This is a genomic window from Anaerotruncus colihominis, assembly GCF_010206195.1.
In the GTDB taxonomy this organism is placed as follows: Bacteria; Bacillota; Clostridia; order Oscillospirales; family Ruminococcaceae; genus Anaerotruncus; species Anaerotruncus colihominis_A.
Genome location: NZ_VIQT01000014.1, coordinates 1 through 115,343, shown reverse-complemented (window position 1 = coordinate 115,343; position 115,343 = coordinate 1). Strand labels below are relative to the sequence as shown.

Below are 115,343 nucleotides of genomic sequence, written 5' to 3'. Positions count from 1 at the left end.
AGATGCCGTCAAATGTTACGCCGCGTTTACGCCATTCACAGGAAAAGCGGGGAATCTGTTCTGAAAGGTCGACCGATGCGAAGCTTTCAAAACCGGTTTGATTGCTGAGAGCCGCTGTCGGCAGCGGACAAGCCTGCACCCCCATCGCTGACAAAATGGGGATTGCAGCTGTCAGGGAACACCTGCCAAGCCCGGACAGATCATTGATTGCGGCGACCTTTGGAACACGCATGCATCGCCCCTCCTTTTAAAATGTCTGAAATTAGAATAACGCATTGCCTCACAAAAATAAAACACGGTAAAATTTTGTGAACGCACCATTTGATTGGTATATATAGATGGATTGAACTGCTTGTTTGACTGTAAAAATATTAAAAATAACCAAGATATTTTGCGCGGGTCTTAATTGAAAAATAGAGAGAATGTAAAAACATATAAAAATACCCGCGCTCTATGGCGCGGGTATTGGTGAAAAAGTAGAACAACCTGGAATTTAAGCCAATTCATCTCTGGCACGGAAACGGTCAAGCGGCGTGAGAAAAAATTTGGCGTGCTTGATAAAAAAGAAAAAGAAAAACAGGCACAGGAGGACAAACAACCCGCATTCAATCGTGCTGACAAAGAGCGTGACATCGTCGCCGGTTTTGACAAATAAGCCGACGAGCTTTGCAATCAGGGAGCCGCCAGCTGCCGCGCCCTCACCAGCCATGCCGTCCATGCCCATCATGCCCGCGTCCATCATGCTCATGCCCATATCGCCCATGCCGCCCATCATCTCCATACCGCCGCCCATCGAGACGCTGGAAAGGATTTCAAGCGCCTGTGAAGCGGCCGTCTGCAAGCCATCCGGCAGACCGGCCGCGAATGTCTGAACACCCTGTGTAACCGTTGAAATATTTTCAAGGACGCTGTCAATGATCGTCTGGACAGAGAAAGACACGCCGGCAGCCGCCCCGGCGGCGGTTGCCGGTTCAAACAGAGACGGCGAAAAGGTGGACAGGACCCGCCACACGACCAGAACCGGCAGGAATAAGACATTGCTAAAAAAGGCGTACCGATCTGCTCCGTAAACAGAAACAAGCGCCGCGGTCGCAAGGATCAACAGGATCAGATTGGTCAAAAACTCCTCCGGCGAGGCGAACTGTGCGCTTGTGACTGTCGCGCGCCAAACGAACATAACTGCGCTGTACAACACGAACGCAGGCAGCAGCAGATACATATACAGGTTTAACGCACCCATCGGGCGGCCATAGTATTCCATTTTTTTCATCCGGTATTCTTTCGTACCCATCAAAAAAGCCCTCCAGTCAGCCGGCCGCACCGGCCGCCGCTTACCATCATAACACATTCCGGAGCGGTTGACAAAGCCGCGCCCTAAAAAAAGAATGGCCGCCGCCCCTTCGGCAGGCAAGCCCCAAGGGGATAAAAACCCACATATAAAGTGCGCGCTCTGTGATGTTTTCCTGCATGTACATAAAATTTTTGTGCATAACCCCTTTTGCATTGATCAGAGGCTGTTTGAAAAATCAAAATACCCGTCTTTTTCTACAAAAACCGGCCGCTGCGGAAAGCTCCGCAGCGGCCGGTTTTTTTGATTCATTAAGGATTCCTACGATTTTTACCCTGTATTCTCCTGCTGTCTGCGAAAAATCCGGCAAATCCTCTATTTTCAAACAAACCCTACTGGCAAATATAGTTTTGCATCCCGATGAGCATATATTGGCCTGCCACAGCGCCCTGATCGGGCGTACCGATCGCCTTTGCGGCAAAAACAGCCGCTTTGCCAAATACAGGCGTCATGGACCTGGTAGCCTCCACGCCCTCGCCGGCGCCCTCGACGGCGGCGTCGATCACATCCTGCAAGGAGGCTTCAGGATTTGCGGACGCAAGGTCAGACGCCTTGTCCGCGGCGGCGGCGAGCGCGTCGAGAATGGTACGGTTGCCGCGCTGGCATTTGCCGCGCTGTTGGACGCCGTCCGCGAAGGCGCGTATGTAAACAGCCAAACCGGCGGCGTCAAGCTCCGGTTTTCCCTTGAGCGCCTTACCGCCGGCCATGATGCCGGAGGACATCAGTGTACCCATGGTGGAGGGGACAACAGAGGACATTTTCATGCCTGCCTTCATCAGCGTTTTGCCGATGTCGCCAGGCTCCATATTGTCGCGCAGCAGCTGCGGCAGGGCGCAGTAGCCCTTGCTCATGGTGAGCCCCAGGTCACCGTCGCCCATCTGGGCATCCATTTCACACAGCTCGTCGCGCTTTTTTGCGAACAGGTCGCCGACAGCGGCAAACAGCTCGGGGAGCTGCTCGCAGGTGATCACAGTCATTTTAAAGCCTCCTCATTTCTGACAGTAGAACGGCGTATTGACCGGCATGTCGATCTGATCTTTCATTTCCTGGTCGGCCATGCGGCAGATCGAGATGGAGGCGCCGGCCATCTCCATAGAGGTGGCGTACTCGCCGACAAAGGTGCGGTAGATGGAAACGCCTTTTTCCTTCAGGATGCGGGTGACGGATCCGCTGAGGATGTAAAGCTCCTCCACAGAGGTAGCGCCCAACCCGTTGATCAGCAGGCAGACCTCCTCGCCGGCGGACAGCGGCATATCCGCGAGCAGCGTGTCGAGCGACTCGGCGGCGATTTCATCGGCGGTCTTGAGCGGTCCGTTCCAGACGCCCGGCTCGCCATGGATGCCCATACCCATCGCCATTTCATTTTCACCGAGCGTAAAGTTTGGATGGCCGACCTCCGGAATGATGCAGGGGGTGAGCGCGAAACCGACCGTGCGGGTGTTGTCCTTGGCCTTCTGCGCGGCGGCGAGCACCTCGTCGAGCGTACCCATCTGAGCTGCCTTGGCGCCGGCGCATTTATACATAAAAAAGATCCCTGCCACACCGCGCCGCGTGTCAGGATTGGCGTTGGAGTTGACGTCATCGGCGCCCACAATGGAACGTGTTTCGATATCCTCCATGTCACACATTTCCGCAGCCATGTCAAAATTCATGATGTCCCCGGTATAATTGCCGTATAAATAGAGGACGCCGGCTCCTGCCTCGACCTCTTTGGACACGTTGAAGATCTGTTCGGCCGAAGGCGACTGGAACACGCCGCCAACGCCGCAGCCATCAAGCAGATTTTCACCGACATAGCCGAGAAACAGCGGCAAATGGCCGGTGCCGCCGCCGGTGATGATGGCGACCTTGCCGTTTTTCTTTTTGGCGGTGCAGTAGCAGCGCAGATCTCCGTCTGCATATTTGACCACGTCGCCATGCGCGGCATAGATTCCCTTGAGCATATCGTCGGTGTACTGTTCAGGAGCATTGATAATCTTTTTCATGTGATGAAATTCCTCCTTGTTTAATACGCCGCTCCACCTGCGCGGGTAGGGGCGCGCCAGTTTTCAGACGTCAGCGGCATGCCTTCATATACGCTTTATCATAGGATTTTATTCAAAAAATGTCAAGAAAAAGGACAAAAACGGAAATAGAAAAACGAAGGAAAAAATAGGATAAAATGACGAACAGTTCGATGGAATGGAAAGTGCGGCAGGTGCAAAAAGAAAAAACAAGAGGATATGCCGTTTGTGCGATGTTGTAAAATGTTTTGTTTTGACCGTATATCTGAAGTGGGGCAACAAAATAGAGAAATCCAAGAGACGAGAAGGGGCTTTATACCAGTTTATAAACAGACAGATTTATCAACATATAAAACAGAATTTTTAAGAATATTGCGCTCTAGAATATCTGTTTTTACTAATTGCAAGGTTTTAGGCAAAAAATAGATGGTTAATATTTACAAAAAGATTTTATATAATTTGGCGGAACAAACAAAAAAAGAAAAAATACAACAAATTCGTTTACAAACCAAACAGGCTGTGTTAAATTGGAGATAACACAGGGGAGCAGTAAGCGGTTCCCCCAGGAGAAAGATGACAGGAGGATACAATGAAAAAGATTATCGCTTTGATGATGGCTCTCGCAATGCTTTTGACAGTTGCTGGATGCGGCGGCTCCAACAATGCGGCCGGCGCTGCAAGCACCCCTGCAGCAAACAACGCCGCCCCGGCTGGCGATGCCAGCACACCGGCGGCCAGCGCGCCCGCCGACAGCGCGCCTGCAGGCGACGCAAGCGCCTCGCCTGTGGCGGGCAAGAAGGTCGCCTATATCATGCAGATGGCGCCTTCCGACATTTTCCAGATGTGGTCCGAGTACGCGGAGAAAACCGCGGTGGGCCTCGGTATGGAGTATCAGGCGTTCTTCTGCAACGGTTCGGATACCAATTGGCAGGACACGGTTTCCCAGTGCGCTTCCGGCGGCTATGATGGCCTGCTGCTCAGCCACGGCGGTCAGAACTACGCTTACACATTCCTGACCGATCTGCTTAAGCAGTATCCCGATCTGAAAATCGCAACCTTCGACACCCCGTTTAAGGACAACAATGGCGAAACACAGAAGATCGAGGGCGTGACCCAGTTCTTCCAGCAGGACGCTCAGTTTGCCGAGCTGCTGCTCGACTACATCTGCAACACTCTGAATCCCGACAAGGTTGCAGCCGGCGAGCCTGTCAAGGTTCTGAAGGTTTGGGTTGGCCCGAACTTCAACTCCCCGTTTGACCGCCGCCAGGTCGGCTATGAGAAGTACGAGCAGGAAGGACTTATCCAGACGGTCGAGACCATCGGTCCGTCCGACTTCAACAATGCCGAGGCTTCCATGACCGACGTCACGACCGCGACGCTGGCAAAATACCAGCCGGGCGACATCGATGCGATCTGGTGCTGCTATGACCTGTACGCGAGCGGCGTGTATACCGCTCTGACCCAGGGAGGCTTTGACATCCCGATGGTCAGCGTCGACATCAGCAACGCCGATATCGACAAGATGGCGGCTGCCAATTCTCCGTGGAAGGCCTGCGCCACCACCAACTGGTACTATAACGGTGAATTCGGTATGCGCGTTCTGGCTCTGGAAATGGCCGGCGAGTATGACAAGATCATCGACCCGATGACCGGCGCCGCCAGTGATTGGCTTGAGCTGCCGACCACGGTCGTGACACAGGACATGGTGTCGGGCGGCGGTATCAACGTGATGAATCTGGACACGGTAGCGGGCGAAGGCTACAGCGACCGTTCCTGGATGCCCACCACCGACTGGATGACCGCCCTGCTGGGTGACTGATCAAAATAAAAGAGCGGATCTCTGGGAAGAACGACTGCTCTGAGCGTTACATGTAACGAAGCGGGCGTCGGGGGCTCCCCCCGGCGCCCTGCTTAATGCTTTTCCCATTGGCTGATTGTGAAAAGCCGCGCGGAGCGCGGCGCTGCACGCGGTTTTTCACTGCCAGCCGGCGGAAAACCACAAACTGGAAAAGAGGGAATCTATGGACAAAATCACGCTTGGAACCAGGAATGTTTCCATTGTTTTTCCCGGCGTCAAGGCGCTGTCAAACGTGGATTTTGAAATCGCAACAGGAAAAATCCATGCGGTGCTTGGCGCGAACGGCGCCGGAAAATCGACGCTGATGAAGGTATTGGCTGGTTCGAACCCCGATTATACCGGAGATGTGCTCTATAACGGCGAGGTGGTGGAGCTGCGCAAGCCGGCCGCAGCCAAAGCGCTTGGCATCCAGATCGTATATCAGGAGGTCGATATGGCGCTGATCCCATCGCTGTCCGTCGCGGAAAACGTCATGTTTAACCACATGGTTATGAATATGGGGCACGGACAGTTCATGAACTGGGGGAAAATCCGCAGCGAGGCAAGAGAGGTGCTCAAGCGCCTGAACATCGACCTTGATGTGAACCGCCTGGTCGGAACGCTGTCACTGGCGCAAAAGCAAATGGTTCTGATCGCCCGTGCGATCCAAAGCTCCTGCAACTTCCTGATTCTTGACGAGCCGACCGCGCCCCTGAGCGATACAGAGACGGAGGAGCTGTTCAGGCTCTGTAAGCACCTGATTGAGACAGAAAATCTGGCGGTTATCTTTATTTCGCACCGTCTGCATGAGGTGTTGCAGATCTGCGATTCGTACACCATCATGCGCAACGGCGAGATTGTGGACAATTCCCCTATCACACCGGAAACGACCACAAAGGAGATTGTGGAAAAGATGCTCGGCCGCTCGTTTGAGGAGAACTTCCCCAAGGAGATTGTGGACATCGGGGAAAAGGCGTTTGAGGTGGAGCATCTCTCCGATACCGAGGGTAAGGTCAACGACGTGTCGCTTTATGTCCGCCGCGGAGAGATTGTCGGTGTCGCCGGTCTGGTTGGCGCGGGCAAGAGCGAGCTTTGCAAGACGCTGTTCGGCGCGCTCAAAAAGTCCGCCGGCACGATTTCCATGGACGGCCGGCAGCTCAAGATCAAGAACCCGTCCGACGCGGTGCGCAGCCGGATGGCGCTGGTGCCCGAGGAACGCCGCAAGGAGGGCGTGCTTGTCAATGAAACGGTCGATTTCAACCTGTCGGCCGCGTGCCTGAGCAAATTCTGCCGGATGTCCTTCATCAATAAAAATAAGACAGCCGCCAACGCCAAACAATTTGTTGATTCGCTCGGCATCAAAACGCCGTCCATTTTCCAAATGGTGCGCAACCTGTCGGGCGGAAACCAGCAGAAGGTGGTTGTTGGAAAATGGCTGGCGGCCGACTGCGATATCTATATCTTTGATGAGCCGACAAAGGGCGTCGACATCGGCGCGAAGGCTGAGATTTTCAAGCTGATCAATGAGATCGCAAAGCAGGGCAATTGCGTGCTCTATGCGTCGTGCGAAAACTCCGAGATCCTTTCCATTACCGACCGGACCTATGTTATGTTTGACGGCAGGATCATGGCGGAGCTTGAGACAGCCGAAACGTGTGAGGACGAGATCATGCATTATGCGGTCGGCGGAACGGAAGCTTTCGTGGCCAGCTGATTGGGCCGCGGTACAAATCCACTCATTCAGGGGGAAATACATATGAATCAACTGCTTAAAAAGAAAAGCGCCGGCCGTTTTCTGATGGACTGGGCCGCCGTTATCGCGCTTGTGGTCTCCATCGTTATCTTCACGGTCATCCAGGGCGGCGCATTCTTCTCCGCGGCCAATGCGATCAATATTTTAAGGGCCATGGCCATCACCACCATCTTTGCCATCGCTGCGACCGTGACCATGGCGCCGGATGGTTTCGACATGTCCGCCTGTACGTTGGCGTCCTTCTCCGCGTATGTGTTTGCAAGTACATTTTTGTGGTTTGGCCTGCCGCTGTGGGCCAGTATCCTGGCGACGATTGTATTTACAATGGTTATGTATCTGCTGACCATGTTTTTGATCCTGGTCTGTAAAATTCCTGATATGCTGGCGACCTGTGCGCTGATGTTCGTACACCAAGGACTGGGACTCTGGTGGACGGGCGGCGGCGCGGTTTCTTCCGGTATGCCGACGCCGTGGAAAGCGGAACCGATCCGCAAGGGTTGGACCGAGGGCTTTTTGAACATTGGACGCGCCCCATGGTGCATCCTGATTATGCTGGCCTGCGTGCTGTTTGCGTTTATTTTCCTCAACTACACCAAGCACGGCCGTTACCTTTATGCGATGGGCGGCAACAAAACGGCCGCGAAGCTCTCCGGCATCAACGTTAAGAAATACCGTTTCGTCGCCGGAATGGTGACTGCGGTGTTTATCGCCATCGGCGCGATGGTCGTCTGCTCGCGCAACTCCGCCGCGCAGATCACAGGCTGCGACAACTATCTGATGCCCTCGCTGGCCGCGGTCTTTGTCGGCCGGTCCGTAGGCGGCGCGGAGAAGCCCAACGCCATCGGAACCATGATTGGCGCTGCGCTGATCTGTACATTGGAAAACGGGCTCACACAGGTCGGTGTTTCGTATTACGTGCTGCCGGCTGTCAAGGGCGCGGTTCTGGCTCTGGCGCTGATTGCCGCTTACGCAACCAAGAAAGAGGATTAAGCCCCGGTTTTCTCCTGCAATTCGGAAAGAGGCCGCCGCACGGCTTTGTTCGGCGGCGGCCTGTTCTTTCTTTATTTATATAGAAATATGTTGTATTGATGAAATGTTGCTTTTTGATCGTTTTGAATTGACAAATCGTTAAAATAGAGATAAAATCAAATAAAACAAAAAATAAAAACAAAAAACAACATAATGATTTACATCGGGAATCGGCAGATCATTTGTATTGAATCGTAAACAATGATACAGGAGGTTTTGCGGAATGAAAAAGTATGATAGCTATTTTCTGATGAACCTGAACGACGCCAAGGAGTATGCCCTTGAAAAGGTGACGCGGTTCGACTGGGACGTGAACTCCATGCAGTGCAAGGAGATCGGCGACGGAAACTTAAACTATGTGTTCCGCGTCTGGGACGGCAAAGGCCATTCCGCCATTATCAAGCAGGCTGGCGAGGCGCTGCGCATATCGGCTGACATGCACATCTCCACCGACCGCAACCGCATTGAATCTGAAATCCTGCTGCTCCAGGGCAAGCTGGCTCCCGGATACGTTCCGGAGATTTATTTTTATGACACGGTGATGTGCGCCTGCGGAATGCAGGATTTGAGCGGCCATGCGATCATGCGCACCAGTATGCTTCAGCACAAGATTTATCCAAAGTTCGCCGAGCAGATCACCACCTTTATGGCCAACACGCTGATGGGTACGACCGACATCGTGCTGGATCACAAGGAGAAAAAAGAGCTTCAAAAGAAGTACATCAACCCCGAGCTGTGCGAAATTACCGAGGATCTTGTCTATACCGAGCCTTACAACAATTGCGCGAATCGCAACAACGTCTATCCACCCAACGCCGACTTTGTCAAGAAGGAGCTTTACGGAGACGAGGCGCTCCATCTGGAGGTCGCCAAGCTGAAAATGGACTTCATGTGCAACGCGCAGTCATTGATTCACGGCGACCTACATACCGGCTCCATCTTCATCAACGATGACACCACGATGGTATTCGATCCGGAGTTCTGCTTCTATGGTCCTATGGGTTATGACATCGGCAATGTTGTCGCAAATATCATTTTTGCATGGTGCAACGGCGACGCGGAAATTGCCGGTCAGGCCGAACGCGACAAATTCTGCGGATGGGCCGAGCAGGTGATTGTCGACGTGGTTGATCTGACGATGGCGAAGATGAAGGCGTACTATACCGAGCATGTCACCGACCGTATGGCCAAAACGCCCGGCTATATGGATTATTATCTTGGTACGGTCCTGTCCGATACCGCCGCGGTCACAGGGCTTGAATTGATCCGCCGCACGGTCGGCATGGCAAACGTCAAGGATTTGACCACCATTGCCGATGAAGTGAAGCGCACCCGCGCCGAGCGCGTCTGTATTCTGGCCGCCAAACGTTATATCAAAGAGCGCGCCGCACTGCGCAGCGGCGCTGATTTCCTGAAGGTTTTGAAGGACGCCGTCGCTTGCCTGTGAGCCGGCCGACAGAAGGAGGATATACATAAATGAATGCGTTAAATCTCGATACCGTCGTATTGGCGGATAATAAAAAGGAAATGGTCATTCTCGACCAAACGCTCCTGCCCGGGGAAATCAAATATCTGACGCTCTCCAAGGCGGAGGATATATGGGAGGCCATCTATGCGCTGCGCGTGCGCGGCGCGCCGGCCATCGGCGTGGCCGCCGGCTACGGGATTTATATTGTCGCTTCGCAGCTCGAAACGGATGATATGGACGCTTTTGTGAAAAACTTCAAGGAGAAGAAAGCGTATCTCGACTCCTCACGCCCGACGGCCGTCAACCTCTCCTGGGCGCTCAACCGGATGGAGAAGGTGCTCGAGGAAAACCGCGATAAGCTGACAGTCGTGCAGATGAAGGAGCGCCTCTGTCAGGAGGCGGACGCCATCCGCGAGGAGGACATCGCCATCAGCCGCAGCATCGGAAATTTGGGCTTTGAGCTGCTGCATCACGGCGACGGCATCCTGACCCACTGCAACGCAGGCACGCTCGCCACAGCCAAGTACGGCACCGCCCTGGCGCCGGTTTATATCGCTCTGGAGCATGGCTGGGACGATCTGCATGTGTTCTGTGACGAGACGCGCCCGCTGCTTCAGGGCGCGCGCCTGAGCGCCTTTGAAATGCAGACCGCCGGTGTGGACACCACGCTGATCTGCGACAACATGGCGTCGATCACCATGAAGCGCGGTAAGATCAACATTGTGTTTGTCGGCTGTGACCGCGTCGCTTCAAACGGCGACTTTGCCAATAAGATCGGTACGAGCGGCGTGGCGATTCTTGCCAAGCACTATGGCATTCCGTTTTATGTCTGCGCGCCGTCCTCCACGATCGACATGTCGCTGAAAAACGGCGATGAGATCGTGATTGAGGAGCGTCCGGCCGAGGAGGTCACGGAGATGTGGTATGCCAAGCGCATGGCGCCGGAGGGCGTCAAGGTCAACAATCCCGCCTTCGACGTGACGGACCACAGCCTGGTGACCGGCATCATCACAGAAAAGGGAATTGCTTACGCTCCCTTTGACAAAGCGTTTGAAAAGCTGGGCATCAAATAAGCAGGCGCAATGAAAAAGGGAGGTGGACCATCAGCCCATCTCCCTTTTTTATAGAATTTCAATCAATAAAATGCGATGTTTTTCCCTGTCAGATAGTCCTGCCATGCCTGCGGCAGAGGCTTGTCACAGATCATGGCGTCGATTGAATCCAGCCCGCAGGCGAAAGCAAAGGAGGTCGGCCCCACCTTGGAGTGATCCACCGCCAGATAAGTGCGGTTGCTGCGCTGCGTGATCAGCCGGTGGATGGCCGCATCCCCTTCGGAAACGTCTGTCAGCCCGTTTTCCATGCTGACAGACCGGCAGGATATGAACGCCTTATCGACATAGTAGTTTGAAAGGGCGCGGCAGGCGTTATCGCCAAGGAACGCCATGCTGTTTGGGGAAAAAGAGCCGCCGATCAGGATAAGGCTGATCGTGGGGGAGGCCGCCAGGATGGTCGCAATTTGCAGGGACGTTGTTAAAACCGTGAGGTTCTTATTGGCCAATTGCCGGGCGACAAACCAACAGGTGGTCGAACCGTCGAGAAAAATAGAGTCGCCGGATTGGATATGCTGGCTGCATTTTTCTGCAATCAGGGTTTTTTCCTTGGTCTTGAGGACCTGGCGCATGGAGATATCGATGTCGTTTTGCACGCCATCCAAAATGTAAGCGCCGCCGTGGGTTCGGATCAGGTCGCCCTGTTCCTCCATCAGGCGCAGATCCCTGCGGATGGTTTCCTTTGTCACACGAAGGCGTTTTGATAGATCGGTTATTGTAACGCTTTTTCGTTCGAGAAGCTGCTCCTTGATGGCGTTGCGCCGTGTGATCGCAAGCATTGCCAATCCCCTTTTCCCTCTGAGAACTCTTTTATGGACATATCGGGCCTGTTGACAAAGTCGCTGTACCCCAAACAGCGGCGCTTTATTCCGGCATCTTTCACAAAAATACTCGTGAATCCTCAAAGGCTTGCCTGTGTTTTTTGTTTTATCCGCCGAAAAAACCGCTCTCGCTTTCGGCACAGTTTGGTTTGTCAACAGCCCCATATTACCACGTTTTCGTGCAAAGTGCAATATAAGCATAACCGGCTCGGCTGGATTCCATACAGAACAGACGCCCGGATGCGCGAATCAGGCGGCGGTTTCTTGACAAAGCGCCCGCAGCCCCCAATAATAAATATTGGATCATTGACCGGGACCGCGCCGCGCAGCGGCACGGATCATGAACAAACAAGGGAGGTTCAATCAAAATGAGAAATATGGGCGATTATATGGGTGATTATGAGGCCAAGCAGCTGATTTTGGAGGTTGGCCGCAGGATGTACAATAAAAATTTTGTGGCGGCCAACGACGGGAATATTAGCTGTAAGGTTGGTGAGAACGAGTTGTGGGCAACGCCGACCGGCGTTTCCAAAGGATATATGACGGAGGATATGCTTGTCAAGGTGGATTTGGACGGCAATATCCTGCGCGGCGGTACAAAGCCGTCCAGCGAATTGAAGATGCATCTGCGCGTTTATCGCGAAAATCCGCAGGTGAAAAGCGTGGTGCATGCGCATCCGCCGGTGGCCACTTCGTTTGCAATTGCGGGAATCCCGCTCTCACGGGCCATTTTGCCGGAGGCGGTGGTGCAGCTTGGAGAGGTGCCTGTCGCGCCGTACGCCGCGCCCGGCACACAGGAGGTACCGGATTCGATTGCGCCGTTCTGTAAAACGCATAACGGCGTTCTTCTGGCCAACCATGGCGCGCTGACCTGGGGAAAGGACCCGATGCAGGCGTATTTCCGCATGGAGTCGCTCGAATATTATGCGCTTGTGACCATGTATACCGGCAGCATCATTGGACAGGCCAACGAGCTTTCCTGCGAGCAGATCGATCAGCTTGTTGATACGCGTACACGGCTGGGGATCAGCACCGGCGGCCGTCCAGCGTGTCAAAATGTCGGAAGAGACGGTGTTCCGGCCTGCGTGGAGCAGAAAAGATGCGGCGGGCAGTGCGCTCACGGCGGCCAGCAGCCGGCCGGGACAGCCGCGGGCGTCGAAATGGAGGATATCGTGGATATCGTGCGCCAGGTGATGGCGCGCGCCAAGCGATAAAGGGAGCGGCCTATGAGCAGAAAAAACCGCACAGGCGGCGCGCCGGCGGAAACGCCCGCCGGCCGTGCGGCCGCCGCGCAGGCGGCGCAGCGGCGCAGGCGTATTCGTTTTATTGCGGTATGTGTTGCCGCGGCCATAGCTTTGCTTGCAGTGCTCGCCGTGGCGCTGGCCGCTGCCGGGTTTTACGCCAGATGGGCCACGGCGGTGACAGTCGGCGATATAAAGGTGAGCGCGGCGACATACAGCTGTTATTTCGGCAAGGCGTATGCGGAGATGTCCTCCATGTTCTCTATGACCAGCGGCGAAAGCCTGGAAAGCTACTATGATGAGGCGACCGGGTCCGACTGGCGCGACCTGGTCAAGGGTCAGGCCGACGCGGCCATCCAAAGCGATTACGCCGTTGCGGCGGAGGCGCAAAAAGCGGGCTGGACGCTGCGGCCGGAGGATCAGGCTGCGGTCGGGGATGAGATATCCCTGATAAAAAGCATGGCGGAGAGCGACGGCTATGCCGGCGCTGACAGCTATCTGGCCGCCACTGTCGGCGCGGGCTGCAATCTTGATACATACCGGGATTTTGTGGAAACGGTGAAGCTGGCCGAGAGCTATCGGGATGCGTACAGAGCTGGGCTGACCTTTGATCAGTCGGAGATTCAGGCGGCTTATGAGGCGTCGCCGGAAACGTTTGATATGGTGACCTTCCGTTCCTTCTACTACGCGGGCGCCGGCGAGAAGCAAGCCGAAGAAGCCGCCGCGAAGGTGACGGACGAAGCTTCCTTCGCACAGATGGCGCGCGATTATGCGTCCGCTGACGAGCAGCAGACGTATGCGGACGGCGACGCCACCCTTGAGACAATGCTCGTCTCGCGTCTCAATGAAGGCAATCGCGCATGGCTGACGGATCCCGCCCGCGCCTATGGCGATGTGGGGACGGTGGCCTATAAGGACGCGGGGTGCTTTATCCTGTTTTTCATCGGCCTGAATCAGGATGATACAGCCCGGGACCAGGCCGTGGAGGAACGGCTGCGCGAGCAGGCGTATGAGCAGTGGACGGCACGTTTGACGGAGGACTATCCGCTCAAGCGCCACTGGCTCGGAATGGCCAGTATCACACAGTGATATTCCGGATGAAACGGACAAAATCGGACATCGGCATGGATCGGACGCATCCGTAACAAAAAATATGCCGCAATTTCTACATGATTGACAACCCTAAGGCGGTTGCGCACAACATTTTTCCCATGATATAATGACATTGAGAATGTGTTTATTTATTTGTTTTTTTGGATAAAAGTCCGATCATAAACGAAGAGGACACCTGCAAAGCGCGCGGCCGGACAAGGCCGGCGCAAGGCAAAGGAGAGTGACAGCATGGAGAATCATGTGGTCGAGCTGGTACAGCCCCGCCACACATTGGTTGGGGAAAACAGCATTTTGGAGATACCGCAGTTTCTGCGCAGGTTGGAAGGCGTGGTGATGGCTCTGGTTGTGACCGACCAGGGACTGGTGAAAATCGGGACCGTTAAAAAGGTTACGGATGTGCTTGACCGCGCCGGAATCCGATACTGTACCTATGACGGCGTGCAGCCGAATCCCTCGGTTGGCGTCGTCAACGAGGCGATGGAGCAGTACGCCCGGCAGGGTTGCAACTGCATCGTCGCCATCGGCGGCGGTTCACCAATCGATGTAGCAAAAGCGGTGAGTATCCTAGCCGCCAATGGCGGCCGCATTGAGGATTATTGCGGCGTGCGCAAGTCGGCGCGGCCGGGCGCGCCCATCGTAGCGGTCAATACGACCGCAGGTACCGGCAGCGAGGTCACATGCGCCTATGTCATCACCGACGAGGTGAAAAACGTCAAAATGGTCATGATGGACCCGAACTGCCTGGCTTATCTGGCCATTGACGATCCAACCCTGATGGTGGGGATGCCGCCCTCCCTCACGGCCGCGACTGGTATGGACGCGCTGACCCATGCGGTGGAGGCGTACACCTGCCGCGAGGCCACGCCCTACACGGACGCACTGTCGATTGAAGCTATCCGGCTGGTGGGCAGATCTTTGCGCAGGGCCGTGGCCGACGGCGGCGATATGCGGGCGCGCACCGATATGTGCTGGGCGGAATATATGGCGGGACTCGCCTTTTCAAACGCAGGTCTGGGGCTTGGGCACAGCATCGCCCATCAGCTTGGCGCGCAGTACCATATTCCGCACGGCATCGCCTGCGCTCAAATCCTGCCGCGCGTGATGGAATACAATGCTCCGGCCTGCCTGGAGCGCATGGGCGATATCGCCGGCGCGCTGGGAGCGGATATACGCGGCTTGTCCGCTCAGGATGCCGCTCAGGCGGCGGCTGACTGTGTCCGTGATTTGAGCGAGGATATCGGAATCCGTCCGCTGCATAGCTTTGGGTTTTCAATGGACGATATCCCGCTGTTGGCCTGCCATGCGATGGAGGATACCTGCACGCCTTCGAATCCAATGGAGGCTGTTGAGAGCGAGGTGGCCCGCATCATCGCAAAGACATATTGCGAGGGCCTTGTAGTAGAGGCGGTCCGCCAGCAGGGGCTTTAAAACGTGTTTCGGAGCGGTACGGATATGGACAGGGAACAGATGCACAGCCTGATTGAGCAGATTGCCGGCGAGGTCAACCGGCGGCTGGCGCGTAAAGACGGCGGCCAGGGCCGCCGGGGCGCGCATATCGTCCTGCTGCCCGCCCCGGCGGCTTTTCCCGAGGAGCTTGACCAGTGCCTGACGCAGCGATACGGCGGCTGGACCATGGCGGATTTTTCCGGCACGATGCAAAACGCCCTGTCGCCGGAGCAATTGGGACGCGAGCGCCTGCTCGCGCTGACCTCGCAGGCCGAGACGGTCGCCCTGGCGGCGCCGCCTGTCGCCCTTCTGCGGGAGATCGCCGCAGGAGAGGATGGGACGGATTTGGCCTTCCTGGTCATCCGGGCAATCCTGTGGGGAAAAAGGGTGGAGCTGCTGTTGGATTTTGACCCACCGCGTTTTCACCGCAACAGCCTGCTTGGACAGGTCGCCGAGGCTTTGGAGACACTGCGCTCCATGAATGTGGAGACAATCAATTATCATCATTCGCAGCAGTGCGAACGGCTGACACTGGTGACGGAGGAGTCCGTGCGGCAGGCCGCGCGGACTGTGGATAAAACGGTTTGGTGCAGCGCCGGTGCGATCATCACGCCGTCCGCCCGGGATGCTCTGAGTGAAACGGGCGTGCGGCTGCGGTACTAAAGGAGTGAGCCGATGCAGTTGGCAAGAGTAAAAGGCACGGTGGTCAGCACAAATAAAGCGGAGACCCTCACTGGGCTTAAGCTGCTGATCGTCAAGCCGATCGATATTGAAACCTGGGAGGAGAAGGGCGCGCCCCTGGTCGCCATCGACGCGGTCGGCGCCGGCGAAGGGGAAGTGGTCATGCTCGTCAGCGGCAGCTCCTCCCGTCAGACGCAGTTGACTGTAAACAAGCCGACCGACCTGACGATTGCCGCCATCATTGATTCGGTAGATATCGGCGGGAAGCGCGTCTTTGAAAAGTTTGTCAGCGGCGAAGGGTGATCCCGGCGTGTGACAGGTCAAAGTTGAGGTAGTCATATATGGATGTTAAGGAAATGGTGATGAACGCCGGAATTTTGGGCGCGGGCGGCGCGGGTTTTCCGACGCATGTAAAGATCAACTGCCAAGCCGAGGTCGTCATTGTCAACGGCGCGGAGTGCGAGCCGCTTTTGCGGGTTGATCAGCAGGTGATGGAGCTTTATGCGGCAGAGGTCGTGGAAGGGCTGCGCCTGGTGATGGAGCAGACCGGCGCGAAGGAGGGCGTCATCGCGCTGAAAAAGCACTACGAAGGCGCGGCTAAGGCTCTGGACACTGCGATCGAACCGTTTGGGCCGCTCCGGCTGCACCTGCTGCGCGAATATTATCCGGCCGGCGACGAACAACAGATTGTTTACGAGGTGACGGGGCGCGTCGTACCGACCGGCGGCCTGCCGTTGGACGTTGGGGCGGTCGTCTGCAACGCGAGCACTTTGCTCAATGTGGCGAACGCCGCGGATGGTAAAAAGGTGGTTGAAAAGTATGTGACCGTGGGCGGCGCGGTGCGTGCGCCGCGCACGTTCAAGGTCCCGGTCGGTATCTCCTGCCGGGAGCTGCTTGAAGCGGCCGGAGGTACAACTGGGCCATGCCGCTATATCATCGGCGGTCCCTGTATGGGCCGCGTGGTGGACGAACCGGATATCCCGGTGACAAAGACGACTGGCGGTCTTTTAGCTTTCCCTGTGGATCATCCGCTGTGGAAGCTGCGTGAGGAGACGCTCAACATGCAGCTTATCCGGTCGGTTTGCTGCCAGTGCTCCATGTGCACGCAGATGTGCCCGCGCAACGCCCTTGGCCTGAACGTCCAGCCGCATAAGGCGATGCGGACAATCGCACAGGGAGCTGATCTGCTCGGCGATGCAAACGGCGTCTTTTCCTGCTGTAACTGCGGGGTTTGTACATATTACGCCTGCAATTTTGGACTGAAGCCGTCCCAGGCGATGCAGCAGATGAAAGCGATGCTCGCGCAGAAGGGCGTCAAGCCCCGCAAGGAGGTTTATACCCGCGTTGACCGCAGCATCGACGACAAAAAGTTGCCCGTTAAACGGTTGATCGCGCGGATGGGCCTGGAGCGGTACGATATGGACGCGCCGCTGTCGGAAAAGCTGCTCCCAACCGGGCAGGTGCGCATCATGCTGCGCATGGGCGTGGGGGCGCCGAGCGTCCCGGTAGTTAGCGTGGGGGATAAGGTCCGCAAAAATGCGCTTATAGCTGATATCGCCCCGGGAAAACTGGGCGTAAAGATGCATGCGAGCATCTCCGGAACTGTGACCGCGGTGACGGACAGCTATGTTGAGATAAGGAAGGCGACCATATGAACGCGTTAGGTATGATCGAGTTGACCAGCATCCCGGCCGGTGTGCAGGCGGGGGACGCCATGCTCAAGGCGGCCGCAGTAGAGCTTGTTACCGCGCAGCCGGTCTGTGCGGGCAAATACATTGTGCTTGTCACCGGCGAAGCGGCTGCCGTGCGTGAGAGCGTCGAGGCGGGCAAGCTGTCCGGCGGTGAAAAGCTGGTGGACAGCATGTTCGTCGCGAATATCCATCCCCAGGTGCCTCGGGCGATCAACGCCTGCACGGAGATCGAACGGGTCGCGTCGGTGGGTGTGATGGAGGTGTTTTCACTGTGCGCGGCCGTGCTGGCGGCCGATGCGGCCGCCAAGGCCGCCGACGTGCAGCTGATGGAGGTGCGTCTCGGACGCGGGCTTGGCGGTAAATCGTTTATCGCCCTCACCGGCGAGATCGCTTCTGTCCAGGCCGCAGTGGACGCTGCACGCGCCGCCGAAGGGACGGCGGGACTGATGAATGACAGCGTTGTGATCCCTGCGCCGCATCCCGATATGATCAGGTCGTTGTATTGAGTTCAAAAGCCGGACGGACGAAAAGCCGGGCCGGAAACGATAGGGACAGCATCCGATTCTAAGAACCTGTACCCACAGCCGGAGGATGCTGGGCAAGCCATGGATTTTGTGCCCGATCAAGGAGAATCTTTGCAGGCGGGCTGCCGCCGGGAAAAAATTCAACGCGGAGCGGAGGCAAAAGATTCGCCTGGACGGCGCTTGGCGACTGTGAATACAGGTTCTGAAACAACAGGAGGATATGATAATGAAGTTAGCACTCGGTATGGTTGAAACACGCGGTCTGATCGGCGCGATCGAGGCGGCCGATTCGATGGTGAAAGCCGCGAACGTCACGCTTGTGGGCAAGGAGCAGATCGGCTCCGGGCTTGTCACTGTGATGGTCCGCGGCGACGTGGGCGCGGTGAAAGCCGCTGTTGAAGCGGGCGCCGCCGCCGTGAAAAATGTGGGCGAGCTGTACGGCGTGCATGTGATCCCCTCGCCGCATGACGAGGTCGAGGGCATTCTGCCTGTCAAGGAGTAAGGCTGTATGTATATCGGCGAGGTGGCCGGGCGGGTGGTGTCAACCGTTAAAACAGAAGGGCTGAAAAATATCCCGCTGCTGGTTGTGCAGCTCATTGAAAAGGGCAGGCGGACAAAAATGATTGTTGCGGCCGATTCGACTGGCCAGGCCGGTCGGGGCGATCTGGTCTATCTGATCGGTTCCGAACATGCGGCGCAGGTGTTCCGGCGCGCGCTGGTGCCGTCCGACGCGTCGATTGCCGGAATCATCGATACCTATCATATTGCGTTTCCAAATGACAATGATATAAATTAAGGAGTGTTTGAAATGAAATTGGCATTAGGCATGGTTGAAACACGCGGATTGGTCGGCGCGATTGAAGCGGCCGACGCAATGGTCAAAGCTGCGAATGTCACGCTTGTGGGCAAGGAGCAGATCGGCTCCGGGCTTGTCACGGTGATGGTCCGCGGCGATGTGGGCGCGGTAAAGGCCGCCGTGGAGGCGGGAGCCGCCGCCGCCAAGCGTGTCGGCGAGGTGTACGGCGTGCATGTCATCCCGTCGCCGGCCGACGAGGTCGAGGCGATTCTCCCCGCTTTGAAGGAGTAATTCCGTGCGGGTCGCGCAGGTCGTAGGCAACGTTGTTTCCACGGTCAAGGACTCAAGCCATGCGGGACAAAAGCTGATGATTGTCGATTTTCTGGACGGCGCGGGACGCCGGACCGGGGAAAACGCCGTCGTTTTCGACGCAGCGCAGGCAGGCGTGGGCGATGTGGTGCTTGTCAACACGGACGGCGGCGCGTCGGCTATTTTCCTGGGAAAGCATGTGATCGCGGATATGACAATCTGCGGCGTTTTGGACAGCGTTTGTCTTGACGGCGAAACAAAAAGCTATCTTTAGATTTGAAAACGTCAAGGGCTGTGCGCGGCCGCTTTGGCATGAGAGGAGGGCGCGGCCATGGAACTGCATGAGATTGTAAGCGCGGTGGAGCAGCAGATGCTGCGCGCCGCCCGCGGCAAAGGGCCGGGCGGCGGCCGGGCGCAGCGATGGCCGGAGCCGTGCACCGTGCCGGGAGCTGTTTCGCTCGAGCTTCTGTCTGCGCTTTGTACACAGGAACAGGTAGAGCAGGCGTGCCGGCAGGCACGCCTGCTCGGCGCGGCGGCGGTGACGCTTCCTCCGTATTTTTTGCCGCTTGGACGGCGGCTGCTGAGCGGCAGCCCGACAGCTCTGACCGCGGCGGTTGGACACCCCTGGGGGGCGCTGACGCCGCGGGCGCGCACGGCGCTCGCAAAGGACTGTATGGATGCCGGGGCGGACGAGCTGGAGATCGCGCTTGATCTGGCGGCGGTCAAATCGGGCGCGTTGGCCTCAGAGCGGGACGCGCTGGAGGAGCTGGCGCGCCTGGCCCAGTCCGGCGGGCGCGTTATGTCGATACTGATCGATCTGAAGGTGCTGTCGGCGGGGGAGCTTGATCAGGTGCTGACAGCCGCGCGCCGCAGCGGCGCGGCCGGGGTCGCACTGCGCTGCTGTACCGATCCGGGCGATGTGCGTGTTGCTCTGGAGCTGCTCGGTGGGCAGATCGCCGTGAAAGCAAGCGGACCGGTTAAAAGCTTTGATGGAATCTCATCGCTGCTGTGTGCAGGCGCTGCCCGCGTCGGCGTGGCCCGGCTGGAGGCTATACGGCGCATGGAGGGCTGGGGACAGCCTGCAAAAGCTGGGGCGGGTCCGTTGTTTTCAGACAGCCTCTGAAAAAGCCAAGCGGAACACTCCGCCGGGACAACTGTACCGGCGGAGCGTTCCGCTTTTATTCCAGCTCCTGCTGATTGAGCTTCTCAATCTTTTGTCCAATATAGGCCTGCACTTCCTTCAGGGCCTCGGTAATTTTTGACCGTTCCGATTGATGGGAATATGGATCGTCGGTATTGCCGATGAGATAATCAACGGATACGCCAAAATATCGGGCAACTTTAGCCACCTTGTCGACTGCAGGCGGATGGTTGTCCCAATAACGGATGGTACTTCTGCCAAGACTGACTTCACGTTCCAGCTTTGTGATACTGATATTTACCTGTTGACAAAGGGCGGTAATGCGATCGATCATAAGGGACAGTTCACCTTCAAATTCAAATAAAAAACGAGAATTTCATTGACATTCGTTATATAATGCGATAAAATGAAACTAATCTTTTTCTTCAATGGAATAGTTGAGAAGAGGCTCCAAATGTTCCTGGACCTCGGAGGTCGCGCGGGAGAGCAGCTCCAGGGAACGGATAAAATCATACATCGCGTCTCCAACATTCTTATGTGACTGTGGATTATCCGTGTTCCCGATTAAATAATCAACAGAAACATCAAAATAGCGAGCAACTTTGGCCACCTTATCGACCGCTGGCGGATGATCGTCCCAAAAGCGGATGGTGCTTCGGCCAAGTCCGGCTTTGCGTTCCAGCTCGGTTATTGTGATGCGTGAATGCTTACAAAGTGCTTTGATTCTCTCAAGCATATCGGTCACCCGTTTTGGATCGTGTAAATTTACGATTTTTCGGACAAATTTCGATATATAACAACAATTATCTTGACAATTGTTATCTAATACGATAAAATATGGATAATTGATATATTAGTAGCAGGAAAGTTAAAGGGGAGTGTACCTCTGCGGTCTATAGATCCCTTAGATCAATCATAGCTCCCCTTTGATTTTATGCAGAAATCGGCCTGCATCCTGCTGGCCGGTTTCTGCTCCCCCCCACTGCCTTATATCTGTGTGCTTTTCAGCGGGCGTTATTCCTTTATTATAGCGGATTTTCTTTTTAATGACAAGCGTCGGCGCGCCGGCAATCATATCGCCGGTTTTTTTATAGTGTTTGTCCGCACTGGTTGCGTTCGCCCACTTGTGGACGACTGTATGGTTGCTTTAAAAGTCTTTCATATCCCTTTATATGTAGACACGGCCTCGTTTTGAAAGCCGTGTCTTTTTTTTATGCACAGAATCACTCCTTGGCAGATGCGGCTTTGAAAGCTTGCAGCCAATCGGTAAAAATTGACTGCGATACCTGACAAACCAGCTTGCTCTGTGTTATGATGAAATTATGAAAAACCTTGCACCTGCTATAACATAATAAGGAGGCCGATTTCATGCATCTGCTGACAGTGGGGGAAATGGCGCGCTTAAATCATGTATCGGAACAAACCCTGCGCTTGTATGACCGGGAGGGGTTGCTGCGCCCTTGTGTACGAAAAGAAAATGGCTATCGTTATTATGACATCAAACAGAGTGTAGAACTGGATATCATTCAGTATATGAAATCGCTTGGCATCAGCCTCAAGAAGATCAGACAGCAGTTAAAAGCACGTGATGTTGAAGGCGTTGAACAGGCGCTGCGCGACAGGGACCGGCAGCTCATGGAGGAAATGCGCGCGCTCCAATGCCGTCGAAGCGCTGTGCGCCGTACCCTGGAAAGCCTGGCTTTTTACCGTTCAGCTCCACCGGATGGCATCATCCAGTTGGAGTATATGCCAGCGCGCCAAGCCTATGTGTTAGATACGGGCGTCAATTTTTACGAGCACGACCTTGACACCTACGAATCCCTGTTGCGCCAGCTGAAAAAGGGGCTGCTGGAGGACGATTTACCTCAGATTTATTTTTGCAATGCTGGTACCATTCTGCGCCGGACACATCTGGATAAACGCTTGTTTTATTCCACAGAGGTATTTGTATTTGTCAACCCGGAATTTGTTTCTTCCGAACTGATTACGATTTTTCCCGCAGCCAGCTACGCCTGTATTTACTGTGATGATTTTTATAAAGAAAAGGAATATGCGCACCGTTTGCTGGAATATATCAAAGCGCAGCACTATATAATAAGCGGGGATTACCTGTGCGAAGTAATTACGGACATGCCGATTTCCTTGCCGGATGAGCGAAAGATGTTTCTCCGGCTTCAGGTCCCCATAGAGTTTTGCACAAAAAGATTGTGAAAAAAATGGCGGATTTGCGGATTGACCTTATACCAGCTACAACAGTTACATTAAATTCACAATCATCATCGCTCAAATATCAGAAAGTGAGGGATTTTACAATGATCAATCGTGAAAAAATCCGCGTGGTGCAATATGGCTGCGGAAAGATGTCCAAATATACGCTGCGGTATCTCTATGAGAAGGGCGCCGAGATCGTTGGCGCAATCGATGTCAATCCGGCTATTGTTGGAATGGATGTCGGCGATTACGCTGGGCTGGGCGTTAAGCTCAATGTTCCCATTCGCAATGATGCCGACGCTGTGCTGGACGAATGCGATGCAGATATTGCGGTCGTGACACTGTTCAGCTTTATGCCTGATATGGTACAGCATTTTGAAAAATGCCTGTCCCGTGGTATCAACGTCATTACTACCTGTGAGGAGGCCATCTATCCGTGGACGACTTCGGCCGCCATCACCAACCGTCTTGACAAGATAGCCAAGGAAAATGGCTGCACAATCGCCGGTACTGGTATGCAGGACATTTTCTGGGTTAACTGGATCGGCACGGTTGCCGGCGCTGTCCATCGCATCAACCGCATCGAAGGCGCGGTCAGCTACAACGTTGAGGATTATGGACTTGCCTTGGCCAAGGCGCACGGCGTTGGTTTGACGCCGGAGCAGTTCGAGGAACAGATTGCGCATCCAACCACTCTGGAGCCTGCCTATGTCTGGAACTCCAACGAGGCGCTGTGCAACAAGCTTGGCCTGACCATCAAATCAAACAGTCAGAAATGCGTGCCATATTTCTATGACCAGGATTTGTGGTGCGAGACGACGGGTGAGACAATTCCAAAGGGCAACTGCATCGGTATGAGCGCCGTTGTGACAACCGAGACGTTCCAGGGCATTGTGATCGAGACGCAGTGCATCGGTAAGGTTTATGGACCGGACGACGGCGACATGTGCGACTGGACGATCAAGGGTGAGCCGGATACAGCGTTTACACTGAAAAAGCCGGATACCCCCGCGCACACCTGCGCGTCGGTTGTCAACCGTATCCCCACGATTCTCAATGCGCCGGCCGGCTATATCACCGCCGAAAAGCTGGATGAACTTGAGTATCTGGCATGGCCCATGCACATGTACGTTGACTGATTTTAATCAGCTGCAAAGCGGTAAAGGCCGCAGAATAGCAGTTGGTAACAAAAGGACGCCAATCCGGATGGATTGGCGTCCTTTTTGCACTGTGTGAGCTTTCCATAACCTCCGGATAAAAAATCCATCGGCAGGTTCTGACAGTATCCAAAAAAATTTCCATTATAATCAATGGAAAACACAGCATAGCAAAGGAAATTTTGCGGATACTATCTACTGTCAAAAGTATCAAATACATCATCCCAATCTTTTTATCTGATATTGATCAGGATTTGTTTGAACAGAGGAAGGTTCCGGTTGTTCAAAGAAATCTAAACATGCTTTTGGAGGTAATAAGAAGTGAAAGCCACAGGAATTGTGAGACGGATCGATGATCTTGGGCGCGTTGTTATCCCGAAGGAAATTCGTCGGACGATGCGCATCCGGGAAGGCGATCCACTGGAAATATATACCGATAACGACGGGCAGGTAATCTTTAAAAAGTACAGCCCGATCGGCGAGCTGTCCGCCTTTGCGGGACAGTATGCCGAGGTGCTCAGCAAAACAGCCGGTTATCCTGTGATCGTATGTGACCGCGACCATGTGATCAGCGTCGCAGGCGTTCCAAAGAAAGAGCTGATCGAACGCCGCGTATCGCCTGCCCTTGAGGAAATGATGGAGCAGCGGCACAGCTTTGCTGTCACAGCTGACGGCAAGAAGATGCAGCCGGTTGAGGGAGTCGACCGCTATGCGCTCGCCCAGGCGCCGATTGTCGCCGCGGGAGATGTCTGCGGAAGCCTGATGTTCCTGGCAGGGGACAGCCCGGCGCCGGCTACCGAAACAGAGATCAAGCTGATCCAGGCGGGCGCGTCGTTCCTTGGCCGCCAAATGGAGGAATAACGATGGCAAAAAAGAACGATCGAGCTGACCACGCGCTTTCACCGCGCGACAAGCTGCGCGTTGGGCGCGTCATTGAGCATATGATCGCAATCCCGCCGAGCCGTACCGATCCCAATGGAAGCTATACAGGCCGCCCTATGGCGCGTGGAGAGGTTCCTGTGCAGGATGCTGATGATCTTTAAAAGTTAAACGATGCGGTCCCCGTAAAAAAGCTGTGAAACACCAGCTTTTTTGCAGGGACCGCATTGCTGTCACCAAAAAAAGTGCCGCGCGTATACTGGGTTAAGAGCATCGGGCGGCTTTTTAAGCTGTCCCGGCGTATCCGAGTCAACAGGCGGAAGGTGAGCGGGATGAAAAAGAAATTCCTTGATTGCAACTGTTGGGCGCAATGCTGCGCCGGGTTTGGGCTTGGTATTGTGCTTGCAGTCTTTACATCGCTCAAGCTTGTGCTGATCCTGGCGGGTATCATGCTCGTCGCGCTGGCTGTCCGCATTCTGCTGCTGTGATAATATCGGGCCGTTGGCCTGAGAAAAGGTGGTTGCTTATGAAGATTGTCGTCATCAAAAGCCCGAAGTTCCTTTCCCCGATCCTGCGCTTCTTTTTTAAGATCAGCAAGGAGCCGGCCGCATAGCGGTACGCGGCGCGCCCGCAGGGCGCACAAAAAAACAGAAACACCCGGGACAAAAGTCCCGGGTGTTTTTGTTGTGATGCCGGAAATTCTTAGAACCGTTTCGTCATTTTGGCAGGAGCCATTCGGTTCTATGTAAGATTCTCAGGCAGCGGACTCAGAGGCGGCTGTGTCAACTCCGGTTCCCATGGTCATCAAAGCGGATTGCAGCTCCTGAAGCGCCTCGCCGTACTTCTGGGAAGCCTCGGTGATCTTGGCCTGCATGGCCTCGGCCTCTGTGGCGGGATCCATTGCGAGACCTTCCTTAAAGAGCGTGGTAGCCTCATCCATTTTACCGCTGGCGCTTACAAATGCATCATGGATTGTCGCCAGAGATTCAGGCGGGGTCAAAGCGGCAATTTCCTTAAACGCGTTGTTCAGGCTGTCCATCAGGCTGATCAGCTTTTCGTTATAGTCCTCAGCGGACGGGTCAAGCTGCTGGAAAGCGGTCGCCTCATTCTGGACATTGGTCATCAGCTCGGTAAGCTTATTGGCATATTCTTCCTCAGTCATAGCCTCGCCGGCTGGGGCGGCGGCTTCGGAGGAAGCAGGGGTGGACGCGTCGGCGGCAGCTTCGGAGGAAGCCGGTGTGGAAGCGGCCGGGGAAGATGTGTCGGCAGCGGGCTTGTCGCCGCCGCAGGCAACGAGGGAAAGGGCCATCAGGCCGGCAAGAAGGGTAACGCCTATTGTTTTTGTAAGCTTATTCATTCTGTTTTAGATTCCTCTCAAATTTGTTAGATTATGCATCACAACTTGATTATTTTAGCACATCTGAAAAAATAGTCAAGTCAGAAAGCGTCGATCTTTGTTAACAGTTTGTTAAAGCAAGGAATGAATACGCGCGCATATTCGGAAAAAGGTGGACATATATTGGTGGTAGCAAACGGAAGGTGAGGGTCATGCTATGGAGTTGAATCTGCAAAAACAAACGGTCAGCGTCAATGAAACGGTTTATGACGGCTCCGTGGAACAGCCGTTGGAGTGCGATGTCCTGCTGCCGGATTACTGCCCGGATATTCAGAAGATCCTGCGCTGTGAGGTGACGCCGTCGCTGCTTGCCGCCAGTGTGAACGGCGACCGGCTGTCCATTGACGGCGTGGCCACGGCGCATCTTTATTATCTTGACGAAAACGGTTGTCTGCGCCACGCTGAATACAAAATTCCTTACACGCGTGTTGTTGAACTGCGCGCCGCGCCGCAGAACCCGGTTATCACAATCAGCCAGAGCGTCGATTATTTTAATTGCCGTTCAGTCAGTGCGCGCCGGCTCGATATGCGCGGCGCGGTCAGTATTGCGGTGCGTGTATCCGGGCAAAGCGAGGAGCAGGCAGTCTGCTCCGCCTGCGAAGGCGGACTGGAATTCTGCCCGGAGACAGCGGAAAATACACGCATTCTGCCGCAGGCTTCGCGTCAGATTGTTTTGCGCGAGGAGGTCGAGCTTGGCTATGGAAAGCCGGCTATTGCCGGAATTATCCGCTTTGACGCTTCGGCGGAGCTGAGTGATTACAAGATTTTGACAGGCAAGCTCGTTACAAAGGGAGAATTGGCGGTTCGAATTATCTATCAATGTGAGGAGGACGCCAAAAAGCTGGAGATGATGGAATACAGCCTGCCAATCAGTCAGGTGGTGGATATCGATGGGCTTGAGGAGGACTGCACATGCAGTGCCTGGTATGAGGTAAGCGCATGTGAAATCACACAAAAGGCGAACAGCGACGGTGAAAACCGCATGTTTGCGCTGGAATGCACAATGAACGCCTGCGCGCTCGCGCACCGGCGCGTGCAGCTCGACGCGGCGTGCGACTGCTATTCAACACAATTTGAGTGCAAGCCAACGATTAAACCGGTACCGCTGCTCAAGCTGCTCGAAGCGGTGAACGAAACCTGTATGTATAAGGAGACGCTTGATCTGCCGCCGAATGTGGAAAGCATCATCGACGTTTGGTGTACGGCAGGCGCGCCGGGGGTGCGCGTGGAGCAGGAATGCGTCGTCGTGTCGGGAAAGATGACCATCTGCATGTTTGTGTGCGAGGCGGGCGGCGAGGTCGCTTATTACGACCAGGTGCGGGAATACAGCCACCGCATTCCATTGCGGGAGGAATATGAAACGATTGTATTTACCCCGTCGGTCTGTGCGGGAACGGCAACCTTTTCCATGAACGGACACGATAAGCTGGAGGTGCGTTGCCCAGTACGCATTCGCGGCGGGTTATATAGCCAGTATCGTAAAAAGATTGTCTGCGATGTTGCAATTGATGAATCGCGTCCTAAGCCGCGGCGTGACAATATGCTGTATCTTTACTACGCGTCGGAGCATGAATCTGTCTGGGAGATCGCAAAACGGTATAATACGTCGACAGCTGCCATCCAGGCGGGAAATCAATTGGAAACAGGTGTGCTCGACGGCAGGAAAATGCTGCTGATCCCGATGAAATAAAGCAGCAAACGACCGAAAGGGGAGAAATTGAATGGAGACACAGGCCATTTACAGGGATATCGCCAAACGCTGCGGCGGCGATATCTATATTGGAGTGGTGGGTCCGGTCCGTACCGGAAAATCCACCTTCATCAAACGGTTTATGGAAACGCTCGTCATCCCAAATATCACGAGCGAATTTGCCCGCGAGCGGGCGACGGATGAATTGCCGCAGTCCGCGGCCGGCCGCACGATTATGACGACGGAGCCGAAGTTCATTCCTGAGGAGGCCGTCAAGATTTCCCTTGACGACAGCGCGACGCTCAACGTGCGCATGATCGATTGTGTCGGCTATATTGTCCCAAGCTCGCTTGGCTATATTGAAAATGAACAGCCGCGCATGGTCGTGACGCCGTGGTTTGATAAGGAGATCCCATTTAATCTCGCCGCTGAAATCGGCACGCAGAAAGTGATCAATGAACACAGCACAATCGGCCTTGTCGTCACAACGGACGGCAGCATCAGCGACATTCCCCGTGAGGAATATGAAGAAGCCGAGCAGCGCGTCGTCAATGAGCTGCGCCAGATCAACAAACCGTTTGTCATATTGCTCAATTGCACAAACCCTTCATCGCCGGCGTCCGTTTCCCTGCGCGCATCGCTTGAGGAACGCTATGGCGTGCCTGTTGTCGCTGTGAACTGTCTCGACCTGGGGGAGGCGGACATCCGTGTGATCCTTTCCGGCGTCCTGTTCCAGTTCCCAGTGCGCGAGGTCGCCGTGTCGCTGCCCGGATGGGTGACATCGCTTGCCCCCGACCACTGGCTGCGCACCTCGCTGTACGACTCGATCCGGCAATCCGCCCAGGACGTCGAACGGATCGGCCAGCTCAAGTCGAAAATCATAACGCTGTCCGAATGCGAGCATGTCAGCCGCGTGCTGGTTGACAATATCGATCTGGGAAGCGGTTCAGCCGGCGTCAGCGTCGATGTGAAGAATGATTTGTTCTACCGCATCCTCGGCGAGGCGACCGGGCTGGAAATTCCGGATGAATCGGCTTTGATGCCATGTATGGTGGAGCTTGCGGCCGTCAAGCGCGAATACGACAAGGTAAAATGCGCGCTCGACGAGGTTGCAGCCACAGGCTACGGCATTGTGATGCCATCGCTTGAGGAGCTTTCGCTCGAAGAGCCGGAGATCGTCAAGCAAGGCGGCCGGTACGGTGTGCGTTTGAAAGCGTCCGCCCCGTCTATCCATATGATGGCGGCAAATATCACAACCGAGGTCAGCCCAATCGTTGGCTCCGAAAAACAATCGGAGGAGCTGGTCATGTACCTGCTGCGGGAATTTGAGGAAAATCCCAAGAAGATCTGGGAAAGCAATATCTTTGGAAAGAGCCTGCATGAGCTTGTCAATGAGGGATTGCACAACAAGCTTTACCGGATGCCGGGCGACGCGCGCATGAAGCTTCAGGAGACGATCGAGCGCATTATCAACGAGGGCTGTACAGGACTTATCTGTATTATTTTATAGGGGGTTTGGGAAAACGGCCGGCCGCGCTACAGCGCGGCCGGCCGTTTTGCTGGCGGGCTGCGGCAAAAAACAGGATTGATTTTATACAGCCTGACGTTTACGCTTTTGCATATGATAAATGCAAAAGAAAAGGGCGCTGAAAATGAACGAAAGAAGGGCGCGATTCCGCACAATATCTGGCGGCCGGACATACTCCAGCATGGCGCACGAGGCGCACCGGACCGGCTATACAAAGCTGGAGATTACGAATCCAAACGATGGGAAAGGAGATTTTTTGATCGAGCTTTGTCAGAAGCTTGCGTTCCTGGACGCGACGCTGACGATGGCCTGGCGTATAACGGCGCGTGAAGCCAGAATAAAAATCAGAGAGGCGGGACGCATTGCGGCCCGCCTCTCTGACGCTCCTTTTTTAACAGACTTGTTATTATGCCCGCACCATACAGTATTGCTTGAGTGCAAAGTGCTTCTGCACAACCTCGAACAAGCGAAAGCCATAATGCTCATACATGCGGACGTTTTTTTCATTGTGCGTCTCCAGAGAAACCATCAGCTTTCTCTGATCGGCATACTGCTGGACAGCGCGCATCAGTTTTGTCGCGACGCCGCAGCCGCGCATGGGCGGCCGCACCGCAAAATAGACAATGTGCATGCGGCGGTCGGTGTGCAGGTCGTTTGTCCAGACAGAGTTGAGGTAATCCTTGCCGCGGATAAAATTCCAAAAGGTACGCAGCGAATGGTCGTCACGGATCAGATACACACCGCTTTTCAGCGCATAATAAAGTTCGACAGCATAATATTTAAGCGGATTATATGGCTCCGTTTCATCGGAAACAATGATGATGCCGTTTAAATCCGGGCTGTCGGCATAGATTTCACAGTTTTCGAACAGTTCATCCAGATCACAGCTAAAAAGCTCCGGCAGAAGCTTTTGGCGTTTGTCCGCCTGTGGGATCAGTTGCAGATAGAGCGGGTCCTGTTGAAAGCATTCGGTCAGTAATGAGCCAAGCTTTTCAACATCTTTTTTCTCCACGCGGTATAATTGGTCGGTTTTCAAAATTTCACTCACCTTTTGTTATTTCAATAGCTAGGGGCTGTTTGAAAAATCAAAATACCTGTCTTTTTCTACAAACAGGGGCGGATGCCGCGTTAAAAAAGCCTCGGAAGCCGAAAGGATTCCTGCGTTTTTGCTCTGCATTCCCCTGCTGTCTGCGAAAAATTCGGCAAGCCTTCTATTTTCAAACAAGCCCTAATCGTATGGTGAGCAGGTGCTAGTTCATATTTCCACCCCTATGGTTTTTCCCCGAAATGCCGGGTTGTTTTTGCCGGATGGAACTGCGATTCTGGATGTTGGGATTGTAGCATTTTGTACAAGTTTTATGCAAATTGGTTGTGCGATAATTGCGGCAAAAGAAATAAAGCAGGACGCGATCTACCGGTGACGGCAGACCGCGTCCTTTCATTATCGCCTGTTTTCTTCGATTATCTCTCAAATTCATGGGAATCAGGTGTGTGAAAATCCAGACAGAGATTCCAGGAGGCCGGCCAGCTTACAGCATGCGGAGTTCTCCTCATCGATACATCTGACAAGCACCGCGCGCTGCTCGCCGCAGGCGCGCTCAACAGCGTTAAGCGCCGCCGCGATCTCCATTTCGCTGCACGGGCGTTTCAGCACCCGTACTGTACTGAACAGACGGCAGTCCCCCGGCAGGCGGCCGGCCCCCCACATCAGCCGGTCCAAGGGCTGTTGGCGCGCGTAGTCGGTAAAGTGTGCACATACCTTGTCGTCAAAGGCGAGGGCATATCGATTGCAGTCGATCGCACAGAGCGCGTCACACGCAGCAGCTGTATTGCCGGCGCGCAGCGACTCGCGCGCTTTGAGCAGCAAGGAGAGATTTGCCTGTGCGTATTCATGTGGAAAGATAACCGCGTCATGCCAGTCCAGGCGTGTAAACGCATCCTCACAAAAACGGAACGCTTTTAAAAGTCCGGCGGAAAGCGCACGCATGTCTCTGGGGGATCGGCCGCCGCGCGCGCAGCGCGCGGCGGCCTGCGCGCGCTTTTCGGCGTCGGCGGCCGCTTGCAAAAGCGGCCGCGTGTCGACGCCCATGCGCGCGCAGAGCTGAAGATCAAGCGTATCGCGCAGCGCCGCAAGGCGCGGAGAAAAGTCAAGCGGCGGTACGCTGCATGCGTCAAAGGCGAGCGTCAGCGCGCCATACAACGCGTGATGAAAGCGGTAGGCCGCGGGATCATAGGCGTCGTCGTTGTCAAACTGCGAATGGTAATGCGACTCCATAAAGCTGCCTTCAGCGAAGTCGTTGACAAGAGATGGAATGCCGGAGATCGCCAGGGAAAAATCATCCGACCAGGTGAGCACTGGTGCGGCTGCGCCAAGCCCTGCCGGAAACAGGTCGGTATAGCCAGGAAAGGCGGCGGAGAAGGACGCGGCGAACGCCTCGAGAAACGGTATCCATTCATAGACGCCCCGCATCACAGCCCGTTTGCCGTGTGTGCAGGCAGGCAGCTCAAAATTGAGGGCCGCATGGATTTTTCCGGGCCAGTCGGGCCGCACACGGAATACCTGGTTGTATGCGCCGGTTGACCAGTCGTATTTGGAATCACAGACGCCCCACTCCTCGGCGGCAAAGGCACAGAACACAAGCGTATGGCGCGGCCGCAAGCCCATGCGGATCAGGGCCGACGCAATGCCGAGCATCATCGCAACAGCGGCGTTGTCGTCCTGGAACCCAGTAAAATAACTGTCGTAGTGTGCGCTGAGAAGGATATACGACGCGGGGTCATCGCCCTCAATACATCCGGTGATATTGTACGAAACACCGCCGCGCCCGATTGTTGAACGCGCGTCGAACTGTACCCGCGCCTCGCCGCCGAAGCCGCCAAGTACAGCCTCCAGCAGCTCGGCGTCGGCGCGCGACATGGAAAAGGCAGGCGCGTCGGCGGGACCAGAGATATTTTGTGCGTTTAGCGCCGCTGGATGAGCCTGCGCGTAGCCGCCGCTTTGCACGGCGATTACAGCAGCCGCGCCGCGCAGATGCGCCTGATAGGCAGGGTAGGCGATCCACCAGTCGGCGCGCTGATTGATCTCGATCAGGACGAGCTTTCCAGTAACGTCGAGCTGATCAAGTTCGGCGGCTGTGCCGCGGCCGGCGGAGACGATCATAAACGGCCGCCAGCCGTTTGTGTCGAAAGCTGTCTGATAGGCGCCCAGTTCAAAGACGCGTGCGCCTCCGGGCAGGTCGACGCGCAGGCGCGCATGTGAAAAATCCCAGGTGTCGAGTGTAAAGGCATCTTTCTTAACATCAGTCAGGCCGATTTCCAGCATCTTGGCGCGGATATGCTCGCCCGCATCAAACTCCGCCTGAGAACCAGCTGTGCGGTACCCAAGCGCCAGATTTGTTTTAAACTGTTCAAGCTCTTTTGCAAAACGGTATGACTCATCGACATCGATCTGCTCTAAAAAGGCTGTCTGCATGTCGGAAAGCGCCATATTTTATCACATCCTGGAATATATTTTAGGAATATCAAATATTGTATACAGCCTGTGCGTTGGCACAGGTTTGATCAAGCAGAGCCTGTGGGTCAACACCGCGGATTGCCGCGAGGCGCTCGGCAACATACGCGATCATTGAGGAGTCACAGCGCTTTCCGCGCAATGGTTCCGGGGCCATATAGGGGCAATCCGTTTCAACAAGCAGGCGGTCGTCTGGAACCACGGCCGCCGCCTGCACGGCGCGCCGTGCGTTTTTAAACGTAACCGCGCCGCCAAATGCAACATACATGCCGAGCTTCACGACTTCCATTGCCATTTCGGCGCTTCCTGAAAAACAATGAACGATCCCTTTGGGGCGGTATTTGCGCAGAACCTCCATGGTATCGGCGTGCGCTTCGCGGTCGTGAATGATCACCGGCAGCCCAAGGTCGCAGGCGAGCTGCGTCTGCGCTTCAAAAACCGTGCGCTGTTTATCGCGCGGTGAGAAATCATAGTGGTAATCAAGCCCAATTTCTCCGATGGCGACCACCTTTTCAAGGCGGCTGTATTCGGCGAGCTTTGCAAGGTCGCCCGCCTGAAAGCCATCCGCCTCGTGCGGATGGACGCCCACGGCGCAGTACAGCCACGGCCAGCGGGCTGTAAGATCAATTCCCTTTACACTTGATGCAAGATCGCTCGCGGCGTTCACCACGCCGCAGACGCCCTTCTCGGGCAGGCTGTCAAGCAGCGCACAGCGGTCGTCGTCGAATTTATGATCGTCGTAATGCGCGTGGGTATCAAAAATATTCCGGTACATGCACCAATCCCCTTTCACTTGGACATAGAGCCGCGGCGCAGCCGGCAAACCAGGTTTGCCGGCTGCGCCGCGGGTCAGAAACAGCTTGATAAGCCAGGCATCATCCAAGCCCCCAAAAAACGCCAATCAGCGAACGACAGAGCCACAGGGGATGCTTTCATCAACAAAGATCACTTTGACATCGTTTTCACCTGCGTCGGCAGCGAGAATCATACCGTTTGATTCAACACCGCACAGCTTGGCGGGCTTGAGATTGGCCACCACGATAAGCTTTTTGCCGATCAACGCGTCAGGCTCGTACCAGGGATGAATGCCGGAAAGCACCTGGCGCGGCGTACCGCTGCCATCATCAAGCATGAGGCGCAGCAGCTTGGCGGTGCGCTTGACTGGTTCGCATGACATGACCTGCGCGACGCGCAGCTGCACCTTGGCGAAATCGTCGATCGCGATCAGCGAGGCAACGCCCTCGGGCGCGGCGCGCTTTTCCGGCGCCGCTTGTTTGGCAGACGCAGCGGCTTTGGCCGCCTCATCCTTCGCCTGTTCAAGCGCGGCAAGCTCCTTGGCCACGTCGATGCGCGGGAACAGGCCCTCCCCCTTATGCACATGGACGTCTGCGGGCAGAAGGCCCCAGGTTCCGGCGGATTCATAGGCTGTCACTGCCTCAGGCGCTCCGATCTGCGCGAAAATCTTCGGCGAGGTCGCCGGCATAAACGGCGTAAGCAGAATTGCGCAGATGCGCACGCACTCCAGCAGATTGTAAATCACGGTTGCCAGACGCGGCCGGTTTGCTTCGTCCTTGGCCAGCACCCAGGGCGCTGTTTCATCGATGTACTTATTGGTGCGGGAGATCAGCTTGAAAATATCGATCAGCGCGTTCTGGAAAGCGTAGGACTCCATGTGGCGGTCGTACGTTTCTTTAAGCGATTTGGCGATCGAGATGATCTCGTCGTCAATCGGTTCGGACTTGCGCTCCGAGGGCAGGGCGTTTCCGAAATATTTTTCAGCCATCGCGACGGAACGCGAGACAAGGTTGCCCAAATCGTTGGCCAGGTCGGCGTTGATGCGCGTGATCAGGCTTTCGTTTGAAAACAGGCCGTCTGAACCGAATGGGAATTCGCGCAGCAGGAAATAGCGGATGGCGTCGACGCCGTAACGGTCCACCAGCACGACCGGATCGACGACATTGCCCTTTGACTTTGACATCTTGCCGCCTTCAAGCAGCAGCCAGCCATGGCCGAATACCTTTTTTGGAAGCGGCAGGTCGAGCGCCATAAGCATGGCGGGCCAGATGATCGTGTGGAACCGGATGATTTCCTTACCGACAAAATGCACATCGGCAGGCCAGTACTTTTCAAAATCATGGTAGCGGCCATTGCCGTAGCCAAGTGCGGTGATGTAGTTTGTCAGAGCGTCGACCCAGACATAAACGACATGCTTGGGATCGAAAGTAACCGGAATGCCCCATTTGAACGAGGTGCGCGACACGCACAGATCCTCAAGCCCCGGTTTGATGAAGTTGTTGACCATCTCGTTCATGCGGCTCTGCGGCTCCATAAACTGGGGGTTGTCCTCATAGAGCTTGAGGATGCGGTCGCCGAAAGCCGACAGCTTGAAAAAGTAAGCTTCCTCCTCGGCGTCGGCAACCTCGCGCCCGCAGTCGGGACACTTGCCGTCAACCAGCTGGCTGTCTGTCCAGAACGATTCGCACGGCGTACAGTATTTGCCTTTATAGGAGCCTTTGTAAATATAGCCCCTGTCGTACAGGTCCTTGAAGATTTTCTGGATCGATTCGACATGATAATCGTCCGTTGTGCGCACGAACCGGTCGTTTGAGATGTTGAGCAGCTTCCACAGCTCCTTGATGCCGCCGACAATTTTATCAACGTACGCCTGTGGCGTGACGCCGGCCGCGAGCGCCTTCTGCTCGATCTTCTGTCCGTGCTCATCCGTTCCGGTCAAAAACATGACATCAAACCCCTGCATCCGCTTGTAGCGCGCCATAACGTCGGTGGCCACGGTGCAGTAGCTGTGCCCGATATGCAGCTTATCGGAAGGGTAGTAAATCGGCGTGGTGATATAAAACGTCTTTCCTGTTCCATTCATATCGAAGGGAGCCTCCTTGTATGCGTTTGATGTCGTAAAATATAATAATATAGTATACCACGAAAGCTTCGGAATGAACAGGGAAATTGCAAACATTTACCGGTAAAATTGCAAAATGGGGCAGCGCTGGCCTGCAAAAGGCGGCTTAGGCAATGGCTATAACAATGACAATCATGCTGACAGCCGCAGCCACGCCGTATATGATGTTCTTTTCCCCGCCGCGGATTGTCTCCTGTACCGCACGCAGGAGTGTGAATACAAAGACAAACGGCGCAATCCACCAGAACAGGTCTATGATATCTTCTAAAAGCTCAAACATGCATGTCCTCTCCTTCGATGACAAAATAGCCCCATAGTTTGGGCATCATTGGTTATCCGTTAATAACTGTGATGATACAACGGCGGGCGCAAAATGTCAACTTGTATAGCGGGCAGACAAAAAGGAAAAGGCCCGTTTCCCGGCGCAGCGGAAAACGGGCGCGCTTCACGGCGCTCATAGCGGGCAGTCAATGCTGTCCGACAGAGCGACGCGCAGCAGGGAAAAGCGGTTGGAAACATAGTCGGCCGCGGTGCTGAAAACAGCAGGCGGAGCATCGTCCGGCTCGTTGATGGGGACGGTGCAGATAACGGTGGTGCCGCGCCCCGGCGTGGAGGTAAGGACCAGCGCGCCGCCCATAAGAGCGGCCGCGCTGCGCGCAATGGTAAGGCCAAGCCCATTTCCCGCGAACGGGGTGCCGCCGTGGTCATAGGAAAAATACGCTTCAAAAACGCGCGGCTGGATATCGGGCGGAATGCCAAGGCCCCGGTCTGAGACGGTGATGGAAACCGCCGTCTGCTGACGCCGCACGCGCAGGCTGATCCGGTTGCCTGGGCGCGTGAAACGGCAGGCATTCGACAAAAGGTTGCCGATGACCAGGCCGAGCTTTTCCGTATCGCACGCCGCTGGCAGAACGCCGTCGGGAACACGGACGGTTACAGGGATGCCGCACGGCTCGATGATCGCAGCCGCTGCAGTAAACAGCTCGCGCAGATGGCCGTACAGATCGACCCTGCTCGGACGGTTCGGCGACAACCCATAAGAGATCTGCATATGCTCCGTAATCCATTTACAGCTTCGCAACAGGCGAAAAGCGCTTTGATTGATGGCGTTGATATATTCGCCGCAGCGGGCCAGGTCTTCAGCGGCAGCCTGCGGCCCGCAGGAGCGGGAAAGCAAGGTCAGCATGGAAAAAATAACGGTCATGGGCATGCGGTATTGATTTGAAAACGAGGAAAGCGTGCGCAAGATCCCTTCCGGGTGCATACCGGTGCCAAGCTCGGCGGCGTCGTAACCGGCTGGGGTCAAGAGAAAGCGCTCCGTCGTGTCCGGGAAAGCGCTGACGCGCACCGGACGCTCCAAATGCAGGTCGGCGCGCGCCGCCGTTACAAAAAAGCCGGTCCGGCCAACCTGCTCGCAGATAAATTCGGGCGTGTAACCGGCGAGCAGCACACGCGCTCCATCAGGAAGGAGCAAAGCGGGCAGAGCGGCAGCGGCGGCATGGCTGCGCCAGATCAGATTGAAATCGCGGTCGATCAGAGCGGCAGGCAATTGGGCGTCTCTGCACAGCGCGGTGAACTGGTCAAAAAAAACATAATCGTCGCACCCAGCCATGGCGGACCTTCTTTCCAGAGGATTTGTTCTCTATGGTTTGGCCCCGGAGAAGAATTATACAGGGCCAATATCTGGTAGATTGGTTTAAGAAGTCAGAAAGAACCATTTTCGACATAATTCGACATGTATTTCATTCCCAATTATAGTATAGAACAACCATATTTTCAATAGGTTTGGGCGTTTTCCATAAAATCCCGCGTTTATAAAAAGAGGGATTGCAGAAAATAAGGAAAATCGTTTAAAAATTGACAAGGTTTTCGAAGTTCCCTATTGTAGTTTCTCCAATTTTGTATTATGATAAAATTATCAAAAACACAGGAGGTTGTTTCCAATGGCAATTAAAGTTGGCATTAACGGTTTTGGACGCATCGGCAGGCTTGTTTTCCGCGCCGCGGTTGCGCAGCCCGAGAAATTTGAGATTGTGGGAATCAACGATCCGTTCATCGATCCTGATTATATGGTTTATATGACCAAATACGATTCGATGCACGGCCGTTTTGACGGTGAGGTCAGCGCGAAGGGCGGCAAGCTTGTCGTCAACGGAAAAGAGATCGCCGTCTATGATAAGATGAATCCGTCTGAAATCCCGTGGGCTGCCTGCGGCGCTGAATACGTCGTCGAGTCCACTGGTGTTTTCACCACGACTGAGAAGGCTTCCGCCCATCTCCAGGCCGGCGCCAAGAAGGTCGTTATCTCTGCTCCGTCCGCCGATGCGCCGATGTTCGTCATGGGCGTCAATCAGGACAAGTACACCACTGATATGAACGTCGTGTCCAATGCAAGCTGTACCACCAACTGCCTGGCGCCTCTGGCTAAGGTCATCAACGACAACTTTGGCATCGTTGACGGCCTGATGACGACAGTCCACTCCACCACCGCCACCCAGAAAACGGTTGACGGCCCGTCCAAGAAGGACTGGAGAGGCGGCCGCGCCGCTGCGGGGAACATCATCCCCTCCTCCACCGGCGCTGCGAAGGCTGTGGGCAAGGTCATTCCTGAGCTGAATGGCAAGCTGACTGGTATGGCGTTCCGCGTTCCGACGCTGGACGTTTCCGTTGTCGACCTGACGGTCAACCTGGCTAAATCCGCCACGTATGACGAGATCTGCGCCGCTGTCAAGAAAGCTTCCGAGACGACGATGAAGGGTATCCTTGATTACACCGAGGATGCGGTCGTTTCCTCCGACTTCTTGACCGACCCGCATACTTCCATCTTTGATGCGAAAGCTGGTATCGCTCTGACCGACAAGTTCGTCAAACTCGTTTCCTGGTATGACAATGAGTGGGGCTATTCCAACAAGGTTCTGATGCTCATTGGGCACATGGCCGAAGTCGACCACAAGTAAAACCGTTTAAAAGCACCCTTTCCGTTTGGCGGGAAGGGTGCTTTTTGCTGTATAAAATCACCTGTGCTGCCGTGCGATCCGGGTAAATCCTGACCGCATGTGATGGATCTGCTGTATGGGCGGCACCTCTGCGAAAAAATTTTGCTTTATATTGACAAAAAATGGCCTGCGTTCGACACGCCCCCCATGATATGATATTTATTTGTACGGCGCCAAAAACCGGTCAGATTCTTTCGATTTGGCAAAAGGAACAGGAAAATTAATAAAAAATAGATATATTGCATAAAAGACGTTCGGGTTATTCAGTGATTTTATTGGGATTTTCACAATAAATACTTGAAAATCAATCCAAATACTGTTAAAATATAAAAAAGGAGGTGAGGCAATGGTAAAGCCGAAGGAAAAGAAAACCGGAAACTTGCCATTGTATTTATTCCACCAGGGTACAAACTTCAAAGCGTATGAATATCTTGGTGCGCATCCTGAATGTGGCCGCCCCGGTTCGGAAGATGGATATACCTTCCGCGTCTGGGCGCCGAATGCCGCGTCTGTCTCTGTGGTGGGCGACTTTAACGCGTGGGATCCGGATGCGAACCCTATGACGCTTTTGGAGGACAAGGCTGTCTGGGAGTGTACAATTGAAGGGCTCAAACAATACGATATATACAAGTACTGCATCCGAACACGGGATGGGCGTTCCCTGATGAAAGCCGACCCCTATGCTTTCCACGCGCAGACCGCGCCGGAAACCGCCTCCAAATTATTTGATATTGAGGGCTATGAGTGGCATGACGAGGCGTGGTTTCGGTCGCGGCAGGGCCATAATCCATACCGCAGCCCCATGAATATTTACGAGCTGCACCTTGGCTCCTGGCGGCGTTACCCTGACGGTAATACATACGATTACCGAAAGACAGCCGACGAGTTGGTCGTGTATCTGACCGACATGGGCTATAATTATGTGGAATTGATGCCGGTGATGGAATATCCATACGACGGCTCCTGGGGATATCAGGTGACGGGGTATTTCGCTCCGACCTCGCGGTACGGCACGCCGTTTGACTTCATGTATTTTGTCGACCGCTGCCACCAGGCGGGCATCGGCGTAATCATGGACTGGGTGCCCGCTCATTTCCCCAAGGATGCGCATGGGCTTTATGAGTTTGACGGACAGCCCCTCTATGAATACCAGGATGTCCATAAGCGCGAGCACGCGCACTGGGGTACGCGTATCTTCGATTTCGGACGCAACGAGGTGATCTGTTTTCTGACCTCGAGCGCGATGTTCTGGGTTGAGCGGTATCATATCGACGGGATCCGCGTCGACGCGGTCGCGTCGATGCTCTACCTTGACTATGGGCGCGAGGACTGGGAATGGCTGCCGAATATCAACGGCGGCCGCGAGAATCTGGAAGCCGTCGCGTTTTTGCAGAAGATGAACACCGCGGTGCTCACGGAGCACCCGCATGCGCTGATGATCGCGGAGGAATCGACTGCGTGGCCGCTCGTTACAAAGCCGGCGTCGGTTGGTGGGCTTGGTTTCAATTTCAAGTGGAACATGGGTTGGATGAACGATATGATCGCGTATACGTCGCTCGATCCGATCTTCCGCAGCTATAATCACGACAAGCTGACATTCAGCCTGTTTTATGCGTTCAGTGAAAACTTTATCCTGCCCATTTCACACGATGAAGTCGTGCATGGAAAGTGCTCGCTGATCAACAAGATGCCCGGCGATTACGCGATGAAATTTTCAGGCGCGCGTGTGTTCCTTGCTTATATGATGTCGCATCCCGGCAAAAAGCTGCTGTTTATGGGCTGCGAGTTCGCGCAGTTTATCGAATGGAATTATAAGCAGCAGCTCGATTGGATGCTGCTCGATTATGACGCGCACTGCCAGATGCAGGATTTTGTGCGCACGCTCAATCAACTTTATCTCGACACGCCGGCCTTCTGGCAGGTAGAAGATTCGTGGGATGGATTCAATTGGCTGGCACATGACGATCATGCGCGCAATATCATTGTGTTCCGCCGCACTGATGAAAAGGGTGGGGAGATGGTTGTGCTCTGCAACTTCGCGCCGGTCACACGCGAGCGCTACCGTGTGGGCGTGCCGGACGCCACATCTTATGACGAGGTATTCAACACGGATGATGTGCGCTTTGGCGGAAGCGGCGTGGTAAATTCGGGGGCGATCCGCGTCAGAAAAATTCCGGATCATGATATGAAGCAGTCGATTGAATTGACCGTTCCGCCGCTCGCGGCCGTATTTCTCAAGGGGCGTCCGCGCAAGGCAAAAGCGGCGTCAGTCACGAAAGCTGCCGCCAAGACAAAGACAAAGGCTGAAAAGCCCGCCGGAAGGAAAAAGGCGAATAAACCTGCGGCAAGGCGCAAAGCGGATTGATACGTCTGCGCGGCGGGGCTGTGCGGACGTGACAGAATACAAGGGGGTTAAACAATGTTTCGGAAAAAGGAATGGATCGCCATGCTGTTGGCCGGCGGCCAGGGGAGCCGGCTTTATACGCTGACGCAGAACCTTGCCAAACCGGCCGTTCCATTTGGCGGCAAGTACAGGATCATCGACTTTCCGCTCTCCAACTGTGTCAACTCAGGCATCGACACGGTTGGCGTGCTCACGCAATACCAGCCGTTGATCCTCAATGAGTATATCGGCAACGGCCAGCCGTGGGACCTTGACCGCTCCAACGGCGGCGTGTTTGTGCTACCGCCGTATCAGAAAAGCTCCGGCTCGGACTGGTACACAGGAACAGCCAACGCGATTTATCAGAATATTAATTTCATTGAGCGGTATGATCCCGAGTATGTGCTGATCCTCTCGGGCGACCATATTTATAAAATGGATTATGAAAAGATGCTTGCCTACCACAAGGAGAAAAACGCGGACTGCACGATCGCTGTTTTACAGGTGCCGATGGAGGAGGCCTCCCGTTTCGGCATCATGAACACATACCCGGACGGCACGATTTTCGAGTTTGAGGAAAAACCGCCCAAGCCCAAGAGCAACCTGGCCTCGATGGGTATTTATATCTTCTCGTGGAGCAAGATGCGCAAGTACTTGATTGACGACGAGAAGGATCCGCTGTCGTCAAAGGACTTCGGAAAAAATATCCTGCCCGCCATGCTGGCCGACGGCCAGAAGATGGTTGCTTACCCGTTTGAGGGCTATTGGAAGGATGTCGGAACGATCGACAGCCTGTGGGAAGCCAATATGGATCTGCTTGACCCCAAGGTTCCGCTCGATTTGTATGATGTAAGCTGGAAGATTTACTCACGCAACCCGGTGATGCCGCCGCATTACATCGCGGATGGAGCTGTCGTGCAGAATTCGATGGTGACGGAGGGCTGCGCGATTGAGGGCAAGGTCGACTTTTCAATTATCTTCGCCGGCGTGACCATCGAATCCGGCGCGGTTGTGCGCGATTCGATCATCATGCCCGGAACCGTGATCCGCAAGGGTGCAATTGTTGAATATTCGATCATTGCTGAAAACTGCGTGATCGGTGAAAACGCGATTGTCGGACAGCGCCCGGAAAATGCGCAGGACCGTGACGCCTGGGGAATCGCCGTTGTCGGAAACAATGTTAAAATCGGCGCAGGCGCGGCTGTGAAGCCCAAAGCGATGATCGACCGGGATGTTCCTGGCGTGGAGCAGCCGGTGAAGGCTGCGGATGAGCCGCAGGATATTGAGGGGGTGCAGTGACAACATGAGGGCAAATAAGGTAATGGGGATCATTTTCTCCAACATGCACGACAATATGCTCGGAGAGCTGACGGAACGCCGCACCACCGGTTCCGTACCGTTTGGCGGCCGCTATCGTTTGATCGATTTTGTGCTCTCCGCAATGGTCAATGCGGATATTCAGGATATCGGCATTATCACAAAGAGCAATTATCAATCTTTGATGGATCATGTTGGCGCGGGCCGCGCCTGGGATCTTGCGCGCAAGGTGGGTGGCCTTGTGATCATTCCGCCGTTCGCCAGCCAGACCAGCGGTATCTATCGTGGCCGTCTCGAGGCGCTTCAGGGCGCGATCAACTTTATCCGGCACAACAACGCGAAATATGTGCTGCTTGCCGACTGCGACACCGTTGCCAATATCGATCTGCGCGATATGATTAATGAGCATATCCGCTCCGGCGCACAGATCACCATGATGTGCCGCCGGGCCGATGTACAGCCCGATATAGCGCGTGATACAACGATTGTCACCTGCGATGAGGAAACGATGGATGTCACCGATATCATGGTGCGTCCGGATGTCAAGGGAACGCAGACCATCTACATGAACGGCCTTCTGATCGAAAAAACCTTGCTTGAGCGCCTTGTCAACGAGGGAAAAGGATACGATCACTATTCGCTCATGCGCCATGCCATTCAGCCGGCGCTTGGCAAACTGAATATCAAGGCGTATCTGTTTGAAGGATATGCCCAGCGCGTTTCCAACATGCGTTCGTATTTCGCGGCCTCGATGGAGCTGCTTGAGCCGAAGGTGCGCGCGACGCTGTTCCCAAAGGATCGGCCGGTTTACACAAAGGTACGCGACCAGGTGCCGGTTAAATACGGCTTGTCGGCGCGCGTAGGAAATTCTCTGATTGCGGATGGCTGTATCATCAATGGCGATGTACAAAACTGCATCATATTCCGCGGCGCGAAGATTGGCAAGGGAGCGGTGCTCAAGAACTGCATTATCATGCAGAATACCTATATCGGCGATAATGCGCACCTTGAATATGTCGTTACCGACAAGGACGTGCTGATTAAGGATTCGCGCGTGTTGATTGGATACGAAACATATCCGACCTACATCAGCAAAGGCAGCGCCATTTGAGCCGGATGACTCTCCCGCGCCGCATGGCGGTGCGGGAGAATGAAACACGCCGTCGTCGCATGTTCATTCCAGTGAAATTTTGACGGCCAAAAGCCGCTTTAGAGGGGGAATATTGAAATGAGAATCTTGTATGTTGCATCCGAGGCGACGCCCTTTATTGCAACCGGCGGCCTGGCCGATGTGGCGGGGTCCCTGCCGCGCGCGATCCGTGGCAAGCAGCACGCATGCCGTGTTGTGATCCCGCTGTACAGCGCTATCAAGCCTGAGCTGCGCCAGGAGATGAAATTTGTCTGTAATTTTTATGTGCCGCTCGGCTGGCGCAACCAGTATTGCGGCGTTTTTGAAGCGAGCTATGGCGGCGTTAAATATTATTTCCTCGACAATGAATACTATTTTAAACGCGATGGCGGCATCTATGGATTTTATGACGACGCGGAGCGCTTTGCGTTTTTCTCCAAGGCTGTCTGTGAGATGATCCAATATATAGACTTCGATCCTGAGATCATCCACTGTAACGACTGGCAGACCGCAATGACGCCCGTTTATCTCAATTTGTTCTACCGCAACATGGACAAATACAAGGGCATTAAGACGGTCTTTACCATCCATAACATCCAATATCAGGGGAAATATGGTATGGAAATCGCCTCCGATGTGCTCGGCCTTCCGTACTATGCCGCTCCGACCATGTTATATGATGGATGCTTGAATATGATGAAGGCCGCGATTGAAGTCTGTGACTATGTTTCAACCGTCAGCCCGACATATGCCAGGGAAATCACCGATCCATGGTTCTCACATGGGCTTGACCGTCTGTTGCGCGCCAACCAGCACAAGCTGATCGGAATTTTAAACGGCATTGACACAAACGGATATAACCCGGAGACGGACCGCGCGCTCTATGCAAACTTTACGGCAAAAACAATTGAACGAAAAACGATCAATAAAACACATCTGCAAAAGGATATGGGTCTGTGGGAGGACCCGGACAAGATGCTGATCGGGATCGTAACACGCTTTGTCGCGCACAAGGGCATCGATTTGATCCAGTATATCTATGAGGAGCTGATGAAGCGCGAGATTCAGATTGTCGCGCTTGGCTCGGGCGATTACATCTTTGAGAGCTTTTTCCAGGAGATGCAGGCGAAATATCCGGGAAAGACAGCGGTGCGCATCGGCTTTATCCCCGATCTCGCACGCAAGATCTATGCTGGCTCGGATGCATTTTTGATGCCGTCCAAGAGCGAGCCGTGCGGGCTTGCGCAGATGGTTTCGCTGCGTTATGGCACGCTGCCGATCGTCAGGGAGACGGGCGGGCTTAAGGATTCAATCACTGATATGGGTCTTGACTTGTCGGGCAACGGCTTTACCTTTAAGACCTATAATGCGCATGATATGCTCGGCGCGATCGATCGCGCGGCCGGACTTTATTACAACCGTCCGGCGTGGGCGCAGGCTGTTCAAAAGGCGATGAAAAGCGATTTCTCATGGGATCGTTCGGCGGATGATTACATCAATATGTACCGCCGTGTGCTTGGCCAGATTGGCTGAAACACTGTATAAGGAGCGAAAGCGCCCGGACCCGCAGAGGGTCCGGGCGCTTTTGGCGTGGGCGCGGCCGAAAAGCCGCGTTCACGCGGTATGCTTGCAGCCTGTTTTATTCCCATGTCTGAAAAGGCTCAGTCCTCTGGCCGCCGCGCATAGACGACGCGGCGGATGCCTGCCAGATCGCGCGCGGCCGCGCAGCTCTGATAACCGTTCTGTCGCAAAAGGTCAGCAACCGCGTCCGCCTGTGTATAGCCAACTTCAAAGGCGATATATCCGCCGGGACGGAGCAGAGGTAAACAGGCGCGCGGCAGCGCACGGTAAAAATCAAGCCCATCCTCTCCGCCGAGCAAGGCCATTTCCGGTTCCCGGCGGACCTGTGGGGAGAGTGTCTCCATTTCTGCGCGCGTAATATACGGCGGGTTGGAGACGATGAGATCGAGCGGCGGCAGGGGCGGCGGCGCGAATACGTCGCCACGGATCGCCTTGGTATTGCCCGGCGCGTTGCGCGCGAGATTGCGCACGAGGTATATAAAGGCTGCGTCGGAAAGTTCGACAGCATAAACATGCGCGTCCGGCCGCGCGTGCGCAATGGCGGCGGCTACACAGCCGCTGCCCGCGCACAGGTCGGCGACAGCCGGCGCGGCCGCTCCCTTCAAAAGACGGAGCGCCGTTTCAACGAGCGTCTCCGTGTCGGGCCGTGGGATCAGCACGCCCGGCCCAACCTCAAACGGCAGGCCGTAAAATTCCCACATACCAAGCAGGTATTGCAGCGGCTCGCCCGCCTTGTACCGGGCGACAAGCCCATGGAATGCCGCCAGCTTTGCGCTGTCGGCTTCGCGCGCGCCGTTGCTGGGCGCGCGGCGCGGGACGCCGAATATGTGTTCAAACAGGCAGGAAAGATCGAATGCCGTATCCTCGGACAAATCTGGTCCGAGGGAGGCGTATGCATTTTGATAGGCCATTTGCAATGTCATGGGGATATGTTCCTCCTGATAAAATGCGCCGTGGACCGGCTGGTCCGCGGCGCATTTAGCATGTTTAGTAGAGGTCGTCGGTTTCGTTTTCCGGAATACAGGGCTTCATCGCGGCGATGGCGACCTCAAGCTGTGTTAAATCCGGCTCAAAGGTCGTCAAACGCTGGAGCCACAGGCCCGGAGCGGAAATCACGCGTGTAACCGGATTGTCATGGCGTCCGGCAAAACGGATGATCTCATAAGAGATGCCGACGACGACCGGCAGGAGCAGCAGCTTAAGTCCGACCCGCATCCATACGCTGTCCCAGGTGAGCAGGGAAAAAACGAGGATGGAGACAACCAGAACGATCAGCAGAAAACTGGTGCCGCAGCGCGGGTGAAAGCGGATGTATTTTTTGGCGTTTTCCGGGGTCAGCTCGTCGCCGGCCTCATAACAGGCGATCGTCTTATGCTCCGCGCCGTGATATTCAAACACGCGATGGATATCTGACATGCGTGTGACCGCGAACAGATAAAGCACAAAAATAGCAATTTTAAGCACGCCTTCAATCAGCGTTAAAACAGCAGCGGACACGGCGGTTAAAGTACCGACATATTTGACGATTGCGGAGGGAAGGAGCATAAACAGACCCACTGCGATCAATACGGCGAAAATGGTAACAAGGATATTAAAAATCCACACGGCGCCCTTGCCCAGATGCTCGTCCACCCATTTGTCAAATTTGGACGGCTCCTCATCCTCGGCGAACCCGGACAGCTCCGCCGAACGCATCAGGCACTTGTAGCCCTGAAACAGCATAGAGATGAAATTGACGACACCGCGCACAATCGGCACCTTAGAGTACCATTTGCCGCCGCCGGTCGCCCAGGTTTCGACGGTGATGGAGCCGTCCTGCCTGCGGATCGCCATGGCGGAGGTGTGCGGCCCCTTCATCATGACGCCCTCAATCAATGCCTGTCCGCCGATCGAGGTTTTTTTAATTTCTTTTTTACAGGAATTTTCCGACAAATAATCAGCCCTTTCCGGCCTGTCATGCAGGGCCTTGTGTCTGCGTTCCATTATAACGTGTAAAATGTGAACAAATCAACCGTTGCCAAGCGGCAGATGAATTGTGACACGCGTGCCGACGTTTTCCTTCGAGGTGATATCGAGCGTACCGCCATGCAGCGAGACGATTTCGTCAACGACCGCAAGCCCGATACCTGAACCGCGCCGCGTGGAATTGGCTTTAAAAAACTTTTCCTTGATCTTGGGCAAATCCTCCTCGCGGATGCCGATACCCGTATCGGCGACTGAAATATCCACCTGCGATTCAGACACGGCCGCCCGGATCGTTACGGTATCGCCGCGGTCAGAGTATTTGAGCGCGTTGTCGATGATATTGACAAAGACCTGACGCAGCCGGTTGCGGTCGCCCATAAAGGAAGCAAACTGATCCGGCTCGTTGTAGATCAGGCGTTTGCCCTCGTGACGCGCGCGCTCCTCAAACATCAGCACAGCCTCGGACAACTCGGCGATCACATCCATGCGGTCCTTGACCAGCTTCATGCGGCCGCTCTGGATACGGCTGAAGTCGAGCAGCTCCTCGACCATGCCGGCCAGGCGCTCCGTCTCGCTTGTGATGACGCGCATCCCCTTGGCAAGCATCTCCGGATCGACATCGCCGCCCATATCGGCCAGCGTTTCGGCCCAGCCCTTGATGGCGGTCAGCGGCGTGCGCAGCTCATGGGAGACGGAGGAGATAAAATCGTTTTTCATGCGGTCGTTGGCGGACAGCTCCTCAGCCATATAGTTGATCGTGTCGCACAGTTCGCCGATTTCATCGTCGTTCTTCTTGGTCAGGCGGGCGTTAAAGTCGCCGTGCGCAATCTTGCGCGCCGTGACGCTGACCTCGCCGACCGGATTGACGATAGAGCCGATGAAATATGACCCGGAGAAGATGACAAAAAAGATGATGGCGATACAGACGAGCGTGATCACGAGGATGAACAGGATGATCTGGCGGTCGACCAGCTCGAGCGACACGGCAAAGCGCATGGCGGCAAGCTGTTGGTCGCCGACGCTTGGCGAAATCTTTGTGATCGCCATGATTTTTTCACCATCGATCGTACCGACGAATTTGCCAACGCCATCTGGGGAAAGCAGCGCCGTATCAAAGTCGGGCATGGAAAGGTCGCCGCCCGGCTCGAAACCGCTTGATGTAAACGACACCTTTTTATCAAGGCCCACGGCCATCAATTCCATGCGGTCGCGCGCCTGAAAATCCTCCACAAGCCCGCGCACCTGCTCGGAGTAGTTGGCGGAGCTGTCCTCGGCATAGGCGGCTAGCTGTGAGGCGACGACGTTCACCTGTGTGAGCACCATGGATTCGACACTGTTGTAATAAAACGTCTTGATACCGAATGAAAAGCCGACTTCAAGCGCGACAAGGATCACAAGGATCACGCCGAAGTTATTGACCATCCAGCGTTTGGTGATTTTTTTGACGGCCACACACGGCCCTCCTTCCGCCAGAAATCGTCAGCTTATTTCTGCACCCATTTGTAACCAAAGCCCCATACCGTCAAAAGAAATTCAGGCTTGGAGGGGGCGTCCTCCAGCTTCATGCGCAGACGGCGGATATTGACATCCACAATTTTGATGTCGCCGAAATATCCCTCGCCCCAGACCTTGTTGAGAATATCCTGCCGCCCGAGAGCTGTATTGGGATTGTTAAAGAAGTATTCAAGAATCTGGTACTCCACCTGTGTCAATTCGAGAACACGCCCGTTTTTCGAAACAGTCCGGCTTTTCATATTGAGCATAAACGGACCTGACTTCAGCTCGCTGGGAGCGGGCGCCTGCGCCTTTTCAGCGGCGACCGTGACACGGCGGTGCAGCGCGTCGACGCGCGCCACAAGCTCCGAAGGGGAGAACGGTTTCGTAACGTAATCATCCGCCCCGATCATCAGGCCGTTGACCTTATCCATTTCCTGGCTCTTGGCGGTCAACATGATGATACCGATGGAACTGTTTTTTTCACGGATGCGCCGGCATACCTCAAAGCCGTCCATACCGGGCATCATAACATCGAGCACAGCCACGTCAAAATGCGTGGGGTTACGTTCAAAAACCTGGATTGCTTCCTCGCCGGTGGGTACATCGACCACCTCATAGCCGGCGCGCTTGAGGTTGATGACCTCAAAATCGCGGATGACATCCTCATCTTCAACGACCAGTATGCGTTTCATAATCAAATCATTCCTTTCAAAGGCTTCAACCCCTCACAAAAGAGAAAACATCTCCTGAAGCTCATCCCACGTGACGGAGAGCGGTCGTGACGCCGCCGGCGGCACGTAACCGTAGTATTGGAACATACCGCGTGTCTGGCCGAATTTGCGGTAATTTTCAAGAAATTTATCCTGATAATCCTTCTGTGATACGACACGGATACGCGCCAGCTCGACGGAAAGATCATTGAGCGGATCCTCACCGCCATTATAGCCGATAAAACGCCATTCGTTGCTTTCCACCTGATTGACAATTGTGACTGCGCCGATCCATTTATCCGGGAACCGCACGCGATAACCGCCGCTGCGGTTGACCGCCGCCGCAAAGGCCCGCTCAAGCGTATCGCCCTTAAGATGGTTGTATTCAATCAGATAGAGCGTTTCGGCTTCATCCTCCTTCTCATAGCCAGGCAGGACAGACGCTGTGGGAATTTCTATAACGCGATCGCCATCCACATCTGTGCACAGCGGCGCGGCAGCTTCATTGTCGGAGCTTGCGGCACTGTAAGCCGTATTGACGCGGAACGTCTGTTCAAAAAGCGTCGGCGTTTTATAATCCGGTTCATAAATATCGCCGTCGTAGCTTTCCGCCGGCGCGGCCAGCGCGGCGGCTTCCGCTTCGGCCGCGCTGCTGATGACCGGCTCAAGCCGGTTGGATGGATTGCCTGTAAATACCTCCGTTGCAAGCATCCCGTTGGAAAGCACCTCGTCGATAAAGACGCCGCGCTTTGGCGAGGAGGCGCTGATGCGCCCAGCCGTAATGCCGGCGAACGTATCAATGCGATCCGAAAGCGCCATACGGTCTGAGATGACAAGATCGTTGCCGTCAAAGCAGACCATCTTGACCCAATAGGCGTCGCGCGCGCCGCTTACACTGCTGCCAATAAAAACAAGATCATCCCGCCCGTTTCCACTCAGGTCTCCGATCAGATAAGCGTCATATTCCATGCTGGAGCCGCCGCCCTTGAGTCCGTTGACAAGGACGCCGCCTTCATAGGTATAGATACTCAACTGCTTGTCGGAGCCGTCAAAAGCGCTCCAGCCAACGACAATATCGCTTGAACCGGATGCGGTCAGGTTGGCGAACGCAATAAATTCAACATCCTGTCCCGCGCCGGCCAGATCGCACGAAGCTTTCCAGACGCCGCCCTCGCGGTCAAGCAGGACAATGCGCGCCGTATCGTTGATATCGGGCTCATAAAAAGCGATCGATTCTTCCACCCCGTCACCATCGATGTCATGAAAAACAAATGCTGAACGGTATTCGCCGCTTTTGGGATATTTAAGCGTGTAGGTCTGCGTCAATACAGCGGCGGCGAGGGCTTCGTTGATGGCGCTCTGCTCCGGCGTCAGGCGCGGGGGGCGCATGAGATCGGCCGTTGACGAGCTGAAACCGGAACATCCGCTTAACACCCACAGGCAGGCGAGAAGCACCGCGAACAACCCTATTTTGTTTTGCATAAGCGGCCCTCCTTGCAAAGCCCCTGTCCCCTTTCAGCAGGGAAAATAAGTCACTCTAATTTTATAGCATTGACGCTGTGATGTCAACGTAAACCGTCCGCCGCTGGAGTCTGTTTGAGAACCAAAATTGTGCTGGGATTTCGCAAGGAGGGCGGCGATACAAGCGGAAAAACGAAGTCTGGCTGATGCCAGTCAAGGCTTTTTCATAAAGTAACAACGCCCTGTTTGTTAGAAATAGACAGTCGATAGAGGTTTTCAAACAGACTCCAGGCGCCAGTAAATATACAGCGCCCGCGCAAAGATTGCGCGGGCGCTGTATATATGGTACAATATTCATAGATGTAGCCAATTGCCCTGAAAAGCCATATGGCGTGGGCAGAGGAGGGCGCAGCAGCATCAAATTCCAACGGCCGCTTACTTCTTGGCGGGAGCGGGATAGGCGATGCGCGCTTCGGAATTCTGAATCAGGTTGAGCAGCGACGAAGCAAACAGCGGATAATCATGGGAAAGCGCCTCAGTCGTCACATAGAGCGGCTCGGTATTGGCGATGCGTTCCATACCTGCGGCCGGATCGCCCTTGGAAATGGAGGCGGCGTTTGCGCTGCTAATCTGCATAGCTGCGTCGGCATATTGCTGAGCCACGGTTTCAGGCACCGTAAACAGCGCGCTCTGGTTGCGCGGGTTGGCGCTGTACACAAGGCGGAACATCCGATAAACGGCCAGCATCAAAAACGATGAAACCTCATGAACAAGCGGCTTGCACGCGCTTTTTGCAAGCAGGTCAAACAGAATGTTCAGCGAGTTTGCGATCAGCTTTTTGTTGAGCACAGGGAGCACGCCCGATTTAAAGACGTTTTCCTTTCCAACGGAATCAGGCTCCGGGATATCCTCAACCGTCAGTTTGGAGCCGGTGCGGTCCGGCGAACGGCCAAGCATATAATCGCAGGAAACGCCGTAAAAATCGGCGCAACGGATTAAAAAGTCAAGGCCACATTCGCGGATTCCTTTTTCATAATGGGAGAGCAGCGCCTGCGAAATCCCAAGCTTGGACGCGGCGAGCTTTTGGCTGATCCCGCGTTCTTTGCGCAGCAACGTCAGGACTCGTGGAAAATCAGCGTTCATTTGTCAATTCCCCTCAAAAAAACCTTTTTGTCTATCTATCGTCAACAGGCTTTTTATGCCTGCTCAAAAGGCCTTTACGTATTGTAAATTATATAATACGCAAAACCTTTTGTAAAGGGACTGTGTCGAAAAATTCTGATATTTGTGAAATAAAGTCAAAAAGGGGCGAATATTTTATGTTAACATACAAAATCCACATCCTCCGGCATGGCCTGACACAGGCTAATTTAGAGGGGCGGTACATTGGCCGCAGCGATCCACCGCTTTGCGAGCAGGGCCGCGCGCAGATCAGGGAGTTGGTTGCCGAATGCGAATATCCGTCTGTACAGCACGTTTACACAAGTCCGCTGCTGCGCGCGCGCCAAACGGCGGAAATGATTTATCCTAGTCAGGAGCAGGAGGCGGTGGACAAGCTGCGGGAGCTTGACTTCGGCGATTTCGAGGGAAGGACAGCCGCGCAGCTCGAACATGATGAAGCGTTTCGCGCCTGGATTGCCGCTCCGCCGTCGGCGCGCACGCCAAACGGAGAAAGCGGCGCCGACCTGCTTGGCCGCGCAGTCGAGGCGCTGGCATATATTTTTGCACAAATGATGGAGCAGCGGATGACGGATGTCGCCGTTGTCACACATGGGACGTTGATTATGAACCTGCTGGCGGCCATGGGTTTACCGCAACGCGGCCTGCTGCGCTGGAATACACAGCCTGGTGCCGGCTATACGCTTTTGCTGACGCCGCAGATGTGGATGCGCGACCGCAAATTTGAGGTTTATGGGCAGATTCCCTTCAGGTGTATGTAATGCATACGCGGGGCGCTTGCCCGGCCGGCTATTCGGGGCTTTCCGGCGCTATAGCGCCGGGCGCGGACAAGCCGCGGCAGCGCCCCTCGGCGCGCCTCATGGGACAGGCGCAGCCTGTATAAACGCAGCGGCTGCTCCACTGTTTGCGGCGCAGCCGACTAAAGTTTTTTTGCCGAGGCTTTTTTTCAAAAAAGCCGGAGTGCAGCCTGTATAAACGCAGCGGCTGCCCCACTGTTCGCGGCGCAGCCGACTAAAGTTTTTTGCCGAGGCTTTTTTTCAAAAAAGCCGGAGTGCAGCCTGTATAAACGCAGCGGCTGCCCCGCTGTTCGCGGCGCAGCCGACTAAAGTTTTTTTGCCGAGGCTTTTTTTCAAAAAAGCCGGAGTGCAGCTTGTATAAACGCAGCGGCTGCCCCACTGTTCGCGGCGCAGCCGACTAAAGTTTTTTGCCAAGCTTTTTTTCAAAAAAGCGGGGCCTTTTTTCAAAAAGGCCGGAAAAGGAGACAGGCAAGATGGACATGAAAATTTGTGTGCTGGCCGGCGACGGGATCGGCCCGGAGATTACAGAACAAGCGGTGCGTGTGCTGGAAACAGTATGCACTGTAAAGAAAATCGGCCTTACGCGCATGAACGCGCTGATTGGCGGAGCTGCAATCGACGCGGCGGGCGTGCCGCTCCCGAACGAAACGCTTGCAAAGTGCCGCGCGGCCGACGCGGTGCTGCTTGGGGCGGTGGGCGGACCGAAATGGGACGCGCAGCCCGCCCGCCTTCGCCCGGAGAAGGGGCTCCTAGGGGTGCGCGCGGCGCTTGGGCTATATGCGAACCTGCGGCCTGTGTCAATATTCCCAGCGCTGCGCGACGCTTCGCCGCTGCGGGATGAAGCAATTGGACCGGACGTTAATATTATGGTGGTACGCGAATTGACGGGCGACGTATATTTCGGAGAACATACGCGCGGTGAACAAAATGGCGTTCTTTTTGGCCGTGATGTCATGTCCTATACCGTCCCGGAGGTAGAGCGCATTGCGCGCACCGCGTTCAGGCTTGCCGGCAGGCGGCGCGGACGCGTCGTATCCGTGGATAAGGCAAACGTGTTGGAAACCTCCCGCATATGGCGTGAAACAGTGACGCGTGTCGGCAGGGAGTTTCCAGATATTGCGCTTGAGCATATGTATGTCGACAATGCGGCGATGCAGCTTGTGCGCAATCCGTCGCAGTTCGATGTGATTGTGACTGGAAATCTGTTCGGAGATATCCTGTCCGATGAAGCGTCGATGCTCTCCGGCTCTATCGGGCTGCTGCCGTCTGCAAGCCTTGGGGATGGGGCGTTCGGCCTTTACGAGCCGATCCACGGCAGTGCGCCCGATATCGCCGGCAAGGGGCTTGCAAATCCGCTGGCGGCGATCCTGTCTGCGGCGATGCTGCTGCGGTATACCTTCAACTTACTGGAGGAAGCGTCCGCGGTTGAGCAGGCGGTGGAGCAGGCGCTTGAAACAGCGCGCACGCCGGATATCCAGTGCGACGGACTGCCGGTTTACACAACCGCGCAGATGGGCGGGCTGGTGGTTGAAAAGGTTTTGCAATTGCTTTCATAGCCGCCCAAAACCATTAGACATAAAAGCCGGGCGGTCCAATGGGATTGAACCGCCCAAATAACGGGAAAACTGTTTATATTGACGCAATTTACCGAATAGATCCCGGAAATGCCGCGCCTAACACGGCATGCCGGCAGGAGGTCGTTTATGGATTTTTTTAAGATGATGAAAACGAATGCGCGCCGGGCGCTGTCCGGGTTTTGGGGGCGTGCCATTTTGGCAATGCTGATCATGGCGCTGCCCACAATCCTGATCAATGTGTTGGAAAACGGGATGCGGCAGGTGGTCGGCGTTCCCGCTTTTGTCGATTACGCGATGACGCCTGGTAATGCGTTGGATGATATGGCAAACGTAGCGGTTGTATCTATCGTCATTTCGCTGCTGGTATATGCGCTGCTGTTCTTGATTGTCACTCCGCTTTCTCAAGGCGTGCTGGCCTGGTATTACCGCAGGACAGGCGGCGCCGATGACGGTTTGACCACCATCTTTTCCTATTTTGAACAGGCGTGCGTCTATTTTCGCTCCATCGGCTTGCATTTCATGATCGGGCTTAGAATGCTTTTTTGGGCGCTTCTGCTCTATTCACCGCTGTTTGCAATGGCGGCGATGTTTATTATTTCAGGCGGCGATCAGCCGCGCGCAGTCATCCTGTTTGCATTTCTGCTGTCTGTTGTGTGGCTGCTGATCGCAACCGTGCTTTTGACGATTGTGCAGCTTCGATATTTTCTCGCGCCGTATCTGCTGGCGGCGTATCCGGAACGCAGGATACGCGCATTGATTCGGGATGGGGTGCGTAAGGTCAACGGACATAAGGGGCGGCTGTTTCTGTTCGGTCTGTCGTTTATTGGCTGGTATCTGCCGCTTGTGGCGGTTTTGGGGCTTGTCGTTTTCCTGCCGTTTGCAAGCAATGTATTTATGACGCTGCAAATCCTGGGGATTATGATTCTGTTGTTGGTCCTTCAGCTTGGGTTGATGTTATTCGTGGGTCCTTATACGCGCGCGGCGCTTGCAATGTACGCACGGTATCTGATTGAACGAAGCGAACATGATGATATGGACAGCGGCGCGGACAACAGGACGCGTGAGTATAAGCCGGAAATCGATCACTATCTGGAAAGCCAGCGCACCAGGGAGTTATCCGGCGGCTCTGGCGACAGCTCAAATCCACATGACCCGCCGGTATAGACGGCGGGAGCGGACGGGCAACGAAAAAGCACAGGACAAAAATGTCCTGTGCTTTTTTGTTCAGGCCGATATTGCCTTACTTCCTCTTTCCCACACGATGGAAAACTCACTCTTTTTTGCTATTAGCGTCAAACAGATCTTTGATACACTCGGCACAGACATTCCTTCCTTTAAAGTTGACGACATTTGATGCACTGTTACAGAAAATGCATGCCGGTTCGTACTTCTTCAGGATGATATGGCTGCCATCAACATAAATTTCCAAAGAATCCTTTTCGTTGATGTCGAGCGTGCGCCTAAGCTCGATGGGAAGGACAATTCTGCCGAGCTCGTCGACCTTTCGGACGATGCCAGTTGATTTCATTGATCCACCTCCAATCTGACCTATTAGGCAAAAATGCCTTCATGTTACAATATATCTTAAATTTGCAGAAATGTAAACAAAATTGTAAAAAACTTGATGTTATTTGTCGAATTAAACGAAACATAATAAATCAATTTGTGAAATATACATAGAGTAATGACGGGAGGTGATGGTCATGATGAACTATATATTTGCAGGGATGATACTGTTTTCATTCGTATTTGCGGCTTTGACAGGTCGGATGGCCGAGCTTTCTGAAGCGGCTATGACACAGGCCGGGCAGGCAGTAACGCTGCTGTTGTCGCTGATGGGCATGATGTGTCTGTGGAACGGACTGATGCGTATTGCTCAGGCGTCCGGTCTGACCGGACGCCTGAGCCGGCTTCTTTCACCTGTTACAAGACGTTTGTTTCATGGACTTGACCCTGACGGAGAGGCGGTCAGCGCGGCGACCATGAATCTGGTCGCCAATTTTTTAGGACTTGGAAACGCAGCCACCCCGCTCGGAATCAAGGCGGTCTGCGCGATGGAGAAGGAACAGCGCGCCAATGGGCGCGCGACGGATGCAATGGCGATGTTTATTGTGCTCAATACCGCATCGGTCCAGTTGATCCCCGCTACGACGGCGATGCTACGCGTACAGGCGGGCGCGGCCGCGCCGCTTGATATTCTGCCGGCGACCTGGCTGGCTTCGGGCGTGTCGCTCGCAGCTGGGATTGCAGCCGCTATGCTGCTTGCACCGCTGTGGAGGAAAAAACGATGACGGCGTTTGGCGTATGGGCAATTCCAACGGCGGTTGTACTGATCGTTGGATATGGCCTGATAAAAGGCGTGCGTGTATTTGAGGTGTTTCTGGAGGGGGCCAAGGAGGGTTTGGAAATGTCCTGGCGCATCCTGCCGGCGCTTGTAGCGCTTGTGGTAGCGGTGGGAATGTTTAAAGCCAGCGGGGGACTGGATCTGCTGTCATTCGCATTGTCGCCTCTTGGGCGGCTTTTAGGGCTGCCGCGCGAGGTTATGCCGTTGGCGCTGATGCGTCCTGTATCAGGCAGCGGCGCGATGGTCGTTTTCACAGATCTGCTCAAGACATGCGGTCCCGACAGCACGATCGGGCGGATTGCCAGCGTTATGATGGGCGCCACGGAAACAACCTTTTACACAGTCGCGTTATACTATGGCGCGGCGCATGTCCGCGATACGCGCCACACAATCCCTGCGGCGCTTACCGCCGACATCACCGGTTTTTTCATGTCGGCGCTTGCTGTCAGGCTGCTGTTCTGACAGCACTCAATATACGCGGGCAATGAAACAATCCGGCGGCACGCGGCGGCATACTTTGGGAGAGACGGCATGCCCTGGGCTATGGGCGCCGGGACTTTGCGAAGTATGCCGCCGTGATTGGTTCCTGTACCTGATCACGACTGCCAGATGGGCTCATCAGGATACTTTTTTGACGCTTGCTTTGACCAACAGCATCATAGGGCGGCGCAATTCATCTGCAATCCCGGGAATATTCATCATTTCCTTGGGCGGCTTGGCCTCCTCGACCGCTTCAAGGACAAAACCATGACTTAATAATCCCATCAGGATCTGCGTGAGCGTATGATGTTGCTTTACCACGTCGCAGCCCAAAAAATGCGTCCTTCGCTCTCCGGGCATAAAGTAGTTGTCCACCGGCCAGTGGAGCGGCTTTCCACCGTCTGTGCAGACCCAATCCTGCCCGACGCCCGCAGTAAACACCGGATGCTCAATATTAAAGAGAAAGACTCCGCCGGGTTTCAGCGTCCCATATACGTTTTGAAAGACCCGCTCAAGGTTTTCAATATAATGCAAGGCCAGATTTGAAATGACAAAGTCCCATGCATTTTCCGGATACGCATAGTCGTTGATGGCACAGACACGATATTCGATTTCCGGCATCCTATTGCGTTTCTTGGCTTCTTCAATCATTTTCCGGCTTATGTCAATGCCCAGTACATGGGCCGCTCCCAGCTCCACAGAAAATTTACAATGCCATCCGTATCCGCACCCTAAATCAAGGACGCTTTTTCCATTCAGGCAGGGAAATAAAGGCTTTAATTGGCGCCATTCTCCGGCGGCGGACAGGCCCTCTTGGCTGCGGGGCATTTTGGCGTATTCATTAAAAAAGGTTTCGTTATCGTATTCGTTATACATGATACAATTTCCCCCGATTTATTTTTGCTCTTGCTCTCCTTCGATTTATTTTTGCTCTTGCTCTCCTTGGATTTTTCGCCGGCAATGCCAGTAGCACGAAAATCAGACATGCTCCGGACTGCATGTTAAGAAGCTGTATTCACAGCCGCCAAGCGCTGTCCGGACGGGCCTTTTGCTCACGCTCCGTTAAATTTTTTTGCAGGCGGGCTGCAGCCCGCCTGCAAGAAAAATTGCCTTGCTCGGGTACAAAATTCCTCGCCTGCCCGGCATCCTCCGGTCGTGAATACAGCTTTTAAAAACCGGCGGCGCCGATGTAAAGCGGCGCCGCCGGTTTTGGTATCCGTTCGATTCCGCTGCAAGCGGTAAATCTATATGGCCGCGGGCACGCCTGCTTTCAAACAGACCCTGGCGGGGGCCTTTTCAGGAGCGCCGGACGGGTGGGAACAGGTCGGTTGGGAATCCAATCTTTTTATAAACCTTTTCAAGCGTGCGGTACGAAACAGAGAACGCGCGCTGCGCGCCCTGCGTATAACATGCTTCGAGATAAGCGCGGTCCTTCATATACTGGTCGTATCGTTCGCGCACAGGACGCAGCATTTCCACGACCGCTTCTCCGACCGCAAGCTTGAAGTCGCCGTAGCCGCGCCCGGAGAACTCCGCCTCAATTGCGGGGAAATCACGGCCGGTCGCAACGCTGTAAATCGCCATCAGGTTATTGATACCGTCCTTGCCCTCCTGGTAAGCGATCTCCGCCCCGGAATCCGTCACCGCCGATTTGAATTTCTTGACGATCGTTTCCGGCTTATCAAGGATGGAAATATACGCCTTGGGGTTGTCATCGCTTTTACTCATCTTTTTGGTCGGATCGGACAGGGACATAACCTTTGCGGCCAGCTTGGGGTAATATCCGTCGGGGATTGCGAACACATTGCCGTAGATGCCGTTAAAACGCTGCGCGATGTTGCGCGCAAGCTCCAGATGCTGCTTTTGATCGATGCCGACGGGGACAAGATCCGTCTGATACAGCAGGATGTCGGCGGCCATCAGCACAGGGTAAGTGAACAGGCCGGCGTTGATGTTTTCCGGGTGCTTGACGCTTTTGTCCTTGAACTGCGTCATGCGCGACAGCTCCCCGAACTGCGTGTAGCACGACAGCACCCAGGAAAGTTCCGCGTGCGTGCGCACATGGCTTTGAATAAACAGGATTGATTTTTCTGGATCGATGCCGCACGCCATGAGCAGCGCCAGAGCGGAAATCGTATTGTCGCGCAGCGCCTTCGGCTCCTGGCGGATGGTCATCGCGTGCATGTTGACGATTGAATAGACGCAATCGTATTCGTCCTGAAGCTCCACCCAATTCCTGACCGCGCCAAGATAATTGCCGAGCGTAAAGGTGCCTGTCGGCTGAATGCCTGAAAAAATGCGTTTCTTACGCACGGGAGCCGATAGGATATTGTTTTCTTCCATCATTATCACCTCAGTTATATAATTCACGTGTCAGCTTGCCCAGGCGCTTGCAGCCCTCAACGATCGCTTCGTCTGTCGGCGTGGAAAAGTTCATGCGAAAGCTTCGGCACGGATCGCTTTCATTGGCCAGGAACGCGACGCCGGGCACAACCGCAACCTTTTGCGCGACCGCGCGGCTGCAAAAATCGAGCATATCGGCCCCGTCGGGCAGGGTGCACCAGAGGAACAGGCCGCCGTCCGGAGTTGTGTGCGTCACGCAGGACGCAAATTCACGGTCGATGCATTCGAGCATCAGGCCGCACTTGCGGCGATAGATGCCGCGCAGGCGCTCCAGATGCGCCGAAAGGTCGCAGGTGGCCAGCCATCGTTCGCAGACCATCTGGGCGAGCATATTCGTGTGGACATCGGCGCACTGCTTGCCGACTGTCATTTTGGCGATCACAGCCTTGGGCGCGAGCACAAAGCCGACGCGCATACCCGGCGCGAGAATCTTGGAGAAGCTGCCGACATAGATGACGGCGCCGTCCGTATCCATCGATTTGATCGGCGCGACTGGCTCGCCCGCAAAACGCAGGTCGCCGTATGGGTTATCCTCCAGCACCATGACGCCGTGTTCGCGGCAGACGCGCAGAATCTCGCGGCGTTTTTCGGCGCTTGTAGTGATACCGGTCGGGTTCTGGAAATTCGGGATTGTATAAAGCAGCTTGACGTTCTGGTTTTTGATGATCGCCTGTTCGAGCTTTGCGGTGTTCAGCCCGTCGCTTTCCATGCCGACGCCGACAAGGTTGCAGTTGTAGGAACGAAAACAGTTCAGACTTCCGATGAAAGACGGATCCTCGCACAGGACGGTATCGCCCTCGTTGACAAACGCCTTGGCCGCCAGATCCATACCCTGCTGCGCGCCGGAGATCACGATAAGATCGTCGTCGGGGCTGGCCGGGATAGCGTAATGTGTCTGAACCATGCGTTTGAGCGCCTCGCGCAGGGGGGCGTACCCTTCGGTGATTGAATATTGCAGCGCGTCGATAGGGGCCTCGGCGAGGATTTCACCGGCGATACGGCGCACATCCTCGACGGGGAACGCGTCGGGCGCGGGATTGCCAGCGGAAAAGGCGATCACTTCCGGGTCGGAGGACGCTTTGAGAATCTCACGAACCAGCGATGGCTTGAGCGTGGCCATGCGGTCGGAAAATTGATAGTTCATGATGGGTCCGTCCTTTCAAGATGGTGAGCTCTGCGCTTTAACGCGCGAAATTCTAAGCCTTATTCTATCATAAGGCGCATGTGTTTTCAATGGCGGAATACGCCGCGTCGTTAAAAAGTGGGGGCGCTGTACCTGTGAACCGATATAAAATGGTTCGGCGGACGTTCTGGTTCGGAGGTATCCGCCTGATTTGTAGGCATATGCGCAAAAAAAGAGCGGCGCGGCCGCTCTTTTTTATTGATTCGCATAAATCGACAGCATGTTTCGACCGGTTATGCAGAACTCAATATTTACAATAGATTATACAACAAGGATAACTTGCTAGTATATGAAAAACAGGTGAAGGCTATGCAGAACAGGACAGCGGCGGGTCTTTCCATCGGTGCGCGGGCCAGGCAGACGGTGCGCGCGCATCAGCTGGCGGCGGGATATTTCGCCTACGCTGCGACAGGATTTGTCGCGGCCAATGCGTTTGTGCTCGGGGGGCTTGCGCCGTTTGGCATTGCCTTCGCCGCCTCAGCCAAGCCGCGTTATTACGCCGGCGCGACGCTTGGCGCGACGCTCGGCTATCTGATGTCGTTTCATATCATGACCAACGTCAAGTATATCGTTGCGATGGCGCTGCTGTTCGGGCTGCGCGTCATGCTAGGCTCCGGGACGCTGACGCGCTTTTGTGCGCGCGTTTCCGGGCAGGCTCTGACCGCTGTATCGCTTGGTTTGCCGTCGCTTGCAATTACATTTGTGAGCGGCGGGAGCGTTTACGACGCGTCGCTTTCCGTAGCGGAGGTTCTGCTCGCGTGCTGCGCGTCCTACTTTTTCACACGCACCGCCCAGGCGCTTGAGCTTGGCATTGAGAATATGCGTCAGACTGATGTGACCTCGCTTGTCATCACCTTCGGCATTGCTGTGCTGGCGCTTGTGAACCTGCGTGTGCTTGGCGTCTCCATCGGCCGCGTGCTGGCTGTGCTTGTGATTTTGCTGGCGGCGCAGGCGGCCCGTGAGGCCGGCGGCGCGATCGCCGGCGTAGCGGCGGGTGTTGCGGCGGGCGTTGTAGGCGGAAATTATACATTCTTAATGGGTACCTACGGCCTTGGCGGGCTGCTTGCCGGCGTGTTCGCGCCGGTGGGGCGCGCGGCGAGCGCGGGCGCGTTCATCGTCGTCAACCTGTTCGCGCTGCTTGCTTCCCGCCGTATGTTCGACCACTATCTGTTGATAGAAATTTTTATTGCAAGCCTGATTTCGATTCTGATTCCGCAGGGTGCGCTGCGCCGCCTGAAAAGCGTGCGCGAGGGACAGGGCGGCGCGGTGCAGGGCGACGCTTATAAGGCGATGCTGACAAATCGCATCGACCACGTAGCGGGGGCGCTGCGCGATGTGGCTGAGACAACGCGCCAGGTCAATGAACGCCTGTCCGGTATGGTAAACGGCGATCTGTCGTCCGTCTATCACTGCACCGCTGACCGCGTCTGCCGCAAATGCCGTGGAAACGCCACCTGCTGGCAGCTTCGCTACACCGATACAAGCGACGTTTTTAATAACGCGCTCTCTGAGCTGCGGCGTGGCGGAGAATTGACGGAGAACAATTTCCCGCAGTATTTTGCCAAGACCTGCCCGCGCGTCAAGGAACTTGCCGCACAGATGAACCGGCTGTTTGAGGAATACGCCGCGAGGGAAAGCGTGCGGCGCAAGGTGGCGCAGGTGCGCGGCGTAGTAACGGACCAGTTCGAAGGGATGGCGCTGATGGTCGACGCGATGGGCCGTGACCTGGACGAACTGGCCACACAGGATACAGCGGCTGCCGGAAAGGTGCGCGAATACCTTCAGTCGCTTACAATATTTCCGGATCTTGTAACCTGTACAATTGACGGCGGTGCGAATATGACTGTTGAAGTGACCATTCCAACCTATAAGCTGTCACGGCTCGATATGGCGGAGCTGACGGTGGCGCTGTCCGATATCTGCGGGCGCGATTTCGACCTGCCCGCGACACACAGCCGCTCTGAGTGCGCCGCCACAACACTTACCTTTGCTGAAAAAGCGGCCTATACGATCAAATGGGGGGCGACGCAGCTCGGTAACTCTGAATCAAAGCTCTGCGGCGACAGCTTCTGTTATGTGGACGGCCAAAACGGGCGCGTCAACGTCATCCTGTCGGACGGTATGGGCAGCGGCGGCGCGGCGGCTGTCGATTCGACGATGACTGCCGAATTGCTGCGCAGGCTGATTGAAGCGGGCGTCAGCCTCGACGCGGCGCTCAAGCTTGTCAACTCGGCATTGCTGGTCAAATCGGGCGACGAATCGCTTTCGACGATCGATATTGTTGGCGTTGACCTGTATACCGGCTGCGTTGATTTTTATAAGGCAGGCGCCGCGCCGACCTTTTTGCGCAAATCGGGACGCGGCGGCTATGTCGAGTCAAACTCGCTGCCGGTTGGCATTCTCGGCGGCGTGACATTTGAGAAGAACACCGTCACCCTGCGCGAGGGCGACCTTGTGGTCATGGTGTCGGACGGCGCGCTTGCCGGCGGGTTTGAATGGCTCGTGTCGGATCTGGAACATTATGCGGGCGACGATCCGAAAGAGCTGAGCGAGCAGCTCGCCGCGGAGTCGAAGCGCCGCCGCAGCGATGGCCATGAGGACGATATCACCGTGATTGTACTGATGCTGGAGCGCGGCGTTTGAATGAAAAGCGAAATTTTGTGTGAAGAAGCCTTGAGAATTTCCAAAATATACAGTATAATATGTGTAGGGAAACCGCCGCAAAGCGGCGGACTGTGCATGTTACACCGCAGCCGAAACCGGCTTGTCGCTGTGGCGTAATGAGATCAGAAAATGGTACTCTGAAGGAGTGTGCATACGATGGGAATCGGATTGTACGGCTGGCAGCAGCCGGCGGCATATGCGCCGGCTCAGTATGGGTTGCGCAGGGACGTCGGGACGCAGCCCGCGCAGGCGGCTGAACCAGCCTCAGCGGCCGCGGCGCCGCAGGAAAATCCTGCGCAGACACTTGGGATTACCGCGCCGCCGCCATTGGATCGCGAAGGGACCGCCCCGGTGGAGCTGGCGGTGCGCGGCCGGTTCCGCTATCCTGATATTGAGGAGGAAACCGGAAAATCCCCGCAGGAAACAATGGAGGAGGCGGAATGCCAGACCTGCAAGGAGCGCAAATATCAGGACGGTTCCAACGATCCGGGCGTGTCCTTTAAGACGCCGACCAACATCTCGCCCGAGCGGGCCGCGTCCGCCGTGCGCGGACATGAGATGGAGCATGTCGTCCGTGAACAGGCCAAGGCCCAGCGTGAAGGGCGTAAAGTGGTTTCGCAGACGGTGACGATCCACACAGGGATCTGCCCGGAGTGCGGCGATGTTTATGTTTCAGGCGGTACGACCCGCACAACCACGGCGAAAGCCGCAAAGGCGGAACAGCCGCAGACAGAAGCAGAGGAGCGGGCACGTGATAAAACACCCTGACCTGTGTAAAAAACGGGGTGCTGCCATATCGGGCGCGGCGTTGCCGGCAGCCCCAAAGAATGAAAATGAAAAAGCGCCCGGCCTTTTTGGCCGGGCGCTTTCTGTATAACGGGCTTTACTGATAGTTTCCCGCTTCAAGCAGGACAATGAACCGTTCCTTGGGCGGGAGCAGGGCGACGCGCTTGCCCTTCGACTTTTCTGTGTCCACGGCTTCAACGGTCACGCGCGTCGGCGCGCATGCGTTGGAGCGGACGAACCCCTCCTCAAATGAGGAAATTTTGCCGATGTTGGAAACCCAGATGCCCTCGAGCCCGCTTGACAGGTAGGAGTCATACTCCGGCTCGCGGTTGTTGCCAAAGTCGTCAACAAAGGTGTATACGCCTGCGTCTCCGGCGCCGGTCCGCTTTTGCAGCTCGCCGACAAATTCCGGCGAAGTGACGCGGGAGAGCGCGGGATAATAGGATTTGAACTCCATTTTGCTGATCTTTTGCGATTTCAAATTTTCATAGTGTGTTTCAAACTTATAAAGGCGCGCCTTTTTTTCTGTAGCGATCAGGCGCCAGGATTCGGCCACGCCGTCGCTTACAATATTTGTCATGTTGAGCGTCACGGAGGTCACAGAGCCCGCGCCCGTCATCTTGACCTCGCTGCCGAGGACACAGATATTGGAAGCGTCCTTCTGCCCCATGATTTCAAGGATTTTGTTCATATTTGCCTTTTCCAGCACATTGGCCGCCGTTGCGTCCTTGATGGTGGTTGTATTGAGCGCGGCGCGGATCGCCTGCACCCCCTTGGAGACGCCGAACAGCAGGGCGGCCGCAAGCGCAAGCCCGCAAAGGATCACAAGAAAAAAGCGCCGTTTATATTTAGGCTTCATGCGCCGGAACTGCGCGTAGGTCATTGACAATCACCGCCCGTTTCCCCAAACAGAATCATATCTCTATTATAAAGAATCCTCGAAATATGTCAATCGGCTGCTGCTGCCCGGTCGAGAAAGCCCGGGTCGGTACGCGCGCAATGAAAGAGGTACTGCTGTGCGATACCCCCGTATCCATATGTACAGGCGGGCATACCGCCAGGGTAGAGGCGGTCCAGTACGCGCCGCATCCATACGTCGACAGGTACGCATTCAACGCGGCCGCAGCCATAAAGCAGCGTGCACGCAGCCACCTTGACGCCGACGCCCGTGATACGTGTGAGCATGGCCTGCGCCTCGTCGAGCGGGAGCGTGCCGAGCGATTCGAGGTCGACTTCGCCGGAAGCAACGCGGCGCGCCGCATCGATAAGATAGCGCGCACGAAAGCCGGCGCGCAGCGGCGCGAGCGCGTCGGGCGTAAGCGCGGCGATGGCTTCGGGCGTTGGAAAGGCGTTCCAGCCGCCGCCAAGCGGCCGGCCGAACACCGCGCACATGCGCTCGATAATGCCGGTAATGCGGGGAATATGGTTGTTTTGGCTGATGATGAAGGTGCACAACGCCTCCCAGGGCTGCTGGCGCAGCACGCGGATGCCGGGGGCCTTTGTGACGGCTTCGGCCAGCGCGGGGTCGGTGCAAAAGCGGTTTTTGAGCATACCATAGTCGCGGTCGAGATCGAAATAACCGCGCCAAACCTCGTCAAAATCCTCCGCGCCCTGACAGGAGACGACAATTTTTCCGTTCGTCTGTGCAATCTGACATACTTTTTCAAACGCAGCGCCAATAAAGGTGTTTTGATCCAGTTGCTTCCAACGAAAGGCTTGCCCGCAAAGCAGCGTCTGCGGCAGGCTGAAATCGGGCGATTCATCGAGAACTGTGTCGCATGGAAGGGATAATTTGTCGCATTGAGTCATAACAGGGGTCATAATGCGCTCCTTTTTGTAAATGTGATAGCCTTTCCAGTATAACAGGGCACAGTGACGAAAGAAAGATGGAAATTATAAAAATTTCGAGCATCCTGTATAAAAATCGATACGAGGGAATTTTCCCCAATCTACAAGCAGTATTCATTATTTTTCACATTCTGGAGGCTTGTTTACATTGGTTGAAAGCCTGTCTGCCAGAAGAGCGCATAACAATGCGGAGTTTTCCCCATTTTCCACAGAGTTTTCCACACAAGGGAAAACAAAGCATGTGGAGAACTGATTTTCGTATTACGTTGTGTATAAATGCGTTCCAATTCGGGGCGTATTTTTTTTGTGCAATCTGGCAGTTGACAAGGGAATATTTGACCGCACGGCGACCAAAATAGAAAAGCGAAATGCGTCACGCCGTCCCGGCCGCGCGGGGGCGAGCGGAAAAGGATTCTGTTGGCGGACAAAGCGGCAATGCCTGTCAAGGCGCAGTTTTACCGGCAGATCCGAAAGATCAATCCAATCAGGCGCGGGCAAGGGGGATTTTATGGTGCTCAAAGGAGTCAGCCAAAAAGTAATTGAGGTTGTGCACACGGACAACCGCTATTTTGAAAAAGCTATCCTGTTTTTGCGGCCAAACGCGCAGGAAGGTGACAAGACGCAATTGCGCGCGAAGGCGGGGGAATATCTTTCACAGATCGATTACAGCCCGCGCGAGGCGGCGCCACGCAGGCTTACTTTGGCGGAAGCGGTCAAGTTTGGCCTTGCAGCGCTCGGCGGAGCGGCGGTGGCGTGCTTGTTTTTTCTGTTGTAATGGCCTGCACCTTTCCAGGGGATTCGCCTGTATAGCGGGCGTCAAAGGGGCGCGGCCAGCCTGTTTTCGATGAATTTTATTAAAATATGTCAAAAATCGTGCGGAACGTATGGCATCCTGTATGCGGCTATGTTATAATAAGCTATGTATAAAACAGGATGTATAACCGCCGGGGGTGGCTCCGGCCGGCAAAACGGTCAGGAGGCTATTAATGGGAAATTCAAACCCGAAGCGTGATCTGGAGGAAGGGCTTGTACTTGGCCGCAACGCGGTCATCGAGCTGCTCAAGGGTCCGCGTGAAGTGGAGTGCATTTACATCTGCGATGACGTTCCCGCGCGCGGCCAGCCGATTTCGCGTATTGTCGCTATGGCTAAAGAGGCGCGTATCCCGGTCAAGCGCGTCGATGTGCGCAGGCTCGACACGCTTGCCAATGGGCTGAACCATCAGGGTGTGGCCGCACAGGCTGCGGCGTTCCATTACTGTACAGTGGAGGATCTTTTTGCCCGTGCAGCAGCGCGCGGCGAACCGCCGCTGCTGATCATCGCCGATTCGATCGAGGACCCGCACAACCTGGGCGCCATTATCCGCACAGCCGAGGCCGCCGGCGCGCACGGACTGATCATCCCCAAGCGCGGCGGCGCGGGGCTTACGGCGATCGTGGGCCGCACGAGTGCGGGCGCCGTCGAGCATCTGCCCGTGACGCGCGTGACGAATCTCGTCAGCACAATCAAGGAGCTGAAGGCGCGCGGCGTTTGGATTTACGGTGCGGACGCGTCGGGCGCGCGGTGGGATCAGACAGATCTGACCAGCGCGGCGGCGCTTGTAGTCGGTTCGGAGGGGTTCGGCCTGTCGCGCTTGGTCCGTGAAAGCTGCGATGTGCTGCTGTCGCTGCCGATGCGCGGCGAGGTAAACTCCCTCAACGCGTCGGTTGCCGCAGGCATCCTGATGTACGAAGTTGTCCGCCAGCGGACAAAGAAATAGAGAGAACGTTATCCGGAGCAATAAAGAGAGGAATCGCACATGCCGCAAGATTACGATGTAAACGATATCCTGGAGGAAATCCGCAGGAAAAAACAGCGCGAGGCAGCGACGCCACGCGATACATATACAGATGCGCATCCGACAGCGCCAGGCCGTGCGCCGCGTGGACGCGCCCATGAAAGCGCTGCTCATGCGCGTCCGTCCATACAGAATGACAGCCTGGCTCCACCGGTGCAGCGGCATGCGGAAACACAGACGAACCGCCCGGCTGCGCGCGAGCATTATTATGATCAACCTGCGCAGCGGCGTGCAGCACGGGAACGATATTATGATTCGCACGTCCAGCGCCGCGTAGCCCGCAGCCCGTATGAGGAGCCACCAGTCCAGCGCCGCACAGCCCGCGACCCGCATGAGGAGCCGCCGGTCCAGCGCCGCACAGCCCGCGACCCGCATGAGGAGCCGCCAGTACAGCGCCGCACAGCCCACGGCTCATATGAGGAGCCGCCGGTCCAGCGCCGCACAGCCCGCGACCCGCATGAGGAGCCGCCAGTCCAGCGCCGCACAGCCCACGACCCATATGAGGAGCCGCCAGTACAGCGCCGCACAGCCCACGGCCCATATGAGGAGCCGCCGGTCCAGCATCGCGCGGCCCGCGACCTGTATGAGGAGCCGCCTGTATATGACGGTGAACAACCGCCGTATGAGGATGCGGGCGGATTTTCGTTTGACACGGGCGATGCGGATGATGTCCGCGATCCGTTTGCGGGCGAGACGCTCGACGAGACGATGCGGCGCGTGCGCGGAGAGGCGCCGGCCCAGCCGGACGGCCTGTTTGGCGCGCCGGAGGACGAGGATTTACCGTTGTGGGATGATCTGACGGACAGCGGGGAGCCGGAGCCGCCGGAGGACGGTGCGTTTGAGTTTGGCGCGCGTCAGGAGGCGCCGGTTCAGCCGCGCGGCGCGCAGCACCGGCGTGACCGCCGTCCATCGTTTGAAGCGGACACACGGTCGATTGGGATAGATGATTCGGCGCAGCTTGCCGAATCACGCTGGAAACGTTCCTATGACGAGCAGGCACTGCTGGAGGATGAGGATCCGGACGACGAATTTGCGTCGCCGGAAGATGCGCCGGAGGTCGCCGCCGATCTGAAATCGGTACGCGTCGGGCTTGGCGTCAAACAGTTCTTTACGTTTGTTTTCGCTTTTATTTCGATTTATTTGACAGTGTCGCTGCGTGCGGCGCCAGCGCTTGAAAAGATCGGCGTCAAGGACGGTCTGCTCCCGCTTCCGCCCGCGCTCGCGCCTGAAAACAACATGCGGCTTTTTTTGATCGCAAACATTGCGGTTGTGGCGCTCGCGGCTCTGTTCTGCTGCAATGTGGTGGGCGGCGGCATTTCGGCGCTCTGCCGTCTGCGTGCGAACAGCGATTCGCCAGCCGCGCTGGCCGTGCTGGCTGTGCTGGTGCAGGGGATTGTGCTGGCAGTACTGCCGGGGTCGGTAACGGCGTATGAGCAGATCAGCCTCTATTTCCCTGTGGCGGTTGTCGCGCTGTTTTTTGCGCTCGCCGGCAAACGAATAGCGGTGCGCCGTGTGGAACGCGATTTTGCCACCCTGATGGACGATCAGGATAAATTTGCGCTCGTGCGCATCCGTGACCGCGAGCTTGCACGTGAATTCGCGCGCGGGCTGCCGCCGGATACGGATGGCGTGGCGTGCAGCGCCAAGGTCGATTTTCTGACAGGCTTTTTAAACAGAAGCTATTCGCAGGATTACAGTCTGGCGTTTACAAGCATCGCCGTGCCAATCTGCCTGCTCGGCAGCATCGTGGTCGCGGTCGTGACGTTCTTTATGGCCGACCGCGCCCTTCCGGTCGCGGTATCGGCTTTTGCCGCTGTTCTGTGCGTTTGCGCACCCCTGTCCAGCGCGATTGTACCGAACCTGATGCAGAATAAGATGTCCAAGAAGCTCGCACGTCAGGGGGCGTTGCTGGCAGGATACGTTTCAGCCGAGGAGTATACCGATACAGATGCTGTTGTGATCAGCGACAGGGATCTGTTCCCGACTGACAGCGTGATGCTGCATGGAATGAAGGTGTTCGCTGAAAAACGCATCGACGAGGCGATTCTTGATGCGGCAAGCGTGATCCTATCATGCGGCGGCATTTTATCGGGTGTGTTTATCAATATGGTCGGCAATAACAAGCGAATGCTGCGCGCTGTTGATAACCTTATTTATGAGGACGGCATGGGGCTTTCCGCCTGGGTGGATGGAAAGCGCGTGTTGATCGGTACGCAGGAATTGATGCGGATGCACGACATTGACTGTCCCTCGCACGATTTTGAGGCGCGTTATGCGCGCGACGGCCGTCAGGTGCTCTATATTGCCAATTCAGGCGAGCTGTCGGCCATGTTCGTTGTGAGCTACAATGCGTCGCCGGATATCATGGACGCAATGGCGGGGCTGGCGCGCAGAGGCACGTCGCTGATCATCTACACGACCAACCCCAATGTGACGCCGGAGCTGATCGCGTCGGTGTTCTCCTATAAGCGTACACAGGTGCATATTCTTCCTATGAAGATGCATCCCGAATACGCCTGGCTGACGAAGGACCGCCCGCGCGTCGCGGCCGGCGGCCTGCACACGGGCGGCGTGCCTGGCGTGTTGGCCCTGCTTGACGCGTCGGCGGCCGTCAAGAATTCCGTGATGAGCGGGACGGTTATACAGTTGATCGGGACAATTGTCGGGTATGGGCTTGTCGCGTTTATGTCGTTTACAAATTCACTCAAACTGGCGTCATATGCCATGCTGCTGCTGTTCGGCCTGGCCTGGCTGGTGGTTACGTCGGTTGTTTCGCTGCTGCGGCGATGATGCAAAAAAAGGAGCCGGTTTTGCAAATTGCAAAACCGGCTCCTTTTTTAAAGCATCTGTTGTGCAATACATACAAATTAGCAAAGATTATTTATACAGCGCATGTAGACAGGAATCCCTTGCGAAGTTTTTCAATAGATTATATAATATTAATATAATGCTGTGGGGGCGAAAGGTCGTCTCTTGGCGATTATGACGAATGCGTTGCAGTTGAGGATCATCCTATTCAGAAGCTCCCGCCTGTCCCTTCGCGCGGCGGGGCGGCGCGTTCATTATATTTTTTGCCGGTGCGAAGCGGCGGAATGGAGCAAGGTATGAGACAGTATTTAGCAGGTAAAATCCGGAACGTTGCAATTGCCGGCCACGGCAGCAGCGGCAAGACCTCGCTGGCGGAGGCGCTGCTGTTCAAGGCCGGAGCCGCCGATAGATTGGGTAAGGTCGCGGACGGCAATACCGTGTGTGATTTCGACGCGGAGGAAATCCGCCGCAAGGTGTCGGTCTCAAGCGCGGTCGCCCCGTTCGCATGGGGCAGCGTCAAGATCAATTTGATCGACACGCCGGGACTGTTCGACTTTGCCGCTGGCATGTATGAGGGCGTTCGGCCGGCGGAAAGCGTTCTGATCGTTGTTTCGGCGCGTTCGGGTGTGACCGTCGGCGCGCAGAAGGCATATAAGCTTGCCGACTCGATGGGCAAATCGAAGATGTTTTTTGTCAACAAAATGGATGCGGAGCACGCCGATTTCTACAAGGTGCTCGAGGATCTCAAGACATCGTTCGGCCCGTCGATTTGCCCGCTCGTCGTCCCGGTTGTGGAGGATCATAAGGTTCAGTGCTATATCAACCTTGTTGACAACAAGGCCTATAAATATAATGAAAAGGGCGAGCCGGCCGAGGTTGCGATGCCTGATATCGCGCACCGCTTCGAGGGCCTGATCGGCGCGATCAGCGAGGCTGTCGCCGAGACGGACGAGGCGCTGTTTGAGAAATTCTTTTCCGGCGAGCAGTTCACACGCGACGAGATCATCAAGGGCATCCACAACGGCGTGCACACCGGTGCAATCACGCCGGTGCTGTGCGGCTCGGCCGCGACGCTCGAGGGTATCGATATGCTGCTCGATTCCCTTGTCGATCACCTGCCTTCCGCCTGGGAGGCGGGGTCGGAGACGGCCAAGGACGACTCCGGCGAAGCGGTGGAAATCGCATGCACTGACGAGGCGCCGCTCGCCGCGTATATCTTTAAGACCGTCGCCGATCCGTTTGTCGGCAAGCTGAGCTACTTCAAGGTCGTTTCCGGAAAGCTGTCGGGCGAGGTGACGCCTGTGAACTCGCGCACCGGCGAGCAGGAGCGCCTTGGAAAGCTGATTTACATGACTGGTAAAAAGCAGGAGGACACCGCGTTTATCACAGCCGGCGACATCGGCGCCGTCACAAAGCTGTCGGGCGCCGTCACAGGCGATACGCTGTGCGATCCGAAGAAGGTCGTTTCGTTCGAGCGCGTCCAGTTCCCGGAGCCGTGTCTGTCGATGGCCGTCAAGGTCAAGAACAAAGGCGACGAGGGCAAGGTCGCTCAGGGGATGCAGCGGCTGATCGAGGAGGACCCGTCGATCGGTTTTGAGCAGAACGCTGAGACGCACCAGCAGGTGATTTCCGGCCTTGGCGAGCAGCATCTGGATGTAATCGTTTCGAAGCTGAAATCCAAGTTCGGCGTCGATATCGGGCTGACCAAGCCGCGCGTCGCTTACCGTGAGACGATCCGCAAGCCGGTCAAGGTGCAGGGCAAGCATAAGAAGCAGTCGGGTGGCCACGGCCAGTATGGCGACGTGTGGATCGAGTTCTCGCCGTATGACGGTGAAGGGTTGCTGTTCGAGGAGAACGTATTCGGCGGCTCCGTGCCGAAAAACTTCTTCCCGGCGGTTGAAAAGGGCCTCCAGGATTGCGTTAAACATGGTATCCTGGCGGGATATCCAATGGTCGGCCTGAAAGCGGTGCTCGTCGACGGTTCGTACCACCCGGTTGATTCGTCGGAAATGGCGTTTAAGACGGCCGCATCGCTCGCATATAAGGCTGCGATGCCGCAGGCGTCGCCCGCGCTGCTTGAACCGATCGGAAACCTCAAAGTTTATGTGCCGGATTCGAACACCGGTGATATCATCAGCGAGCTGAATAAGCGCCGCGGCCGCGTACTCGGCATGAACCCGGATGAGGAAGGGATGCAGGTCATCGAGGGCGAGGTGCCTATGAGCGAAATGGGGGATTTTGCTACGGTCCTGCGCTCGACAACACAGGGACGCGGCAGCTTTACCCTGAAATTTGAGCGTTATGAGCTGCTGCCCAGCCAGCTTGAAGCTGCTGTTATTGAAGAAGCAAAGAAGATGAACGAGGAAGAAGCATAATCGTTTATACACAAGGGCCGCCCCGTGGGGCGGCCCTATTTTTGTCCAGACCCGCCCGGCGGCGCATAAGATATGCGATGGACGCGTATATATGAAAACGAACAAATGAGCGCGGGGAGGCAGAAAACGATGTTTACCATTTCATTTCGTGTGACAAAACGCCAGGTCGCCGCCGCTGCGGCTGTCTTTGTGCTTTCGCTTGTGGGCGGCGTCTGGGGGCGCGCGGCGATTTCAGAGCTGCGCGGCAGCCCCGTACGTGCCGACAGCGAGGTCAAGGTTGCAAAGGTTGCGGCCAAAACGGAGGAACAGCGGGTCGATTTTTTGGAGTCGTTCGGCTGGCAGGTCGAGCCGGAAGCGGATGAGGTTGTTGAGGTGCAGATACCCAAAGAGTTTGACGATGTCTTTACAAACTATAATACCATACAAAAAACGCAGGGCTGCAATCTTGAAAAGTATGCTGGGAAACGTTGTAAACGGTATACATACATCGTGACGAATTATCCCGGACAGACGGACAATGTGCGTGCGAATATCCTGGTCTATAAGGATAAGGTGATCGGCGGAGATGTCTGTTCGCTGGAACTTGGCGGGTTTATGCATGGATTTGTCGTGTCACAGCAGAATGTAGCCACGACGACGCCGCAAAATGGTACAGGGATGCAGTCAGCCGTCACACAGCAGAATGCGGCATAAGTAAACGCATAAAAACAAGGCCGCCCCCTAAAAAGGGAGGCGGCCTGCTGCGGCGCAATCAATCGGAGCTGTTTCATCATAGAAAACAATGATCTTCGCCAAAGAATGCTTCGCACTCAGAAATAAGCTGCTTTAGTTTTTCAAGTTTTTGAAGAAGCTGCCGTCGCTTTTCCTCTATATCAGCCTTGCGATAATCCACAAATGAAGCCCACTCATCAATATGGCAGATGATATCACTATACAAATACTTACAAAAATGAATCATGCTGGTATGGGAATACTCATTTATGATGGTTCCTTTTTTCAATGGCTCTCTTTCATCGTCTTCAATAACAATATGACAATTCCAAAAACTTACGGTGCACAACAGCCTGTCCGGCTCAAGAAAACCTTTGACGCAAAAGGGAAGCATCGTTTCCAATCCATGAATTGCCTGGTCGATCCATTCAAAAGCGATATCATCAAGATAGCTCAACCCATAGGTGGAAGTACCTTCAAGGCTGAAATCTGTCCAGCCATGACGAGGTTTTGTCAGCATCCCAGTCACCTTCTGTCACATATTCCGATTCGCCGGCTCTATTATACCACAGCAGCAAAACCGGCTTTGCCGGTTTTAGCTGTGGTGTAACATGCGCAGTCCGCTGCTTTGCCGTTTGCACTGCGCATATTATACCATGTCCGCGAAGCGGCATGGTATAATTGGCCATTGGGGCGGCAGCGGGCCGCGCCCGCGTATCGCCCTGGCCATAATCTGGTATAATAACCGCTTTGCGGTTATTATACCATGTCCGCGAAGCGGCATGGTATAATTGGCCATTGGGGCGGCAGCGGGCCGCGCCCGCGTATCGCCCTGGCCATAAAACGTATAATAACCGCTCTGAGGTTATTATACCATGTCCGCGAAGCGGCATGGTATAATTGCCCATCAGAAGGCGGTTGCCGCGTAAAGCGGCGAGCCGTTGGGCATGACCCGGTATAATAACCGCTCTGCGGTTATTATACCATGTCCGCGAAGCGGCATGGTATAATTGGCCATCAGGGCGGCAGCGGGCTGCGCCCGCGTATCGCCCTGGCCATAACCCGGTATAATAACCGCTTTGCGGTTATTATACCATGTCCGCGAAGCGGCATGGTATAATTGGCCATTGGGGCGGCGGCGGGCCGCGCCCGCGTATCGCCCTGGCCATAACCCGGTATAATAACCGCTTTGCGGTTATTATACCATGTCCGCGAAGCGGCATGGTATAATTGGCCATCAGGGCGGCAGCGGGCTGCGCCCGCGTATCGCCCTGGCCATAACCCGGTATAATAACCGCTTTGCGGTTATTATACCATGTCTGCGAAGCGGCATGGTATAATTGGCCATTGGGGCGGCAGCGGGCTGCGCCCGCGTATCGCCCTGGCCATAACCCGGTATAATAACCGCTCTGCGGTTATTATACCATGTCCGCGAAGCGGCATGGTATAATTGGCCATCAGGGGGCAGCGGGCTGCGCCCGCGTATCGCCCTGGCCATAATGTGGTATAATAACCGCTTTGCGGTTATTATACCACATTATGGAATCGTTCACAATGCGGCTGCCGGCCCGCACAGGAGGAAATTTTCCCGCCGGCGCTGGCTGAAAAGGACCGCAGAAAGCGCGCGCTTGCATGTGCAGAACGCTTATGCTACAATAAAAATCTACATCTATGCGTGCGCCTGCTGGAGAAGATATGCCTTGGCTGCCGGTCATTTCTTTGGCTGAATGCGGCCGGAACAGGAGGGTCAAACGACAATGCCCCAAAAGCAAAAGCTTGAGCGTCTGGACAAGGTGATTGCGGCACAAACGGACCTTTCGCGCCGCGATGTGCAGCGCCTGGCCGGGCGTGGGCAGATTTCTGTAAACGGCGAATCCATCAAAAAGGCCGACCTGAAAATCGATCCTGACACAGATGTGGTGATGGTTTCAGGCAGGGCGCTCGCCCTCAAGCGCCATGTCTACATCATGCTCAACAAGCCGCGCGGCGTTGTCTGTGCGACGAGCGACGCCGCGCTGCCGACAGTGCTCGATCTCGTGCCAGACAGCCTGATGCGCCGCGGGTTGTTCCCGGCCGGACGCCTGGATAAGGATACGGAAGGGTTTGTGCTCATTACGGATGACGGGGCGTTCGCGCACCGCATCCTTGCGCCGAAAAGCCATGTGCCGAAAACCTATACCGTGCGGCTGGACGCGCCGGTTACACCGCAGATGATCGAGGCGTTCGCCTTTGGCGTGCAGCTCGGCGGCGCTGTATGTATGCCGGCCGAGCTGTGCGCGCTGGATACGCCGGATACGGCGCGCGTCGTAATCCGGCAGGGGATGTATCATCAAATCAAGCGCATGTTTGCAGCATGCGGCGCGCATGTGCTGGCGCTGCGGCGCGACCGGATCGGTGGACTTTCGCTCGATGCCGCGCTCGGGCCGGGAGAGTGCCGCGAGCTGAGCGCGGCGGAGGTGGCGCAGATCGCCTTGGCCGGCGCGTGACCGCACGGGGGGGACAAGCTGTTCAAAAAAGCGACAAAGTTTGGTCACAATTTTTTTCTGAAATTGTAGTATGATAGGCCAAAAACCAGTTTGGCGCCCTATATTGAAACCGCTGTGGAAAAAAATAATCATTTTTCCACAACAAGTAAAAGAATTTGTGTTGCAAAATATACAAATTTGTTGTAAAATACTCGTGATGGCTTGTAATCATTCAAAATCCACATGATTCCACTGGCTTTTAAGGATATTCGCGATGTGGGATCTGTGCGCTGCCAGCAGGGAAGAACCCGCTTTTTCGTTTGGCAAGACCACCGAATTACAAGTAAAGAGGGGATTGAAGTGTCAAACAGGCTTTTTCAGGGGATCGTTCACCAGATGCGCGATTGTATCGACCGTGTGATCGGCGTTGTGGACGACAGCGCAACGATCATTTCGTGCAGCGATCTGACCAAAATCGGCGAGACAAGCGACTTTTTTACGCTCGACGCCGGTGACGCGAACGAGGTATTTGTCCGCGACGGCTATACGTATAAGCCATTTGGCAGCAAAATGAAACCGGAGTTTGCCGTATTTGTCGAAGGCGTTGACGAGCCTGCCGCAAAATACTGCAACCTGCTTGCAATCTCGCTTTCGTCGATCAAGCAGTATTACGACGAAAAATATGACCGCAACAATTTCATCAAGAACGTCATCCTCGACAATATTTTGCCGGGGGACATCTATGTCAAGGCGCGCGAGCTGCACTTCAACACGGATGCGACGCGTGTCGTGCTGTTAATCCGCATTGTGGCGTCAAACGATATCTCCGCTTTCGACGTTATTCAGAACCTGTTTCCGGATAAACAGAAGGACTTTGTCTTTAACATCTCGGAAAGCGACATCGTACTCGTTAAGGAGACAAAGCCGGGCATTGAGAGCAAGGATCTTGAAAAGCTGGCGCGTTCAATTGTCGACACGCTCGGCAGCGAGTTTTACACAAAGGTTGTCGTTGGCATCGGCACGTCGGTTGTCGGCGTAAAGGATCTGGCGCACAGCTTCAAGGAGGCGCAGATCGCTCTGGAGGTCGGCAAGGTATTCGACACGGAAAAGGCGATTGTCAGCTACGACAACCTGGGGATCGCGCGTCTGATTTACCAGCTTCCGACGACGCTGTGCGATATGTTCCTGCGCGAGGTGTTCCGCAAAGGCTCGATCGAGAGCCTTGACCATGAGACGCTGTTCACGATCCAGAAGTTTTTTGAAAACAACCTGAACGTTTCCGAGACGTCGCGAAAGCTGTTTGTCCACAGAAATACGCTCGTCTACCGCCTGGAGAAGATCAAAAAGCTGACTGGGCTGGATCTGCGTGAATTTGATCATGCGATTATTTTCAAGGTCGCGCTGATGGTCAAAAAATACCTGACGGCGAATCCGGTTAAATATTGATCGGGCGCGCACAAACAGAGCCTGTCCCGAAACAGGCTTTTTCAAAGGCGGTGTACCAGTGATCGAGTTTGTCAATGTCTCCAAGGTATATAAAAACACGGGGACGCATGCGCTCAACAATTTTAGTCTGAGCGTTGACAGAGGGGAGTTTGTATTCGTTGTCGGCCCGTCGGGCGCAGGGAAAAGCACGTTTATCAAGCTGATGATGCGTGAGGAAAAGCCGTCATCCGGCGAGGTTTACGTCAACGGCCAGAACCTTGTGCGCATGAAGCGGCGCAAGGTGCCGTATTACCGCAGGACGCTTGGCGTTGTATTCCAGGATTTCAGGCTGATCCCGACTATGAATGTCTATGACAACGTTGCCTTTGCGCTGCGGGTGACAAACGTCTCCGGCAAGGAGATCCGCAGCCGTGTTCCCTACATATTGGGTCTGGTTGGCCTTTCTCACAAGGCAAAGAGCCTGCCGGAACATCTTTCCGGCGGCGAGCAGCAGCGCGTCGCGCTTGCGCGTGCGCTTGTCAATAATCCTCCGCTGATCATCGCGGATGAGCCGACCGGCAATATCGATCCGGACCTTTCCTTCGAGATTGTCGATTTGCTCAGTGAGATCAACAAGTGCGGCACCACCATTGTTATGGTGACGCATGAGCACACGCTTGTCAACGAATTTGACCACCGCGTCATCACCATCGATGAAGGGACCGTCATTTCGGACGACAGGAACAGGGGGTACTACGTCGAATGAGGGGAAGCAGTTTCGGGTACCTCATCAAGGAAGGTGCAAAAAGCGTCTATGCAAACAGGCTGATGTCATTTGCTTCGATCGGCACGCTGGTGGCGTGTATGCTGCTGATCGGAAGCTCGCTTTTGTTTTCAATGAACGTCAATCAAATCGTCGGCTATGCTGAACAGCAAAATGAGGTCGATATCATCCTCAGCGACGACCTCGATGAGGCGCGGATCGAGGATATCGGCGCGCAGCTTGATATGATCGACAATATTTATAACAAGACGTATGTTTCAAAGGACGAGCTGCTCGAGGAGCAGAAGGCGCAGTCCCAGGAACTGGCCTCCCTGATATCCGGGCTTGAAGGCGATCAGAACCCTTTGTTTAATTCCTACCGCGTCAATATTAAGGACCTGTCGCTATTAACGGGCACCGTCATGCAGATTGAGGAGATCGAAGGCATCGATAAAATCCTTGCTCCCGATTCTGTGGCGGAGGCGTTTACCAGTATCAAACGCGCCGTATCGGTGAGCGGCCTGTTCATCGTCGCGATTCTGATCGTTGTATCGCTTGTGATCATCGCAAATACGATCAAGGTGACGGTTTTTAACCGCCGCAAGGAAATCAATATAATGAAATACGTCGGCGCGACAGATTCATTTATCCGCCTGCCCTTTTTTGTGGAGGGCTTTTTGCTCGGGCTTCTGTCGGCGTTGATTGCGTTCGGACTGCTGTGGATCGGATACAACTATGTCCTCCAGACGATCGCGGACAGCCCCGCGACGCTGATCCGCAGCGTGATTGGCAGCACGCTTGCGTTTGAGGACGTCGCCCTGAAAATGTTCGCGTGGTTCGCGGGCGGCGGCATCGGTATCGGCGTGTTCGGGAGCATGTTCTTTGTAAACAGGTATCTGAAGGTATAGCAGCTGTCTGAACTTAAACGTTGGAAATGATTCGGTTTTAATCGGCCGTAGACTGCGAGGGAGGTTTTGCGTTGAATTCCAGAGGAAAACGGATTTTCGCATGGGCAATGGCTATTTTAATGGCCGGTATGCTGATCGCGCCGACGATTTCGGTTTTGGTGCGCGCCGACGACGGCGAGGAGTATGACAGTGTGCTGCTCGGTTCCGACGGCGGGGACGATGAGTCGGATGAGCTTCAGGACATGCTTGACGAGCTGAACGACCGCTATAAGAAGCTACAGGAGCAAAACAACGCGATCCAGTCGCAGATCAACAGCGTTCAGGACGAAAAACAGAGGCAGGTGGCGATCAAGCAGCAGATCGACGGGCAGATCAATACGACGATCGCACAGATCGACACGCTTGACGAGCGTATTGCCGTGCTTGAGGAACGCATCGCCGAAAAGGAAACGGAGATGAAGGCCAAGCAAAAGGACATCGATGAAAACTATGCGCTGTTTCAGGAGCGGTTCCGTGCGATGTGTATGCAGCCGCAGGCAAGCACGCTTGGACTTGTGCTCGGTGCAGACGATTTTTCCCAGATGCTTACGCGTACAGAGGTTGTGACGCGTGTTGCACAGCACGATCAGGACCTGCTTGCAAAGCTTCGTACGCAGCTCAAGGAGCTTGGAGAGATCAAGGCCGATATAGAATCGGATAAGGCTGGTATTGAAGCGGACAAGAAGGTACAGGAAGAAAAAAGAGTCGAGCTGGACGCGCAGATGGCGACGGCTAACGCGCGCATTCAGGACATGGCGGCGATGGAGCAGGAGTACCTTGCGAATAAGGCGCAGAAGGCTGCCGAGATGAAGCAGGTGCAGGCTGAAATATCCGCATTGATTGCGAAGATCAACGAAACTTCCAAGCAGACAAAATATATTGGCGGCGGTATGCAATGGCCGTCTGCGACGTTGTTCCAGCGTACCTGTGAATATGGCCCCCGCTTTGGCGGCAGCGATTTCCATACGGGAATTGATATTTCTGGCGGCGGCGCTTATGGCTCTCCGGTTTTGGCGGCAAACGCCGGGACGGTCAAGGTGGCCAATACCGCCGTCACGCCGGGTTATGGTTATGGAAAATATGTCATTATTGACCACGGCGGCGGCATCCAAACGCTGTATGCCCATATGAGCGCGCTCAGTGTAACGGTTGGGCAGACGGTGGCACAGGGCGAGAAGATCGGCGAGGTTGGTTCCACAGGATGGTCGACCGGGCCGCATATCCATTTTGAAATCCGCAAGGACGGCCAAGCGATCAATCCGGACAGCTTTACGGGCTGACCGGCCTGTTGCCGGGCATTCTGCGAATGGACGGGGCCGCGGCCCCGCTTTTCGTTTTATCGGATGCGGACAACCGCGCCGATGAGGACCGCAGCGGTTCTCTTTCAGCACGAAAGGAGACATGGCATGAGCAAAAAGATATCGCTTGGAGCGGCTGTTGCCTTTATGGCGATCATCGCGGCAGCGACCTTTTCCATCACCTGGATTATGGCCGAACGAAATTTCAACGATAAGACGCATAACCTTGTTGAGCGTGAAAAGATGTATGATAAGCTCGCTGAGGTGGACGACTATGTACGCCAGAATTATATCGGGACCATCACGGAAAGCGCCCTGCGCGACGCTTTGGCCGCCGGTTATCTGGAGGGCAGCGGCGATGCGTATGCACGCTATTATGACACGGCTGCCTATGCGCGCCAAAAGCAGGATTACAGCAACCGGTATGTCCAGATCGGCATAGAGACCCATATGAATGACGACGGCTATATTATGGTTGATGAAGTATACCCCGATTCGCCCGCGCAGGCCGCTGGTATTCAGGCGGGAGATTTGATCACGCGCATCGATGATACGGATGTTACGACCGATAATTACCGCGAGGCGGCCGCGATGCTGTATGGCGAAGCCGGTACAAAGATGAACCTATTGGTTCGGCGTGGCGTTGAGGAGACGCTGATCAGTGATCTGACCCGCCGATTCGTCGAGACGCCGTCCGTCAACAGCACAATGCTTGATGGGGCGATCGCGCTTGTTGTTATTAAGGAGTTCAATGACGTTACGCCTGAGCAGTTTACAAAACAGGTTGATCAGATGATCAGCGACGGGGCGCAGGCGTTTATTTTCGATGTGCGCGGTGTCAATACGGGGACGCTTTATTCGGTGACGCAGATATTAGACAAGCTTTTGCCGGGCGGCCCGCTCGTTTCGTCAACTGATAAAAATGGGGAAACGACACTGCTTGCCTCGTCGGACGAGCGTTCTGTTGATCTGCCGATGGCTGTGCTTGTTGATGAGAAAACATCCGGTGAAGCGGAACTGTTCGCCGTTGCAATCCGCGATTATGGCAAAGGACAGATTGTCGGCGTCAAAACGGCCGGCAAGGGGACCATGCAGGAGATATTTCCGCTGACGGATGGAAGCGCAATTGAGATCACAACTGCGCGCTACAATCCGCCCTATAGCCCAAGCTTTGACGGTGAGGGCGTGCAGCCCGATTTTGAGGTGCGTTTATCTGAAGAAGGTCAGAAGGGCAGCGATCCTGCATTTGATACGCAGCTGAAAAAGGCGATCGAGTCCGTTCAGGTTTCAATGAATGCGATCAATGCGACAATTGAGATCACAGACGAGGACTTATTGGATAACAGCGGTTCGGAAAACGCGTCGTCCTCTGAACCGGGCGAAAGCGCGTCCGATTCGGAGGAAAGCAGCGAGGCGCCGGAGGAGGAAAACAGCTCAGAAGAAGCGTCCTCTGGAGAGGAAAGTTCAGAGGATGTTTCCTCAGAGGAGAGCGATTCACAGGATACGTCCAGCGAGGCGGATACATCTTCGCAGACAGGCTGACAGTTCATAGACTTCGATTGGACGACAGGCGCGGCAAAGTTGCCGCGCCTGTTTATGGATGTGGAATAGTTGACGCCGCTGCCGCATATGATGCTTTAAAAACGGACGGGCGGTCGCTGGTAAGATATGATAAATTTATGGTTTATCCACTTGACATTATTAAACCTTTTGACTATAATACTAGTCATTGCGGAGGACGGGCGCGGAAAAGACGCGCCCGTCGGCGTATAATCGGCGCCTGTTTCGTGAATCATTCTTATTTGCCGGCTTTGCGGGACGCTTTTGCCGTACGGCGGCATGGAATGAAAATAAACAGGCCCTAAAAGTGGATGGTCTGAAAAGGGGTATATGGGAATGGCAACACAACTTTTAATGACACAGGAAGGTTACGATGCGCTTAAAAAGGAGCTTAACGAGCTTAAAAGCGTAACGCGCGGCGAAATTTCGGAGAAGATCCGCGTCGCACGCGGCTTCGGGGATCTCTCGGAAAACAGCGAATATGACGAGGCCAAAAATGAGCAGGCCGTTGTGGAGGCGCGTATCAAGAAGCTGGAGGATCAGCTCAAGAATGTCAAGATTATTGAACGCGACCAAATTTCAACGGATGTTGTTTCCGTTGGTAGCCGTGTAAAAATTCTGGATATGGATTATGATGAAGAAATGGTGTATACGATTGCCAGCTCAGTGGAGTCGCATAACGATCTGGAGTCCATATCCGACGAGTCGCCTGTCGGCAAGGGTTTGATCGGACACAAGGTGGGCGACGTTGTTGAAATCCATGCGCCCGCCGCGGTGCTGAAGCTGAAGATTCTTGAGATCGGCCTTTAAAACTGCTGAAGGGTCCTGAAACATCGGGATATGGAAAAAGGGGGACGTTCCCCCTTTTTTTCTATATCGTAGTGGTGATGGCCGCGCCTCTGGCAGGGGTGCAGGCGGACAGAAGCAAGGGGACTATGCAGAGTCCGGTTTTTTTGGTATAATAACCGCAAAGCGGTTATTATACCAGATTATGCCCAACGGCTCGCCGCTTGCGCGGCAACCGCCTTTTGATGGGCGATTATACCATGCCGCTTCGCGGACATGGTATAATAACCGCAAAGCGGTTATTATACCGGGTTATGGCCAGGGCGATACGCGGGCGCAGCCCGCTGCCGCCCCAATGGCCGATTATACCATGCCGCTTCGCGGACATGGTATAATATGCGCAGTGCAAACGGCTGCGCCGTTTGCAGCCGCCATCTGGCGGCTACCGCTGCAAAACAGCGGGCTGCGCATGTTACACCACAGCCAAAACCAGCTCTGCTGGTTTAGCTGCCGCTTTGCGGCAGCCAAGCCCGAAAGGGCTTGCCGCTGTGGTATAATAACCGCAAAGCGGTTATTATACCGGGTTATGGCCAGGGCGATACGCGGGCGCGGCGGCGCCCGGCAACAAAAAGGATGTGTTAGAACATGCAGGAAAATCAAAATCAGACCGGGGCGGAACTGACCGCAGAGGAGGAACAGCAGAAGCTGTCCGAAGTGCTCCAAATCCGCCGTGACAAGCTTGAAGCACTGAAAAACGAGGGGAAGGACCCGTTTCTGACAACCTCTTATACGCGCACGGCATATGCACAGCCGGTTATCGATGCATTTGACGATTATGAAGGAAATGAGGTGTCGATTGCAGGGCGTATGATGAGCCGGCGCATTATGGGCAAGGCGTCGTTTATCGATGTGCGTGATGCATCCGGCCGCATTCAGAGCTATGTCCGCCGCGACGAGATCGGCGACGAGCCATATGCCGATTTTAAAAAATGGGATATCGGCGATATTGTCGGTATCCGCGGTGAAGTATTCCGTACACAGAAGGGCGAAATTTCCATTAAGGCGCATGAAATCACATTGCTGTCAAAATCGCTGCTGCCTTTGCCGGAGAAATGGCATGGCTTAAAAGATACGGAGCTGCGCTATCGCCAGCGGTATGTCGATTTGATTGTCAATCCCGAGGTTAAGGACACGTTTGTAAAGCGCTCAAAGATCATTACGGCGATCCGCAGCTTTTTGGAGGGGAAAGGCTACATTGAGGTTGAGACCCCCGTGCTGCATGCGATTGCCGGCGGCGCGGCGGCGCGTCCGTTTATCACGCATCATAATGCGCTCGATATTGATATGTATATGCGTATCGCTCTGGAGCTGCATCTCAAACGGTTGATTGTCGGCGGTTTTGACAAGGTGTATGAAATCGGCCGTGTTTTCCGCAATGAGGGAATTGATACGCGTCACAATCCTGAATTTACGCTGCTCGAGCTATATGAGGCGTATACTGATTACCATGGGATGATGGATATCACGGAGGGCTTGGTGCGCCACTGCGCACATGCTGTACTTGGCACGGGTAAGATTGTGTATGGCGATGTGGAAATCGACCTGGATAAACCGTTTGAGCGTCTTTCGATGCGCGAGGCGGTTAAAAAATACAGCGGCGTTGACTTTGCACAGATTGAGACGCTGGAGCAGGCGCGCGCTATTGCGAAAGAGCATCACATTGAATATGAACAACGCCATGGAAAAGGCGATATTCTCAGCCTGTTCTTTGAGGAGTATTGTGAGAAGCATTTGATACAGCCTGTTTTTATCACCGACCATCCGGTCGATATCTCACCGCTGTCCAAGCGCAAGCCGGAGGAACCGGAGTATACGGAGCGGTTCGAGTTGTTTATCCTTGGACGTGAGCACGCGAATGCGTTCAGTGAGCTGAACGACCCGATCGATCAACGCGGCCGCTTTGAGCATCAGGCAGAGCTCAAGGCCGCGGGCGACGACGAGGCCAATGACATTGACGAGGACTTTTTGACGGCGCTTGAATACGGTATGCCGCCAACCGGCGGACTCGGCATTGGTGTCGACCGTCTCGTGATGCTGCTGACAAACAGCGCGTCGATCCGCGATGTGCTTTTGTTCCCGACAATGAAGCCTATCCGCGAATAAATTGCCCGGCAGTCAAGCAAGATAATCAGGAAGGTTCTGCGAAAGGAGGCGATCGGCCATCGACAGCAGCAAGAACCGTGACGCCCGCATCGTGCACAAACGGCGCATGGGCATTTTTGTCGTTGCGTTGGTCGTGGCGGTCGTGCTGGCGCTCGCGTATTATTTTTCCGAAGGGCGGGACGACGGCGTCAACACGGTCGTGGTCGCTGTGCGCGGATATGTGTCCGTTGAGCAGCGCGAGGCGCTGAAATCGCAACTGTCCGGATATCAGGAGAAAAGCGAAGGTGTGATTTCGCTCGACGTTTACGAATTCCCCGCAGCCGGAGATATGACCGGTAAATCGCCGTTGACGGCATTATTGACAACGATCCGCGATGGAGAATCAGATCTGTTTATAGTGGACGATTACGTCTATTCGCAGATCGGCGGAGAGGCGCTTTTTGAGGATTTATCCGCGCGTTATCCGGGCGATCCTGCTGTGATCGGGCAGGACCGCTATGCCTTGGCGGACAAGCCGTTTGTGAATGCTTTGGGCCTGGAGGGTCTGCCGCGTATGTATCTGCTTTTGCGCCGCGCAGATTCCCCCACGGTCAATCATGACGCGCAGAGCGTCGGCAATTATGAGGAGCAAAGCGCCCTGTTTGACAATATTGTCAACAGCACGCCGCTGCCGGAGCACGCATCGCGAAGCATGGATTTATAAGAACAGCATAGAGCAGTGAAGAAGCACAGGCTGGGCCTGCGCTTCTTTTTTGTTATGCAAAAACATAGCAAAATGGCCATATGCCGCCTGCGGCGGCACGGGCAGGAATCAAAGCGCGCAGGATGGGACGGCCCACATGCGCCAAGGAGCGCCGCGGAAATAAACGGATTTTTCCAATCGAAAACGCTTGACATTGTTCTTAACTGTATATATAATAAATATACAGTTAAGAACGGGGGCGATCATCTGGATATCATCATTTCTAACTCCTCGCCGCGTCCGCTGTATGAGCAAATCGAGGAACAAATCAAAAACGAAATCCTGGCCGGCCGGCTTGGCCAGGGGGAACCGATGCCGTCAATCCGGCATTTGGCGCGGGAATTAAAGGTCAGTGTGATTACGACCAAACGCGCGTATGACGATCTGGAGGCGGAGGGATTTCTTTCGACGACACCGGGCAAAGGGACATTTGTTTCCCTGGCCAACCGGGAACGCCTGCGCGAAGTTGCATTAAGTCAGATTGAGCAGCGGTTAAGCGAAGCTGTGGATGCGGCGCGCGCGATCGGGTTGACGGCGGATGAGCTGTGGGAGATTACAAAAACACTTTATGAGGGGGAGCAGCCATGAATGGCAATGTGATTGAAATAAAGGATTTGGAAAAGCGTTTCCATAAAAGCGGTTTTCAGCTTTCCTTGCCGTCGCTTTGCGTGCGGGAGGGATATATCACCGGCTTTGTTGGAGAAAATGGCGCGGGTAAAACAACAACGATCAAGCTGTTGATGGATATGCTGCGTCCCGACCAAGGGACGGTCCAGGTGTTCGGACTGGATGCGCGTGCCGACGGCGAAACGGTGCGGCGTGAAATCGGTTATGTCGGGGAGGAAAGCGGATTTTTGGCGAACGCGCGTCTGCGCGCGCTTGCTTCAATGATGCGGCCATTTTATCCCCGGTGGGACGATGCGGCGCTCGCGAGGTATATGGAACGGTTTGGATTGAAGCCGGATCAAAAGTTTAAATCCCTGTCCAAGGGTAAGCAGAAGCAGTTCGCTCTGGCTGTCGCACTGTGCCGCAGGCCAAAGCTGCTGTTAATGGATGAACCGACAGCGAACCTCGACCCTTTGGTGCGGCAGGAGGTATTGGACCTGCTTGCCGAGGAGATGGAGCGGGAGGGCGTAAGCGTGTTTTTTTCAACGCATATCACCTCAGATCTTGACAAAATTGCCGACTATCTGATTTTTCTGCATGGCGGCAGACTGCTGCTGGAGGGAGAAAAGGATCGTCTGATCGATACGCGGCGCATGGTCAAAGGGCGGCGCGAGCTGCTGACAGGGCAGGCGCGCGAACTTTTGCACGGCGTTGAGGAGTCTGATTTTGGATTTCGCGCATTGTGTGAGGATGAAGCTGCGGTGTTCGCGCTGTTCGGCAACGAGGCCGTTTATGAAAAACCAACCATTGAGGATCTGTTCATGGCATATACACGTAAGGAAGGAGTTATGCACAATGTCTGATATTCTGGCGGTCATCCGGATGAACCTTTTAAAGTTGTTCAATTGCGGGGCGGAAATGATTTTGATCGTGGTCATACTCGTCTGCGTGATTGGATATACATCGGGAATATCGGCGGTCTTTGTCGTGTTCCTGTATCTATTGATCTATATGGCGCCGGCATATGACGACCAGAGTCACGGCGCTTATCTGCTGCACGCGCTGCCGATCACGCGCCGCCAGATCGTGCGCGCCTATTATTTATACGACCTGCTGGCGCTCGCGGCAATCTGCCTGATTGGCGCGGTGCTGGCCAGAGCGGACGCCGTGCAATCGGCTTCGCTGCTGTTTTTGATGGGCGCGGTGTTTGTGTCTGTTACACAGCCGCTGATCCTGTACTTTGGCGCGGTAAAGGCGCGGTTTGCGATTCTGTTGATGTATGTTGTGATCTTTGCGCTCTCTGGCATCGTTGGAGAATTGCTTGAAATTCGTGTTTCCGGCCTGCCGCTCACAGGCGCGCCCGCAGCAGTGGGCGCTGCTCTGTTGCTATTCTCCTACCTTGTCGCGCAGGCGCTTTATAATCGCAAAGAGATCGCCGCATAAGTTGGGGACTGTTTGGAAAACGAAGAATCTCCGGCGTTAAGGAGGGATTTAAATGAGAAACATCGCACGTCTGCTGGCGTTCGATCTGCGCAGCCTTCGCGCCGCGCCGACAGGCGCGGCGGCGATCCTGCTTGAGACGGCGCTCTTTTCAATGTCGGACATTCTGGCGGTTATCGGTTTTTTGATGGGCGCTTGGGTGGTTTCCTGTACCGCTGTTGCGGACGATGGCGCGGTAAGCGCCGCCGTCTGTACGCTGCCGGTAACGCGTGCGCAGATCGTCTGCGCGCGGTACCTGTTCACTGGCGCGTCCCTGCTGGCTTTGTGCGGGATCATGCGTCTTATCAACGGAGCCGCAGCGCCCCTGCTGCCGCACGCCTTGAACCGGCTTGGAACGGATGCCGGTATGGCCGTTGGATTTTTTGCAGGCGCGCTGCTGGCGTCCGTGATGCTGGCACTTTTCTATACGCTTGGCGCGGTCTGCGCGCAGAGATGGTTTCTGGCGCTGTTTTGCGCTTTGTTCCTTGGCGCGGCGCTTTTCGGCCGGCAGATCGCCCAAAGCGGGGATTTATGGCGATTGCCGCGCGGCATGGTACTGGTCCTTTGGGCGGCGGGGCTTGCAGTGCTGGCCGTCTCATTTTTAGTCGCGCGGTATGCGTATACGCGCCGCAGCTTGGACGCGGGCGGCTGAGCTGTCTGGAAATTGAGGATGCTTACCGCGCGGCGGAAAGCGGGCTTTCAAGACAAGGCCATATAAAGAAGGAAAGAGCAAGGCGGACCGCGCTGGTTTGCCTTGCTCTTTTTATACTGTGCAGCCTGCAAAGAAGCTCCTCTTCGGCAGGTATTGGCCTTTATATTTCTGACGCGCCGCGTATGGCGTTGTTTCGAAATCAGTTATCCGTGCACCGATATTTTCTGTATATAATCGGAGCCGCACGGCAACACTCTGGGCAGGCCGAGTGTATAAAGATCCGCGGCGCACGCTTCGAGCTGGGCGAAGCGTGCGCAGACGTCGCTGTGTGCCTCCAGCTTTGCGAGCGAATGCGAGATCGGAAGGCTGGCCGTTTTATCCGCGGCGGAAAGCAGCTCCATGCCGCGCCGGTTAAACGCGAGCACGCGGATATATGGCGGCGGCAAACGCATGAGCGAAGCGTCCGTGCCGAGAAACGCGTGCCAGACGAGCCTGCGGATACGGGCGAGCGTATAGCGCTTTGTCTTGACGCGCGCAAGCAGGTCGTCGAGTGAGACGGACGCACGGACCGCGTCGTAAAGGCGGTTGCCAAGACCCTCGCCTGAAACGTCCGGCAGGCGGGAAAACGCGTCCTTCTCCATCATACGCAGACGGGCGAGCACGGCGGCATTGAGGCTGTGCGAAACGAACGGCATCCACCCGGCGGCAGCCGCGGCCCGGTAGATTTGCAGGGCGGGCGCGGGGACATACGGCGCGACCGATTCGATGCCCTCCAGGTCAAGCAGATTGCGCAGCAGAGCGGCGGAGGCCGTTTTTCCATCCGCTTTGTCGCTGTCGTGGCGCGCGCCGCCGCGCGTCACTGTGAACGGCGCAATGCGCAGCTTTTGCAGGGCGATCTGGCGCAGGTATTCTACGGCCAGCGTGTTGTTTGGGGAGGATAAAACTTCCGCGACACTCTGCCCGTATAGCTGTTCCACGGCCTTTTGCCTGGCGCGCGCATAGGTGACGCCGCTTTCAAGCAGATTTTTTGTGTAATCGTCGCAGTAGGGGGAGCAGACTGCTTCGGCTGCTTTGGACAGCAATGCGAGATCGCCGCATTCGCTCCCAAAAGAAATGACATCCACGCAGCCGAGCGCGCCGAGCAGGCCGACGGCGCCGGCGGCAAACCGTTCGGCCGTGGCCATCGCGTAGGGCAAAGGCAGTTCGAGCACAAGGTCCGCACCGCAGGCAATCGCTGCGTTTGCTCGGACAGATTTTGGCGTGCACGCCGGACCGCCGCGCTGGACAAAATTGCCGCTCAGTACGGCGGCAATATGCGTCGCGCCGGCTGCACGGGTCGCTTCGATCTGATAGGCGTGCCCATTATGAAAGGGGTTGTATTCAGCCACAATACCCGCGACCACCATTTTTTCCATATGATCGAACCTTTCCATAGCGTGGAACAAATGATAGTTTTTTAACAAAACCACATAAAATCCATGCTTGTAATTTGTGTGATATTGTAATAATATATAACTGTATAGAGTCCTGTCAAGTTTACGTTGTAAAAAGAGAGCTTGAAAAAGAGCGGCCTGCCCCACTTGGCGGAGAAACGGGCGCGCGAACAAAGAAAAGGAGTTACATGCATGAAGGTACTGGTTATCAACGCGGGAAGCTCGTCCTTGAAGTATCAGCTAATCGATATGGATGGTGAAAAAGTGCTCGCCAAGGGCAATTGTGAACGCATCGGCATAGACGGTGCGATTTCGCACACCGGCCCGGATGGTGTCAAGCGCACCAGTGAAATAGCATTCCCGACGCATACGGAGGCGCTGCGCGAGCTGGTCCGGAATCTGATTGAGGGCGAGGGGCGCGCGCTGGAAAATATCGGCGAAATCGGCGCAATCGGACAGCGCGTCGTTCACGGCGGCGAATCTTTTACAGAATCTGTTTTGATCACCGGCGATGTGCTCGGCAAAATCGAGAGCCTGTGCGATCTTGCACCGTTGCATAACCCGGCCGCCGTCCTCTCGATCAAAGCATGCCGCGATGTGTTTGGCGAGCATGTACCGCAGGTTGCGGTGTTTGATACGGCGTTCCATCAGACGATGCCGGAAAAGGCGTATATGTTTGGTATTCCCTACGAGTATTATGAGAAATACCATGTGCGCCGCTATGGATTCCACGGGACGAGTCACCGCTATGTCAGCAACCGTCTCTTTGAAATTTCCGATATCAGCCGCACCGGCAGCCGCGTCATCATCTGTCACCTGGGCAACGGCGGATCGCTGTGCGCGATCAAAAACGGGATCTGTATCGACACGAGTATGGGCTTTACACCGCTCGACGGCTTCATCATGGGAACGCGCTCCGGCAGCATCGACGCTTCAATTGTCACCTATCTGGCTGACAAGGAGGGCCTGTCCATGAAGGAAATGAGCGATATGCTCAACAAAAAATCCGGATTGCTCGGCCTGTCCGGTATCTCAAGCGACAACCGCGACGTTACCCGCGCCGCTGACAAGGGCGATTCCCGCGCACAGTTGACGGTCGATATGCTTTCGTATCAGATCAAAAAATTCGTGGGCAGCTATGCCGCCGCGATGGGCGGGATCGACGCCGTCGTCTTTACAGGCGGCATTGGTGAGAACGACCACCATGTCCGTAAGCGCGTCTGCGCAGGAATGGCCTTTCTGGGTATCAATATTGATGAGGTCATCAACAGAGAGTCGCAGGGTCGTGAGCAGAATATTTCTGCGCCGCACAGCCGTGTGGAAACCTGGGTGATACCAACCAACGAGGAGCTTTTAATTGCGCGCGATACAAAACAGATCGTGGAAAAAATCTGAGCCGCCTGCGAACGGTTCTGATAGAAGTATAAAACCCCGGGCCCAGGCCCGGGGTTTTATTATACAAAATGATGTGCGCTTTTCCCGCAGTCAAAAGTGATGTGCAAAAATTTCACGCGCCGGATTGCATATTTTTGCCGCACGTTATGGCGTATGAAGCTTTATCCCTGATTTTCAGTGATGGACTCCGAGGGGAAAAAGCGTTCAAACAATTCAACAACGGCGAGCTTCGGCTTGAAAAGAGGTTCGTTGTTTAACGCTTCAATTTCAGTAAGCGCGGCCGATTCGGGAGGTTCGGCCGCTGGCAGGCAGATCGGCGGATACATGACGCACCACCAATTGTGCCCGGCACCCGCGCCGATGGTCACGCGAACCGCGTCGTAAACGCCGGCGGGCAGGGACAGATTGTCATATTGCCGCGTTGTGAAATACATGCTGCAAACTTCTGCATGCACCGGCACGTCGCAGCCGGCTTCAATAAGCGCCGCGCGCGCGGCAGCTTCGATTTCCGGTAAACTGGCAACCGCGACCGCCTTGGCGTCGGCCTGCGACTGCTGCGCGCTGAAAACGCCGCCGACCTGTGCGAGAATCCGGTCGCGCACGCGCAGCTTCAGGCTCTGGTCATAGCCGCTGTCGGAATTCGCAAGGATATGTAAACGGACCACGTCGCCGCGCACCTGTGCGCATTCCCGGCCAAATACGGAGAGATTGGCGAGTATGACGGAAAGAACGATGCCGAGCAAAACAGCACAATCAAATCGTGTTGTGTGAAAGCGTTTCATAGAAAATCCTCCCAACTGTTCGTTGAAAGAATTCTTGACCGGGCAAGCGGCTTTATTCAGAGACTGCAAAATTTTATCAGCCTGGCTGGAATGAGAGCACCTGTCAAATCATATTCATAAAGGCAAGGGCCTCGTTGGAAAGCTGGCAGAACGGATTCCATACCAGACGCACCCAGGGGATGAAGGCTGTAAATGTCAGGCGGCGGATCACCAGGCCTGGATCAATGCTGAGGATGGCTGAGGTGTATGGAGCAATGGCGATGCCGATTCCCGCCCGCGCCCAGCTCAGGGAGGAATGGATTTCATCGTTTTCACAGATGATATATGGATTAAAGCCGCGTTTGCGGCAGGCTCCAAGGAGCATTTCGCGGTAACGCTGATGAATAATCAGAGGCTTGTCTTTAAGTTCGTCAATATCGATGGTGTTGCGGGAGTCACCTTCATAATAGGCGTCATAAAATTGGGGCTGCGCAATGGCGACGAAATGGTCGGACTGACCTGGCGTCAAGGCTGGATCATGAATCAGGACCGAACGAAAATGGGACATGTTAAAGGGTTCACGGACGAATCCGAAATCTACATTGCCGGTTGTCACATGCTCCAGGACATGCTCGGTCCTGCCTTCGATAACACGGAAGTTGACATAAAAATAATCCCGGGAAAAACGGGAGATGAGGTTGGGCAACAGGCGGTTGTTCACCGAACCGATGGTGGCGATGCGCAGGGTGATCTGTTTTTCGGTTGACAGGGCGTGGATGTCGCCGGTGGTTTCGTCAAGAAGGGCCAGGATCGCCTGAGCACGTTCCTGGAGAAGCTTCCCGGCGGGAGTGATCTCGAGATGCCGCTTGTCACGCCGGAAAAGAGGCGTGCCAAGCTCGTCCTCCAGCGACTTGAGCTGAAGGCTGAGAGGCGGTTGGGAAATATTCAGGCTTTGGGCGGCACGGGTGACGTTGCCCAGCCGCGCGATCTCCAGAAAGTACTCCAATTGTTTTAGTGTCATCGCACAAAAACTCCTCTGTAGTTTTGGATATTGGTATTATTGCATAAAAATAACCCTGGCGTTTTTGGTATTATTGAGTATATCAATATATAAAAAATGTATAATGAGGCGTTTTACAAAACATTATTGTATTTGAAATAGCGTGACCAATATGGTATTATATAGATGTTAAAAAAATAATTTAATGAAATTTTGCTAAATTCTGATCGGTTTATTGTGGTAATTAACTGCAAGAAGCAAAAATAGCAAACAAGTCCGTTTGATATTATTATAATATAATTGAGATAAAAATCAATGATAAAGTTGATTATACCATATGCCGGTTTCGGCGTGTGGTATAGATAACCGGCTGAGGGGGAACGGCCGGGCAATATTCCCTATGCATTGCGCACCAGACACAGATTATGAATTGAGGAGGAAATCTATGCAAATGGAAAACAACGCACAGGAACTGACCGGTATCAAAAAGTACTTTAAGGAACAAAACATCGAGTTCTCCTTTAACCGTATTGCCATTCAGGGGCTGGGCGGCATGGCTCACGGCTTGTTCGCCTCTCTGTTGATCGGCACCATCATCAAAACCGTCGGCGGATTTATCCCCGGCAGCGTCGGGGCCTTTCTCCTGGAGGTCGCCGGATACACCACGTCGGTGCAGGGCGCGGCCATGGCTTTGGCCATCGGCTACGCGATGAGCTGTCCCCCATATGTGCTCTATTCCCTTGCAACCGTAGGCTTTGCGGCGAATGCTTTGGGCGGCGGCGGCGGACCGCTGGCTGTTTATGCTATAAGTTTGGTGGCCATCCTTTGCGGCAAGCTGGTTTCCAAGCGCACGCCGGTTGATCTGATCGTTACCCCCACAGTCACCATCCTTGTAGGCGTTTTGCTTGCGAAGTTTTTGGCGCCGCCGATCGGCGAAATCGCTGTTATCCTTGGCGATGTCATCATGTGGGCTACTAATCAGCAGCCTTTCCTCATGGGCGTTTTGGTGTCCGTCCTCATGGGCATCGTCCTTACGCTCCCCATCAGCTCGGCCGCAATCTGCGCGGCTCTTGGCATCGTGGGCCTTGCGGGCGGCGCGGCTGTCGCCGGTTGCTGCGCGCAGATGGTCGGATTTGCCGTCTGCACTTACCGCGAGAACAAAATGGGCGGTTTGACTGCTATCGGTCTGGGCACCTCCATGCTGCTGGTTCCCAACCTGCTTAAAAAACCGATTCTGTGGCTGCCGCCAACGCTCGCGGCTGCAATCACCGGGCCTATTGCGACCTGTGTGTTCGGCCTGACCATGAACGGAGCCTCTGTCTCCGCTGGTATGGGCACCTGCGGTCTGGTGGGACCGATCGGCGTTGTCACCGGATGGCTGACGCCGAGTGAAAAGGCGGTTGAAATGGGTATGACAGCCATCGCGCCTGGCGCCATGGACTGGATTGGAATGCTTCTGATCTGCTTCGTACTTCCCGCTATCCTGTCGTTTGTCATCTCCGAATTTATGCGGAAAAAGGGTTGGATTCAGGAAGGCGATTACAAACTCGTCTGATTGACAGCGCCGCATCCCGGACGGCGGCATACATATGATTTGAGCCGGGCGCCTGTTTAAAAAAACAGGCGCCCGCTACATTCCAGCGTGACCGATCTCCCTGCAAGGGTTACAAATAAGCTACAGACCGGATAAAACAGAAAGGGGTTTTTGCTATGAGTTCCATCGTTATCAAAAACATCGGTACCATTCTCAGCGGTGATATCGACAATCCCATTTTGAAGGGCGACACGATTGTCGTCGCCGACGGCAAAATTGCGGCCATCGGCGGTGCGGAAGTTGCGAACGGCGTTGAAGCTGAGAAGGTCATCGACGCGGCTGGTTCCACCGTTACGCCTGGATTGTTCGACACCCATGTACATACCAGCCTGGGCGATTATGCGCATCGTCAGTTCGCCAGCAACTTCATCGAAGGTGAGCTGCACGGCGGCGTTACCACGATCATTTCCGCCGGCGAGGTCCACACGCCCGGCCGTCCCAAAGATCCCGCGGGAACCAAGGCGCTGGCTGTTCTGGCTCACAAGTCGTTTGCGGCTCTCAAGCCCGGTGGTGTAAAGGTACATGGCGGAAGCCTGATTCTGGAGAAAGGCCTTGTGGAAAAGGACTTTGAGGAGTTGGCAAAAGAGGGCGTCTGGACAGTCGGTGAAATCGGACTTGGCAGCGTGAAGGACCCCGCCGACGCGGCTCCGATGGTCGAGTGGGCGCATAAGAACGGCATGAAGGTGCAGATGCATACGGGCGGCACCTCGATCCCTGGTTCGTCCACTGTTACTGCGGCGCAGGTTATGGCTACAAAGCCGGACGTTATTTCCCATATCAACGGCGGTCCGACCGCAATTCCGCTTAGTGAAGTCGATAAGCTCATGGATGAGACAGATTTCGCGATGGAGATCGTCCAGTGCGGCAATCCAAAAGTCACCGACTATGTTGCCCGCCGCGCCAAAGAGAAGGGTCAGCTGGGTCGTATTATCTTTGGAAACGACGCGCCTTCCGGCACCGGTATTATCCCGCTGGGTATCCTGCGCAACATCTGCCAGGTCGCTTCCGTTTCCGATATTCCCGGCGAGATTGCCGTCTGCATGGCGACCGGCAACTCCGCCAAGGTTTATGACAAGCTCAATACTGGCATCATCGCAGTAGGCCGCGAGGCCGACCTGGTATTTATGGACGCTCCGATGGGGTCTGTGGCGAACACCGCTGTCGAGGCTTTTGAATGCGGCGATGTTCCGGGCCTGAGCATCATCATGGTCGACGGCGTTATCAAGGCCGCCAAGAGCCGCAATACGCCTCCTTGCAAACGCGCTGCGAAAGTGATCTGAAGCGGGACTGACAATAGCCCAAAGCGATCTAATGAGAAAGTGGGAGACGCTCAATGGTAATCGTAAATGAAAAATGTAAGGGCTGCACCATCTGTTCGAAGAACTGTCCGGTGGGCGCAATCGAAATGGTGGAGCGCAAGGCCGTCGTCAGCGCTGAAAAGTGCTGTGAGTGCGGCGTTTGTACCCGTGTTTGCAAATTTGGAGCGATCACCAAGCCGGCTGATGTGTCGGACGGCTTCATCGTGGCCCGCACCATAGTGGAGCTGGCCAACGGCGAGGAAGTGGAGCTTTCCGTCAACAAGAAAACAAAGATCATTGTTCAGGCTGGCAAGCCTCCCGTTATCAACGGCGTGAAGGAAGCAAAAATGCGCATCGGCTGCGGCAGCGCCACTGTGGGACTGTTCGCCAAGAAGATGAAAGAGGCGGTGGATGAGGTCATCGTCATCGACCACCATGTCACGGGGCTTTTCACTGAGCATCTGGCTGGAGCCGACGTCGGTATGGAGTGGTCCGGCGTGATACCGAACNCGGACGGCTTCATCGTGGCCCGCACCATAGTGGAGCTGGCCAACGGCGAGGAAGTGGAGCTTTCCGTCAACAAGAAAACAAAGATCATTGTTCAGGCTGGCAAGCCTCCCGTTATCAACGGCGTGAAGGAAGCAAAAATGCGCATCGGCTGCGGCAGCGCCACTGTGGGACTGTTCGCCAAGAAGATGAAAGAGGCGGTGGATGAGGTCATCGTCATCGACCACCATGTCACGGGGCTTTTCACTGAGCATCTGGCTGGAGCCGACGTCGGTATGGAGTGGTCCGGCGTGATACCGAACGCCCGCAAATCCTCCCGCGGCCGTTATTTCGGCGAGCACGGCGAGGGGATCGGCGGCACCACCATCGAGACGCCGCGCGACGCAATCAAGAGCGTGGATATGACCCGCGCCAAGGCCGGGATGCAAATCCTGGTGGTCAATACGACCGGCGAGATTCGCGCCTTGTTCGAAGTCCTTGCGGACGGCGATGTGAAGGAAATCCCGATGACCGAGAAAGCTGCCGCTCTGGCGGATGACATTATGAACAACTGTGAGGAGTCCCTTGCCAGTGTTATGTATACCGGCGGCACGGGCGGCAGCGCCCGCGGCGGCGTGTGCACAAAGCCGCTGGCTATCACCAAGGCTGTGCACGAGGGCAAGGCGATCCTTACCATCGGCGGCGCGCCCGCTTATATCATGCCCGGCGGCGGAATCAACTTTATTGTCGACGCGGGCAAGGTTGTCAACCACGGCTTTACCTGGGTGCCCACGCCGGCCACAGTGGCCCCTGTGGAATACACCATGACAAAGGCCGACTATGAGGCGATCGGCGGCCATATGGACTGCATCCGTCCTGTGGAGGAGCTGCGCAAGGAACTGGGCGTGTAAGCTGTATGAAGGATGAGGTCATGGGGGTGCTCGCACCCGGACATGTGTTCTTTGATTACGGTCCCGTTTCCATGGTGGTTTCCGCCATGCGGGGCGGGGCGGGGGACACGGGTTTGTGCCGCAGCGCCTTTGAAGTCATCGACGGCTGTCTTAAAGAGATGCGCCCCGTGCTGGCGGTGCTGCGCAGTTATCCTGAAAGCGTCGATCCGGACGCGCTTTGCGGCCTGCCCGCGGTCATGGCCCGGGCGGTCGCCGCCACAGGCGATCCGCTCCTGACGCCGATGGCGGCGGTGGCCGGATCGGTTTCCGATGCGGTGGCCGACCATTTGGAGGCTCAGGGCGCGGAAAAGGCCGTCGCCAACAATGGCGGGGATATCGCCGTCCGCCTGGCCGATGGACAAAGCTTGAAGCTGGGTGTCGTATACGATTTGGCGGCGGGAACGGTCTCCCGGACAGTTTGCCTGACAAACCGCAGTGGCGTGGGCGGCGTGGCGACCAGCGGTCTGGGCGGCCGGAGCCTTACGACCGGGATTGCCAGCGGCGTGACGGTGTTTTCAGCCCGCTGCGCCGCAGCAGACGCGCTGGCGACCCTGCTGGCGGATCGTTCCTATCTCGATCTGCCGGCCGTTCATACGGCTTTAGCGGGGGAACTTGACCGCGACAGCGATATTGCAGACCAGCAGGTTGTGGTGAGCGTGGACCCCTTGACCGAGGCTGAAAAGGAACTGGCCCTTGGCCAGGTGATGAAGGAAGCGGAGATTCAATACGGCAAAGGGAATCTCCTTGCCTGTATCGCCACTGTGCAGGGGCGCACGGCTGTGTTCGATCCCAAACAGATACTGGAAGAATCCTTGATATAATAAAAATTTTACCAAAGGAGTGTTTCATCATGAAAGAGCCGAAGATCCGCAAGATCGTGACAAATCTGGAAGAAGTATTTTACGAGGGCGGCGCTGATATGCCCATCGAAAACGGCGGCAAGAAGTCCATCAAGACCGTTTCCGTCGCAGCTGTCATCAAAAATCCGTATGCCGGCAAATGGCAGGAGGATTTAAGCGAGTTGACCGAGTACGGCGAGTATCTCGGCGATCTGCTGGCGCGCAAGGGCGCGGAGCTGCTGGGCGCCGACGCTGTGGAAACCTACGGCAAAGGCTGCCTTGTCGGTACGGACGGCGAGCTGGAGCATTCTTCCGCGATGCTGCATCCCAAGGCCGGCAAGCCCATCCGTGCGGCCATCGGCGGCGGCAAATCCATCATCCCCTCCAATGAGAAGGTGGCTGGTGTCGGCGCTTCGCTCGACATTTCCCTGCATTACAAGGATGCCGCTTTTGTGCGCACACACTACGGCTCCTTTGAAGTCCGCGTCCCCGATGCGCCGAAGGCCGATGAAATCATCATGGCTGTTGTGCTGTCTGATGGCGGCCGTCCGCATGCGACTGTAAACGGCGCCGGCCGTATCGGCGGCTTGCAGAAGTCCGAGGCCAAGTGCGAGGACGGTATGCACTGATTGAACCGCAAAGGGCCTCCGGCCAACCATTTCAATGCGCTGGCTGGAGGCCCGTTTTCCTAAGCGGCAATGACCCGCGGTGCGCGGGCCGTTGAGAATGTAGGTCCGAGACAGGCCAGTTGACAAAATAGCGCCTTGCCCCCCGCTGCATTATTTTTTGGAAGCTTTCACAAAAAGACTCGTCAGCCGCAAAGGCTCGCCCGTATTTTTTGTTTGATGCGCCGAAAAATCGTTTTTGTTTTTATGGCGCTTTATTTGTGAACAGCCCCAGGGCGGCCTTTATTCCCAACGGCCCGATCTGGCAATCAATGAAGTAAAGGTGAGTGGATTTTATGAAGATCGGATTTGTAGGGCTTGGCGCGATGGGCAAGCCCATGGCCTGCAACCTGTTAAATGCAGGATATGAGGTTTATGCGTTCGATGTAGTGGAAGCCGCTGTCAAGGAGATGGAGGGCAAAGGTGCTAAGGGCTGCGCCACGGCAGGCGAACTCGCCGGCAAAGCGGACGCTATCATCTGCTCTTTGCCAAACGCCAAGATTGTAGAGAGCGTTATGTGTTCCAAGGGCGGCGTATTTGAAAACTGTAAAGCGGGAACCATCATCATCGATATGAGTTCCGTAGCGCCCAACAGCACAAAAGACATGGCGAAAAAAGCCGCTGAGAAGGGGATCGGATACATTGACGCCCCGGTTTCCGGCGGCGTGTCCGGTGCGGCCGCAGGCACGCTTACCATTATGGTGGGAGCCGACGACGCGACCTTTGAAAAGGTAAAGCCTGTTTTTGACGTTTTAGGCAAGAATATCTATCATGTGGGCGAGGTCGGCGGCGGCGACGCCATCAAGATGGTCAATAACCTTCTGCTTGGATGCAATATGGCCGCTTTGAGCGAGGCGCTGACTCTGGGCGTAAAATGTGGGCTGTCCGTGGAGACGATGAAGGAAGTTATTTCTGTTTCTTCGGGACGCAGCTACGCGCTTGACGCCAAGCTGGAGAAATTCATCATGGCTGATCAGTTTGCAGGCGGTTTTGCCGTGGATTTGCAGTATAAAGATTTAGGATTGGCGCTTGAGGCCTCGCGCGACGAACGCGTGCCCCTGCCTATGACCGCCGCTGCCGCCCAGGTCTATGAGATGGCCCGCGCCAAGGGACAGGGCCGCGAGGATATGTCCTCTGTCGTCAAGGTATGGGAGGATTTGACCGGCGTTAAAGTGTGCGGGAGCGGTAAATAATAGACCCTGTGCATCCAATCAGGACGAAAGGAGTTTAAACAAATGAAGCCCTTTACTTACCACGCCCCCACCACGGTGGACGAGGCCGTGGCCATGCTGGAACAGTATCAGGCCAGCTGCGCCGTGGTTGCGGGCGGTACAGACGTGATCATTGAGTTAAACGAGCGCCATAAGGCGCCTGAGCATGTGATCGCTATCGATAAATTATCCGAGCTGCGCTACATAAAAGAGGAGGGGGGCCTTGTGAAAATCGGCGCCCTCACATCCTTTGACGATCTGGAAAACGACGCCTATGTGCAGGCGCACCTGCCGGCCCTTTTGGAGACGGCGGTCCATGTCGGTTCCCCGCAGATCCGCAATCTTGGCACTGTAGGCGGCAACGTCGTTAACGCGTCCGTGGCGGGTGACAGCCCCACCACCTTCCTCACCTATGACGCACAGGTGGTACTTAAAAGCGCCAAGGGCGAGCGCATTATGACGATTGAGGATTTCAACAAGGGTCCCGGCAACTGTGCCATCCGTCCCGACGAGCTTCTCACAGAAATTCGCTTCCCCGCACTTTCCAGCGACGAGGCTGTGGGATATTTCAAGATCGGCAAGCGCAAGAGCCTGGCGATTGTTGTGCTGGCTGTGGCCATCTATATAAAACGCACCCCTGACAACAAGGTAGAGGATTGCCGCGTGGTGCTGGGCGCGGTGAGCAAGCATCCCATGCGCTCCCCTGAGATTGAAGCCCTTTTGAAGGGCCGCGCGCTCACAAAGCAGTCTCTGGACGATACGCTGTCCGCGTTTACCGACGCTGTCCAGGCGGCGATTCCAACGCGTCCTTCCGTCGTCTATAAGCGCGAAGGCGTCCGCGGCGCAGCCCGCCGCTGCTTTGATCAGATCATCAGTCAGTTCGGTCTGGCGTGAGGGAGGAAAAGAACCAATATGGAACAGATCAAGATTCAATTCAACCTGAACGGCAATGACATCTCTGTCACCGCCGACCCCAACAAACGCCTGGTGGACTTTTTGCGTGAGGACATGGGCATGACCAGCGTCAAGGAGGGCTGCGGCGAGGGAGAATGCGGAGCCTGCACCATCATTTACAACGGCAAGGCCGTCACATCCTGCCTGATGCTGGCCGGGCAGGCGGACGGTTCTGCGATTGTGACCCTGGAAGGCGTCGCGGAAAACGGCCAGCTTAACTATATCCAGCAGGCGTTTGTGGACGCGGGTGCTGTACAGTGTGGCTACTGCACGCCCGGCATGGTCCTTTCGGCCAAGGCGCTGCTTGATAAAAAGCCCAACGCAACGGACGAGGAAATCCGCCGTGCTATGTCCGGAAACCTCTGCCGCTGCACCGGATACAGCAAGATCATCAAGGCCGTGGAGATGGCCCGCGATGCGAAAGGAGGCGTCAGAGAATGAAAAAAACAGAAGTCGCTGTCAAGGAAAAAAGCTCTGTGGATGTCTCCGTCGCCGGTCAGCATGACTGGTCCATCCTGGGCAAAAGCGTTGTCAAAAAGGACACTATGGAAAAGATTATGGGCAGCGCCAAATTCGCGGCCGATATGGAGCTGCCGAACATGCTCTACGGCGGCGTACTGCGCAGCACAATCGCCCACGGCGTTGTCAAGAATTTTGACCCGTCCGCCGCTCTGGAAATCCCAGGCGTGGTGTGTGTGCTGACAAGCAAGGACATCCCCGGCAAGAACAGGATCGGTATCATCATTAAGGACGAGCCGATCCTGGTGGACGACAAAATCCGCCGCTATGGCGACGCCATCGCCGTGGTGGCCGCCGAAACGCCGGAGCTTGTCCGCGACGCTCTGGAAGCCATCAAGGTGGAGTATGAGGAGTACGAGCCGATTCTCACCATGGAACGCGCCGCCGAGGAGGACGCGCCCAAGGTGCACGGCGAAACAAATGTGCATCAGAAAAAGCACCTGGAGCACGGCGATGTGGACGAAGCCTTCAAACACTGCGATGTGATTGTAGAAAATGACTATGAGACGCCTATGCTGTCCCATATGTTCATTGAACCTGACGCCGGCGTCGCCAGCTTTGAGAACGGGCAGATGACCGTTTACAGCTCCACGCAGAACCCGCACTATGATCGCGGCGAGGTCGCTGGAATGCTGGCGCTTCCTCAAAACCGCGTGTCCTCAGTCCAGGTGACTACAGGCGGTGGTTTCGGCGGAAAGCTGGATATCTCTGTCCAGTGCCATGCGGCCCTGCTGTCCTATTATACCAAGCGTCCGGTCAAGATTGTCCGCGGACGCATGGAATCAACCATGGTTTCCTCCAAGCGGCATCCGTTCAAGATGCACTATAAAACCGGCGCGACTAAGGATGGCAAGGTGTTGGCCGTCCAGGCGACCTTGCTGGCCGATACGGGCGCTTACGCCTCTTATGGACCTGCCGTTATCACGCGCGCCACCGTCCATGCCGCGGGTCCTTATGAGGTGCCGAACGTCCGGGTAGATGCGACTTTCTATTATACCAACAACCCCATGGCGGGCGCTTTCCGCGGGTTTGGCGTCCCTCAGGTGGCCGTGGCCCACGAAGGGCAGATGAACGCGTTGGCCAAGGCGCTTAACATGGATCCCATTGAGCTGCGCATAATCAACGCGCACCGTCCAGGCAGCGTTACCTCCACTGGTCAGGTGCTTGATGAAAACGTCGGCTTTGTGCAGTGCCTTGAGGCGGTGCGCGACAAGGCCAGCCAGGTTCTGCCGCCCTGCGCCCCGACAGCTCCCAACAAACGCCGCGGCCGTGGCTACGGCTGCATGTATTACGGCATTGGCAACACCGGCCTTCCGAACCCGGCCGGCGCGTTTGTCGAGGTGCTGCCCGACAACAGCGTCAACCTGATGGTCGGCTGTGCCGACATCGGCCAAGGTTCCACCTCCGCCATGGCGCAGATCGCCGCCGAAGAGCTGGGGCTGGAGTATGAGGATATCCATGTGACCTTCGCAAACACCGAGGTCACTCCGGAGGGCGGCGCGACTTCTGCAAGCCGTCAGACCTTTATATCCGGATCCGCTACTATGCTGGCTGCACGCATGGCCAAAAATACCCTGGCTGAAGTGGCTTCCAATTATCTCAATGTGCCGCAGGATAAGCTGGTTTTCCGTCACAGGGAAATCTATTCCTCCGAGGACAGAAGCGTCAAGATGACTTATCCGGAGCTGATGGGCGAGATGAAGCGCTTGGGCAAGCTGGCGCTCGGTTCCGGGGCGTATAACCCCAGGACCACGGGGCTTAACGCCGAGGATATGTTCGGCGTGCCGTTTGAGGTCTATTCCTACGCCGCGACCATTGTGGATCTGGAGGTCGACGTGGAAACCGGTCTTGTGGATGTACTCAACGTTGTTTCCGCGCATGACGTGGGGACCGCCGTGAACAAGCAGGCCGTTGAAGGTCAGGTTGAGGGCGGCGTGGTCATGGGTACGGGATTTGCCCTGATGGAGAAGATCGAGACGAAGGATGGCCGTATCACAAACCCTGTTTTCTCGAAATATCTGTTGGCTACCGCGATGGACGCGCCGACCATCTATCCGATTGTCGTCGAAAGCGGCAACAGCGAGACGGGGCCCTTCGGCGCGAAGGGCGTCGGAGAGCCGGCGTTGATCCCAACAATTCCGGCTACCGCCGATGCTGTAGAGAACGCTCTGAATATCCGTTTTGGCAAGCTTCCCATTCAGCATCTCGATATCATGCGCGAACTGTACAAGAAATAACGCAAAGGCAGGGGATGTCCACGGGCATCCCCCGCCTTTCGCGGCCTGAGGACCTGTTGGAAAATTCCATCTTTGCGCGTTTTTTCTGCAAAAGCGTCGGAATGGGCGAATTTTCCGGCCTGGTTCATTCCGGGACGGGCAGGCCAGGATAATCAGAATGACCTGATTGTTCCGGCCTGTTTGAGAGAGCCTGCCCCCAAGCTCGCGCAAAGTGGGCTTGGGGATAGGCTCACAGCCCGGCAAAATCCTATGAAACGGAGTGAAGGGAGACTCTATGAATATCATCGAAACGTATCTGGCGAAGGCTGCCGGCGTTGCCCAGGCGCACGCAGGGGACGATCTTTCCTGCAAGGTCAGCTATGTGGCCGCCCACGATGTGACCGCTCCGATCGCGATCAAGATGTTTCGTGAAATCGGCGTCAAGAAAGTGTTTGATCCAGACCGTGTGGTTCTCATTGTGGATCACATCTATCCAGCTGCGACGGAAAAGGCCCGAAACAGCGTATGGGCCATGGATGATTTTGCCAAGGAATTCGGCGTGCATCTTTACCAGCGCGGCGAGGGCGTTATCCATCAGCTCATGTATGAAAAACACCGCGCGGCGCCTGGCGAGCTGATTGCCATCGCCGACTCCCACACCGGAACCTGCGGTGGCTATGGCGCCATCGGCATTGGCGTCGGCTCCACGGAGCTGGCCGCCGCTATGGCGACTGGCAGGCTCGATCTGGAGGTGCCCGAGGTCGTCCAGATCCACCTGACTGGAAAGCGGCCGGCCAACGTCTTTGGCAAAGATTTAATCCTTTATCTGGGCAGCGTGTTCGGTACGGATTACCTGGTAGACAAGGCGCTTTTGTTCACCGGACCTGGTATTGAGGAATTTTCTGTGGCCGAGCGCATGACCGCCTGCAATATGGGGATTGAAATCGGCAGCATGATCACCCTGTTCGGTACAACCGCACGGGAAGGCGACACCGCCGAGACGCGCGAGGTTGACCTCTCTGCGCTGGAGCCGCAGATCGCCAAGCCCTTTTCGCCGGCCAATGTGGTTCCGGTCCGGGAAGTGGAAGGCGTTAAGGTGACGCAGGTGGTGGTGGGTTCGTGCACCAACGGCCGCATCAATGATATGGAACAGGTTGCGAAGGCTTTTGAGGGAAAGCACGTCCATCCGGATGTGAATACGTTGATTGTTCCTGCCTCCAGAGACGTTCTGGAGGAGATGGAGGCGCGCGGCTGGTGCAAAATCATCCGTGATGCCGGCGCCACGGTGCTCAATCCCGGCTGCGGCCCCTGTTTTGGCGCGCATGAGGGGCTTACAAGCGAGCGCGATGTGGTTGTTTCCACCACAAACCGGAACTTCCCCGGACGCATGGGAAGTATGAAGGCCAATATTTATCTGGCCTCTCCTGCAACGGCGGCGGCAACCGCGCTCGCCGGCAGGATCACCGTACCAAAGGCGGAGGGCTGACTATGGATATCATCAAAGGAAAAGTAATCGTTTTGGGAGACGACGTGGATACTGACCAGATTCTTCCCGGCTATGCGATGGCCGAGCCGATGGATCAGCTCGGCAAATTTGCCATGGCAGGCCTGGCCGGTCTGGATTTTAAATCGGTCTTTGAGCCGGGCAGCATCCTTGTGGCGGGGCGTAACTTCGGCTGCGGCTCCTCCCGCGAGCAGGCGCCTATCGCGCTCAGGCAGGTGGGCGTGTCACTGGTCATAGCAAAGGGTTTTGCGCGCATTTTCCGCCGCAATTCCATCAATATCGGCCTGCCGGTTTGGGCGGCCGATGTAGCGGACAGCCTTCACACCGGGGATATCATAGAGGCGGACCTGGAGAAGGGGACCGTCACGGTGAACGGGGAAGTAAAACAGTTTGCGCCGCTGGCCGCGAATGTATTAAAGACGCTGGAATACGGCGGGCTGATCCCCCGCGTCCGCGCCGAACTTGGGCTTGCTTAACAATGGGGAAGGGCTGGGAGATACCAGCCATACCTAAAAGCGATAAGGGGGATATATATGAAAGATCCACAGGAAAAAACAAAGCGAATCATAAAAGAAGATATTGAAACCATCCGCGCCTACGCCGACTGCTTCGGCGTGGAGATGCCGGATCTGGACGAAAACGGCGAGGTCGTGGGCCTGCCCGGGCCGTATCCGCGCGAGGTGGCGGGCGTTGTCCGCAGCGGCTACCGCATCTATGAGCTTGGCCAGAAGGCGCTGGAGACGGGCGTCCCATGCCTGAATCCGATCCTGGGGCGCAACTCGGCTGAGGAAACCTGGAAGGAATCGTGCGATATCTACAAGTATGCGGATATGTATGACGACACGATCTTCCAGTTTGTCCACTCAGAGGCCACTCGCCACATCGACCCGCTCAAGGGGCGTGAGCTGATCGAGCAGTCCAGGGGCAAGGGCGGTATCACACCAAAAGGTGAGCGCGAATTCATCCAGATGGGCGGCGGCGCCAAACATCCCGTGCGCATCAACGCCACTGGCGACACGGCGCATATCAACATCTTAAACGCCCTGATCGCCGGCTTTGACGGCACGGATATCGGACCTGTCATCCATGTGCATTTCGGCGGCCGCGGCATCCATGATTTTCGCACCAAGGTTGTCAACGGCTACAAAGCGATTCAGATCTGCGGCGAAAACAAGATCTTCGCGCAGCTTGACACACATAAGCATATCAACAACATCGGCGGCACGGACGGTATGGCTATCGCGATGTGCCTGCTGGCCGAGGGCCTGGCGGCGCACGGCGGCCTGCCCTGGGAGCTGAGCGGCATCCAGATGAACGTGGGCGGAAACAACCTCTACCGCGACCTGGCCATCATGCGCGCCTTCCGCCACAATATGCTCTCCAAGAGCCTGATCGTTGTTCCTGAGACATTCCAGAACCCGCCGGCCAACCTGATTGCGGAGCAGGCGCATTTTGCCCGCATGGCGGTCTCCGCAAAGCTTGGCGGCGCGAATTTCTACCGCCCCAAGGCTGCTGAATCTGTGGGTATCCCCACCGGCGACTCCATGGGGCAGGCGGTTTGGGCGTCCGAGGACGTGTTCCGCCGCACCTGTAATATAAACATCGAATCGCCGGTCATCGACGAATACGAGTCCATGATGATGGATGAAGCGTTCGCCATTTTGGAGGCCGTCCTTCATCTGCCGTCCCGCAGCCTGAAGCCCGGCTGTCTCACGGAGGAATTCTGGCATCAGTGGAGCGACGCGGAGCTGATCGACCTGATCGTCGAGGGCGGTAAAAGCGGCATGATGGATACCCCCCGCGCCGGCGGATGGGATTTGAAGCGTTATGTCAAGACAAACCGCGATCCGGACGGAATCACCCGCTATGTCAAAGGGTATACGCCTCTTGGCGTCGACGCGTCCCGCTGCCCCATCACCAAGGAGCATGTCACGGTGCATGTCGAGAAGCCGCCGACGCGCAAGGAGAAGATCGTGCTGGCGACCGTCGGGGCAGACGCGCATGTCAACGGCATCAACGTGATCCGCGAAGCGTTCCAGGACGCGGGGTACGACGTTGTGTTCCTGCGCGGCATGAACCTGCCCGAGACAGTGGCCGAGGTCGCCGCTGAGGCCAACGCCGACGCGGTGGGCGTCAGCAACCTGCTGGGGTTGGGCGTCACCCTGTTCCCGCGCGTCGAGAAGCGCCTCAAGGAGCTTGGACTGCGGGACAAAATGGTCGTGTGGGCCGGTGGGCGTATCGCTGAAAAGGAAGAAGAACACAAGTATTACGAGGACAAAATCCAGTCCGAGGGCGTTGGGTTTTTGGGCGTAGACGCATTTTTTGGCCCGGGTTCCGAACCCCAGGCGTGCGTTGACTGCATTACCAAAGCGATTGAAGAAAAGAAGAAAAACGGATGAATGGAGGAATGTCAGATATGAGCGATCAGATGCGGATTCCATGCGTGATTATGCGCGCGGGCACCAGCAAGGGCATTTTTATCAAGGAAAACGACCTTCCCAAGAACCAGGCTATGCGTGACAAAACCATCCTTGCCATCTTCGGCAGCCCCGACGTCCGCCAGATCGACGGTCTGGCCGGCGCGGACCCGCTGACGAGCAAGCTTGCCATCATCGGCCCGCCCACCCGTGACGACGCCGATGTGGACTACACATTCGGACAGGTGAGCATCGACGGTACGGTCATCGATTACAGCGGCAACTGCGGCAATATTTCCTCCGGCGTTGGTCCCTTCGCTATCGATGAAAGCATGGTCCGCGCCGAGGAGGGCATCACGATGGTGCGCATCCACAACACCAACACCGGCAAAATTCTGCGGGCCGAGGTGGAGGTGCGCGACGGTAAGGCCGTTGTTTCCGGAAACTGCAAAATCGACGGCGTCCCCGGCACGAGCGCCCCTATCCTGATGGACTTCGCCTCCACCGCGGGCGCGGCCACAGGCAAACTGCTCCCCACCGGGAACGTGGTGGATGTGATTGAGACGAGCAAAGGCGCCATTGAAGCCTCAATGGTCGATGTGGCCAATCCCTGCATCTTTGTACGGGCAAGCGACGTTGGGATGAAGGGCACCGAGACGCCCAGCGAGATCAACGGCAACAAGGCGCTGCTGGAGCTTCTGGAGGAGCTGCGCGCCAAGGGCGCTGTGATGATGGGCAAGTGCAAAACCGAGGAGGAGGCCCACACTAAGTCGCCCGCTTTCCCGATGATCTGCTTTGTCACGGCCCCGGCGGATTACACGGACTTTACAACCGGAAACACGATCAAGGCCGATGAGGTGGATTTCGTGGCCAGGCTGATGTTCATGCAGGTGCTTCACAAGACATACGCGGGCACCGCCACCGCCTGCACCGGCGCGGCCGCCAAGATTCCGGGCACCATCGTCAACCAGGTCATCCCTGATATTGAGCATAAGACCCGTATTCGCATCGGCCATCCCGCCGGGGTGCTGCCCGTGGTAGCGGATGTGAAGGACGGCCATGTCGAAAAGGCTGCTTTTGAGCGCACGGCCCGCCGTATCATGGAGGGGTATGTCTACGTGGAAACCTCTAAGGTCTGCGGGAAATAATCCCTATGAAAGCGGTTGAGATACAAGCTAATATCCTTGTCTACGATGTGGGAAGCACTTATACCAAGGCGGCGGCCTTTGCGTTGACGGATGGGCGTTTTATATTCCTGGGACGCGGCCAGTCGCCCACCACGCTGCACGATGTTATGGAAGGCGCGCGGGGGGCGGAGCAGGCGATCCGGGAGCAGGGCGTACCGTTTGCGCCACAGATCAAGCGGTACAGCTCCTGCTCCGCCGCGGGAGGACTGCGCATGGTCGCCCTTGGATATATGCCGCGTGTCACCGCCAAGGCCGCCAAGGAAGTGGCCATGACGGCAGGCGCGCGGGTGATGCAGGTCGTCTCCGCTGAGGAACCGCTGTCCTTCCGCAAGGAAGTGCTGATGGAGATCAATCCCGACATCATCCTGCTTTCCGGCGGGACAGACGGCGGCGACGAGGGATGCGCCCTGGAAAACGCGGAGATGATCTGCGAGCTGCACGGCAAGGCGACGGTGATCGTGGCGTGCAACAAGTATGCGCAGCGCGCTGTAGCGGAGCTTTTTGATAAAGAGGGCGTCGACTATGTGCGCGTGCCGAATATCATGCCGACGATTCACGAGCTGAATATCAAACCGGCCCGCGAGGCCATCCACGAACAGTTTATCAGGCAGATCACCAGAGCCAGGGGCTTAGCGGAATTTCGCGCCGGCCTGTCCGACCAGACCGTGGTACCAACACCCGGCGCAGTGCTGCTGGCCAGTGAGCTGCTGGCCAAAGGCACCTATGAGCAGGATGGCGTCGGCTCGCTGATCCTGGTGGATATCGGCGGCGCAACCACAGATATCCACTCCGCCCTGCCGGAGCTTGAAAAGCTTTCCATCGAGGAGCGGGGGCTGGTCATCAACAATGAAAAGCAGTTTTCTTACCGCACTGTGGAAGGGAACCTGGGCCTGCGCGTATCGGCGACCGGCATCCCGGAGGCTGTCGGCCCCAATGCGGTGATCAGGGCTATGGACGGCGATTACGGCGTCACGCCTGACGAGGCGCTCCGGTTTGCTCAGCATCTGGAGGACCACCCCGATTACATCCCGGCCGACGAGCGGGAAAAATCCCTGGAGCGCGCGATGGCCTCCTGTGCCATCAACACGGCTCTGCGCCGTCATGCGGGCCATTATGCCGATACGGCCGACCCGGTCATGGGGATTATGGCGGGCACCGCCATTGGACGCGATCTGCGCCGTGTGGAGCGTGTGCTCTGTGTGGGCGGCATCTTCGTTCATTCGGACAAAAAGGCTGCCGAGGAAATGGTGCTGCGTTGCTTTGAGGACCCGGGCATCTCTCTGCTGCCGTTGGAAAAGCCGCAGATTGTGCAGGACCGCAACTATATCCTGTACGCTATGGGCGTACTCGGCAAATATTATCCCGACGCTGCGCTCAGTTTCCTCAGGGAATATACAGACGGTTAGGGCCTGTTTGAAAATAGAGGAGTTTTGATTTTTCAAACAGCCTCTAAGTATAGCGGGGCATAAAACGCCCCTGATGAATATGGGTGCGCAGGCAAAGCCGCAGGCGGGCGTATGGTTCATTTCGGCCTCGTCTGCTCCGCCGGCGCGCTCAACATATGAAAAAATGGAGTGATTGGAATATGAACGGACCTAAGAAGATGCGTGAACTTTTTGCCAGCAAAAAAACAGTGGTCGCACCGGGTGCGCACGATATGCTCACCGGAAAAATCATCGGAAAGCTTGGCTTTGACGCCGTGTACATGACCGGTTACGGCCAATCAGCCAGCCATTTGGGCAAACCCGACGTGGGACTTATGACGATGAGTGAAATGGTCGCCCGCGCGGCCAACCTGGTGGAATGCTGCGGCGTGCCGGTGATCGCGGATGCGGACACCGGGTTTGGAAACGCCGTCAATGTCATGCGTACCGTTCGTGAGTACGAAAAAGCGGGCGTAGCTGTGATCCAGCTTGAGGATCAGGTGATGCCCAAGAAGTGTGGCCATATGATCGGCCGCGAGGTCATCCCCATGGAGGAGATGGTCGGCAAGATCCATGCCGCTGTGGATGCGCGCATCGACCCCAACTTCATGATTATGGCGCGCACAGACGCGCGCACTGTGCACGGCATCGACGCCGCTTTGGAGCGCGCGCACGCCTACAAGGAAGCGGGCGCGGACATTATCTTTGTTGAGTCGCCTGAATCCGAGGCTGAAATGCGCCGCATCAACGAGGAGCTTCCCGGCGTCCTGACGCTGGCCAACATGGTTGAAGGCGGCCGTACTCCTATGTTCAAAAATGCGCAGCTTTCCGAATTTGGCTATAACCTGATTATCTATCCGACGGCCTCCGTCTATGTGACCACAAAAGCCATGGTGGATCTCTGGGAGGGAATGCGCCGCGACGATACGACGCAGACGCTGATTGATACAATGATTCCCTTCGCTCAGTTCAATGAGATTGTGGGCCTGCCCGAAATCCGCGAGATCGAAGCCAATTACGCCACTGGCCGCGTGGTCAAGTGATCCGTACAGGAGCAAAAAGGAGGGGTATCCAATGAGCGATATCAGAGCTGTGATTCAGGAGAAGCTGCCGCTCACCGTCAGCGAGATGATCGATGTTGCCAGGCAGTTCGGCGCCCGCGTGACAGACGTAGTTCTCATTGAGACGGAGCTGCGCACGGGCCTTTCCCGCGAGGAGATTCTCACCGGCATTATGAACGAATACGCCCATAACCTCAAGGCTGTGGAAATCGGCGTCAAGGACGGCGAGAGCATCCTGCTCGGTACGGTAGCCTCGCAGCTTGCCGCGCAGGAAGGTCCCAAGTGTTTCTCGGATACCTTTTTGGATGACGCCCTCCTGTATACGCTGGGCGCGCAGGTGGGTAACCACTGCATCGGCTTGCGCCCCTGCGCCGGCACAGGCGATTCCTGCCCGTATTCCGGCTTTATCAAGGCGATGATGACACATGGATATGACGAAAAAACCATCGCGGAGACGGCTGCGCTGATTATCAAGATCGGCAGCATCTTCCGGGTGGGCAAGGTTACGACCGGCTGCAATATGGAGGGCTACGGCGCAGGCTCCGCCTGTATCGCCGCGGCGACTGTCTCCATCGGCGGCGGCACGCCCGAACAGATGGAAAAGGCCATGGTGCTGGCGCTGTCGCCCACTATCGGCGTGCCCTGCACTCCGCGCGTTCTGGTGCCCGCGCTGTGTACCACGCATGTGGGCGGCGCGATCCTCATGGGGATGTATGCAGGTCGTTTGTGCATGAAAGTGGATATGACGGTCAATGTGCCATTTGACGTAATGTTGGCTATGGCGGCCGAAGTCCATGTGGAGTCCGGACATTCCCTCGTCCCCATCGTTGTGGAGTATATGGAGCCATTCTTTAAACGCAAACCCGCTGTGGAGTCCTTGGTAAGCCAGCAGGTTAAGGACGCTGAGGCCAAAAAGATTGAGGAAACGCTTGCCAAAGCCAAAGCCAAGGCCAAAAAATTAGCGCAGGGCACTGAACATATCCTGCACACTCTGGGCGACGCCGTTGTCGGTGGCAGCAGCCAGGCTGTGGGCAGCCCGACAAATGCGGCGCGCATCTGTCATGAGCTTATCAAGGGCAAGATTAAAAAGGTGCGTGTTGAACTGTATCCCGAGCTGTTTGCGCGCCGCTCCATCAATATCCCCGGCGTCCTGATGGGCGCTGTGTTCGGCGCGTCCACTTCGGACTATGAGATGTATAATAAGTCGGTCCAGATGGTGAAGGACGCGGGCATTGAGGTGGAGATTGTCGAGGGGACAGAGCATGCCATCCAGAAAATCACAATCACCACGGATCAGGGCAGTTATATGGTGGATACGCTCAACCGCGGCGGCGGACGACTTGTGTTGCGCGGCGCCGAGCCGTCCCTGACAGAGGCTGTAACGGCCGCAAAACGCCTGGGAATTGTGTTGGTAGACGCTTAGATCAAAGATGATTCTGAACTGTGAAAAGGCCGCCTCCGGCGAGCGGAGGCGGCCTTGAGGCCTGTTTGAAATCCGCAGCGGGATTTTAAACGGGCTTTTACGACGTGAAAGGAAGATCGGTAATGCTGCATTTGAAAGAATATTTGCCCGGGCTAAGACAGGGGATGGCTTTGGACGTGGGGACGCGTTATGGGGAATTTGCATTCACGCTGGCGGAGGCCATGCCGGCGGGATCGCGCGTCATCGGCCTGGATTGCGACGCAAAAACGGTGGAGGAGGCGCGGGAGAAAAACGCCGGAAAAGGTGTGGAGTTCATGGTGGGAGAGGGCGCCCACATAGATTTCCCGGACAATACTTTTGAACTGGCGGCGATCTCCAATACCCTGCACCATATTGAGGACTACGACGCGGTACTGGATGAGATGTTCCGGGTTCTGCGTCCCGGCGGCGTCTTTTTGGTTAACGAGATGTTTTCCGATGGACAGAACGAGGCGCAGCAGACGCATTTTTTGCAGCACAGCTTCGAGGCAAAGCTGGATATGCTCTCCGGCGGATTTCAGCGTCCCACCTGGCGAAAGGATGAGATTATAAAAATTCTTGAACGGCTGCCGCTGGCTGATGTGAAAACCGCCGAGCTTTTGGAGGAGTCCAAAATGGACGCGAAGCTGGCGGAGAAAAACGAAAAGCTCGTCCGCGCCGTGGAAAAACACGCGGCTGGAAAGCCCGAATATGCGGCGCTTTTGAACGAAGCGAGATCCATCCAGGCGCGCTGCGCTCAAACCGGAATCCAGCGCTGTACACAGCTTGTATATATCGGCCAAAAGGTTATATAACAGGAGAACGGACCCGATCTTTTTGGAGCGGGTCCGTTCTCCTGTTCAAGACGGTTCATCCACGTCTTCCGTAAACTCATACGGCGTGGTCTGATAGACATAATAGTTGAGCCAATTGCAGTATAACAGATTCGCATGGCCGCGCCAGATATGCGGCGGCGTCTGCGCCGGGTCGTTGTTGGGGAAATAGTGTTCCGGGATATGGATCGGAAGGCCCTTTTGCAGATCGCGGAAATATTCATCAGCAAGCGTGCCGCGGTCATATTCCGCATGGCCTGTGATAAAAAACTGCCGCCCGTCGCGCCGTCCGGCCATGTAGACGCCGGCTTCTTTTGAAGCCGCAAGAATTTCAAGCTCAGGGCACCGCTCAATCTCACGCCGTGAAACGGTTGTATGCCGTGAGTGAGGGACGAAAAACTGTTCATCGAATCCACGGGTAATCGGATGGTTTTCGACGGCCAAGCGATGCTGGAAAATACCAAACAGCTTTTCATCAAGCGGGTATTTATGAATCCCATAATGGTAGTACAAGGCGGCCTGCGCGCCCCAACAGATGTGAAGGGTGGAAAAGACGTTTGTTTTGCTCCACTCCATGATGCCGCAAAGTTCGTTCCAATACTCAACCTGTTCAAAGGCCATCTGCTCGACCGGCGCGCCTGTGATGATCAGGCCATCGAAGCGCTGGTCGCGGATATCGTCAAAGGTCTTATAAAATTTAAAGAGATGCTCGGACGGCGTATTTTTGGAAGTATGCGATTTGACTTGCACCAATTCAATGTCCACCTGTATGGGGGAGTTGCCAAGCAGGCGCAATAGTTGCGTTTCCGTTTCGATTTTTTTTGGCATCAGATTGAGAATTGCAATTTTTAGCGGACGAATATCCTGATGCAGGGCGCGATGCTCGGTCATAACAAAGATGTTTTCCTGCTCTAGGATACGCGAAGCCGGCAGGCTGTCGGGGATTTTAATCGGCATATTCCATCACCTTCATTTGTTCTCTGATAGCTCCATGATAGCCCATCAAGGGGGCGAAATCAAGCCGAGGAAATTTTTCGGAAAAAAGTTTGAAAAAAGTGTTGACAAAAAATAACCTGTGTGGTATTATACAAAAGCTGCCTCGTGCGAACGACACAAAGGGCGATCAAACGACAGCACACAGCACCTTGAAAAATGAACAACGAGAAGGAAAGAACCGAAGCGAAACCGGAAGGGCCCGAGAGGGTTTGGAAGGGGAAGCTAAGGACCCTGGAAACGAAATTGAGTGCATCCATCGAGAGATGGACGTACAAGCGAAACCAGCAAAGGAAACGAAGCTGGATCGACTTTGATTAAGATTGGAAGCCCGAGAGGGTTTTTAATGCCATTATCAAAGAGTTTGATCCTGGCTCAGGACGAACGCTGGCGGCGCGCCTAACACATGCAAGTCGAACGGGGCTTACATTCTGAAGTTTTCGGATGGACGAGTGTAAGCTTAGTGGCGGACGGGTGAGTAACACGTGAGCAACCTGCCTTTCAGAGGGGGATAACAGCCGGAAACGGCTGCTAATACCGCATGAAGTTGCGGGGACACATGTCCTTGCAACCAAAGGAGCAATCCGCTGAAAGATGGGCTCGCGTCCGATTAGCCAGTTGGCGGGGTAACGGCCCACCAAAGCGACG

General features: G+C 55.5%; 104 protein-coding genes and 1 rRNA gene (1 of these 105 running past the window's edge). 74 read left to right on the top strand and 31 right to left on the bottom strand.

Going from position 1 to position 115,343, the window contains the following annotated elements; all coding sequences use genetic code 11:
* From FMM72_RS10865 to FMM72_RS10850, 4 genes are all read right to left on the bottom strand, one after another.
* Positions 1 to 232, bottom strand: the start of a protein-coding gene (locus FMM72_RS10865) for a pyridoxamine kinase (RefSeq protein ID WP_162221432.1). 611 nt of this gene lie to the left of the window's left edge; the window shows 232 of its 843 coding nt (coding positions 1-232); its start codon is at positions 230 to 232; its stop codon lies beyond the left edge, outside the window.
* Positions 233 to 493: 261 nt separating this feature from the next.
* Positions 494 to 1,291 (bottom strand): hypothetical protein, encoded by a 798-nt coding sequence (locus tag FMM72_RS10860; RefSeq protein WP_162221431.1) that lies wholly within the window; start codon positions 1,289 to 1,291, stop codon positions 494 to 496.
* Between the two features lie 389 nt (positions 1,292 to 1,680).
* The gene (locus tag FMM72_RS10855) at positions 1,681 to 2,325 is read right to left on the bottom strand and encodes a dihydroxyacetone kinase family protein (protein WP_162221430.1); all 645 of its coding nucleotides are present in this window, start codon (positions 2,323 to 2,325) and stop codon (positions 1,681 to 1,683) included.
* Positions 2,326 to 2,337: 12 nt separating this feature from the next.
* Positions 2,338 to 3,333 (bottom strand): dihydroxyacetone kinase subunit DhaK, encoded by a 996-nt coding sequence (locus FMM72_RS10850; protein ID WP_162221429.1) that lies wholly within the window; start codon positions 3,331 to 3,333, stop codon positions 2,338 to 2,340.
* Between the two features lie 607 nt (positions 3,334 to 3,940).
* On the opposite strand from FMM72_RS10850, the gene FMM72_RS10845 reads away from it, so the two are divergent.
* The 5 genes from FMM72_RS10845 to mtnA all read left to right on the top strand — a co-directional run bounded on the left by FMM72_RS10845 (position 3,941) and on the right by mtnA (position 10,511).
* Positions 3,941 to 5,170, top strand: coding sequence for a substrate-binding domain-containing protein (locus FMM72_RS10845; RefSeq protein ID WP_160209101.1), 1,230 nt, complete (start codon positions 3,941 to 3,943; stop codon positions 5,168 to 5,170).
* A gap of 202 nt (positions 5,171 to 5,372) precedes the next feature.
* Positions 5,373 to 6,902, top strand: a complete 1,530-nt coding sequence (locus FMM72_RS10840) for a sugar ABC transporter ATP-binding protein (protein WP_162221428.1) — start codon at positions 5,373 to 5,375, stop codon at positions 6,900 to 6,902.
* Between the two features lie 42 nt (positions 6,903 to 6,944).
* Positions 6,945 to 7,931 carry an ABC transporter permease gene (locus tag FMM72_RS10835; protein ID WP_160209099.1) on the top strand — a complete coding sequence of 329 codons (987 nt, stop codon included), beginning with the start codon at positions 6,945 to 6,947 and terminating at the stop codon, positions 7,929 to 7,931.
* 262 nt (positions 7,932 to 8,193) lie between these two features.
* On the top strand, positions 8,194 to 9,417 hold the full coding sequence (gene mtnK / locus FMM72_RS10830; protein ID WP_160209098.1) for an S-methyl-5-thioribose kinase: 1,224 nt from the start codon (positions 8,194 to 8,196) through the stop codon (positions 9,415 to 9,417).
* Between the two features lie 29 nt (positions 9,418 to 9,446).
* A complete protein-coding gene (gene mtnA, locus FMM72_RS10825; protein WP_162221427.1) occupies positions 9,447 to 10,511 on the top strand; it encodes an S-methyl-5-thioribose-1-phosphate isomerase in 1,065 nt (354 codons plus the stop codon).
* 62 nt (positions 10,512 to 10,573) lie between these two features.
* Here mtnA and FMM72_RS10820 read toward each other — a convergent pair whose 3' ends face one another.
* On the bottom strand, positions 10,574 to 11,326 hold the full coding sequence (locus FMM72_RS10820; RefSeq protein WP_160209096.1) for a DeoR/GlpR family DNA-binding transcription regulator: 753 nt from the start codon (positions 11,324 to 11,326) through the stop codon (positions 10,574 to 10,576).
* Positions 11,327 to 11,736: 410 nt separating this feature from the next.
* Here FMM72_RS10820 and FMM72_RS10815 point away from each other — a divergent pair, with 410 nt between their 5' ends.
* From FMM72_RS10815 to FMM72_RS10760, 12 genes are all read left to right on the top strand, one after another.
* A complete protein-coding gene (locus FMM72_RS10815) occupies positions 11,737 to 12,582 on the top strand; it encodes a class II aldolase/adducin family protein (RefSeq protein ID WP_160209095.1) in 846 nt (281 codons plus the stop codon).
* Positions 12,583 to 12,594: 12 nt separating this feature from the next.
* Positions 12,595 to 13,698, top strand: a complete 1,104-nt coding sequence (locus FMM72_RS10810) for a hypothetical protein (protein ID WP_160209094.1) — start codon at positions 12,595 to 12,597, stop codon at positions 13,696 to 13,698.
* 252 nt (positions 13,699 to 13,950) lie between these two features.
* Entirely contained in the window at positions 13,951 to 15,150 is a 1,200-nt protein-coding gene (locus tag FMM72_RS10805) for an iron-containing alcohol dehydrogenase (protein WP_162221426.1), read from the top strand.
* Positions 15,151 to 15,174: 24 nt separating this feature from the next.
* Entirely contained in the window at positions 15,175 to 15,831 is a 657-nt protein-coding gene (locus FMM72_RS10800; RefSeq protein ID WP_162221425.1) for a hypothetical protein, read from the top strand.
* A gap of 12 nt (positions 15,832 to 15,843) precedes the next feature.
* Positions 15,844 to 16,152, top strand: a complete 309-nt coding sequence (locus tag FMM72_RS10795; protein WP_162221424.1) for a EutN/CcmL family microcompartment protein — start codon at positions 15,844 to 15,846, stop codon at positions 16,150 to 16,152.
* A gap of 38 nt (positions 16,153 to 16,190) precedes the next feature.
* Positions 16,191 to 17,504: a 4Fe-4S dicluster domain-containing protein gene (locus FMM72_RS10790; protein WP_162221423.1), complete on the top strand. Its 1,314-nt coding sequence runs from the start codon at positions 16,191 to 16,193 to the stop codon at positions 17,502 to 17,504.
* Positions 17,501 to 18,046, top strand: a complete 546-nt coding sequence (locus tag FMM72_RS10785; RefSeq protein ID WP_160209089.1) for a BMC domain-containing protein — start codon at positions 17,501 to 17,503, stop codon at positions 18,044 to 18,046. Before FMM72_RS10790 ends, FMM72_RS10785 begins: the two co-directional genes overlap by 4 nt.
* A 241-nt stretch (positions 18,047 to 18,287) precedes the next feature.
* The gene (locus tag FMM72_RS10780) at positions 18,288 to 18,566 is read left to right on the top strand and encodes a BMC domain-containing protein (protein WP_257431769.1); all 279 of its coding nucleotides are present in this window, start codon (positions 18,288 to 18,290) and stop codon (positions 18,564 to 18,566) included.
* A 6-nt stretch (positions 18,567 to 18,572) separates the two neighbouring features.
* Positions 18,573 to 18,860, top strand: coding sequence for a EutN/CcmL family microcompartment protein (locus tag FMM72_RS10775; RefSeq protein WP_160209087.1), 288 nt, complete (start codon positions 18,573 to 18,575; stop codon positions 18,858 to 18,860).
* Between the two features lie 12 nt (positions 18,861 to 18,872).
* Positions 18,873 to 19,151, top strand: a complete 279-nt coding sequence (locus FMM72_RS10770) for a BMC domain-containing protein (protein ID WP_006874473.1) — start codon at positions 18,873 to 18,875, stop codon at positions 19,149 to 19,151.
* Positions 19,152 to 19,155: 4 nt separating this feature from the next.
* On the top strand, positions 19,156 to 19,443 hold the full coding sequence (locus tag FMM72_RS10765) for a EutN/CcmL family microcompartment protein (RefSeq protein WP_160209086.1): 288 nt from the start codon (positions 19,156 to 19,158) through the stop codon (positions 19,441 to 19,443).
* A gap of 57 nt (positions 19,444 to 19,500) precedes the next feature.
* The gene (locus tag FMM72_RS10760; protein ID WP_160209085.1) at positions 19,501 to 20,292 is read left to right on the top strand and encodes a hypothetical protein; all 792 of its coding nucleotides are present in this window, start codon (positions 19,501 to 19,503) and stop codon (positions 20,290 to 20,292) included.
* Positions 20,293 to 20,347: 55 nt separating this feature from the next.
* On the opposite strand, the gene FMM72_RS10755 is transcribed toward FMM72_RS10760, so the two are convergent.
* Together FMM72_RS10755 and FMM72_RS10750 are read right to left on the bottom strand one after the other, a co-directional pair.
* On the bottom strand, positions 20,348 to 20,644 hold the full coding sequence (locus FMM72_RS10755) for a helix-turn-helix domain-containing protein (protein WP_160209084.1): 297 nt from the start codon (positions 20,642 to 20,644) through the stop codon (positions 20,348 to 20,350).
* Between the two features lie 78 nt (positions 20,645 to 20,722).
* Positions 20,723 to 21,046 (bottom strand): helix-turn-helix domain-containing protein, encoded by a 324-nt coding sequence (locus FMM72_RS10750; RefSeq protein WP_160209083.1) that lies wholly within the window; start codon positions 21,044 to 21,046, stop codon positions 20,723 to 20,725.
* A gap of 632 nt (positions 21,047 to 21,678) precedes the next feature.
* Between FMM72_RS10750 and FMM72_RS10745 the strand changes: the two genes are divergently transcribed.
* The 6 genes from FMM72_RS10745 (at position 21,679) to spoVM (ending at position 25,170) form a co-directional block, all read left to right on the top strand.
* Positions 21,679 to 22,521: a MerR family transcriptional regulator gene (locus FMM72_RS10745; protein ID WP_160209082.1), complete on the top strand. Its 843-nt coding sequence runs from the start codon at positions 21,679 to 21,681 to the stop codon at positions 22,519 to 22,521.
* A gap of 101 nt (positions 22,522 to 22,622) precedes the next feature.
* A complete protein-coding gene (locus tag FMM72_RS10740) occupies positions 22,623 to 23,660 on the top strand; it encodes an NAD(P)H-dependent amine dehydrogenase family protein (RefSeq protein WP_162221422.1) in 1,038 nt (345 codons plus the stop codon).
* Between the two features lie 339 nt (positions 23,661 to 23,999).
* Positions 24,000 to 24,539 (top strand): stage V sporulation T C-terminal domain-containing protein, encoded by a 540-nt coding sequence (locus tag FMM72_RS10735; protein ID WP_162221421.1) that lies wholly within the window; start codon positions 24,000 to 24,002, stop codon positions 24,537 to 24,539.
* A gap of 2 nt (positions 24,540 to 24,541) precedes the next feature.
* Positions 24,542 to 24,721, top strand: a complete 180-nt coding sequence (locus tag FMM72_RS10730) for a hypothetical protein (protein ID WP_162221420.1) — start codon at positions 24,542 to 24,544, stop codon at positions 24,719 to 24,721.
* A gap of 168 nt (positions 24,722 to 24,889) precedes the next feature.
* Positions 24,890 to 25,045, top strand: a complete 156-nt coding sequence (locus FMM72_RS10725; RefSeq protein WP_006874459.1) for a hypothetical protein — start codon at positions 24,890 to 24,892, stop codon at positions 25,043 to 25,045.
* A gap of 38 nt (positions 25,046 to 25,083) precedes the next feature.
* Positions 25,084 to 25,170 carry a stage V sporulation protein SpoVM gene (gene spoVM / locus FMM72_RS17615; protein WP_367117005.1) on the top strand — a complete coding sequence of 29 codons (87 nt, stop codon included), beginning with the start codon at positions 25,084 to 25,086 and terminating at the stop codon, positions 25,168 to 25,170.
* A gap of 141 nt (positions 25,171 to 25,311) precedes the next feature.
* Here the strand turns inward: spoVM and FMM72_RS10715 are convergent, their stop codons facing one another.
* The gene (locus tag FMM72_RS10715; RefSeq protein WP_160209077.1) at positions 25,312 to 25,914 is read right to left on the bottom strand and encodes a hypothetical protein; all 603 of its coding nucleotides are present in this window, start codon (positions 25,912 to 25,914) and stop codon (positions 25,312 to 25,314) included.
* 196 nt (positions 25,915 to 26,110) lie between these two features.
* On the opposite strand from FMM72_RS10715, the gene FMM72_RS10710 reads away from it, so the two are divergent.
* A complete protein-coding gene (locus FMM72_RS10710; RefSeq protein WP_162221419.1) occupies positions 26,111 to 27,643 on the top strand; it encodes a DUF3794 domain-containing protein in 1,533 nt (510 codons plus the stop codon).
* A 31-nt stretch (positions 27,644 to 27,674) separates the two neighbouring features.
* Positions 27,675 to 29,153 carry a stage IV sporulation protein A gene (gene spoIVA, locus FMM72_RS10705; protein ID WP_160209075.1) on the top strand — a complete coding sequence of 493 codons (1,479 nt, stop codon included), beginning with the start codon at positions 27,675 to 27,677 and terminating at the stop codon, positions 29,151 to 29,153.
* Between the two features lie 424 nt (positions 29,154 to 29,577).
* Here the strand turns inward: spoIVA and FMM72_RS10700 are convergent, their stop codons facing one another.
* The 6 genes from FMM72_RS10700 to FMM72_RS10675 form a co-directional block, all read right to left on the bottom strand.
* A complete protein-coding gene (locus FMM72_RS10700; RefSeq protein ID WP_162221418.1) occupies positions 29,578 to 30,207 on the bottom strand; it encodes a GNAT family N-acetyltransferase in 630 nt (209 codons plus the stop codon).
* 447 nt (positions 30,208 to 30,654) lie between these two features.
* The gene (locus FMM72_RS10695; RefSeq protein ID WP_162221417.1) at positions 30,655 to 32,658 is read right to left on the bottom strand and encodes a M28 family peptidase; all 2,004 of its coding nucleotides are present in this window, start codon (positions 32,656 to 32,658) and stop codon (positions 30,655 to 30,657) included.
* Between the two features lie 34 nt (positions 32,659 to 32,692).
* Positions 32,693 to 33,457 (bottom strand): TatD family hydrolase, encoded by a 765-nt coding sequence (locus tag FMM72_RS10690; protein ID WP_162221416.1) that lies wholly within the window; start codon positions 33,455 to 33,457, stop codon positions 32,693 to 32,695.
* A gap of 126 nt (positions 33,458 to 33,583) precedes the next feature.
* A complete protein-coding gene (metG, locus tag FMM72_RS10685) occupies positions 33,584 to 35,560 on the bottom strand; it encodes a methionine--tRNA ligase (protein ID WP_243157786.1) in 1,977 nt (658 codons plus the stop codon).
* Between the two features lie 145 nt (positions 35,561 to 35,705).
* Complete coding sequence (locus tag FMM72_RS10680) at positions 35,706 to 35,879, bottom strand: hypothetical protein (RefSeq protein WP_160209070.1); 174 nt, start codon at positions 35,877 to 35,879, stop codon at positions 35,706 to 35,708.
* Positions 35,880 to 36,053: 174 nt separating this feature from the next.
* Entirely contained in the window at positions 36,054 to 37,211 is a 1,158-nt protein-coding gene (locus FMM72_RS10675; protein WP_162221414.1) for a sensor histidine kinase, read from the bottom strand.
* Between the two features lie 331 nt (positions 37,212 to 37,542).
* Between FMM72_RS10675 and gap the strand changes: the two genes are divergently transcribed.
* The 5 genes from gap (at position 37,543) to glgA (ending at position 44,957) form a co-directional block, all read left to right on the top strand.
* Entirely contained in the window at positions 37,543 to 38,556 is a 1,014-nt protein-coding gene (gene gap / locus FMM72_RS10670) for a type I glyceraldehyde-3-phosphate dehydrogenase (RefSeq protein ID WP_160209068.1), read from the top strand.
* Positions 38,557 to 38,941: 385 nt separating this feature from the next.
* Positions 38,942 to 40,960, top strand: coding sequence for a 1,4-alpha-glucan branching protein GlgB (gene glgB / locus FMM72_RS10665; RefSeq protein WP_162221413.1), 2,019 nt, complete (start codon positions 38,942 to 38,944; stop codon positions 40,958 to 40,960).
* A 54-nt stretch (positions 40,961 to 41,014) separates the two neighbouring features.
* Entirely contained in the window at positions 41,015 to 42,277 is a 1,263-nt protein-coding gene (locus FMM72_RS10660) for a glucose-1-phosphate adenylyltransferase (protein WP_160209066.1), read from the top strand.
* Positions 42,278 to 42,281: 4 nt separating this feature from the next.
* Positions 42,282 to 43,406 (top strand): glucose-1-phosphate adenylyltransferase subunit GlgD, encoded by a 1,125-nt coding sequence (gene glgD, locus FMM72_RS10655; protein WP_162221412.1) that lies wholly within the window; start codon positions 42,282 to 42,284, stop codon positions 43,404 to 43,406.
* Between the two features lie 117 nt (positions 43,407 to 43,523).
* The gene (gene glgA, locus FMM72_RS10650) at positions 43,524 to 44,957 is read left to right on the top strand and encodes a glycogen synthase GlgA (RefSeq protein ID WP_160209064.1); all 1,434 of its coding nucleotides are present in this window, start codon (positions 43,524 to 43,526) and stop codon (positions 44,955 to 44,957) included.
* Between the two features lie 128 nt (positions 44,958 to 45,085).
* On the opposite strand, the gene prmC is transcribed toward glgA, so the two are convergent.
* The 6 genes from prmC to FMM72_RS10620 all read right to left on the bottom strand — a co-directional run bounded on the left by prmC (position 45,086) and on the right by FMM72_RS10620 (position 51,781).
* Positions 45,086 to 45,928: a peptide chain release factor N(5)-glutamine methyltransferase gene (gene prmC / locus FMM72_RS10645; RefSeq protein ID WP_162221411.1), complete on the bottom strand. Its 843-nt coding sequence runs from the start codon at positions 45,926 to 45,928 to the stop codon at positions 45,086 to 45,088.
* Positions 45,929 to 45,992: 64 nt separating this feature from the next.
* A complete protein-coding gene (locus FMM72_RS10640; protein WP_160209062.1) occupies positions 45,993 to 46,937 on the bottom strand; it encodes a DUF1385 domain-containing protein in 945 nt (314 codons plus the stop codon).
* A 75-nt stretch (positions 46,938 to 47,012) separates the two neighbouring features.
* On the bottom strand, positions 47,013 to 48,422 hold the full coding sequence (locus tag FMM72_RS10635) for a sensor histidine kinase (RefSeq protein WP_162221410.1): 1,410 nt from the start codon (positions 48,420 to 48,422) through the stop codon (positions 47,013 to 47,015).
* 32 nt (positions 48,423 to 48,454) lie between these two features.
* Positions 48,455 to 49,159 (bottom strand): response regulator transcription factor, encoded by a 705-nt coding sequence (locus FMM72_RS10630; protein ID WP_162221409.1) that lies wholly within the window; start codon positions 49,157 to 49,159, stop codon positions 48,455 to 48,457.
* A 33-nt stretch (positions 49,160 to 49,192) separates the two neighbouring features.
* Complete coding sequence (locus FMM72_RS10625; RefSeq protein WP_160209060.1) at positions 49,193 to 50,659, bottom strand: hypothetical protein; 1,467 nt, start codon at positions 50,657 to 50,659, stop codon at positions 49,193 to 49,195.
* A gap of 414 nt (positions 50,660 to 51,073) precedes the next feature.
* Positions 51,074 to 51,781, bottom strand: a complete 708-nt coding sequence (locus tag FMM72_RS10620) for a helix-turn-helix domain-containing protein (protein WP_160209059.1) — start codon at positions 51,779 to 51,781, stop codon at positions 51,074 to 51,076.
* A 176-nt stretch (positions 51,782 to 51,957) separates the two neighbouring features.
* Here FMM72_RS10620 and FMM72_RS10615 point away from each other — a divergent pair, with 176 nt between their 5' ends.
* The 3 genes from FMM72_RS10615 (at position 51,958) to FMM72_RS10605 (ending at position 55,355) form a co-directional block, all read left to right on the top strand.
* The gene (locus tag FMM72_RS10615) at positions 51,958 to 52,578 is read left to right on the top strand and encodes a histidine phosphatase family protein (protein WP_162221408.1); all 621 of its coding nucleotides are present in this window, start codon (positions 51,958 to 51,960) and stop codon (positions 52,576 to 52,578) included.
* A 509-nt stretch (positions 52,579 to 53,087) separates the two neighbouring features.
* Positions 53,088 to 54,170, top strand: a complete 1,083-nt coding sequence (gene leuB, locus FMM72_RS10610) for a 3-isopropylmalate dehydrogenase (RefSeq protein ID WP_162221407.1) — start codon at positions 53,088 to 53,090, stop codon at positions 54,168 to 54,170.
* Between the two features lie 147 nt (positions 54,171 to 54,317).
* A complete protein-coding gene (locus FMM72_RS10605; RefSeq protein ID WP_162221406.1) occupies positions 54,318 to 55,355 on the top strand; it encodes a DUF975 family protein in 1,038 nt (345 codons plus the stop codon).
* A 106-nt stretch (positions 55,356 to 55,461) separates the two neighbouring features.
* Here FMM72_RS10605 and FMM72_RS10600 read toward each other — a convergent pair whose 3' ends face one another.
* Entirely contained in the window at positions 55,462 to 55,719 is a 258-nt protein-coding gene (locus FMM72_RS10600) for an AbrB/MazE/SpoVT family DNA-binding domain-containing protein (protein WP_160210895.1), read from the bottom strand.
* A 175-nt stretch (positions 55,720 to 55,894) separates the two neighbouring features.
* Here FMM72_RS10600 and FMM72_RS10595 point away from each other — a divergent pair, with 175 nt between their 5' ends.
* Together FMM72_RS10595 and FMM72_RS10590 are read left to right on the top strand one after the other, a co-directional pair.
* The gene (locus tag FMM72_RS10595; protein ID WP_201758602.1) at positions 55,895 to 56,482 is read left to right on the top strand and encodes a nucleoside recognition domain-containing protein; all 588 of its coding nucleotides are present in this window, start codon (positions 55,895 to 55,897) and stop codon (positions 56,480 to 56,482) included.
* On the top strand, positions 56,479 to 56,997 hold the full coding sequence (locus FMM72_RS10590) for a spore maturation protein (protein ID WP_160210897.1): 519 nt from the start codon (positions 56,479 to 56,481) through the stop codon (positions 56,995 to 56,997). The genes FMM72_RS10595 and FMM72_RS10590 overlap by 4 nt, the downstream gene beginning before the upstream one ends.
* A 156-nt stretch (positions 56,998 to 57,153) precedes the next feature.
* Here FMM72_RS10590 and FMM72_RS10585 read toward each other — a convergent pair whose 3' ends face one another.
* From FMM72_RS10585 to FMM72_RS10575, 3 genes are all read right to left on the bottom strand, one after another.
* Positions 57,154 to 57,843, bottom strand: a complete 690-nt coding sequence (locus FMM72_RS10585; RefSeq protein ID WP_431603338.1) for a class I SAM-dependent methyltransferase — start codon at positions 57,841 to 57,843, stop codon at positions 57,154 to 57,156.
* 468 nt (positions 57,844 to 58,311) lie between these two features.
* The gene (gene trpS, locus FMM72_RS10580; RefSeq protein ID WP_160210909.1) at positions 58,312 to 59,358 is read right to left on the bottom strand and encodes a tryptophan--tRNA ligase; all 1,047 of its coding nucleotides are present in this window, start codon (positions 59,356 to 59,358) and stop codon (positions 58,312 to 58,314) included.
* Positions 59,359 to 59,368: 10 nt separating this feature from the next.
* Positions 59,369 to 60,562 (bottom strand): PLP-dependent aminotransferase family protein, encoded by a 1,194-nt coding sequence (locus FMM72_RS10575; RefSeq protein ID WP_162221405.1) that lies wholly within the window; start codon positions 60,560 to 60,562, stop codon positions 59,369 to 59,371.
* Positions 60,563 to 60,910: 348 nt separating this feature from the next.
* Here FMM72_RS10575 and FMM72_RS10570 point away from each other — a divergent pair, with 348 nt between their 5' ends.
* A complete protein-coding gene (locus tag FMM72_RS10570; RefSeq protein ID WP_162221404.1) occupies positions 60,911 to 63,244 on the top strand; it encodes a SpoIIE family protein phosphatase in 2,334 nt (777 codons plus the stop codon).
* Between the two features lie 177 nt (positions 63,245 to 63,421).
* Positions 63,422 to 64,033, top strand: coding sequence for a hypothetical protein (locus tag FMM72_RS10565; RefSeq protein WP_162221403.1), 612 nt, complete (start codon positions 63,422 to 63,424; stop codon positions 64,031 to 64,033).
* A gap of 115 nt (positions 64,034 to 64,148) precedes the next feature.
* Here the strand turns inward: FMM72_RS10565 and FMM72_RS10560 are convergent, their stop codons facing one another.
* Positions 64,149 to 64,934 carry a hypothetical protein gene (locus FMM72_RS10560; RefSeq protein WP_160210902.1) on the bottom strand — a complete coding sequence of 262 codons (786 nt, stop codon included), beginning with the start codon at positions 64,932 to 64,934 and terminating at the stop codon, positions 64,149 to 64,151.
* A 65-nt stretch (positions 64,935 to 64,999) separates the two neighbouring features.
* Entirely contained in the window at positions 65,000 to 65,872 is an 873-nt protein-coding gene (locus FMM72_RS10555; protein ID WP_243157785.1) for a DNA-3-methyladenine glycosylase family protein, read from the bottom strand.
* Between the two features lie 535 nt (positions 65,873 to 66,407).
* On the opposite strand from FMM72_RS10555, the gene FMM72_RS10550 reads away from it, so the two are divergent.
* The 5 genes from FMM72_RS10550 (at position 66,408) to FMM72_RS10530 (ending at position 73,610) form a co-directional block, all read left to right on the top strand.
* A complete protein-coding gene (locus FMM72_RS10550) occupies positions 66,408 to 66,674 on the top strand; it encodes a hypothetical protein (protein WP_160210903.1) in 267 nt (88 codons plus the stop codon).
* Positions 66,675 to 66,885: 211 nt separating this feature from the next.
* Positions 66,886 to 67,656, top strand: a complete 771-nt coding sequence (gene rlmB, locus FMM72_RS10545) for a 23S rRNA (guanosine(2251)-2'-O)-methyltransferase RlmB (RefSeq protein WP_162221402.1) — start codon at positions 66,886 to 66,888, stop codon at positions 67,654 to 67,656.
* A 39-nt stretch (positions 67,657 to 67,695) separates the two neighbouring features.
* The gene (locus tag FMM72_RS10540) at positions 67,696 to 70,524 is read left to right on the top strand and encodes a hypothetical protein (protein ID WP_162221401.1); all 2,829 of its coding nucleotides are present in this window, start codon (positions 67,696 to 67,698) and stop codon (positions 70,522 to 70,524) included.
* A 314-nt stretch (positions 70,525 to 70,838) separates the two neighbouring features.
* The gene (locus FMM72_RS10535; RefSeq protein WP_160210906.1) at positions 70,839 to 72,917 is read left to right on the top strand and encodes an elongation factor G; all 2,079 of its coding nucleotides are present in this window, start codon (positions 70,839 to 70,841) and stop codon (positions 72,915 to 72,917) included.
* 129 nt (positions 72,918 to 73,046) lie between these two features.
* Complete coding sequence (locus FMM72_RS10530) at positions 73,047 to 73,610, top strand: DUF4830 domain-containing protein (protein ID WP_243157784.1); 564 nt, start codon at positions 73,047 to 73,049, stop codon at positions 73,608 to 73,610.
* A gap of 76 nt (positions 73,611 to 73,686) precedes the next feature.
* Here the strand turns inward: FMM72_RS10530 and FMM72_RS10525 are convergent, their stop codons facing one another.
* Positions 73,687 to 74,148 carry a hypothetical protein gene (locus FMM72_RS10525; RefSeq protein ID WP_160210907.1) on the bottom strand — a complete coding sequence of 154 codons (462 nt, stop codon included), beginning with the start codon at positions 74,146 to 74,148 and terminating at the stop codon, positions 73,687 to 73,689.
* A gap of 1,237 nt (positions 74,149 to 75,385) precedes the next feature.
* Here FMM72_RS10525 and FMM72_RS10520 point away from each other — a divergent pair.
* From FMM72_RS10520 to FMM72_RS10460, 13 genes are all read left to right on the top strand, one after another.
* Positions 75,386 to 76,114, top strand: coding sequence for a pseudouridine synthase (locus FMM72_RS10520; protein WP_162221400.1), 729 nt, complete (start codon positions 75,386 to 75,388; stop codon positions 76,112 to 76,114).
* Between the two features lie 339 nt (positions 76,115 to 76,453).
* Positions 76,454 to 77,539, top strand: a complete 1,086-nt coding sequence (locus FMM72_RS10515; RefSeq protein WP_024729778.1) for a PucR family transcriptional regulator — start codon at positions 76,454 to 76,456, stop codon at positions 77,537 to 77,539.
* A 58-nt stretch (positions 77,540 to 77,597) separates the two neighbouring features.
* Positions 77,598 to 78,284: a cell division ATP-binding protein FtsE gene (ftsE, locus tag FMM72_RS10510; RefSeq protein ID WP_160210675.1), complete on the top strand. Its 687-nt coding sequence runs from the start codon at positions 77,598 to 77,600 to the stop codon at positions 78,282 to 78,284.
* A complete protein-coding gene (ftsX, locus tag FMM72_RS10505; RefSeq protein WP_160210676.1) occupies positions 78,281 to 79,189 on the top strand; it encodes a permease-like cell division protein FtsX in 909 nt (302 codons plus the stop codon). The genes ftsE and ftsX overlap by 4 nt, the downstream gene beginning before the upstream one ends.
* Positions 79,190 to 79,260: 71 nt before the next feature.
* On the top strand, positions 79,261 to 80,508 hold the full coding sequence (locus tag FMM72_RS10500) for a murein hydrolase activator EnvC family protein (RefSeq protein ID WP_162221399.1): 1,248 nt from the start codon (positions 79,261 to 79,263) through the stop codon (positions 80,506 to 80,508).
* Between the two features lie 126 nt (positions 80,509 to 80,634).
* On the top strand, positions 80,635 to 82,068 hold the full coding sequence (locus FMM72_RS10495; RefSeq protein WP_162221398.1) for a S41 family peptidase: 1,434 nt from the start codon (positions 80,635 to 80,637) through the stop codon (positions 82,066 to 82,068).
* A 354-nt stretch (positions 82,069 to 82,422) separates the two neighbouring features.
* On the top strand, positions 82,423 to 82,896 hold the full coding sequence (gene greA, locus FMM72_RS10490; RefSeq protein ID WP_160210679.1) for a transcription elongation factor GreA: 474 nt from the start codon (positions 82,423 to 82,425) through the stop codon (positions 82,894 to 82,896).
* A 621-nt stretch (positions 82,897 to 83,517) separates the two neighbouring features.
* A complete protein-coding gene (gene lysS / locus FMM72_RS10485; protein WP_160210680.1) occupies positions 83,518 to 85,035 on the top strand; it encodes a lysine--tRNA ligase in 1,518 nt (505 codons plus the stop codon).
* 91 nt (positions 85,036 to 85,126) lie between these two features.
* Positions 85,127 to 85,738: a hypothetical protein gene (locus FMM72_RS10480; RefSeq protein ID WP_160210681.1), complete on the top strand. Its 612-nt coding sequence runs from the start codon at positions 85,127 to 85,129 to the stop codon at positions 85,736 to 85,738.
* A gap of 246 nt (positions 85,739 to 85,984) precedes the next feature.
* The gene (locus tag FMM72_RS10475; protein WP_160210705.1) at positions 85,985 to 86,365 is read left to right on the top strand and encodes a GntR family transcriptional regulator; all 381 of its coding nucleotides are present in this window, start codon (positions 85,985 to 85,987) and stop codon (positions 86,363 to 86,365) included.
* Entirely contained in the window at positions 86,362 to 87,246 is an 885-nt protein-coding gene (locus FMM72_RS10470; protein WP_162221397.1) for an ABC transporter ATP-binding protein, read from the top strand. Before FMM72_RS10475 ends, FMM72_RS10470 begins: the two co-directional genes overlap by 4 nt.
* Positions 87,239 to 87,826: an ABC-2 transporter permease gene (locus FMM72_RS10465; protein WP_160210683.1), complete on the top strand. Its 588-nt coding sequence runs from the start codon at positions 87,239 to 87,241 to the stop codon at positions 87,824 to 87,826. The genes FMM72_RS10470 and FMM72_RS10465 overlap by 8 nt, the downstream gene beginning before the upstream one ends.
* Before the next feature lie 52 nt (positions 87,827 to 87,878).
* Complete coding sequence (locus FMM72_RS10460) at positions 87,879 to 88,514, top strand: ABC-2 transporter permease (RefSeq protein ID WP_162221396.1); 636 nt, start codon at positions 87,879 to 87,881, stop codon at positions 88,512 to 88,514.
* 203 nt (positions 88,515 to 88,717) lie between these two features.
* On the opposite strand, the gene FMM72_RS10455 is transcribed toward FMM72_RS10460, so the two are convergent.
* Positions 88,718 to 89,929 carry a tRNA(Met) cytidine acetate ligase gene (locus tag FMM72_RS10455; RefSeq protein ID WP_162221395.1) on the bottom strand — a complete coding sequence of 404 codons (1,212 nt, stop codon included), beginning with the start codon at positions 89,927 to 89,929 and terminating at the stop codon, positions 88,718 to 88,720.
* A gap of 210 nt (positions 89,930 to 90,139) precedes the next feature.
* Between FMM72_RS10455 and FMM72_RS10450 the strand changes: the two genes are divergently transcribed.
* Positions 90,140 to 91,342, top strand: a complete 1,203-nt coding sequence (locus tag FMM72_RS10450) for an acetate/propionate family kinase (protein WP_160210686.1) — start codon at positions 90,140 to 90,142, stop codon at positions 91,340 to 91,342.
* 161 nt (positions 91,343 to 91,503) lie between these two features.
* On the opposite strand, the gene FMM72_RS10445 is transcribed toward FMM72_RS10450, so the two are convergent.
* Both FMM72_RS10445 and FMM72_RS10440 read right to left on the bottom strand, forming a co-directional pair.
* Entirely contained in the window at positions 91,504 to 92,124 is a 621-nt protein-coding gene (locus tag FMM72_RS10445) for a stage II sporulation protein R (RefSeq protein ID WP_162221394.1), read from the bottom strand.
* A gap of 103 nt (positions 92,125 to 92,227) precedes the next feature.
* A complete protein-coding gene (locus FMM72_RS10440; protein WP_160210688.1) occupies positions 92,228 to 93,124 on the bottom strand; it encodes a LysR family transcriptional regulator in 897 nt (298 codons plus the stop codon).
* A gap of 424 nt (positions 93,125 to 93,548) precedes the next feature.
* Here FMM72_RS10440 and FMM72_RS10435 point away from each other — a divergent pair, with 424 nt between their 5' ends.
* From FMM72_RS10435 to FMM72_RS10355, 17 genes are all read left to right on the top strand, one after another.
* Entirely contained in the window at positions 93,549 to 94,658 is a 1,110-nt protein-coding gene (locus tag FMM72_RS10435; RefSeq protein WP_160210689.1) for a PTS transporter subunit IIC, read from the top strand.
* A gap of 155 nt (positions 94,659 to 94,813) precedes the next feature.
* On the top strand, positions 94,814 to 95,977 hold the full coding sequence (locus FMM72_RS10430; protein ID WP_162221393.1) for an amidohydrolase family protein: 1,164 nt from the start codon (positions 94,814 to 94,816) through the stop codon (positions 95,975 to 95,977).
* 53 nt (positions 95,978 to 96,030) lie between these two features.
* Positions 96,031 to 97,392, top strand: a complete 1,362-nt coding sequence (locus FMM72_RS10425; protein ID WP_162221392.1) for a DUF362 domain-containing protein — start codon at positions 96,031 to 96,033, stop codon at positions 97,390 to 97,392.
* 5 nt (positions 97,393 to 97,397) lie between these two features.
* Entirely contained in the window at positions 97,398 to 98,252 is an 855-nt protein-coding gene (locus FMM72_RS10420; protein WP_160210692.1) for a hypothetical protein, read from the top strand.
* Positions 98,253 to 98,281: 29 nt separating this feature from the next.
* On the top strand, positions 98,282 to 98,899 hold the full coding sequence (locus FMM72_RS10415; protein WP_024729900.1) for an amino acid synthesis family protein: 618 nt from the start codon (positions 98,282 to 98,284) through the stop codon (positions 98,897 to 98,899).
* Positions 98,900 to 99,231: 332 nt separating this feature from the next.
* Positions 99,232 to 100,128 carry an NAD(P)-dependent oxidoreductase gene (locus tag FMM72_RS10410; RefSeq protein WP_162221391.1) on the top strand — a complete coding sequence of 299 codons (897 nt, stop codon included), beginning with the start codon at positions 99,232 to 99,234 and terminating at the stop codon, positions 100,126 to 100,128.
* Between the two features lie 42 nt (positions 100,129 to 100,170).
* Complete coding sequence (locus tag FMM72_RS10405; protein ID WP_162221390.1) at positions 100,171 to 101,040, top strand: FAD binding domain-containing protein; 870 nt, start codon at positions 100,171 to 100,173, stop codon at positions 101,038 to 101,040.
* 18 nt (positions 101,041 to 101,058) lie between these two features.
* Positions 101,059 to 101,541, top strand: a complete 483-nt coding sequence (locus FMM72_RS10400; protein ID WP_160210695.1) for a (2Fe-2S)-binding protein — start codon at positions 101,059 to 101,061, stop codon at positions 101,539 to 101,541.
* Positions 101,538 to 103,856, top strand: coding sequence for a xanthine dehydrogenase family protein molybdopterin-binding subunit (locus tag FMM72_RS10395; RefSeq protein WP_162221389.1), 2,319 nt, complete (start codon positions 101,538 to 101,540; stop codon positions 103,854 to 103,856). The genes FMM72_RS10400 and FMM72_RS10395 overlap by 4 nt, the downstream gene beginning before the upstream one ends.
* 274 nt (positions 103,857 to 104,130) lie before the next feature.
* Complete coding sequence (locus tag FMM72_RS10390) at positions 104,131 to 105,321, top strand: 3-isopropylmalate dehydratase large subunit (RefSeq protein ID WP_160210697.1); 1,191 nt, start codon at positions 104,131 to 104,133, stop codon at positions 105,319 to 105,321.
* A 2-nt stretch (positions 105,322 to 105,323) separates the two neighbouring features.
* Positions 105,324 to 105,815: a 3-isopropylmalate dehydratase gene (locus FMM72_RS10385; RefSeq protein WP_006873361.1), complete on the top strand. Its 492-nt coding sequence runs from the start codon at positions 105,324 to 105,326 to the stop codon at positions 105,813 to 105,815.
* 57 nt (positions 105,816 to 105,872) lie between these two features.
* The gene (locus tag FMM72_RS10380; RefSeq protein WP_160210698.1) at positions 105,873 to 107,738 is read left to right on the top strand and encodes a cobalamin-dependent protein; all 1,866 of its coding nucleotides are present in this window, start codon (positions 105,873 to 105,875) and stop codon (positions 107,736 to 107,738) included.
* Positions 107,739 to 107,755: 17 nt separating this feature from the next.
* Entirely contained in the window at positions 107,756 to 108,904 is a 1,149-nt protein-coding gene (locus FMM72_RS10375; RefSeq protein WP_180322916.1) for a 2-methylaconitate cis-trans isomerase PrpF family protein, read from the top strand.
* Between the two features lie 5 nt (positions 108,905 to 108,909).
* Positions 108,910 to 110,349, top strand: a complete 1,440-nt coding sequence (locus tag FMM72_RS10370) for a glutamate mutase L (protein WP_162221387.1) — start codon at positions 108,910 to 108,912, stop codon at positions 110,347 to 110,349.
* A 179-nt stretch (positions 110,350 to 110,528) separates the two neighbouring features.
* Complete coding sequence (locus FMM72_RS10365; RefSeq protein WP_160210701.1) at positions 110,529 to 111,410, top strand: isocitrate lyase/PEP mutase family protein; 882 nt, start codon at positions 110,529 to 110,531, stop codon at positions 111,408 to 111,410.
* Positions 111,411 to 111,441: 31 nt separating this feature from the next.
* Entirely contained in the window at positions 111,442 to 112,851 is a 1,410-nt protein-coding gene (locus tag FMM72_RS10360; protein ID WP_160210702.1) for a serine dehydratase, read from the top strand.
* 122 nt (positions 112,852 to 112,973) lie between these two features.
* Entirely contained in the window at positions 112,974 to 113,684 is a 711-nt protein-coding gene (locus FMM72_RS10355; protein ID WP_162221386.1) for a class I SAM-dependent methyltransferase, read from the top strand.
* 45 nt (positions 113,685 to 113,729) lie between these two features.
* On the opposite strand, the gene metA is transcribed toward FMM72_RS10355, so the two are convergent.
* The gene (gene metA, locus FMM72_RS10350) at positions 113,730 to 114,659 is read right to left on the bottom strand and encodes a homoserine O-acetyltransferase MetA (RefSeq protein WP_162221385.1); all 930 of its coding nucleotides are present in this window, start codon (positions 114,657 to 114,659) and stop codon (positions 113,730 to 113,732) included.
* A 388-nt stretch (positions 114,660 to 115,047) separates the two neighbouring features.
* On the opposite strand from metA, the gene FMM72_RS10345 reads away from it, so the two are divergent.
* Positions 115,048 to 115,343: ribosomal RNA gene (locus FMM72_RS10345) — 16S ribosomal RNA — on the top strand; the annotation flags it as partial.

Coding starts and splice junctions, on each gene's coding strand:
- FMM72_RS10860 (WP_162221431.1), bottom strand. CDS start 1,291: ATGGGTACGAAAGAATACCGGATGAAAAAAATGGAATACTATGGCCGC.
- FMM72_RS10855 (WP_162221430.1), bottom strand. CDS start 2,325: ATGACTGTGATCACCTGCGAGCAGCTCCCCGAGCTGTTTGCCGCTGTC.
- FMM72_RS10850 (WP_162221429.1), bottom strand. CDS start 3,333: ATGAAAAAGATTATCAATGCTCCTGAACAGTACACCGACGATATGCTC.
- FMM72_RS10845 (WP_160209101.1), top strand. CDS start 3,941: ATGAAAAAGATTATCGCTTTGATGATGGCTCTCGCAATGCTTTTGACA.
- FMM72_RS10840 (WP_162221428.1), top strand. CDS start 5,373: ATGGACAAAATCACGCTTGGAACCAGGAATGTTTCCATTGTTTTTCCC.
- FMM72_RS10835 (WP_160209099.1), top strand. CDS start 6,945: ATGAATCAACTGCTTAAAAAGAAAAGCGCCGGCCGTTTTCTGATGGAC.
- mtnK (WP_160209098.1), top strand. CDS start 8,194: ATGAAAAAGTATGATAGCTATTTTCTGATGAACCTGAACGACGCCAAG.
- mtnA (WP_162221427.1), top strand. CDS start 9,447: ATGAATGCGTTAAATCTCGATACCGTCGTATTGGCGGATAATAAAAAG.
- FMM72_RS10820 (WP_160209096.1), bottom strand. CDS start 11,326: ATGCTTGCGATCACACGGCGCAACGCCATCAAGGAGCAGCTTCTCGAA.
- FMM72_RS10815 (WP_160209095.1), top strand. CDS start 11,737: ATGAGAAATATGGGCGATTATATGGGTGATTATGAGGCCAAGCAGCTG.
- FMM72_RS10810 (WP_160209094.1), top strand. CDS start 12,595: ATGAGCAGAAAAAACCGCACAGGCGGCGCGCCGGCGGAAACGCCCGCC.
- FMM72_RS10805 (WP_162221426.1), top strand. CDS start 13,951: ATGGAGAATCATGTGGTCGAGCTGGTACAGCCCCGCCACACATTGGTT.
- FMM72_RS10800 (WP_162221425.1), top strand. CDS start 15,175: ATGGACAGGGAACAGATGCACAGCCTGATTGAGCAGATTGCCGGCGAG.
- FMM72_RS10795 (WP_162221424.1), top strand. CDS start 15,844: ATGCAGTTGGCAAGAGTAAAAGGCACGGTGGTCAGCACAAATAAAGCG.
- FMM72_RS10790 (WP_162221423.1), top strand. CDS start 16,191: ATGGATGTTAAGGAAATGGTGATGAACGCCGGAATTTTGGGCGCGGGC.
- FMM72_RS10785 (WP_160209089.1), top strand. CDS start 17,501: ATGAACGCGTTAGGTATGATCGAGTTGACCAGCATCCCGGCCGGTGTG.
- FMM72_RS10775 (WP_160209087.1), top strand. CDS start 18,573: ATGTATATCGGCGAGGTGGCCGGGCGGGTGGTGTCAACCGTTAAAACA.
- FMM72_RS10770 (WP_006874473.1), top strand. CDS start 18,873: ATGAAATTGGCATTAGGCATGGTTGAAACACGCGGATTGGTCGGCGCG.
- FMM72_RS10760 (WP_160209085.1), top strand. CDS start 19,501: ATGGAACTGCATGAGATTGTAAGCGCGGTGGAGCAGCAGATGCTGCGC.
- FMM72_RS10755 (WP_160209084.1), bottom strand. CDS start 20,644: ATGATCGATCGCATTACCGCCCTTTGTCAACAGGTAAATATCAGTATC.
- FMM72_RS10750 (WP_160209083.1), bottom strand. CDS start 21,046: ATGCTTGAGAGAATCAAAGCACTTTGTAAGCATTCACGCATCACAATA.
- FMM72_RS10745 (WP_160209082.1), top strand. CDS start 21,679: ATGCATCTGCTGACAGTGGGGGAAATGGCGCGCTTAAATCATGTATCG.
- FMM72_RS10740 (WP_162221422.1), top strand. CDS start 22,623: ATGATCAATCGTGAAAAAATCCGCGTGGTGCAATATGGCTGCGGAAAG.
- FMM72_RS10730 (WP_162221420.1), top strand. CDS start 24,542: ATGGCAAAAAAGAACGATCGAGCTGACCACGCGCTTTCACCGCGCGAC.
- FMM72_RS10725 (WP_006874459.1), top strand. CDS start 24,890: ATGAAAAAGAAATTCCTTGATTGCAACTGTTGGGCGCAATGCTGCGCC.
- spoVM (WP_367117005.1), top strand. CDS start 25,084: ATGAAGATTGTCGTCATCAAAAGCCCGAAGTTCCTTTCCCCGATCCTG.
- FMM72_RS10715 (WP_160209077.1), bottom strand. CDS start 25,914: ATGAATAAGCTTACAAAAACAATAGGCGTTACCCTTCTTGCCGGCCTG.
- FMM72_RS10710 (WP_162221419.1), top strand. CDS start 26,111: ATGGAGTTGAATCTGCAAAAACAAACGGTCAGCGTCAATGAAACGGTT.
- spoIVA (WP_160209075.1), top strand. CDS start 27,675: ATGGAGACACAGGCCATTTACAGGGATATCGCCAAACGCTGCGGCGGC.
- FMM72_RS10695 (WP_162221417.1), bottom strand. CDS start 32,658: ATGGCGCTTTCCGACATGCAGACAGCCTTTTTAGAGCAGATCGATGTC.
- FMM72_RS10690 (WP_162221416.1), bottom strand. CDS start 33,457: ATGTACCGGAATATTTTTGATACCCACGCGCATTACGACGATCATAAA.
- metG (WP_243157786.1), bottom strand. CDS start 35,560: ATGAATGGAACAGGAAAGACGTTTTATATCACCACGCCGATTTACTAC.
- FMM72_RS10680 (WP_160209070.1), bottom strand. CDS start 35,879: ATGTTTGAGCTTTTAGAAGATATCATAGACCTGTTCTGGTGGATTGCG.
- FMM72_RS10675 (WP_162221414.1), bottom strand. CDS start 37,211: ATGGCTGGGTGCGACGATTATGTTTTTTTTGACCAGTTCACCGCGCTG.
- gap (WP_160209068.1), top strand. CDS start 37,543: ATGGCAATTAAAGTTGGCATTAACGGTTTTGGACGCATCGGCAGGCTT.
- glgB (WP_162221413.1), top strand. CDS start 38,942: ATGGTAAAGCCGAAGGAAAAGAAAACCGGAAACTTGCCATTGTATTTA.
- FMM72_RS10660 (WP_160209066.1), top strand. CDS start 41,015: ATGTTTCGGAAAAAGGAATGGATCGCCATGCTGTTGGCCGGCGGCCAG.
- glgD (WP_162221412.1), top strand. CDS start 42,282: ATGAGGGCAAATAAGGTAATGGGGATCATTTTCTCCAACATGCACGAC.
- glgA (WP_160209064.1), top strand. CDS start 43,524: ATGAGAATCTTGTATGTTGCATCCGAGGCGACGCCCTTTATTGCAACC.
- prmC (WP_162221411.1), bottom strand. CDS start 45,928: ATGACATTGCAAATGGCCTATCAAAATGCATACGCCTCCCTCGGACCA.
- FMM72_RS10630 (WP_162221409.1), bottom strand. CDS start 49,159: ATGAAACGCATACTGGTCGTTGAAGATGAGGATGTCATCCGCGATTTT.
- FMM72_RS10625 (WP_160209060.1), bottom strand. CDS start 50,659: ATGCAAAACAAAATAGGGTTGTTCGCGGTGCTTCTCGCCTGCCTGTGG.
- FMM72_RS10620 (WP_160209059.1), bottom strand. CDS start 51,781: ATGAACGCTGATTTTCCACGAGTCCTGACGTTGCTGCGCAAAGAACGC.
- FMM72_RS10615 (WP_162221408.1), top strand. CDS start 51,958: ATGTTAACATACAAAATCCACATCCTCCGGCATGGCCTGACACAGGCT.
- leuB (WP_162221407.1), top strand. CDS start 53,088: ATGGACATGAAAATTTGTGTGCTGGCCGGCGACGGGATCGGCCCGGAG.
- FMM72_RS10605 (WP_162221406.1), top strand. CDS start 54,318: ATGGATTTTTTTAAGATGATGAAAACGAATGCGCGCCGGGCGCTGTCC.
- FMM72_RS10600 (WP_160210895.1), bottom strand. CDS start 55,719: ATGAAATCAACTGGCATCGTCCGAAAGGTCGACGAGCTCGGCAGAATT.
- FMM72_RS10595 (WP_201758602.1), top strand. CDS start 55,895: ATGATGAACTATATATTTGCAGGGATGATACTGTTTTCATTCGTATTT.
- FMM72_RS10590 (WP_160210897.1), top strand. CDS start 56,479: ATGACGGCGTTTGGCGTATGGGCAATTCCAACGGCGGTTGTACTGATC.
- FMM72_RS10585 (WP_431603338.1), bottom strand. CDS start 57,843: ATGCCCCGCAGCCAAGAGGGCCTGTCCGCCGCCGGAGAATGGCGCCAA.
- trpS (WP_160210909.1), bottom strand. CDS start 59,358: ATGGAAGAAAACAATATCCTATCGGCTCCCGTGCGTAAGAAACGCATT.
- FMM72_RS10575 (WP_162221405.1), bottom strand. CDS start 60,562: ATGAACTATCAATTTTCCGACCGCATGGCCACGCTCAAGCCATCGCTG.
- FMM72_RS10570 (WP_162221404.1), top strand. CDS start 60,911: ATGCAGAACAGGACAGCGGCGGGTCTTTCCATCGGTGCGCGGGCCAGG.
- FMM72_RS10565 (WP_162221403.1), top strand. CDS start 63,422: ATGGGAATCGGATTGTACGGCTGGCAGCAGCCGGCGGCATATGCGCCG.
- FMM72_RS10560 (WP_160210902.1), bottom strand. CDS start 64,934: ATGACCTACGCGCAGTTCCGGCGCATGAAGCCTAAATATAAACGGCGC.
- FMM72_RS10555 (WP_243157785.1), bottom strand. CDS start 65,872: ATGACCCCTGTTATGACTCAATGCGACAAATTATCCCTTCCATGCGAC.
- FMM72_RS10550 (WP_160210903.1), top strand. CDS start 66,408: ATGGTGCTCAAAGGAGTCAGCCAAAAAGTAATTGAGGTTGTGCACACG.
- rlmB (WP_162221402.1), top strand. CDS start 66,886: ATGGGAAATTCAAACCCGAAGCGTGATCTGGAGGAAGGGCTTGTACTT.
- FMM72_RS10540 (WP_162221401.1), top strand. CDS start 67,696: ATGCCGCAAGATTACGATGTAAACGATATCCTGGAGGAAATCCGCAGG.
- FMM72_RS10535 (WP_160210906.1), top strand. CDS start 70,839: ATGAGACAGTATTTAGCAGGTAAAATCCGGAACGTTGCAATTGCCGGC.
- FMM72_RS10530 (WP_243157784.1), top strand. CDS start 73,047: ATGTTTACCATTTCATTTCGTGTGACAAAACGCCAGGTCGCCGCCGCT.
- FMM72_RS10525 (WP_160210907.1), bottom strand. CDS start 74,148: ATGCTGACAAAACCTCGTCATGGCTGGACAGATTTCAGCCTTGAAGGT.
- FMM72_RS10520 (WP_162221400.1), top strand. CDS start 75,386: ATGCCCCAAAAGCAAAAGCTTGAGCGTCTGGACAAGGTGATTGCGGCA.
- ftsX (WP_160210676.1), top strand. CDS start 78,281: ATGAGGGGAAGCAGTTTCGGGTACCTCATCAAGGAAGGTGCAAAAAGC.
- FMM72_RS10495 (WP_162221398.1), top strand. CDS start 80,635: ATGAGCAAAAAGATATCGCTTGGAGCGGCTGTTGCCTTTATGGCGATC.
- greA (WP_160210679.1), top strand. CDS start 82,423: ATGGCAACACAACTTTTAATGACACAGGAAGGTTACGATGCGCTTAAA.
- lysS (WP_160210680.1), top strand. CDS start 83,518: ATGCAGGAAAATCAAAATCAGACCGGGGCGGAACTGACCGCAGAGGAG.
- FMM72_RS10470 (WP_162221397.1), top strand. CDS start 86,362: ATGAATGGCAATGTGATTGAAATAAAGGATTTGGAAAAGCGTTTCCAT.
- FMM72_RS10465 (WP_160210683.1), top strand. CDS start 87,239: ATGTCTGATATTCTGGCGGTCATCCGGATGAACCTTTTAAAGTTGTTC.
- FMM72_RS10460 (WP_162221396.1), top strand. CDS start 87,879: ATGAGAAACATCGCACGTCTGCTGGCGTTCGATCTGCGCAGCCTTCGC.
- FMM72_RS10455 (WP_162221395.1), bottom strand. CDS start 89,929: ATGGAAAAAATGGTGGTCGCGGGTATTGTGGCTGAATACAACCCCTTT.
- FMM72_RS10450 (WP_160210686.1), top strand. CDS start 90,140: ATGAAGGTACTGGTTATCAACGCGGGAAGCTCGTCCTTGAAGTATCAG.
- FMM72_RS10445 (WP_162221394.1), bottom strand. CDS start 92,124: ATGAAACGCTTTCACACAACACGATTTGATTGTGCTGTTTTGCTCGGC.
- FMM72_RS10440 (WP_160210688.1), bottom strand. CDS start 93,124: ATGACACTAAAACAATTGGAGTACTTTCTGGAGATCGCGCGGCTGGGC.
- FMM72_RS10435 (WP_160210689.1), top strand. CDS start 93,549: ATGCAAATGGAAAACAACGCACAGGAACTGACCGGTATCAAAAAGTAC.
- FMM72_RS10430 (WP_162221393.1), top strand. CDS start 94,814: ATGAGTTCCATCGTTATCAAAAACATCGGTACCATTCTCAGCGGTGAT.
- FMM72_RS10420 (WP_160210692.1), top strand. CDS start 97,398: ATGAAGGATGAGGTCATGGGGGTGCTCGCACCCGGACATGTGTTCTTT.
- FMM72_RS10415 (WP_024729900.1), top strand. CDS start 98,282: ATGAAAGAGCCGAAGATCCGCAAGATCGTGACAAATCTGGAAGAAGTA.
- FMM72_RS10410 (WP_162221391.1), top strand. CDS start 99,232: ATGAAGATCGGATTTGTAGGGCTTGGCGCGATGGGCAAGCCCATGGCC.
- FMM72_RS10405 (WP_162221390.1), top strand. CDS start 100,171: ATGAAGCCCTTTACTTACCACGCCCCCACCACGGTGGACGAGGCCGTG.
- FMM72_RS10400 (WP_160210695.1), top strand. CDS start 101,059: ATGGAACAGATCAAGATTCAATTCAACCTGAACGGCAATGACATCTCT.
- FMM72_RS10395 (WP_162221389.1), top strand. CDS start 101,538: ATGAAAAAAACAGAAGTCGCTGTCAAGGAAAAAAGCTCTGTGGATGTC.
- FMM72_RS10390 (WP_160210697.1), top strand. CDS start 104,131: ATGAATATCATCGAAACGTATCTGGCGAAGGCTGCCGGCGTTGCCCAG.
- FMM72_RS10385 (WP_006873361.1), top strand. CDS start 105,324: ATGGATATCATCAAAGGAAAAGTAATCGTTTTGGGAGACGACGTGGAT.
- FMM72_RS10380 (WP_160210698.1), top strand. CDS start 105,873: ATGAAAGATCCACAGGAAAAAACAAAGCGAATCATAAAAGAAGATATT.
- FMM72_RS10375 (WP_180322916.1), top strand. CDS start 107,756: ATGAGCGATCAGATGCGGATTCCATGCGTGATTATGCGCGCGGGCACC.
- FMM72_RS10370 (WP_162221387.1), top strand. CDS start 108,910: ATGAAAGCGGTTGAGATACAAGCTAATATCCTTGTCTACGATGTGGGA.
- FMM72_RS10365 (WP_160210701.1), top strand. CDS start 110,529: ATGAACGGACCTAAGAAGATGCGTGAACTTTTTGCCAGCAAAAAAACA.
- FMM72_RS10360 (WP_160210702.1), top strand. CDS start 111,442: ATGAGCGATATCAGAGCTGTGATTCAGGAGAAGCTGCCGCTCACCGTC.
- FMM72_RS10355 (WP_162221386.1), top strand. CDS start 112,974: ATGCTGCATTTGAAAGAATATTTGCCCGGGCTAAGACAGGGGATGGCT.
- metA (WP_162221385.1), bottom strand. CDS start 114,659: ATGCCGATTAAAATCCCCGACAGCCTGCCGGCTTCGCGTATCCTAGAG.